The organism is Marinicauda salina (assembly GCF_003122085.1).
GTDB classification, from domain to species: domain Bacteria; phylum Pseudomonadota; class Alphaproteobacteria; order Caulobacterales; family Maricaulaceae; genus Maricicauda_A; species Maricicauda_A salina.
Genome location: NZ_QEXV01000004.1, coordinates 110,148 through 219,403, shown reverse-complemented (window position 1 = coordinate 219,403; position 109,256 = coordinate 110,148). Strand labels below are relative to the sequence as shown.

At 70.5% G+C, this 109,256-nt stretch carries 112 protein-coding genes and 1 tRNA gene (1 of these 113 only partly in view); 33 read left to right on the top strand and 80 right to left on the bottom strand.

The window, feature by feature from the left end; genetic code table 11:
• Positions 1-225: 225 nt before the first annotated feature.
• The 3 genes from rpiA to glmU are packed head-to-tail and all read right to left on the bottom strand — an operon-like array spanning position 226 to position 3,781.
• Positions 226-930 carry a ribose-5-phosphate isomerase RpiA gene (gene rpiA, locus DDZ18_RS10355; RefSeq protein ID WP_109253316.1) on the bottom strand — a complete coding sequence of 235 codons (705 nt, stop codon included), beginning with the start codon at positions 928-930 and terminating at the stop codon, positions 226-228.
• On the bottom strand, positions 930-2,420 hold the full coding sequence (locus DDZ18_RS10350) for an NAD-dependent succinate-semialdehyde dehydrogenase (RefSeq protein WP_109253315.1): 1,491 nt from the start codon (positions 2,418-2,420) through the stop codon (positions 930-932). Before DDZ18_RS10350 ends, rpiA begins: the two co-directional genes overlap by 1 nt.
• Positions 2,417-3,781 carry a bifunctional UDP-N-acetylglucosamine diphosphorylase/glucosamine-1-phosphate N-acetyltransferase GlmU gene (gene glmU / locus DDZ18_RS10345; RefSeq protein WP_109253314.1) on the bottom strand — a complete coding sequence of 455 codons (1,365 nt, stop codon included), beginning with the start codon at positions 3,779-3,781 and terminating at the stop codon, positions 2,417-2,419. The genes DDZ18_RS10350 and glmU overlap by 4 nt, the downstream gene beginning before the upstream one ends.
• Before the next feature lie 91 nt (positions 3,782-3,872).
• Here glmU and DDZ18_RS10340 point away from each other — a divergent pair, with 91 nt between their 5' ends.
• Complete coding sequence (locus DDZ18_RS10340; protein WP_109253313.1) at positions 3,873-4,553, top strand: HAD-IA family hydrolase; 681 nt, start codon at positions 3,873-3,875, stop codon at positions 4,551-4,553.
• Between the two features lie 12 nt (positions 4,554-4,565).
• Here DDZ18_RS10340 and DDZ18_RS10335 read toward each other — a convergent pair whose 3' ends face one another.
• Positions 4,566-4,799, bottom strand: a complete 234-nt coding sequence (locus DDZ18_RS10335) for a phosphoglycolate phosphatase (protein WP_109253312.1) — start codon at positions 4,797-4,799, stop codon at positions 4,566-4,568.
• Positions 4,800-5,047: 248 nt separating this feature from the next.
• On the opposite strand from DDZ18_RS10335, the gene DDZ18_RS10330 reads away from it, so the two are divergent.
• The 4 genes from DDZ18_RS10330 (at position 5,048) to DDZ18_RS10315 (ending at position 9,065) form a co-directional block, all read left to right on the top strand.
• Positions 5,048-5,122: transfer RNA gene (locus tag DDZ18_RS10330), tRNA-Val, on the top strand.
• A 210-nt stretch (positions 5,123-5,332) separates the two neighbouring features.
• Positions 5,333-6,373 (top strand): extracellular solute-binding protein, encoded by a 1,041-nt coding sequence (locus DDZ18_RS10325; RefSeq protein ID WP_109253311.1) that lies wholly within the window; start codon positions 5,333-5,335, stop codon positions 6,371-6,373.
• The gene (locus tag DDZ18_RS10320) at positions 6,364-8,022 is read left to right on the top strand and encodes an ABC transporter permease (protein ID WP_109253310.1); all 1,659 of its coding nucleotides are present in this window, start codon (positions 6,364-6,366) and stop codon (positions 8,020-8,022) included. Before DDZ18_RS10325 ends, DDZ18_RS10320 begins: the two co-directional genes overlap by 10 nt.
• The gene (locus DDZ18_RS10315; protein WP_109253309.1) at positions 8,019-9,065 is read left to right on the top strand and encodes an ABC transporter ATP-binding protein; all 1,047 of its coding nucleotides are present in this window, start codon (positions 8,019-8,021) and stop codon (positions 9,063-9,065) included. The genes DDZ18_RS10320 and DDZ18_RS10315 overlap by 4 nt, the downstream gene beginning before the upstream one ends.
• On the opposite strand, the gene DDZ18_RS10310 is transcribed toward DDZ18_RS10315, so the two are convergent.
• From DDZ18_RS10310 to DDZ18_RS10300, 3 genes are all read right to left on the bottom strand, one after another.
• Positions 9,066-10,127, bottom strand: coding sequence for a Leu/Phe/Val dehydrogenase (locus DDZ18_RS10310; RefSeq protein ID WP_109253384.1), 1,062 nt, complete (start codon positions 10,125-10,127; stop codon positions 9,066-9,068).
• Between the two features lie 156 nt (positions 10,128-10,283).
• The gene (locus tag DDZ18_RS10305; RefSeq protein WP_109253308.1) at positions 10,284-10,880 is read right to left on the bottom strand and encodes a uracil-DNA glycosylase family protein; all 597 of its coding nucleotides are present in this window, start codon (positions 10,878-10,880) and stop codon (positions 10,284-10,286) included.
• Positions 10,873-11,142 (bottom strand): DUF3253 domain-containing protein, encoded by a 270-nt coding sequence (locus DDZ18_RS10300; RefSeq protein WP_109253307.1) that lies wholly within the window; start codon positions 11,140-11,142, stop codon positions 10,873-10,875. Before DDZ18_RS10300 ends, DDZ18_RS10305 begins: the two co-directional genes overlap by 8 nt.
• Before the next feature lie 24 nt (positions 11,143-11,166).
• On the opposite strand from DDZ18_RS10300, the gene DDZ18_RS10295 reads away from it, so the two are divergent.
• Both DDZ18_RS10295 and DDZ18_RS10290 read left to right on the top strand, forming a co-directional pair.
• Complete coding sequence (locus DDZ18_RS10295; protein WP_109253306.1) at positions 11,167-11,889, top strand: acyltransferase; 723 nt, start codon at positions 11,167-11,169, stop codon at positions 11,887-11,889.
• Between the two features lie 46 nt (positions 11,890-11,935).
• Entirely contained in the window at positions 11,936-12,145 is a 210-nt protein-coding gene (locus DDZ18_RS10290; RefSeq protein ID WP_109253305.1) for a DUF1289 domain-containing protein, read from the top strand.
• 6 nt (positions 12,146-12,151) lie between these two features.
• Here DDZ18_RS10290 and DDZ18_RS10285 read toward each other — a convergent pair whose 3' ends face one another.
• Entirely contained in the window at positions 12,152-12,496 is a 345-nt protein-coding gene (locus DDZ18_RS10285) for an Hpt domain-containing protein (RefSeq protein WP_109253304.1), read from the bottom strand.
• Between the two features lie 191 nt (positions 12,497-12,687).
• Between DDZ18_RS10285 and DDZ18_RS10280 the strand changes: the two genes are divergently transcribed.
• On the top strand, positions 12,688-12,879 hold the full coding sequence (locus DDZ18_RS10280; RefSeq protein WP_109253303.1) for a hypothetical protein: 192 nt from the start codon (positions 12,688-12,690) through the stop codon (positions 12,877-12,879).
• Between the two features lie 55 nt (positions 12,880-12,934).
• The gene (locus DDZ18_RS10275; protein WP_109253302.1) at positions 12,935-13,387 is read left to right on the top strand and encodes a MaoC family dehydratase; all 453 of its coding nucleotides are present in this window, start codon (positions 12,935-12,937) and stop codon (positions 13,385-13,387) included.
• On the opposite strand, the gene DDZ18_RS10270 is transcribed toward DDZ18_RS10275, so the two are convergent.
• Together DDZ18_RS10270 and hppD are read right to left on the bottom strand one after the other, a co-directional pair.
• Positions 13,350-13,904 (bottom strand): MarR family winged helix-turn-helix transcriptional regulator, encoded by a 555-nt coding sequence (locus DDZ18_RS10270; protein WP_109253301.1) that lies wholly within the window; start codon positions 13,902-13,904, stop codon positions 13,350-13,352. The genes DDZ18_RS10275 and DDZ18_RS10270 overlap by 38 nt on opposite strands.
• Positions 13,904-14,980 carry a 4-hydroxyphenylpyruvate dioxygenase gene (gene hppD, locus DDZ18_RS10265; protein ID WP_109253300.1) on the bottom strand — a complete coding sequence of 359 codons (1,077 nt, stop codon included), beginning with the start codon at positions 14,978-14,980 and terminating at the stop codon, positions 13,904-13,906. Before hppD ends, DDZ18_RS10270 begins: the two co-directional genes overlap by 1 nt.
• Before the next feature lie 140 nt (positions 14,981-15,120).
• Here hppD and maiA point away from each other — a divergent pair, with 140 nt between their 5' ends.
• Positions 15,121-15,774, top strand: a complete 654-nt coding sequence (gene maiA, locus DDZ18_RS10260; protein ID WP_109253299.1) for a maleylacetoacetate isomerase — start codon at positions 15,121-15,123, stop codon at positions 15,772-15,774.
• Here the strand turns inward: maiA and DDZ18_RS10255 are convergent, their stop codons facing one another.
• Positions 15,775-17,001: a DUF418 domain-containing protein gene (locus DDZ18_RS10255; RefSeq protein WP_158272129.1), complete on the bottom strand. Its 1,227-nt coding sequence runs from the start codon at positions 16,999-17,001 to the stop codon at positions 15,775-15,777. It abuts the gene before it with no gap.
• 175 nt (positions 17,002-17,176) lie between these two features.
• Between DDZ18_RS10255 and DDZ18_RS10250 the strand changes: the two genes are divergently transcribed.
• Together DDZ18_RS10250 and DDZ18_RS10245 are read left to right on the top strand one after the other, a co-directional pair.
• Positions 17,177-17,458: a hypothetical protein gene (locus tag DDZ18_RS10250; RefSeq protein ID WP_109253297.1), complete on the top strand. Its 282-nt coding sequence runs from the start codon at positions 17,177-17,179 to the stop codon at positions 17,456-17,458.
• Positions 17,459-17,534: 76 nt separating this feature from the next.
• Positions 17,535-19,637 carry a hypothetical protein gene (locus DDZ18_RS10245; protein ID WP_109253296.1) on the top strand — a complete coding sequence of 701 codons (2,103 nt, stop codon included), beginning with the start codon at positions 17,535-17,537 and terminating at the stop codon, positions 19,635-19,637.
• An 82-nt stretch (positions 19,638-19,719) separates the two neighbouring features.
• Here the strand turns inward: DDZ18_RS10245 and DDZ18_RS10240 are convergent, their stop codons facing one another.
• From DDZ18_RS10240 to DDZ18_RS10220, 5 genes are all read right to left on the bottom strand, one after another.
• Positions 19,720-20,301, bottom strand: coding sequence for an ABC-type transport auxiliary lipoprotein family protein (locus DDZ18_RS10240; protein ID WP_158272128.1), 582 nt, complete (start codon positions 20,299-20,301; stop codon positions 19,720-19,722).
• A gap of 98 nt (positions 20,302-20,399) precedes the next feature.
• Positions 20,400-21,356 carry an MlaD family protein gene (locus DDZ18_RS10235; protein ID WP_109253294.1) on the bottom strand — a complete coding sequence of 319 codons (957 nt, stop codon included), beginning with the start codon at positions 21,354-21,356 and terminating at the stop codon, positions 20,400-20,402.
• A 22-nt stretch (positions 21,357-21,378) separates the two neighbouring features.
• Complete coding sequence (locus tag DDZ18_RS10230) at positions 21,379-22,143, bottom strand: ABC transporter ATP-binding protein (protein WP_109253293.1); 765 nt, start codon at positions 22,141-22,143, stop codon at positions 21,379-21,381.
• On the bottom strand, positions 22,140-23,294 hold the full coding sequence (locus tag DDZ18_RS10225) for an ABC transporter permease (RefSeq protein WP_109253292.1): 1,155 nt from the start codon (positions 23,292-23,294) through the stop codon (positions 22,140-22,142). The genes DDZ18_RS10230 and DDZ18_RS10225 overlap by 4 nt, the downstream gene beginning before the upstream one ends.
• An 88-nt stretch (positions 23,295-23,382) precedes the next feature.
• Positions 23,383-24,549 (bottom strand): MFS transporter, encoded by a 1,167-nt coding sequence (locus tag DDZ18_RS10220; RefSeq protein WP_109253291.1) that lies wholly within the window; start codon positions 24,547-24,549, stop codon positions 23,383-23,385.
• A 98-nt stretch (positions 24,550-24,647) separates the two neighbouring features.
• On the opposite strand from DDZ18_RS10220, the gene DDZ18_RS10215 reads away from it, so the two are divergent.
• Genes DDZ18_RS10215 through DDZ18_RS10205 form a run of 3 tightly spaced genes read left to right on the top strand, consistent with a single transcriptional unit; the run spans position 24,648 to position 27,750 of the window.
• Complete coding sequence (locus DDZ18_RS10215) at positions 24,648-25,937, top strand: glycosyltransferase family 4 protein (protein WP_109253290.1); 1,290 nt, start codon at positions 24,648-24,650, stop codon at positions 25,935-25,937.
• Positions 25,934-26,653 carry a class I SAM-dependent methyltransferase gene (locus DDZ18_RS10210; RefSeq protein WP_109253289.1) on the top strand — a complete coding sequence of 240 codons (720 nt, stop codon included), beginning with the start codon at positions 25,934-25,936 and terminating at the stop codon, positions 26,651-26,653. The genes DDZ18_RS10215 and DDZ18_RS10210 overlap by 4 nt, the downstream gene beginning before the upstream one ends.
• Positions 26,650-27,750, top strand: a complete 1,101-nt coding sequence (locus DDZ18_RS10205) for a prenyltransferase/squalene oxidase repeat-containing protein (protein WP_109253288.1) — start codon at positions 26,650-26,652, stop codon at positions 27,748-27,750. Before DDZ18_RS10210 ends, DDZ18_RS10205 begins: the two co-directional genes overlap by 4 nt.
• On the opposite strand, the gene DDZ18_RS10200 is transcribed toward DDZ18_RS10205, so the two are convergent.
• Both DDZ18_RS10200 and DDZ18_RS10195 read right to left on the bottom strand, forming a co-directional pair.
• Entirely contained in the window at positions 27,719-28,339 is a 621-nt protein-coding gene (locus DDZ18_RS10200) for a class I SAM-dependent methyltransferase (RefSeq protein WP_109253287.1), read from the bottom strand. The two genes, DDZ18_RS10205 and DDZ18_RS10200, sit on opposite strands and share 32 nt — an antisense overlap.
• Positions 28,339-28,974 (bottom strand): hypothetical protein, encoded by a 636-nt coding sequence (locus DDZ18_RS10195; protein WP_146190658.1) that lies wholly within the window; start codon positions 28,972-28,974, stop codon positions 28,339-28,341. The genes DDZ18_RS10200 and DDZ18_RS10195 overlap by 1 nt, the downstream gene beginning before the upstream one ends.
• A gap of 129 nt (positions 28,975-29,103) precedes the next feature.
• Between DDZ18_RS10195 and pip the strand changes: the two genes are divergently transcribed.
• Positions 29,104-30,075, top strand: coding sequence for a prolyl aminopeptidase (gene pip / locus DDZ18_RS10190; RefSeq protein WP_109253285.1), 972 nt, complete (start codon positions 29,104-29,106; stop codon positions 30,073-30,075).
• A gap of 4 nt (positions 30,076-30,079) precedes the next feature.
• Here pip and DDZ18_RS10185 read toward each other — a convergent pair whose 3' ends face one another.
• The 16 genes from DDZ18_RS10185 to DDZ18_RS10110 all read right to left on the bottom strand — a co-directional run bounded on the left by DDZ18_RS10185 (position 30,080) and on the right by DDZ18_RS10110 (position 47,499).
• Positions 30,080-31,444, bottom strand: coding sequence for a sodium-dependent transporter (locus DDZ18_RS10185; RefSeq protein WP_109253284.1), 1,365 nt, complete (start codon positions 31,442-31,444; stop codon positions 30,080-30,082).
• Positions 31,445-31,550: 106 nt separating this feature from the next.
• Entirely contained in the window at positions 31,551-32,696 is a 1,146-nt protein-coding gene (gene rodA, locus DDZ18_RS10180) for a rod shape-determining protein RodA (protein ID WP_109253283.1), read from the bottom strand.
• A 4-nt stretch (positions 32,697-32,700) separates the two neighbouring features.
• On the bottom strand, positions 32,701-34,572 hold the full coding sequence (gene mrdA / locus DDZ18_RS10175) for a penicillin-binding protein 2 (RefSeq protein WP_109253282.1): 1,872 nt from the start codon (positions 34,570-34,572) through the stop codon (positions 32,701-32,703).
• Between the two features lie 21 nt (positions 34,573-34,593).
• Complete coding sequence (gene mreD, locus DDZ18_RS10170; protein ID WP_109253281.1) at positions 34,594-35,103, bottom strand: rod shape-determining protein MreD; 510 nt, start codon at positions 35,101-35,103, stop codon at positions 34,594-34,596.
• Entirely contained in the window at positions 35,103-36,038 is a 936-nt protein-coding gene (gene mreC / locus DDZ18_RS10165; protein WP_109253280.1) for a rod shape-determining protein MreC, read from the bottom strand. The genes mreD and mreC overlap by 1 nt, the downstream gene beginning before the upstream one ends.
• Positions 36,039-36,091: 53 nt before the next feature.
• Positions 36,092-37,132: a rod shape-determining protein gene (locus DDZ18_RS10160; protein WP_109253279.1), complete on the bottom strand. Its 1,041-nt coding sequence runs from the start codon at positions 37,130-37,132 to the stop codon at positions 36,092-36,094.
• Between the two features lie 70 nt (positions 37,133-37,202).
• Positions 37,203-37,988: a TVP38/TMEM64 family protein gene (locus DDZ18_RS10155; protein ID WP_109253278.1), complete on the bottom strand. Its 786-nt coding sequence runs from the start codon at positions 37,986-37,988 to the stop codon at positions 37,203-37,205.
• A gap of 108 nt (positions 37,989-38,096) precedes the next feature.
• Complete coding sequence (gene ilvC, locus DDZ18_RS10150; protein WP_109253277.1) at positions 38,097-39,092, bottom strand: ketol-acid reductoisomerase; 996 nt, start codon at positions 39,090-39,092, stop codon at positions 38,097-38,099.
• A 67-nt stretch (positions 39,093-39,159) separates the two neighbouring features.
• Entirely contained in the window at positions 39,160-40,101 is a 942-nt protein-coding gene (gene miaA, locus DDZ18_RS10145; protein ID WP_109253276.1) for a tRNA (adenosine(37)-N6)-dimethylallyltransferase MiaA, read from the bottom strand.
• A 7-nt stretch (positions 40,102-40,108) separates the two neighbouring features.
• Complete coding sequence (locus DDZ18_RS10140) at positions 40,109-41,500, bottom strand: Do family serine endopeptidase (RefSeq protein WP_109253275.1); 1,392 nt, start codon at positions 41,498-41,500, stop codon at positions 40,109-40,111.
• A 94-nt stretch (positions 41,501-41,594) separates the two neighbouring features.
• Complete coding sequence (locus DDZ18_RS10135; RefSeq protein WP_109253274.1) at positions 41,595-41,780, bottom strand: DUF2065 family protein; 186 nt, start codon at positions 41,778-41,780, stop codon at positions 41,595-41,597.
• 3 nt (positions 41,781-41,783) lie between these two features.
• On the bottom strand, positions 41,784-42,683 hold the full coding sequence (gene hflC, locus DDZ18_RS10130) for a protease modulator HflC (protein ID WP_233245802.1): 900 nt from the start codon (positions 42,681-42,683) through the stop codon (positions 41,784-41,786).
• Positions 42,680-43,822: an FtsH protease activity modulator HflK gene (gene hflK, locus DDZ18_RS10125; RefSeq protein WP_109253273.1), complete on the bottom strand. Its 1,143-nt coding sequence runs from the start codon at positions 43,820-43,822 to the stop codon at positions 42,680-42,682. The genes hflC and hflK overlap by 4 nt, the downstream gene beginning before the upstream one ends.
• Before the next feature lie 108 nt (positions 43,823-43,930).
• Positions 43,931-44,746: a sulfite exporter TauE/SafE family protein gene (locus tag DDZ18_RS10120; protein ID WP_109253272.1), complete on the bottom strand. Its 816-nt coding sequence runs from the start codon at positions 44,744-44,746 to the stop codon at positions 43,931-43,933.
• On the bottom strand, positions 44,746-45,747 hold the full coding sequence (dusA, locus tag DDZ18_RS10115; RefSeq protein WP_109253271.1) for a tRNA dihydrouridine(20/20a) synthase DusA: 1,002 nt from the start codon (positions 45,745-45,747) through the stop codon (positions 44,746-44,748). The genes DDZ18_RS10120 and dusA overlap by 1 nt, the downstream gene beginning before the upstream one ends.
• 72 nt (positions 45,748-45,819) lie before the next feature.
• Positions 45,820-47,499 carry a serine hydrolase gene (locus tag DDZ18_RS10110; protein WP_109253270.1) on the bottom strand — a complete coding sequence of 560 codons (1,680 nt, stop codon included), beginning with the start codon at positions 47,497-47,499 and terminating at the stop codon, positions 45,820-45,822.
• Positions 47,500-47,676: 177 nt separating this feature from the next.
• On the opposite strand from DDZ18_RS10110, the gene DDZ18_RS10105 reads away from it, so the two are divergent.
• From DDZ18_RS10105 to DDZ18_RS10095, 3 genes are all read left to right on the top strand, one after another.
• The gene (locus tag DDZ18_RS10105; protein WP_233245801.1) at positions 47,677-48,294 is read left to right on the top strand and encodes a hypothetical protein; all 618 of its coding nucleotides are present in this window, start codon (positions 47,677-47,679) and stop codon (positions 48,292-48,294) included.
• A gap of 60 nt (positions 48,295-48,354) precedes the next feature.
• Entirely contained in the window at positions 48,355-48,870 is a 516-nt protein-coding gene (locus tag DDZ18_RS10100) for a response regulator (protein WP_109253269.1), read from the top strand.
• A 121-nt stretch (positions 48,871-48,991) separates the two neighbouring features.
• Positions 48,992-51,838, top strand: coding sequence for a sensor histidine kinase (locus DDZ18_RS10095; protein WP_233245800.1), 2,847 nt, complete (start codon positions 48,992-48,994; stop codon positions 51,836-51,838).
• On the opposite strand, the gene DDZ18_RS10090 is transcribed toward DDZ18_RS10095, so the two are convergent.
• Genes DDZ18_RS10090 through DDZ18_RS10075 form a run of 5 tightly spaced genes read right to left on the bottom strand, consistent with a single transcriptional unit; the run spans position 51,835 to position 56,986 of the window.
• A complete protein-coding gene (locus DDZ18_RS10090) occupies positions 51,835-52,329 on the bottom strand; it encodes a periplasmic heavy metal sensor (RefSeq protein WP_158272127.1) in 495 nt (164 codons plus the stop codon). The two genes, DDZ18_RS10095 and DDZ18_RS10090, sit on opposite strands and share 4 nt — an antisense overlap.
• Positions 52,326-52,739, bottom strand: a complete 414-nt coding sequence (locus DDZ18_RS13775) for a hypothetical protein (protein WP_146190657.1) — start codon at positions 52,737-52,739, stop codon at positions 52,326-52,328. The genes DDZ18_RS10090 and DDZ18_RS13775 overlap by 4 nt, the downstream gene beginning before the upstream one ends.
• Positions 52,736-53,365, bottom strand: a complete 630-nt coding sequence (locus tag DDZ18_RS10085; RefSeq protein ID WP_233245799.1) for an RNA polymerase sigma factor — start codon at positions 53,363-53,365, stop codon at positions 52,736-52,738. The genes DDZ18_RS13775 and DDZ18_RS10085 overlap by 4 nt, the downstream gene beginning before the upstream one ends.
• Positions 53,366-53,401: 36 nt before the next feature.
• Positions 53,402-54,043 carry an EF-hand domain-containing protein gene (locus DDZ18_RS10080; RefSeq protein ID WP_109253266.1) on the bottom strand — a complete coding sequence of 214 codons (642 nt, stop codon included), beginning with the start codon at positions 54,041-54,043 and terminating at the stop codon, positions 53,402-53,404.
• A 60-nt stretch (positions 54,044-54,103) separates the two neighbouring features.
• Positions 54,104-56,986 (bottom strand): bifunctional [glutamine synthetase] adenylyltransferase/[glutamine synthetase]-adenylyl-L-tyrosine phosphorylase, encoded by a 2,883-nt coding sequence (locus DDZ18_RS10075; RefSeq protein WP_109253265.1) that lies wholly within the window; start codon positions 56,984-56,986, stop codon positions 54,104-54,106.
• A 314-nt stretch (positions 56,987-57,300) separates the two neighbouring features.
• On the opposite strand from DDZ18_RS10075, the gene DDZ18_RS10070 reads away from it, so the two are divergent.
• The 3 genes from DDZ18_RS10070 to DDZ18_RS10060 all read left to right on the top strand — a co-directional run bounded on the left by DDZ18_RS10070 (position 57,301) and on the right by DDZ18_RS10060 (position 59,232).
• The gene (locus DDZ18_RS10070) at positions 57,301-57,846 is read left to right on the top strand and encodes a hypothetical protein (protein ID WP_109253264.1); all 546 of its coding nucleotides are present in this window, start codon (positions 57,301-57,303) and stop codon (positions 57,844-57,846) included.
• 198 nt (positions 57,847-58,044) lie between these two features.
• Positions 58,045-58,626 carry a hypothetical protein gene (locus DDZ18_RS10065; RefSeq protein ID WP_109253263.1) on the top strand — a complete coding sequence of 194 codons (582 nt, stop codon included), beginning with the start codon at positions 58,045-58,047 and terminating at the stop codon, positions 58,624-58,626.
• 264 nt (positions 58,627-58,890) lie between these two features.
• Positions 58,891-59,232: an endonuclease domain-containing protein gene (locus tag DDZ18_RS10060; protein ID WP_109253262.1), complete on the top strand. Its 342-nt coding sequence runs from the start codon at positions 58,891-58,893 to the stop codon at positions 59,230-59,232.
• Between the two features lie 400 nt (positions 59,233-59,632).
• Here DDZ18_RS10060 and DDZ18_RS10055 read toward each other — a convergent pair whose 3' ends face one another.
• The 16 genes from DDZ18_RS10055 to DDZ18_RS09980 all read right to left on the bottom strand — a co-directional run bounded on the left by DDZ18_RS10055 (position 59,633) and on the right by DDZ18_RS09980 (position 77,145).
• Positions 59,633-61,054 carry a sensor histidine kinase gene (locus tag DDZ18_RS10055; RefSeq protein WP_233245797.1) on the bottom strand — a complete coding sequence of 474 codons (1,422 nt, stop codon included), beginning with the start codon at positions 61,052-61,054 and terminating at the stop codon, positions 59,633-59,635.
• 28 nt (positions 61,055-61,082) lie between these two features.
• Positions 61,083-61,757 carry a response regulator transcription factor gene (locus tag DDZ18_RS10050; protein WP_109253261.1) on the bottom strand — a complete coding sequence of 225 codons (675 nt, stop codon included), beginning with the start codon at positions 61,755-61,757 and terminating at the stop codon, positions 61,083-61,085.
• 31 nt (positions 61,758-61,788) lie between these two features.
• The gene (locus DDZ18_RS10045; RefSeq protein ID WP_109253260.1) at positions 61,789-63,264 is read right to left on the bottom strand and encodes a Do family serine endopeptidase; all 1,476 of its coding nucleotides are present in this window, start codon (positions 63,262-63,264) and stop codon (positions 61,789-61,791) included.
• Between the two features lie 123 nt (positions 63,265-63,387).
• The gene (locus tag DDZ18_RS10040; protein WP_109253259.1) at positions 63,388-64,596 is read right to left on the bottom strand and encodes a bifunctional alpha/beta hydrolase/OsmC family protein; all 1,209 of its coding nucleotides are present in this window, start codon (positions 64,594-64,596) and stop codon (positions 63,388-63,390) included.
• Between the two features lie 70 nt (positions 64,597-64,666).
• On the bottom strand, positions 64,667-65,026 hold the full coding sequence (locus DDZ18_RS10035; RefSeq protein WP_109253258.1) for a cytochrome c-type biogenesis protein: 360 nt from the start codon (positions 65,024-65,026) through the stop codon (positions 64,667-64,669).
• On the bottom strand, positions 65,023-66,984 hold the full coding sequence (locus DDZ18_RS10030; protein ID WP_109253257.1) for a heme lyase CcmF/NrfE family subunit: 1,962 nt from the start codon (positions 66,982-66,984) through the stop codon (positions 65,023-65,025). The genes DDZ18_RS10035 and DDZ18_RS10030 overlap by 4 nt, the downstream gene beginning before the upstream one ends.
• A complete protein-coding gene (gene ccmE, locus DDZ18_RS10025) occupies positions 66,981-67,487 on the bottom strand; it encodes a cytochrome c maturation protein CcmE (RefSeq protein WP_109253256.1) in 507 nt (168 codons plus the stop codon). Before ccmE ends, DDZ18_RS10030 begins: the two co-directional genes overlap by 4 nt.
• A complete protein-coding gene (locus DDZ18_RS10020; protein WP_109253255.1) occupies positions 67,484-68,425 on the bottom strand; it encodes a tetratricopeptide repeat protein in 942 nt (313 codons plus the stop codon). Before DDZ18_RS10020 ends, ccmE begins: the two co-directional genes overlap by 4 nt.
• Entirely contained in the window at positions 68,422-69,075 is a 654-nt protein-coding gene (locus DDZ18_RS10015; RefSeq protein ID WP_109253254.1) for a DUF938 domain-containing protein, read from the bottom strand. Before DDZ18_RS10015 ends, DDZ18_RS10020 begins: the two co-directional genes overlap by 4 nt.
• Before the next feature lie 42 nt (positions 69,076-69,117).
• Positions 69,118-70,461: a hypothetical protein gene (locus DDZ18_RS10010; RefSeq protein ID WP_109253253.1), complete on the bottom strand. Its 1,344-nt coding sequence runs from the start codon at positions 70,459-70,461 to the stop codon at positions 69,118-69,120.
• Between the two features lie 47 nt (positions 70,462-70,508).
• Positions 70,509-71,933 carry a sensor histidine kinase gene (locus DDZ18_RS10005; protein ID WP_233245796.1) on the bottom strand — a complete coding sequence of 475 codons (1,425 nt, stop codon included), beginning with the start codon at positions 71,931-71,933 and terminating at the stop codon, positions 70,509-70,511.
• Entirely contained in the window at positions 71,930-72,619 is a 690-nt protein-coding gene (locus DDZ18_RS10000) for a response regulator transcription factor (protein WP_109253252.1), read from the bottom strand. The genes DDZ18_RS10005 and DDZ18_RS10000 overlap by 4 nt, the downstream gene beginning before the upstream one ends.
• A gap of 19 nt (positions 72,620-72,638) precedes the next feature.
• Positions 72,639-72,950, bottom strand: coding sequence for a PepSY domain-containing protein (locus DDZ18_RS09995; RefSeq protein WP_109253251.1), 312 nt, complete (start codon positions 72,948-72,950; stop codon positions 72,639-72,641).
• A 67-nt stretch (positions 72,951-73,017) separates the two neighbouring features.
• The gene (locus tag DDZ18_RS09990; protein ID WP_109253250.1) at positions 73,018-73,947 is read right to left on the bottom strand and encodes a DnaJ C-terminal domain-containing protein; all 930 of its coding nucleotides are present in this window, start codon (positions 73,945-73,947) and stop codon (positions 73,018-73,020) included.
• 85 nt (positions 73,948-74,032) lie between these two features.
• Positions 74,033-76,450, bottom strand: a complete 2,418-nt coding sequence (locus DDZ18_RS09985) for a baseplate multidomain protein megatron (protein ID WP_109253249.1) — start codon at positions 76,448-76,450, stop codon at positions 74,033-74,035.
• Positions 76,451-76,701: 251 nt separating this feature from the next.
• Positions 76,702-77,145, bottom strand: coding sequence for a YcgN family cysteine cluster protein (locus tag DDZ18_RS09980; protein WP_109253248.1), 444 nt, complete (start codon positions 77,143-77,145; stop codon positions 76,702-76,704).
• Between the two features lie 105 nt (positions 77,146-77,250).
• On the opposite strand from DDZ18_RS09980, the gene DDZ18_RS09975 reads away from it, so the two are divergent.
• Entirely contained in the window at positions 77,251-79,221 is a 1,971-nt protein-coding gene (locus tag DDZ18_RS09975; RefSeq protein WP_233245795.1) for a transglycosylase domain-containing protein, read from the top strand.
• On the opposite strand, the gene DDZ18_RS09970 is transcribed toward DDZ18_RS09975, so the two are convergent.
• Entirely contained in the window at positions 79,113-80,039 is a 927-nt protein-coding gene (locus DDZ18_RS09970) for an ion transporter (RefSeq protein WP_109253246.1), read from the bottom strand. The genes DDZ18_RS09975 and DDZ18_RS09970 overlap by 109 nt on opposite strands.
• Before the next feature lie 123 nt (positions 80,040-80,162).
• Between DDZ18_RS09970 and DDZ18_RS09965 the strand changes: the two genes are divergently transcribed.
• Positions 80,163-80,585, top strand: coding sequence for a PAN domain-containing protein (locus tag DDZ18_RS09965; protein ID WP_158272126.1), 423 nt, complete (start codon positions 80,163-80,165; stop codon positions 80,583-80,585).
• A gap of 77 nt (positions 80,586-80,662) precedes the next feature.
• A complete protein-coding gene (locus tag DDZ18_RS09960) occupies positions 80,663-81,748 on the top strand; it encodes a DUF2336 domain-containing protein (protein WP_109253244.1) in 1,086 nt (361 codons plus the stop codon).
• A gap of 6 nt (positions 81,749-81,754) precedes the next feature.
• Here the strand turns inward: DDZ18_RS09960 and DDZ18_RS09955 are convergent, their stop codons facing one another.
• From DDZ18_RS09955 to DDZ18_RS09930, 6 genes are all read right to left on the bottom strand, one after another.
• The gene (locus DDZ18_RS09955; RefSeq protein WP_146190656.1) at positions 81,755-82,252 is read right to left on the bottom strand and encodes a choice-of-anchor V domain-containing protein; all 498 of its coding nucleotides are present in this window, start codon (positions 82,250-82,252) and stop codon (positions 81,755-81,757) included.
• Positions 82,249-83,268, bottom strand: coding sequence for a Vgb family protein (locus DDZ18_RS09950; protein WP_109253242.1), 1,020 nt, complete (start codon positions 83,266-83,268; stop codon positions 82,249-82,251). The genes DDZ18_RS09955 and DDZ18_RS09950 overlap by 4 nt, the downstream gene beginning before the upstream one ends.
• Before the next feature lie 74 nt (positions 83,269-83,342).
• Positions 83,343-84,587: a mechanosensitive ion channel family protein gene (locus tag DDZ18_RS09945; RefSeq protein ID WP_109253241.1), complete on the bottom strand. Its 1,245-nt coding sequence runs from the start codon at positions 84,585-84,587 to the stop codon at positions 83,343-83,345.
• Positions 84,584-86,185 (bottom strand): peptide chain release factor 3, encoded by a 1,602-nt coding sequence (locus DDZ18_RS09940; protein WP_109253240.1) that lies wholly within the window; start codon positions 86,183-86,185, stop codon positions 84,584-84,586. Before DDZ18_RS09940 ends, DDZ18_RS09945 begins: the two co-directional genes overlap by 4 nt.
• Positions 86,186-86,231: 46 nt before the next feature.
• Positions 86,232-86,639 carry a hypothetical protein gene (locus DDZ18_RS09935; RefSeq protein WP_109253239.1) on the bottom strand — a complete coding sequence of 136 codons (408 nt, stop codon included), beginning with the start codon at positions 86,637-86,639 and terminating at the stop codon, positions 86,232-86,234.
• A 56-nt stretch (positions 86,640-86,695) separates the two neighbouring features.
• On the bottom strand, positions 86,696-87,034 hold the full coding sequence (locus tag DDZ18_RS09930; protein WP_109253238.1) for a DUF1491 family protein: 339 nt from the start codon (positions 87,032-87,034) through the stop codon (positions 86,696-86,698).
• 55 nt (positions 87,035-87,089) lie between these two features.
• Here DDZ18_RS09930 and DDZ18_RS09925 point away from each other — a divergent pair, with 55 nt between their 5' ends.
• Both DDZ18_RS09925 and DDZ18_RS09920 read left to right on the top strand, forming a co-directional pair.
• Complete coding sequence (locus DDZ18_RS09925; RefSeq protein WP_109253237.1) at positions 87,090-88,652, top strand: hypothetical protein; 1,563 nt, start codon at positions 87,090-87,092, stop codon at positions 88,650-88,652.
• A gap of 11 nt (positions 88,653-88,663) precedes the next feature.
• The gene (locus DDZ18_RS09920; protein ID WP_109253236.1) at positions 88,664-89,521 is read left to right on the top strand and encodes a hypothetical protein; all 858 of its coding nucleotides are present in this window, start codon (positions 88,664-88,666) and stop codon (positions 89,519-89,521) included.
• A 4-nt stretch (positions 89,522-89,525) separates the two neighbouring features.
• On the opposite strand, the gene DDZ18_RS09915 is transcribed toward DDZ18_RS09920, so the two are convergent.
• Entirely contained in the window at positions 89,526-91,268 is a 1,743-nt protein-coding gene (locus DDZ18_RS09915; protein WP_109253235.1) for a sensor histidine kinase, read from the bottom strand.
• Between the two features lie 170 nt (positions 91,269-91,438).
• Between DDZ18_RS09915 and DDZ18_RS09910 the strand changes: the two genes are divergently transcribed.
• From DDZ18_RS09910 to DDZ18_RS09900, 3 genes are all read left to right on the top strand, one after another.
• Positions 91,439-92,674 (top strand): ICP22 family protein, encoded by a 1,236-nt coding sequence (locus DDZ18_RS09910; protein ID WP_109253234.1) that lies wholly within the window; start codon positions 91,439-91,441, stop codon positions 92,672-92,674.
• A 219-nt stretch (positions 92,675-92,893) separates the two neighbouring features.
• Positions 92,894-93,193 carry a hypothetical protein gene (locus tag DDZ18_RS09905; RefSeq protein WP_109253233.1) on the top strand — a complete coding sequence of 100 codons (300 nt, stop codon included), beginning with the start codon at positions 92,894-92,896 and terminating at the stop codon, positions 93,191-93,193.
• 39 nt (positions 93,194-93,232) lie between these two features.
• On the top strand, positions 93,233-93,658 hold the full coding sequence (locus DDZ18_RS09900) for a SufE family protein (protein ID WP_109253232.1): 426 nt from the start codon (positions 93,233-93,235) through the stop codon (positions 93,656-93,658).
• On the opposite strand, the gene DDZ18_RS09895 is transcribed toward DDZ18_RS09900, so the two are convergent.
• From DDZ18_RS09895 to DDZ18_RS13770, 3 genes are all read right to left on the bottom strand, one after another.
• Positions 93,659-94,465 (bottom strand): DUF6456 domain-containing protein, encoded by an 807-nt coding sequence (locus DDZ18_RS09895; RefSeq protein WP_109253231.1) that lies wholly within the window; start codon positions 94,463-94,465, stop codon positions 93,659-93,661.
• On the bottom strand, positions 94,423-94,767 hold the full coding sequence (locus tag DDZ18_RS09890) for a helix-turn-helix domain-containing protein (protein ID WP_109253230.1): 345 nt from the start codon (positions 94,765-94,767) through the stop codon (positions 94,423-94,425). The genes DDZ18_RS09895 and DDZ18_RS09890 overlap by 43 nt, the downstream gene beginning before the upstream one ends.
• Positions 94,768-95,029: 262 nt before the next feature.
• Entirely contained in the window at positions 95,030-95,548 is a 519-nt protein-coding gene (locus DDZ18_RS13770; protein WP_146190655.1) for a hypothetical protein, read from the bottom strand.
• On the opposite strand from DDZ18_RS13770, the gene DDZ18_RS14245 reads away from it, so the two are divergent.
• Positions 95,547-95,681: a hypothetical protein gene (locus tag DDZ18_RS14245; protein ID WP_269845072.1), complete on the top strand. Its 135-nt coding sequence runs from the start codon at positions 95,547-95,549 to the stop codon at positions 95,679-95,681. The two genes, DDZ18_RS13770 and DDZ18_RS14245, sit on opposite strands and share 2 nt — an antisense overlap.
• Before the next feature lie 479 nt (positions 95,682-96,160).
• Here the strand turns inward: DDZ18_RS14245 and DDZ18_RS09880 are convergent, their stop codons facing one another.
• From DDZ18_RS09880 to DDZ18_RS09815, 14 genes are all read right to left on the bottom strand, one after another.
• The gene (locus DDZ18_RS09880) at positions 96,161-97,147 is read right to left on the bottom strand and encodes an IS1595 family transposase (protein ID WP_109253228.1); all 987 of its coding nucleotides are present in this window, start codon (positions 97,145-97,147) and stop codon (positions 96,161-96,163) included.
• A gap of 129 nt (positions 97,148-97,276) precedes the next feature.
• Positions 97,277-99,001, bottom strand: coding sequence for a Na(+)/H(+) antiporter subunit D (locus DDZ18_RS09875; protein WP_109253227.1), 1,725 nt, complete (start codon positions 98,999-99,001; stop codon positions 97,277-97,279).
• A complete protein-coding gene (locus DDZ18_RS09870; protein ID WP_109253226.1) occupies positions 98,994-99,299 on the bottom strand; it encodes a hypothetical protein in 306 nt (101 codons plus the stop codon). The genes DDZ18_RS09875 and DDZ18_RS09870 overlap by 8 nt, the downstream gene beginning before the upstream one ends.
• Positions 99,296-100,768 (bottom strand): proton-conducting transporter transmembrane domain-containing protein, encoded by a 1,473-nt coding sequence (locus DDZ18_RS09865; protein ID WP_109253225.1) that lies wholly within the window; start codon positions 100,766-100,768, stop codon positions 99,296-99,298. Before DDZ18_RS09865 ends, DDZ18_RS09870 begins: the two co-directional genes overlap by 4 nt.
• A complete protein-coding gene (locus DDZ18_RS09860; protein ID WP_109253224.1) occupies positions 100,765-102,285 on the bottom strand; it encodes a monovalent cation/H+ antiporter subunit D family protein in 1,521 nt (506 codons plus the stop codon). Before DDZ18_RS09860 ends, DDZ18_RS09865 begins: the two co-directional genes overlap by 4 nt.
• Before the next feature lie 3 nt (positions 102,286-102,288).
• Complete coding sequence (locus DDZ18_RS09855) at positions 102,289-102,693, bottom strand: cation:proton antiporter subunit C (RefSeq protein ID WP_109253223.1); 405 nt, start codon at positions 102,691-102,693, stop codon at positions 102,289-102,291.
• Positions 102,694-102,695: 2 nt separating this feature from the next.
• A complete protein-coding gene (locus tag DDZ18_RS09850; protein ID WP_109253222.1) occupies positions 102,696-103,139 on the bottom strand; it encodes a Na(+)/H(+) antiporter subunit B in 444 nt (147 codons plus the stop codon).
• On the bottom strand, positions 103,136-103,699 hold the full coding sequence (locus DDZ18_RS09845; protein ID WP_109253221.1) for a DUF4040 domain-containing protein: 564 nt from the start codon (positions 103,697-103,699) through the stop codon (positions 103,136-103,138). Before DDZ18_RS09845 ends, DDZ18_RS09850 begins: the two co-directional genes overlap by 4 nt.
• Complete coding sequence (mnhG, locus tag DDZ18_RS09840; RefSeq protein ID WP_109253220.1) at positions 103,696-104,052, bottom strand: monovalent cation/H(+) antiporter subunit G; 357 nt, start codon at positions 104,050-104,052, stop codon at positions 103,696-103,698. Before mnhG ends, DDZ18_RS09845 begins: the two co-directional genes overlap by 4 nt.
• Positions 104,049-104,372, bottom strand: coding sequence for a monovalent cation/H+ antiporter complex subunit F (locus DDZ18_RS09835; protein ID WP_109253219.1), 324 nt, complete (start codon positions 104,370-104,372; stop codon positions 104,049-104,051). Before DDZ18_RS09835 ends, mnhG begins: the two co-directional genes overlap by 4 nt.
• Entirely contained in the window at positions 104,369-104,869 is a 501-nt protein-coding gene (locus tag DDZ18_RS09830) for a Na+/H+ antiporter subunit E (protein WP_109253218.1), read from the bottom strand. The genes DDZ18_RS09835 and DDZ18_RS09830 overlap by 4 nt, the downstream gene beginning before the upstream one ends.
• A 117-nt stretch (positions 104,870-104,986) precedes the next feature.
• Positions 104,987-105,295, bottom strand: a complete 309-nt coding sequence (locus tag DDZ18_RS09825) for a DUF190 domain-containing protein (RefSeq protein ID WP_158272125.1) — start codon at positions 105,293-105,295, stop codon at positions 104,987-104,989.
• 4 nt (positions 105,296-105,299) lie between these two features.
• Complete coding sequence (locus DDZ18_RS09820) at positions 105,300-106,280, bottom strand: sodium-dependent bicarbonate transport family permease (RefSeq protein WP_109253380.1); 981 nt, start codon at positions 106,278-106,280, stop codon at positions 105,300-105,302.
• Positions 106,281-106,377: 97 nt separating this feature from the next.
• Entirely contained in the window at positions 106,378-107,487 is a 1,110-nt protein-coding gene (locus DDZ18_RS09815; protein ID WP_109253216.1) for a DUF2336 domain-containing protein, read from the bottom strand.
• A gap of 139 nt (positions 107,488-107,626) precedes the next feature.
• Between DDZ18_RS09815 and msrB the strand changes: the two genes are divergently transcribed.
• Both msrB and DDZ18_RS09805 read left to right on the top strand, forming a co-directional pair.
• Positions 107,627-108,034, top strand: a complete 408-nt coding sequence (gene msrB, locus DDZ18_RS09810; protein WP_109253215.1) for a peptide-methionine (R)-S-oxide reductase MsrB — start codon at positions 107,627-107,629, stop codon at positions 108,032-108,034.
• 56 nt (positions 108,035-108,090) lie between these two features.
• On the top strand, positions 108,091-109,256 hold the 5' portion of the coding sequence (locus DDZ18_RS09805; RefSeq protein WP_109253214.1) for a S9 family peptidase. It continues 1,132 nt past the right edge of the window; the window shows 1,166 of its 2,298 coding nt (coding positions 1-1,166); it begins with the start codon at positions 108,091-108,093; its stop codon lies beyond the right edge, outside the window.

Genomic DNA, 109,256 nt, shown 5'->3' with positions numbered 1-109,256 from the left:
CGGACTAGCCACCCTCGCCTTCTTAAAAACGCAGCTTATGCGTGGCGCGCCGCATCAAAGCTACCGTTTTCTGAGGAGAGGAAACAGGCACTGGACGCAATTGACCGAATAATCGATACAGAATGCTCGCAGCGTCGAGATTGAGAGAACAAGGTTTCACGCGCGAATGGCGATGAAAGCGCGTCTATCCCCCTTTTGTCGACGATCGCCTAACGTATAAGCCCCCTACAACTCCATCACCCGCGCCGCCTCGTCCTCGCCGACGATCACCACGCGGGCGAGGTCGAGGAACAGGCCGTGCTCGATGACGCCGGGCAGGTCGATGAGTTCCGCGTCGGCGAGCTCGGGCTCGGGGATCTCGCCGCAGGCGCAGTCGAGGATGTAGTGGCCGCCGTCGGTGACGAAGGGCTCGAGCCCGTCGCCGCGCCGCCGGAGATTGACGTCGGGACGCTTCACCCCGGCGCGGCGGAGCGCGTCGAACACCTTCTTGGCCGTGATGGTGAAGGCGAACGGGTCGACCTCGACGGGCAGCGGAAAGCGGCCGAGCGTCTCGACGAGCTTGGTCTCGTCGCAGATGACGACCATCCGGTCCGACGCCGCGGCGATGATCTTCTCGCGCAAGAGGCACCCGCCCCCGCCCTTGATCAGGTGGAAGCGGCCGTCGACCTCGTCGGCGCCGTCGACGGTGACGTCGATCGTCACGGCGTGCTCAACGGGCATGAGCGGCACGCCGACCTCGCGGGCGAGCGCCTCGGTCTCTTTCGAGGTCGGCAGGCCCTGGACCTTGAGCCCCTCCTCCTCGATGCGCGCGCCGAGCAGGCGGACGAAGATCTCCGCCGTCGAACCCGAGCCGAGGCCGAGCGTCATGCCGTCCTCGACATACTCCAGCGCGGCCGCGGCGGCGTTCGTCTTCTGCTCGACGGTGCTCATTACTCGACGCCTCCGAGCAGGACGAATTTGAGCTCGGTGAACTCCTCGACGCCCCACTTGCCGCCTTCGCGGCCGATGCCCGACTGCTTGACGCCGCCGAAGGGCGTCGTCGGCGAGCCGACCTGGGGCGCGTTGATCCCGATCATGCCGTAGTCGAGGCCTTCGGAGATGCGGTGCACGCGGCCGATATCCTGCGTGTAGACATAGGCCGCGAGCCCGTAGGGCGTGTCGTTGGCCAGGCGCAGGATCTCGGCTTCGTCCCTGGCCCGGTAGACCGAGGCGACGGGGCCGAAGATCTCGAAGCAGGCGAGATCGAGCTTGAAGTCGCCGCCCTCGATGAGCGTTGGCGCGTAGAACGATCCGCCCAGCTCGTCGTCGAGCGGCCTTCCCCCGGCGAGGATTTTCGCGCCCTTCGACTCGGCGTCGCGGACGAGCTGGTCGACGCGGTTCACCGCCTCCTGGTGGATCAGCGGGCCGACCTGGGTGTCCTCGTCGAAGCCCGAGCCGACCTTGATCTTCTCGACGCGCGCCTTGAGCGCCTCGGTGAGCTTATCGGCGACGGCGTCCTGGGCGATGATGCGGTTGGCCGATACGCAGGTCTGGCCGGCGGCGCGGAACTTCGAGGAGATGACGCCGTCGGCGGCGGCTTCCACGTCGGCGTCGTCCATGACGATGAAGGGCGCGTTGCCGCCGAGTTCCAGCGCGACGCGCTTCACCCCGTCGGCGGCCTGGCGCATCAGGAGCTTGCCGACCTCGGTCGATCCGGTGAAGCCGATCATCGCGATCTCGTCGGAGCCGGTGAGCACCGGGCCGATCTTCTCGGCGTCGCCGCACACGACGTTGAAAACGCCGTCGGGGAAGCCCGCCCGGCGCGCCAGCTCGGCCAGGGCGAGCGCCGAGAGCGGCGTTTCCGGCGCCGGCTTGAGCACCATCGTGCAGCCCGCCGCGAGCGCCGGGCCGCATTTGCGCGTGATCATCGCCGAGGGGAAGTTCCAGGGCGTGATGCATCCGACCACGCCGACGGGCTGGCGGATGGTCCAGCCGCGCGCGCCGGGGAACGGCACCGGCAGCGTCTCGCCGTGGATGCGCTTGGCCTCCTCGGCGGAGACCGACAGGAAGCCGGCGCCGTAGGCGACCTCGCCGCGCGCCTCCTTCAGCGGCTTGCCCATCTCGGCGGTGATGATGGTCCCGAGATCGGCGACGTGCTCCATGATCAGGTCGTGCCAGCGCTGCACCAGCCGCGCGCGCTCGAACACGGAGGTCTTCTTCCAGGTCTCGAAGGCCTCGGCGGCGGCGGCCACGGCCTGGCGCGCGCCGGTCTCGCCGACATCGGCCACCGTGGCGATCACGGAGTTGTCGGCCGGATTGGTGACCTCGGCGCGCGTGTCGGCGTCGATCCACTTTCCGCCGACGAACGCGCCGGTCTTCAGCAGCTCGGGATCGTTCAGCCGGTCCTTGAGCGTCGGGGTCGTGGCTTCCACTGCGGTCATGTCGATCCGTCCTTCTTCGCCTTGTCCTTGCGGGCCTGCATCGCCTCGCGGAATCGCTTCGCCCAGCCGGGCTTGATCTCCTGGCGCGCGCGCGCCAGCGCCAGCGCGTCGTCGGGCACGTCGTCGGTGATCACGCCGCCCGATCCGGTGAAGGCGCCCGTCCCGACCGTCACCGGCGCGACCAGCGCGGTGTTGGAGCCGATAAAGGCGTTCTCGCCGATGATCGTGCGGTGCTTGAAGTAGCCGTCATAATTGCACGTGATCGTCCCGGCTCCGATATTGGCGCCCGCGCCGACGTCCGCATCCCCGATATAGGAAAGGTGATTGGCCTTCGCGCCCTTTCCGATCCGGGCTTTCTTCACCTCGACGAAATTGCCGATCTTCGCGTCCGGCTCCAGCGCGGCGCCGGGCCGCAGGCGGGCGTAGGGGCCGACCTCGCAGCCTTCGCCCACCGTGCAGCCCTCGAGATGGGAGAAGGCGCGGATGCGCGCGCCGCCCGCAACGGTCACGCCGGGACCGAAGACGACGTTCGGCTCGACGACGACATCGGCCGCGATCTGCGTGTCGCGACTGAAGAAGACCGTCTCCGGGGCGACGAGCGTCACGCCGGCCTCCATCATCTCGGCGCGGCGGCGCGCCTGGAAGGCGGCCTCGGCGGCGGCGAGATCGGCGCGCGAATTCACCCCCAGCATCTCGGATTCCGCGCCGCGCACCGCGACGCAGGACAGGCCGCGGCCGCGCGCCAGCGCGACGATGTCGGTGAGATAGTACTCGCCCTTGGCGTTGTCGTTGCCGACCTCGGAGAGGAGATCGAAGAGCAGCGAGGCCGAGCACGCCAGAACGCCCGAATTGCACAGGCGGACGGCCAGCTCCTCTGGCGAAGCGTCCTTCGCCTCGACGATCGCCTCGAGCCCGCCATGCGCATCCTCGATCAGCCGGCCGTAGCCGTCGGGGTCTTCAGGCTCGAATCCGAGCACGGCGACGGCCGCGCCGTCGTCGAGGGCGGCGAAGACGCGGTCGATCGTCTCGGGGCGAATGAGCGGCGTGTCGGCGTAGAGCACCACGACGTCGCCGTCGAAATCCGCCAGCGCCTCCTTCGCGCACAGCACGGCGTGGCCGGTGCCCTCGGGCGGATGCTGCAGCGCAGCCTTCGCGCCTGCGGCCTCGGCGGCGTCGCGCACCGCGGGCGAATGCGCGCCCCACACGACCACGCGCCGATCCGCGCCGCATTCGGCGGCGAGATCGAGGCTCCAGTCGAGCATGGTGGCGCCGCCGACGGCGTGCAGCGGCTTGGCGAGCGCCGACTTCATCCGGGTTCCCTGCCCGGCGGCGAGAATGACGGCGGCGCGGGGTGACGGCATGCAGCGGCTCCGGGGACATCGCCTTCGCGTTGGGCTATAGCCGATCCGGACGCGCGGCGCGACCGTCGCGCGGCAAGTCAGCGGAGCGGACATGACGGCGGTCTTCAGGGACGCGCGCATCGCCTTCGATCTCGACGGCACGCTGGTCGACACCGCGCCGGATCTCGTGCGGTCGCTCAACGCCGCGATCGCGCCGGACGCGCTGGAGCCCGTGCCCATCGAGGACGTGCGCGCCATGGTCGGCCGCGGCGCGCGCGCGCTGATCCGGCGCGCCTACGAGCGCGCCGGCCGCGAAATCGACGATCCGACGCTGGAGGCGCGGCTCGACTTGTTCCTGGACGTCTATCGCGCCGACATCGCCGGCCAGAGCCGCCCCTTCGCGGGCGTCGAGGCGGCGCTCGAACGGCTCCGCTCGGCGGGCGCGCGGCTGTCGGTGTGCACGAACAAGCCCGCCGCCCTGACGGAGCCGTTGCTCGCAACGCTCGGCCTGGCCGGGCATTTCGAGCGAATCGTCTCGCCCGAGCACGTTCCCGCGAAGAAGCCCGATCCGCGCCATCTCGCCGCGGCTTTCGGCGAGACGGGTTCGGGCCGAGTCATGGTCGGCGATTCGGAACCGGACGTGCTCGCCGCGCGGGCGGCCGGCGCACCGATCGTCGTGTTCGAGGGGGGATACAGCGAAAAGCCGGCCGGCGATCTCGGCGCCGACCGGCTCTTTGCTCATTTCGATGCGCTGGACGAAGCCCTCGCCCACGCGCTCTCGCGCACGTCCTGATCCGTCGACGGATCAGGCGGAGCGGCGCTTGACGACGCGCTCTTCGGCGACGCGGTCATTGGCCGGCGAAGGCAGACCGTTGACGAGATTCGAGCGCACGTCGGTGCGCGCCGAGCGCATGGCGGGCATGAAACCCGCCTCGACGAGGTCGACCTTCACGTCGTAGCCGCGTTCCTTCCAGTACGCCTCGATGCGTTCCTTCAGACGACGCGCGCCCTCGGGGGTGCACAGATCATTGCTGGCCATCACAAACCTCCTTCAGGCGCGCGCGATGGACGGCGGCGCGCCGCGATGCTGCATCCCATCGTGGGGGAGAACAAAACTCGAACCGCAATGGCGGACGAGAGTCGCTTTGTCTCCTATATGAAGTCCGTTCTTGACGAAAGTATGGCCCGGCGTCGCCTGCGGTCTCGCCTGTAGCCCTGACGCTTCCGTCAACGTCCTCCGGACCTTGACCGGCCCGTTGCTCCGCCGTATAGCAGCCTCCCGTTTCCGGGCGGTTAGCTCAGCGGTAGAGCACTTCGTTCACACCGAAGGGGTCACTAGTTCGATCCTAGTACCGCCCACCATTTGCTCGGCGTGACGCGCCGCCGGTCAATCATCCCACGACGCTCGGCGATGGATATGGTGCATCGCAGCGTGAGGCGCCAGTCCCGCGGGACGATTTTTCGACCGGTGCGGCGCTCCGCCGCAGACTTGCGAAACATTCTCAAAAGTGGCACGAGGGCGCGTCCCAGCGCCGCGCCGAGCGGCGCCGAGCGCGAGGAAGGATCGCCGCCATGCTCCGTATCGTTCGCCGACTCGGTCTCGCCGCCGCGGCCGGTTTCGCCGCCGCCTGCGGCGCGCCGGACTCCGAAGAGGCGCGTGAAGTCAACGTGTTCTCGGCCCGGCATTACCCGGCCGACGAAACGGTCTACGCCGCCTTCACCGACTCCACCGGCATCGAGGTCAACGTCATCGAGGCGCCCGGCGATCTCCTGATCGAACGCGTGCGCACCGCCGGCGACCGCTCGCCCGCCGACATCATCGTCACCGTCGATGCAGGCCGGCTTCACCGCGCCGAGCAGGCCGGCCTGTTCCAGCCCGCCGGCGACCTGGGCGGCGCGCTCGCGCGCGCGCCGTCGAATCTCCGCCATCCCGACGGCGACTGGTTCGGTTTCTCTGTCCGCGCCCGCGTCATCGCGTATGCGCCGGACCGCGTCGACGCGTCCGATGTCGCGACCTACGAGGCGCTCGCCGATCCGCGCTTCCGCGGCCGAGTCTGCGTGCGCTCGTCGAACAATGTCTACAACCAGTCCCTGCTCGCCGCGATGATCGCCGCCGAGGGCGTCGAAGCCGCCGAGGCCTGGGCCGACGGCGTCGTTCACAATTTCGCGCGTCCGCCGCAGGGCGGCGACACCGACCAGATCCGCGCCGTCGCGGCGGGCCAGTGCGATGTCGCGATCGTGAACCATTATTACTACGCGCGACTGGCCCGCTCCGAAGATCCGGCCGATCAGGACGTCGCTGACGCGGTCGCGTTGTCCTTCCCCAGCCTCGCCGGGCGCGGAACCCATGTGAACGTCTCCGGAGCGGGGATGGCCGCGGGCGCGCCGCACCCCGAGGCCGCGCGCGAATTCCTCGCCTATCTCCTCAGCGACGAGGCCCAGCGCATCTTCGCCGAGGGCACCAGCGAGTTCCCCGCCGTCGAGGATGCGGCCTACGACAACCCGGTCCTTTCGGCCTACGCGCCCTTCGCCGCCGACACGGTCAACGTGGTCGCGCTGGGCGAGAACGCCGCCGAGGCGCAGCGCATCTTCGACCGCGTCGGATGGCCGTGAACGACGCCGCGGCGGGCGCGGCGACGCGCGATCGGCGATCGGGTTTCGACCCGGTCTGGCCGGCGGCGGCCGCCGCGCTGATCTGCGCGGCCCCGCTGATCGCCGTCGCCGTGATCGCGGTCGCCGGGCCCTGGACCGACTACATCCTCCACATCGCGCGCACGCGGCTTCCCGACTATCTCGCCAACACCGCGGCGGTGACGCTGGTGGCCGCCGCCACCGCCGGCGCCGGGGGCGCGAGCACGGCGTGGTTCGTGGCGCGCTACGCCTTCCCCGGCCGCCGCGCGTTCGAGTGGCTGCTCGCCCTGCCGCTGGCGATGCCCGCCTATGCGGCGGCCTATGGCTGGTACGACCTCACCCAGGTCGCCGGACCGCTGCCGGCCTGGTTTCCCACCGTGCGCGGCCCGCTCGGGGCGGGGCTGATCTTCGGCTTCACCCTCTACCCCTATGTCTACCTGCTGGCCCGCGAGGCCTTCGCCGGCCAGTCGTCGGAGGCCTACGAGGCCGCCCGCACGCTGGGCTCGGGACCGCGCGACGCCTTCCTGCGCGCCGCCCTGCCGATGGCGCGCCCGGCCGTCGCCGCCGGGCTCGCGCTGGTCATCATGGAGACGCTGGCCGATTACGGCGCGGTCGTGCATCTGGGCGCGCCGACGCTCTCGGTCGGGCTCATCCGGGCCTGGGCCGGCGAAGGTTCGACCGCCGACGCCGCGCGCATCGCGATGATCCTCGTGGCCTTCGCCTTTCTGCTTTTCTATCTGGAACGGTCGCAGCGCCGCCGCGCGCGCCGATCGGCCGCCTCGGGACGCCGCCGCCCCGCCCGGCGGGTCCGTCTCGCCGGCGGGCGCGGCTGGGCCGTCGCCGGCATGTGCGCCGTCCCGCTCCTTCTGGGGCTGCTGATCCCGCTCGGCCGGCTCGCTTGGCGCGCCCTGAACGCCCCGATCGCCACGGACCTCGCCGCATCGGCGTCGAACTCGCTCATGCTCGCGGCGATCTCGGGAACCATCGCGGCCGGGCTGGGCCTGGCCGCGGCGTACGCCCTGCGCAGCGGCCGGCGTCGCGCCGTCGCCGCGGCCCGCCTGGCGGGCCTCGGCTACGCCGTGCCGGGCGCGGTCGCCGCGGTCGGCGTGCTGGCGCTGCTGGGCTGGCTGCAGACCGGGCTCGACGCCGTCGCCGGGGCGCTCCTCGGCGCCCAGTTCCCGCTGCTTCTGGGCGGCGGGGTCGTCGCGCTGGTCTTCGCCTACCAGTCCCGCTTCGCCGCCGCCGCGATCGGCCCGGCGGAGACCGCGCTGTCCCGCGTCACGCCGACGCTCGACGGCGCGGCGCGCACGCTGGGCGCGGGACCGCGCGAGATCGCCTGGCGGGTGCACCGTCCGCTGATCACGCCGGGGATCCTGCTCGCCGGCCTGCTCGTCTTCGTCGAGACGCTCAAGGAATTGCCGGCGACGATGATCCTGCGGCCTTTCGACTTCTCGACGCTCGCCGTCACCGCGCATAACTACGCCTCCGACGAACGCCTCGGCGAGGCCGCCGCGCCGGCCGTGCTGCTGGCGCTGCTCGCGCTCGGGCCGATGATCTGGATCGCCCGGCGCATCACGCGCGAGGAGCGCCTGCGCGCGCCCGACGCCGCCGGCCTGGGGGATCCGGGATGATCGAAGGCGCCCGTCTCGAAGTCGCCGCGGCGACGGTCAGCTTCGCGCCGGACCGGCCCGCCGTCGACGCCGCCGACCTGCGCCTGACCTGCGGGCGCGTGACCGCCCTGCTGGGCCCCTCGGGCTCGGGCAAGTCGACGCTCCTGCGCGCGATCGCGGGGCTGGAGACACTCGAATCCGGCGAGATCCGGTTCGGCGGCCAGCCGTGGAGCGGCCCCGGCGCGCATCTGCCGCCGGAGGCGCGGCGCTGCGGCGTCGTGTTCCAGGACTATGCGCTGTTTCCCCATCTCACCGCGCTGGACAATGTCGCCTTCGGCCTGCGCGGACTGTCCCGCGAGGCCCGCCGGAATCGGGCCCGGGCGCGGCTGGAGTCCGTCGAGCTCGGCGACCGCGCGGGGAGCTATCCCCACGAGCTGTCCGGCGGCGAGCAGCAGCGCGTCGCGCTGGCCCGCGCGCTGGCGCCCGACCCCGACGTGGTGCTGCTGGACGAGCCGTTCTCCGGCCTCGACCGGCGCCTGCGGCGAACGCTGCGCGACACGACGCTCAACGCGCTCAGGCAGGCCGAGACGGCCTCACTGATCGTCACCCACGACGCCGAGGAGGCGATGGCGGTCGCCGACGAGATCGCGCTGATGAGCGCGGGCCGCATCATCCAGTCCGGTCCGGCCGAGGCGCTCTATCTGGCGCCGGTGAGCGAGACGGCGGGCCATCTGCTCGGCGATCTCGAGGTGTTCGAGACCCGCGTCGCCGACGGCCGCGCCGAAACCCCGCTGGGCCCGGTCGAGGCGAAGGGGTTCTCCGACGGCGACTCCGTCAAGGTGCTCGTCCGGCCGGAGGGCGTGATCGTCGGCCGCGCCGCCGACGCCGGCGTGCTGGCCGACATCGTGGAGCGCCGGCCCGCGGGCGGGTCGGTCTGGCTGGTCTGCCGGCTGGAGAACGGACGCGTGGTGCGCGCGCTCGCGCCGGTCACCGAAACCGCGCGCGCCGGCGACGCCGTCCGGCTTCGCCTGGACGCGCGTTTCGCCAGCGTCACGAAGGACTGATCAGGCGGCTTCCTGCTTGGCGGCGCGGGCTTCCTCGATGCGCTGGCGCGCAATGTCGTCGGCGACCACATTGGCCGGCCGGCCTTCGCGCTCGGCCTTGTCGAGCACTTCGGCGAGCGTGCGCTGCAGACCGTCGAGCTTCCCCTCGACCCAGCGCGCGTCGAGCTTGGGATCGATCTCGCCCATCACGTTGATGATGCCGCCGGCGTTGATGACGTAGTCCGGCGCGTAGAGGATGCCGCGCTTCTGCAGCTCGGCGCCCATCTCGGGCGTGGACAGCTGGTTGTTCGCCGCGCCGGCGACGACCTTCACCTTGAGCCGGTCGATCGTCTTTTCGTTGATCACCGCGCCCAGCGCGCACGGGGCGAACACGTCGGCGTCGACGTCGTAGATCTCGTCGGTCCCCACCACCGTCGCGCCGTGGCGCTCGGCCAGCTCCCTGAGGGGCTGCTCGTTGATGTCCGACAGGAAGAGTTCCGCGCCCGCCTCGGCGAGATGGTCGACGAGGTAGTGGCCGACATGGCCGGTCGCGCCCTGCACGGCGACCTTCACGCCCTTGAGGTCCTGCTTGCCGAGACCGCGATCGACGCAGATCCGGACGCCCAGATAGACGCCCTTGGCCGTCGTCGGCGAAGGATCGCCCGTGCCCTCGGGCAGGCCGACGACATGGCGGGTCGAGCGACGCGCGGCGACCATGTCGTCCGGACCGACGCCGACGTCCTCGGCGGAGATGTAGTTGCCGTTGAGCGCCTCGATGGCGCGGCCGAAGGCCTCGAACAGCGCGACGCGGTCGAAATCGCCTTCGGGACGGATGATGACGCTCTTGCCGCCCCCGATCGGCAGGTCGGCCATGACGTTCTTGTAGCTCATGCCCTGGGACAGACGGAGCACGTCGGTGACGGCGTCGTCGGAGGTGTCGTACTTCCACATCCGGCAACCGCCGACCGCCGGGCCGCGCGCCGTCGAGTGAACGGCGAGGATGGCCTTGAGGCCGGTGGCCTCGTCGGTCGCGTAGAGAATTTTCTCGTGATTGTCGAAGGCGGGATTTTCAAACACGCTCATGAGCGGGGAGTCCTTCAAGCGGCTTTTCGCGAGGCTTCTCCGGAGCTTCCGCTCTTGCGGCGGCGTGTTTCTCCGGGGTCCGTCCTGCGGACGGCGGAGGGGATACCCGCTCAGACTGCCCGGCGCAAGCGCGCCGCGGTCACCTGTGCGCGCGTCTCATTCGGCCCGTTCGAGAATGCTGCGAACGCGAGAATGGAGGGCGGGAAGAACATCCGCCTCAAACCAAGGGTTTCGCTTCAGCCAGGCGTTGTTCCGCCAGCTGGGATGCGGCAGCGCAATAAATTCGGGCCAGCACTCTCGCCAGTGCAGCACCGTCTCGGTGAGGGTCCGCCTCGCCCGCCGGCCGAGATGAAAGCGCTGGGCGTGGGCGCCGACGAGCACGGTGAGCTCGAGGGCGGGCAGCGCAGCGCGCACGCGGGCCTGCCAGAGCGGCGCGCATTCCGGCCGCGGCGGCCGATCCCCGCCGCGCGCGTCCTGGCCGGGATAGCAGAAGCCCATCGGCGCGATCGCCACGCGCGCCTCGTCGTAGAACTCGGCGTCGCTCACCCCCATCCAGGCGCGCAGGCGCCGCCCCGACGGATCGTTGAACGGCGTCGCGCTTTCGTGGGCGAGCACGCCCGGGGCCTGGCCGACGACGAGGATGCGCGACGTCGCCGCGCCGCGGATGATCGGCCGGGCGCCGCGCGGCAGGTCGGGCTCGCAGACCGTGCAGGCGCGGATCTCGGTCTTGAGCGCGGCGAAGTCCTCAGCCATCGCCGTCTTTGGAGGCCTCCGGCGGCGCGGCGATGCGGTAGACGCCCTTGAAGGAGTCGGGGTCGACCGGCTTGCCCTTGCGGAGGATCACCACCTCGCCGCGCCGGGCCAGCCCGATCGCCGCGGCGCGCACCGCGCGCACGCGGTCGCGCCAGTCCTCGGGAAAGGCCTCGCGCGCGGCTTCCGCCGGATCGATCGACTTTTCGGGCCCGCGCTGCTCGACGAGGCGCAGAATCGCGGCTTGGATGGGATCTTCGCTCATAACGCCTTCGATCTAGCCTTTCCCATGCGCCGAGACCACCGCCCTTACTGGATGCATTCCCTCTGGGAAGCCTACGAGAACTGGTGGGCGCGGCGCTTCCTCGCGCCCCATTTCGACGCGCTGGGCGAGCACGCCAAGGTCGTGCGGCCCTGGAATGTCGAGGTGTTCGGCCCGAACGTCACCGCGGGGCGGTCGATCCATATCGTCTCCCGCCACGACCAGGCGGTGAGCTTCACCGTCTGGTCGCCGAAGGACGCGCCCGGCCGCATCGCCATCGGCGACGCCTGCTTCTTCGCCGGCGGGGTCCGCCTGCTCGCGGCTGGCTCCATCGAGATCGGCGATTCCTGCCTGTTCGCGCGCAACGCCACGGTCACCGACAGCGACTGGCACGGCCTCTATGACCGCGTCGACCCGGCGCCGGACTGGAAGCCGGTGACGCTGGAGAACAATGTCTGGATCGGCGACGGCGCCTTCGTCGGCAAGGGCGTGACCATCGGCGAGAACAGCGTCGTCGGCGCCCGCGCCGTCGTGGTGAAGGACGTGCCCGCCAACACGGTCGTCGCCGGGGTCCCGGCGCGCAAGGTCGGCGAACTCGATCCCGACGGCCCGTTCCGCACGCGCTTCGACATGCTCGGCGATCCGACCGGGCTCGACCGCTTCATGGACGCCGCCTATCGCGAGGAGCTCGCCGGCAACTCCACGCTCGGCTGGCTGCGCACCAAGCTGTTCCCGCGGCGGAGCGACTGATCCGCCAGCGCTTGCAGCGGCCGCGCCGCCGCCTCATCTTCGCATCATGTCGAAACCGATCTGGTCGCCCTGCATACAGGTGTGCTTCGTCGATCCGGCGACGCGCACCTGCGTCGGCTGTTTCCGCACGCTCGACGAGCTGGGGTGCTGGACGAAGATGACCGACGCCGAACGCGAGGCCGTCAGGCCGCGGCTGGAGGAACGCCGCGCCGCCTACGAGACCCGGCGCAGACAGGCCGGCGGTCAGACGCAGTAGGCGCCGTCATCCGGCCGCCTTGTTCCTACCCGGCGCGGACGACGCCGCGTCCATCGCCGCGACCGCCGCATCGGCGGCGGCCCGCACCGCGGCGCACGCGGCTTCGTCCTGCGGCTTGTCCTCGGCGGCTTCGCACGCGTCGGCGAGCGCCATCGCGCCGACCCCGCGCGCCGCGCCCTTGAGCGTGTGGGCCGCGTCCCGCCACGCGTCCGCGTCGTCGCCAGCGGCCGTCAACCGGGCCGAGCACGCCTCGATCTGGCCACGAAGCAGTGAGAACAGCTCCGCCTCGAGGGCGGCGTCGCCGTCGGTGTAGCGCGCGAGATGCTCGCGATCGAGGACGGGTGCGGACATCGGGATCCTCCTGGAAGGCCCCATCGGATCACGCCGACCGTTAACGCGGGGTTGGACGAATCGGGCGGTCGTTGAGCGCCAAGGCGAAGCGCGGTTAACGAAATCCTGACCAAATCGCGACAGAAGCGAATTGTTTACAAGTAATTCGTCATCGGTTAACGAATGCGGCGGGGTGTGAGGGGGAAAATTCGATGGAAAGCCTGATTTCGCTTGTACTGTCCGCGGTCGTCTGGATTCAGCTCGCCGCCGCGGGCGCGCTGTCGGTGATGCTCGCGGATATTCGCGGCGCGGAATTTCACGCCACAGACCTGACGCCGCTCGGCCTGCTCGCCGGCGCCGCGGGATGCGCGCTGCTGGCGCGGCGCCTGCGCCGACGCGGTTGAGGCCGGCGCACAAGGCGGCTTGACGCGGACGGGGAACGCCTCTCCGATTGCAACCATGAGTCTCGTCGCCGCCTACGCCGACCGGATCGGTCAGACCAATGTTTCCGACTGGCTCCGCGTCGACCAGGAGCGGGTGAACGCCTTCGCCGACGCCACGCTCGATCACCAGTTCATCCACGTCGACCCGGAGCGGGCGGCCAGGGAGACGCCGTGGGGCGGCCCCATCGCCCACGGCTTCCTGACGCTGTCGCTGATGTCGCACTTCGCCGCCCAGGCGCTGCCGCCGTTTCCCGACGGCGCGATCGGCGTCAATTACGGTTTCGAGAAGGTGCGCTTTCTCACCCCCGTGCCTGTCGGCGCGCGCATCCGCGGCAAGTTCACGCTCGCCCGCGCCGAGGAGCGCCGGGCCGGCCAGGTTCAGATCCAGCAGGACTGCGTCGTCGAAATCGAGGACTCCGAGAGCCCCGCCCTCATCGCGCAGTGGCTGAGCCTGGTGGTCGCCGGCTGAGGCCGCTCGGGTCGTCCGACGGACCGCCCTCGGACGCGAGCGAGGCGGCGCGCTCCTCGAGCCGCGTCAGCAGGCCGTCGAGCATTTCGCGCTCGGTTTCGGAGAAGCCCTCCAGCAGCGCCTGTTCATAGACCAGCGCAAGCGGCGCGATCTCGGCGTAGACCGCCCGTCCGGCGTCCGTGAGCGAGACGTCCGAGGCGCGCCGGTCGGCTTCCTGCGGCGTGCGCGCGACGAGGCCCCGGTCGTCGAGCGAGCGGATCGCCCGGCTGACCGACACCTTGTCCATCGCGGTCGCCTCGCAGATCGCCTGGGCGGTGAGCGCCTCGCCGGCGCCGAGCACGGCGATGACGCGCCACTCCCAGATCGAGAGCCCGAAGCGGTCCTGGTAGGCGCGCGCGATCAGCCGCGAGACCTGGTTAGACGCCACCGACAGCCGGTAGGGCAGATAGTCCGGCAGGCGCAGGGCGGGCTCGTCCGCGCCTGCGCCTGCGGCAGCGTCCGGGGCGTCTTTCGCCATCACTCGGCCGGCGTGTCTTCCGTCTTCGGCTTGATCACGCCGCGGCGGATCTGGTCGAGCTCGATCGACTCGAACAGCGCCTTGAAGTTGCCCTCGCCGAAGCCCTCATTGCCCTTGCGCTGGATGATCTCGAAGAAGATCGGGCCGATGGCGTTGGTGGTGAAGATCTGCAGCAGCAGGCCCTGCTCGCTCTCCACGTCGCCGTCGATGAGGATGCGGTTCTTCTCCAGGCGCTCCAGGTCCTCGCCATGGCCGGGCACCCGCTCGTCGACCAGCTCGTAATAGGTCTCCGGGGTGTCCTGGAAGTCGACGCCCTTGTCGCGCATCTCCTCGACGGTGGAATAGATCCGCGGCGTCGTCAGAGCGATGTGCTGGATGCCCTCGCCGTTGTAATCGCGCAGGTATTCCGCGATCTGCGACTGGTCGTCGGAGGACTCGTTGAGCGGGATTTTCAGCTTGCCGCACGGACCGGTCATGGCCCGCGACTTGAGCCCGGTGTGCTGGCCCTTGATGTCAAAATAGCGGATTTCGCGGAAGTTGAAGACGTTCTCGTAGAAGCTCGCCCACTTGTCCATGTTGCCGAAATGGACGTTATGCGTGAGATGGTCGAGCACCTCGAGGCCGACGCCCCCCGCGTCGGTCTCGCCGGTGGGCTTCCAGTCGTCATAGATCGTTTCGTCGCCGTACGTGTCGACGAGATAGAGCACCGATCCGCCGATGCCCTTGATCGCCGGCACGGTCTCGCCGTCGGTCCAGATTCCTTCGCCGAACGGCTCGGCCCCGCGCTCGAGCGCCTTCTTGTAGGCCTCTTTGGCGTCCTTGACGCGGAACGCCATGGCGTTGGCCGACGGGCCGTGCGCCTTGCGGAACTCGGCGGCCTGGCCCGACGTCTCGCGATTGACCAGGAAGCTGATGTCGCCCTGCTTGTAGCGAACGATGTCCTTCGTCGGGTGCGTCGCAACGGGCGTGAAGCCGAGCTTGCGGAACAGCGCATCGAGCTTCTCCGGCTCGGGATGAGTGTACTCGACGAACTCGAACCCGTCGGTGCCGAGCGGGTTTTCGAACAGATCGGCCATGGCGTGCTCCTCTCGCGGCGTTCGGGCGGGGCTTGATCGCCCCGTCGGCGTTTCGCATCGTCGATACACTAATTAGTATCATTTGTAACTAGTTTCACGGGCCCGGCGTTCCCGTCGGGCGGATGCGGAGGCCATTCCTCATGAAACCTGTGCTGCACGGCTATTTCCGCTCGGGGACGACCTATCGCGTCCGCCTGGCGCTCAACTGGAAGGGCGTCGCCTACGACTATGTCCCGGTCAATCTGGTCGAGGGCGAGCAGTCCGGCGACGCCTACAAGGCGCGCAATCCGCAGGGCCTCGTGCCGGCGCTCGAATACGGCGGCGCCGTTCTGACCCAGAGCCCGGCCATCCTCGAATGGATCGAGGAGACCTGGCCCGATCGCCCGCTCCTGCCCGCCGACCCGATCGAACGCAGCCGCGTGCGCGCCTTCGCCGCCGCCATCGGCTGCGACATCCATCCGCTGCAGAACCTGCGCGTGCTGAAGAAGGTGCGCGCCGATTACGGCGTCGACCAGGACGGCGCGCTGGCCTGGGCTCGGCACTGGATCGAGACCGGCTTCGCCGCGCTCGAGCGCCTCGCCGCGGCCGGCGATGGGAAGCGCGGCTTCCTGTTCGGCGACGGCCCGACGATGGCGGAGATCTACCTGCTGCCGCAGATGTACAATGCGCGCCGGTTCGGCGTGGATCTCGACGCCTATCCCCGCCTGGTCGCCGCCGACGCCGCCGCCTCGGCCCTGCCCGAGTTCGAGAAGGCCCATCCGTCGAACCAGCCCGACGCGCCCGCCGAGGCGTGATCAGCCGCTGCGCTCGGCGTCATCCCTCAGGAAGGGCTGAACCCGGCCATAGCTCAGCGACCGCCAGGCCCATTCGAACGGGCCGAAGCGGAAGAAGCGCAGCCAGAGGGTCGAGACGACGAGCTGCACGATCCACACGGCGAGCACGATCTTGACCTGGTCGATCCGCTCGACCCGGCCGTAATAGCCCAGGCCGATCCCGCCGACGGCGATGAAGGTCATGATCAGGGTCTGGGTGAGATAGTTGGTGAACGCCATCCGGCCGGCCGCGGCGAACGGCAGACGCGCAAGTCGCAGCCAGCCGGGCTTGCAGACGAGCATGATCAAGGCGGCGTAGCCGAACGCGACGGCGAGACTGCCGAAATAGTTGGTCGCCATGTGCACCCACATTTCGTCGAGCGCGAACTGCGACGCGACCGCGTGACGCCCCCCGAACCAGACGAGCGGGAGGCCGATTCCGAGCCCGATCGCCGCGCCGGCGGCGTAGGCGCGCGCGCGCCACTGCAGCGTCAGGAAGCCGGTCTTGAACAGCGCCATGCCGACGAACATCACGCCGACGAGGCGGCCGGCCAGCAGTGTCAGGCTGAACAGCTCGCCGAACAGGGCGAAGACGGCGTTGCCCGGCAGGCGCGCCCAGAATCCGGCCTGGTAGGCCGCCACCCAGTGGGCAAGGTCCTCGGCCGACGGCGCCATGCCGGTCTCCACCGGGTCCAGCGTCTCGGGAGAAAGCGCGAAGGCCCCGAAGAAGACCAGCATCAACAGGCCGGTCACGGCGATCCAGAACGCGCCCCACAGGATCAGCTTGGAGGCCGGCATGGCGCGGAACAGAACCGCGACCATGCCGACGGCGGCGTAGGATACGAGGATGTCGCCGTACCAGAACGCGTAGGCGTGGACGAGACCGAAGCCGAGCAGCCAGATCATGCGCCGGTAATGAAGCCCGAGCGGCGCGTCGGAGGCCTCGCCGACCATGAGCACGATCCCGGCGCCGAACAGCGCGGAGAAGATCGTGATGAACTTCATCTCGAAGAAGACGTGGGAGAGGAACCAGACCGTCTCGTTCGCGCCGGACAGATCCATGTGGGCCGGCGGATACTGGTAGGCGTTCGGATGCATGAGGAACGCCTGGACGTTCATCATGAGAATGCCGAGCACCGCGACCCCGCGCAGCGCGTCGAGGCTCTCGAACCGCGCCGCGGCGCTCACCGGGGCGATGGTCGTGCTCATAAGATGTCCGCCTTCCCCAGACCGATGGGACGAAACTACCGACGCGTCGCGCATGCTGGCAAGCGCGCAACGGTCTCCGCCTTACGAAGATTTCATGGGCCTCGGGCGAGCGAAACCTTGCAAGCGCGCGGCGAGGCGCGCATAAGCGGAGGAAACCCTTACGGGAGTGTGGGCGATGCTGCGCCTCCTCATCGACGTCCTGCATGCGATCGCCGCCGGCGCGTTCTCGCTGCTCGGCCTGGACTACGCGGGCGACGACTGCTCGGCTGCAGCCGTCCAGCCGGTGCGTCAGTACGAGATCCATCAGCTGACCTGGACCGAGGACGGCGAGGCGACGGCCGAATTCTTCATCCGGGATGGCGGCGCGGAAAGCGCGCCGCGCGCGAGCCTCCGGACGCTTTCGGATTGCGGCGGCGGCGGCGACCGTTCCGCCGCGGCGCGGTCGAGCTCGATCTAGCGGCTTTAAATCCTCCGCCTGTCCGCCTAAAAAGAAGGGCTACGCCGTGGATGCGCGGCGCTGCTCCGGATCCTCGATGACCGGTGCGCGCGCGGGCCTGTCGCGCGGCGATTTCGCAAGGCGAGGCTTCATGGCCGCAGACGATCTCTCAACCCGCTCGGATTCCGATCAGACCGAGGCCGGCGGATCCGCCCCGGCGCCCTTCGCGAAAGCCGAGGGCGGCGCGATCGACCGGATACGCCGAACCGTGGCCGATCAGCCGGCGGCCGAGGAGAAGCCCTCCGGCGGCGGATGGCTGGCCTTCACCGGCGTCGCCTTCGCCCTGCTCTGGATGGGCGGCGCGGCGGCCTATCTCGCCGGCTGGGTGATCGACGACATCGGCAGCCTGTCGGCGACCCAGCTCGCCGGGCTCGGCGTGTTCGCCGGGGCGCCGGCCCTGCTCTTCCTGCTCGCCGGATTTCTCGGCCGCGAGGTCGCGCGCGCCGCGGGCCGCGCCGCCCGCGTCGACCGCGCGCTGACGCGGCTGGCCGCGCCGGCCGACCTGGCCGAGAGCGAAATGCGCAGCCTCGCCGACGCGGTCAGCGTCGAGATCGACCGGGTCAATTCAGGGATGGAGAGCGCGCTCGCGCGGCTGGCGGCGATGGAGGAGGTCATCGCCCATCACGCCGACACGCTGGAGGAGACCGCCGGCAGCGCCCGCGATCGCACGGAGACGCTGGTGAGCGCGCTGCGCAAGGAACGCGAGCGCCTCTCCGACATCGCCGAGACGCTCGACGACAAGGCCGCCCTGATCGCCGCGGCGATCCAGGACCAGTCGAAGATGGTCGCCGCCGCCGCCGAGCTCGCCGAGTCCAAGGCCGACGAAAGCGAACGCCGAATCCGTTCCGGCGCCGACCGCCTCGCCGCGGCCGGCGCCGATATCGAGGAGTCCGGCGACAAGGTCGCCCTCGCGCTGGATGCGCGCACCAGCGAGCTGCGCGACTTCTCCGATACGCTGAAGATGCGCTCCGAAGGCCTCGAGGCCGCCTACCTGAAGCACCGCGACCGCCTCACCGAGGCCAGCGAGGTGCTGCGCAAGGAGCAGGAGAAGATCGCCGCGGCGCTGGATTTCCACCGCGCCGAGCTGGAGACGATGACGACCACGGCCCACGAGGGCGCCGACACGCTCAAGTCGGCCGCCGAGCAGAGCGGGAAGGTCTTCATCGACGCCGTCGAGAAGGCGATCGCCCGGGCGAAGGATCTTTCCGAGACCATCGGCGAGGAGAGCGACGCCGCCGCGCGCGCCCACGAGGACGCGCTGGCGCGGCTGAAGGCCGCCGCCGACGCCGCCCGCGACGCCGCCGACGACTCCGCCAAACGCTTCAACGACCAGGCCGACTCCGCCAAGGCCTCGCTCGAGCGCGTCAGCGAGGCCGGCTTCGAAGCCGCCCGCCGCGCCGACGAGTCCTTCCAGGCCCGCCTGAAGGAGGCCGAGACGCTGACGGCGAAGGCCGGCGAAGCCGCCGACTCCGCCAGCGAGACCGTCCGCCAGCGCCTGGAAAAGACGCTCGAGGCGGCCCGCGCGGAGAGCGAGCGCGTCGAGGAGCTCCTGTCCGGCCTGCGCAGCCGGCTCGACACCGCGCCGGACTCCGCCCGCAAGGCCGCCGAAGAGATCGAGCGCGCGCTCAGCGAAGGCCTGACGAAGCTCAACGCCTCCGCCGAGGAAGCCGCCGAGAACGCCCGCGAAGTCGACTCGATGTTCCAGGCGCGGATCCGGCAGAACTACGAGCTGCTGTCCGACTTCATGCTGCGGATGGGCTCCGTGGCGAGCGGGCGCCGGCCCCTCGACATCGCCTCGAACGAGCTGCCCGACCCGCTCAGCGCGCGCCGGCCCCGGCCGGAGCGCGAGGAACGCGGGCGGGAACGCGATACGCCCGCGGAGCCGGAATCGCCGGCGGCGGCGAAAGCCGACGAGACGCCGCGCACCGGCAAGCCGGCGCCGAAGGCCGAACCCGACGAGCGGCCGGCCGCCTCCGACAGCCAGGACTCCGAGGGAGACCGCGGCTGGCGCTGGCGCGACCTGCTGGCGAACATGGCGCCCGAAGACGACGAGGTCAGCGAAGCCGCAGCCGAGGCCTCCGCGAAGGACGACCGCGCCGAGGACGATCCCGGATCACGCCGCCGGAAGCGCGGACGCTAGCGCCGGATCGCTTCGCGCGGGCTCGACGCCGCTTCAGCATTTCCCGTGACCGCGCGATCGAACCGGTGAACCGGCTCCCGCTTCACCTGATCACGCTTTCGGGCTCGTCCGGGTCGGTCGGCGGCGTTTGGCCGGCCGCGACGACCTCGTCGGCGGTCCACGCGGCCAGCTCCTCCGACATCAGCCACGCCGCCTCGCTGAAGGCGTCGACAATGGCGCCCTGCCGGTTCGCCGAGGCCCGCCGGGATTGCTCGAACAAGCGGCCTGCGACGAGCGTCCGGTCGCCGGAATCCACGATGCGGGCCCGGAGCCTGATCATCACGAGCGGCGCGTCGCCGGAGCCGCCGTCATAGACCGCCTCGAACCGGCGCAGTTCGAGATTGAGGTCGTAGCCCGCCAGCACGCCCTCCTCGGGGCGAACCGCAGCCACATCCGCCTGGTCGGCGTTGAACGCGTCAAGGATCATCGCGTGAACCATCCGCGGAACCGGCGAGATCCAGTCGGCTCCGCTCAGGTATGCGATGCGACCCTCGCGCATCAGCGCGATCCGATTCCCCGCCAGCGCCCGCGGCGCGATCGGCTCCCGCACCGCGACCGTCGAAGCGCCCTCCAGACGCGTCGCGACCTCACGCGCCTCCTCGGGCGCGGCGAGGCGGTAGATCATCCGCGGCTCGCTTTCCGGGAGGAGCGAAATGCATCCCGGGAGCGCAGCGGCGGCGGCCAGCGACAGGCACGCCGCCGCGACGCGAGTCGAAATCCGGATCATTGCGGCACCTCCACTTCCTCTCCGCGCGACCGGCCGACAAAGCCGGCCGGGTCTTCCTCGAGCTCCACGGCGATACGCTCGAGCACCGAGACCAGCCGCCGGAGATCGCCGGCCGCCGCGGTCAGATCGCCCAGCCCTTCCTCGGCGAACGCCTCCACGTGCGGACGCAGCCGGAGCACGCTTTCATAGGTCTCGGTCGAGGCCTGGTTCACCGCGATCGAGGCGGCCTCGGTCTCCTCGACCATCGGCCCGACCTCGTCGATGAGGAAGGCCTCGGTGGTGACGCCGAATTGCTCGATCTCCGCGGCGGCGGCCTGGATGTCGACGGCGGCCTGGTCGAAGCGACGGATCGCGCTGCGCATTTCGGTGATCATCTCGTCGTTCTCGGCGAGCTGGGCCGACAGGGTCTCCAGATTGTTCATCGTGTTGGTGAAGCTCTCGAGATTCTGGTCGCTGAGAAGACGCGTCACCCGAGTCGCCACGATCTGGGCGTTCTCCAGCAGCGTCTCGCCGCCTTCCACCAGCCCCTCGAGCTGAGCCTGGCGCGCATAGATCCGCGGCGGCCGGTCGCCCGGCCGGCCCTCCAGCAGCTCGGCGCCGGGCGATCCGCTGGAGACCTGGATATAGGACAGCCCCGTGAGGCCTTGCGGCTCGAGCTGGGCGAAGGAGTCGGCCTTGACCGGGGTCGTCTCGTCGACGCGGATCCGCGCGATGACCTCGCCTGGGTTCTCCGGATTGAGGCCGAGATCGGTCACCTCGCCGACCTGGATGCCGTTGAACCGAACCTCGGAGGCGGTGCGCAGACCGCGCACCGGCCCCTCGAAGACGACGTCGTATTCCTTGAACTCCCGATCGAACGAGACCTGCGCCAGCCACAGGAAGAAGAACAACCCCGCCGTCGCGAGGAAGACCACGAAAAACCCGACCAGGGCGTGATGCGCTTTCGTCTCCATCGCTCCCCTCCTCTCCTCGGCTTCAGGTTCTCAGCACCGCGCGACCGCGCGGACCGCCGAAATACTGCTGGATCCAGGGATGATCGTACTCGACCAGCTGGTCCAGCGGCGCCGTCGCCACGATCCGCTTGTCGGCGATGACCGCGACGCGGTCGCAGACGGCGTGCAGGGTGTCGAGATCGTGCGTGATCATCACCACCGTCAGCTCCAGGGTCGCCGCCAGCTCCTTCAGCAGATCGTCGAACTGGGCCGCCGAGATCGGGTCGAGGCCCGAGGTCGGCTCGTCAAGGAACAGCGTATCAGGATCGAGCGCCAGCGCCCGCGCGATGCCGGCGCGCTTTCTCATCCCGCCCGACAGCTCGGACGGGTACTTGCCCGCCGCCTCGGGGCCGAGCCCCGCGAGGCCGATCTTAAGGTCGGCGATCTCGCCCATCAGCGAGAGCGGCATCGAGATGTGCTCGCGCAGCGGCGTCATCACGTTCTCCTTCACCGTCAACGAGGAGAACAGCGCGCCGCCCTGGAACAGCACGCCCCAGCGCCGCTCGAGCTGGCGGCGATCGGCCGCCTTCATGCGCGACATGGGCTTGCCGTCGAAATAGATCTCGCCGCCGTCGGGCTCCTTGAGCCCGAGAATGGTGTTCACGAGCACGGACTTGCCCGAACCCGAACCGCCGACGATGCCGAGCACCTCGCCGCGGCGGACCTCCAGGTCGAGCCCGTCATGAACGACGTGCGAGCCGAACTGGGAGCGCAGCCCCCGGACCTCGATGAGCAGGTCGTCGCTCATATGTCGAGCTCCAGGTACATCATCGCGAACAGCGCATCGATCACGATGACGGCGAAGATCGACTGCACCACCGACGCCGTCACGCGCGATCCGAGACTCTCCACATCACCGCCGACCTTCATGCCCTGCCGGCAGCCGATGATCGCGACCACCAGCCCGAACACGGGCGCTTTGGACAGGCCGACCATGAAATGCGTCCAGTCGAGCGTGTCCTGCATGCGGAGGATGAAGAAGCTCGGCGAGATGTCGAGCGCGCTCCAGCTCACCATCATGCCGCCGAATATGCCCGACAGCATCGCCGCAAAGGTGAGCAGCGGCGCCATCACGATGCAGGCGATGACGCGGGGCAGGACCAGCACCTCGTAGGGATCGAGACCGATCACCTTCATCGCGTCGATCTCCTGCTGCATCTTCATCGAGCCGATGGCGGCGGTGAACGCCGAATCCGATCGGCCCGCGAGCATGATCGCGGTGATGACCACGCCGAACTCGCGCAGCACCGCGATCCCGACCAGCTCGACGGTGAAGACCGACGCGCCGAATGTCTCGAGCAGGTTGGCGCCGATATAGGCGACCACCGCGCCGATGAAGAAGGCGAGCACGGCGATGATCGGCAGGGCGTTCACCCCGACCGTCTCCATGAGATAGACCGTCGCCGTCCAGCGCAGCCGGAGGGGGCGGATCGCCGACGCCGCGGCTGTGGTGACCATCCGCCCGAAAAAGGCGAACGTGTCGACGACCTCGTCCCAGAAATTCTCCATGCCCTCGCCGATGCGGGCGAGCACGTCGATGACCCCGGCCCGGCCCGACTCCGGCGGCGGCGTGGGCTTCGTGCGCTCTCGCACCTCGCGGACGAGCCGCCGGGCGGTGCGATGCTCGCCGAGGAAATGGCGATCGGAATCGGGATCGTCGCAGCGTCTGAGCGCGCGGCCGAGCAGATAGGCGCCGGCGGTGTCGATCCGCTCCAGCCCCGTCAGATCGATCACGATGTCCCCGGGATCGACGGTCTCCTCGACCTCGTGAACCGCCCCGTCGAACGCGCCGATCGTTTCCACGGTCCAGTCGCCGCGCGGATCGAGGATCGTCCGGCCGTCCTCGCGGCGGGTCGAGAACCCGGCGTTCCGGTCGCTGTTTAGACGCCGCGCGCCCATGCATTCTCCCTCGCAGGGTGACGGCGTTATCCCCTGTTTCGCGCGTCCGCCCAAGCATTTGGAACGGTTAACCCTGCCAAGGGCGCAATTATGACGCCTTGGCGCCACGCCTCGCCAGGACCAGCGCCAGCCCGAGTCCGACCCCGGCCGGCGCCGCCATCAGCGCGAATCCCCCTGCTCCGAACGCACCATACGCGATTCCCGAGGCCAGCGTGGCGCCGGCCAGGACGAGCCCGCCCGACAGCGCCGAATTGATGGCCTGGGCGGTCGCGGCGAAGCGCTCGGGCGCATGCGCGCTCGCATGGCGCAGGAAACCCAGATAGGTCGCCGCGAACGTGAAGGCGTGCAGGCACTGAAGCGGGAAGAGCAGGACGAGCGGCGGCGACAGCGCGAGCAGTCCCCATCGCGCGAGAGACGCCGCGCCGCCGAGCGCCATCAGCCCGGCCGGGCTCCAACGCCGGAAAACGCGCGTCGACAGCGCGAAGAAGACGATCTCCGCGGCGACGCCCGTCGCCCACAGCGCGCCCACCGCCTCGCCGGAAACGCCCTGCGCCCGCCAGGCCACCGCGGAGAAGCCGTAATAGAAGCCGTGCGCGCCCTGGATCAGCGCCGAGGCGGCGAAGGCGAGCGGCAGCCCGCCGCCCAGCAAGGCGCTTGCGCCGGAAAACGCCGACGGGCGCGGCGCCCCCGCCTCCCGCCGGCCCGCGGGCAGGGCGATCGCCGCGAGCAGCGCCGCTCCCGCGCCGGCGGCCGCCCAGGCGAGCGCCGCCTCGCCGCCAAGGCGCGAGATCAGCGCGCCGCAGCCGATATTGCCGACGATGAACGTCGCCGAACCGATCGCGCGCGCCGGCCCGAAGGCGAATCCGACGCGGCGCGCCTCGCCCATGGCGAAGGCGTCGATGAGCGGAATGACGCCGGTCACCGCCGCGCCGGCCAGGCCGGCGAGCGCCACAATCAGCCAGGGCGACCGGGCGGGCTCGAAGGCCAGCAGCAGCAGGAGCGCGGCGGCGGCGAACGCGATCACGGAATCCCGCCGGCGCGGCGCCCGGTCCGACCAGAGCGCGCCCAGCGGCGCGGCGAGCACACGCCCGGCCATGCCCGCGGCCGCGGCCGCGCCGATCATTTCCGGGCTCAGCCCGCGGCTTTCGAACCAGACGGGCATGTAAGGCAGATAGGCGCCGAAGCCGAGATAGAACGCGCCGTAGAACAGCGCGAAGCGAAAGGCGGGCGAGAACAGGAGACCGCGGTCCGGCATGACCGGCGTGTAACGCGGGCCGGGCGCCGCGCCTAGCCCTGTCGGCGCGGCCGTTTCCGCTTGGCCCGGGCAGGCGCCCGGTCTAGCTTGCCCGACCGATGAAGGACGCCCTCGACGCAGCCCCCGACGCGGCCTCTCTCGCCGAGCGGACTCCGCCGCGGCGGGTGCTGGTCTCGAGTTACCGGTCCGCCCCGCACGTGGGCGGCCAGGGCGTCTATGTGCGCGAGCTGTCGCGCGCGCTGGCCGAGGCCGGCTGCGAGGTCAGCGTCGCCTCCGGGCCGCCCTGGCCCGACCTCGTCCCCGGCGTCGAGCTGATCAAGCTGCCTTCGCTCGATCTCTTCGCGGAGGACAACGCCTTCCTCGCGCTGCGCTGGCGGCATCTGAGATCGCGCGCCGATCGCGGCGAATGGCTCGCCCACAACACCGGCGCGTTCGGCGAGATGACCGCCTTCGCCCGGCGCCTCGACGAATTCCTGCGCCGCGAGGGCGATCGCTTCGACGTCGTTCACGACAACCAGACCCTGGCGCCGGGCATGGTCGAAATCAGTCGCCGCATGCCGGTGATCACCACCCTGCATCACCCGATCGCGATCGACCGGGACTTCGCCGTCGCCGGCGCCGATCGCTGGTGGAAACGCCTTCTGACGCAGCGCTGGCACGACTTCGTCGACACCCAGGCCGCGACCGCGCGGCGCCTGCCGCGCTTCCTCTCCGTCTCCGAAGCCGCCCGGCGCGGCTACGCCGAGCGCTGCGGCGTCGATCCCGCGAAGATCGCCGTCGCCCACAACGGCATCGACCATGACAGCTTCCGGCCGGATCCGGCGACGCCGCGCGAGGCCGACCATCTCGTCGCGCTGGCCAGCGCCGACGTCCCGATCAAGGGGTTGGACGTGATCGTCTCGGCGCTGGCGCTGGTCGCGCCCGACCGGCCCGATCTGCGCCTGACCGTGATCGGCGCGCTGCGCGAGGGGCCGACGAAGCGCATGCTCGAGCGCACCGGCCTCGTCGATCGCGTCGCCTTCGTCTCCGGTCTGAGCCGCGAGGCGGTGGCCGATCTCTATCGCCGCGCGACCGTGTTCGTGTCGGCCTCGCGGTTCGAGGGTTTCGGCTTCCCCGCCGCCGAGGCGATGGCGTGCGGCGCGCCCGTCATCGTCTCCGACGGCGGCGCGCTGCCCGAAGTCGCGGGCGACGCGGGCCTGGTGACGCCGGTCGGCGACGCGCCCGCCCTGGCCGACGCGATGACTCGAGTCCTCGACGACCCCGCCCTGCAGGCGCGGATGAGCGAGGCCGGCGCCCGCCGCGCGCGCGACGCGTTCCGCTGGCGCGACCACGCCGCCGCCGCGATGGCGCTCTACGACGCCGCCCTCGAGGAGACGGCGCACGCATGATCACGCTGAATCTGGACGACCTCGAGCTGACCGACGGCCAGCGGGTGCTCGACCTCGGCTGCGGCCGGGGCCGGCATCTTCACGCGCTCTATTGGCATGAGGCCGCGCTCGACATCGTCGGCGTCGATCTGGATTTCGACGATCTGACCGCCGCGCTCGACGGCTTCTTCGAGCTCCCGCCCCCGCCCGACAATCCGCCCCGCAGCGCCGTGTTCGCCACCGGCGACGCGCTGGCCCTGCCCTTCCCCGACGCCAGCTTCGACGCCGTGATCTGTTCCGAAGTGCTCGAGCACCTGCCTGACTACGCCGCCGCGCTCGACGAAATCGAGCGCGTGCTGAAGCCCGGCGGGCGCTTCGCGCTGTCCGTGCCGCGCTACTGGCCCGAGGCGATCTGCTGGGCGCTGTCGGAAGGCTATCGCAATACGCCGGGCGGGCATGTGCGCATCTTCAAGGGCCGGGGCCTGCGCCGCGCGGTCGAGCAGCGCGGCTTCGCCTTCCGCCGCCGCCACTGGGCGCATGCGCTGCACAGCCCCTACTGGTGGCTGCGCTGCGCGCGCTGGGACCGCCAGGACGAGAGCCGGATGGTCTCGGCCTACCGGAAATTCCTCGAGTGGGACCTGCTGTCGGCGCCGCGCCTGACCCGCGGGCTCGAGGCCGCCCTCAACCCCGTCATGGGCAAGTCCGTGGCGCTCTACTTCACCAAGGAGGCGTCATGACGGCCCGTCCCCACGCCGGCGTCGACGTGCGCGCCTGCGCCGACCGCATCGCCGCGCTGCAACGCGCCGACGGCTCGATCCCCTGGATCGAGGCCGGGGTCTGGGACCCCTGGAACCACGGCGAGTGCGCGATGGCGCTCGCCGTGGCGGATCGCGCCGAAGCGGTCCACGCCGCGCTCGACGCCCTCGCCGACCGCCAGGAGCCCGACGGCGGCTGGACCGGCGAGCTCGGCGCGGGCGTGCCGATGGACGCCGCCGGCGAGCGCATCGCCCCGCCGGAAGTTCCGGTCACCGCGCGGGACACCAATTTCGCGGGCTACGCCGCCGTGACCGTGCTGCGCTGCGCGCTCGCCCTCGACGAGCCCCGCCTGATCGCGCGTCACGAGGCGATGGTCTCGCGCGCGCTCGATTTCGCCGCCGCTCGGCAAACCGCCCACGGCGACATCGTCTGGCGTGATCCCGACCCCGATCAGCCGCTGCACGCGATCGACTCGCTGCGCGCAGGCAACGCCTCGCTGTTCAAGAGTTTCGAGTGCGGGCTGCGCATCGCCGACGCGCTGGGACGCACGCGCACAGACTGGGCCCGGGCGCGCCGGGCGATCGGCGAGGCGTTCGCTCACCGGCCCGATCGCTTCGACCGCTTCGACGTCGATCGCTCGAACTACGCCATGGACTGGTACTATCCGGTGCTGACCGGCGTGGTGACGGGGCTCGAGGCGCGGGCCCACCTGTCGCGCGGCTGGGACCGCTTCGTGGTCGCCGATCTCGGCTGCCGCTGCGTCGGCGAGGAGCCCTGGGTGACGGCCGCCGAGACCGCGGAGCTGGCGCTGGCCTGTCTCTCGGTGGGCCGGGTCGACGATGCCCGGACGCTGGTCAGCGATCTCGCCCCGCTCTCGGGCGACGCCGAGGGCTACTGGATGGGCTGGCAGTTCGATCTCGGCATGATCTGGCCGAAGGAGCGGCCGAGCTGGACCTCGGCGGCGATGGTGCTCGCCGCCGACGCGCTCGACGGCCTCAGCGCGGGATCGGATCTTCTGATCCGCCACGCGCGATCCGACGCCTGGCTCACAGACGCCGCAGAAATTCGAGCGACCTGACGCGCTCGACCGGCTCGAACAGGTCCGACTCCGTGGCGCGCTTCCAGATCTCGTAGGGCGGCCTCCCGCCGTCGGCCGGGTCGGGAAACACGTCGTGGATGGCCAGAACCCCGCCCGGCGCGACATGACCGGCCCATGCCCGATAGTCCGCCAGCGCGGTCTCCATGGCGTGCCCGCCGTCGATGAAGAGAAAGCTCACCGGGCCGCTCCACGCCCGCCCGATCGCCGCGGAATCGCCCACCATGGCGATGACGGCGTCCTCGAGGCCCGCGTGCGCGATGGTGCGGCGGAACGCCGGCAGGGTGTCGACGCGGCCGAGCTCGGCGTCGAACAGCTCGGGATCGTGATAGCCCTCGCCGGGCTGGTGCTCCTCGGAGCCGCGATGGTGATCGACGGCGAAGACCAGGCGTCCGGCCCGGCGCGCGGCGCGGCCCAGATAAACCGTCGAGCGCCCGCACCACGATCCGATCTCGACGAATGCGCCCGGCGCGGCGACGGCGGACGCCTGGCGAAACAGCGCCTCGCCCTCGTCGGGCTCCAGGAACCCACTGACCGTTTGAGGATCGAATTCCGGCGCGGCGGCGTCCACTAGCCGACCAGCGCGTCTTCGCCGGCCCAGCGGCGCTCCGCGAGCGCATCGGCGGCCGTCGCCAGCGCGGCGATGGAGGCGTCCAGATCGACGAGCGCGGACTCCAGGCCCGGCGCGTCCGCTCCCTCCGGCGCGCTGGCGCGCACCTCGACGAAGAAGGCGCGTGCACGCCGCGCCGCGCCGAGCGCGGACTCCGCAGCCGCGATATCCCGCGCCAACGCATCGGAGTCGAGCGACGCGCCCGTCGAGGCGACGGCGAGCGCGTTGCGTGCGACCTCGGAACTCATCGCCGACGCCGCGGCGATGTCGGCCTCGAGACGGGGGCCCGGAGCATCGCCGGCCTCGGCCAGATAGCGTTCAACGGGCGACTGGTCCGGCGCGCCCTGCCGTCCGCCGCGCACCAGGCGATCGAGGAAACCGCCCATGGAGACGCCGCCGTCCTCGGAAAGACTCCAGCCGGCGGCCTCAACCTGATCGGTCATCTCGCGGGCGGCGTCGCGCAGCTCGGTCTCGACGGGCGCGGCCGCGCGCTCGCGCTGGAAGGCGAGGTCGAGCGGCGCGCTGGCGCAGGCGGTAAGCGCCGCGGCGCACGCGATGATGCAGCACGCGCGTAGTGACGGCGCAACGGATCGCACGATTGTGGTCACTCCCTCAGTCTCGCCATTCGCGACGCCCCCCTTGCGTCGCTTGCTCCCATAATAAAAACGCATAATCTTCCCGTATACAAAGAGCGAAAACGCAATCGTCGGGAAAAATTCAGCCGCATGGACGCCCATCGCCACGCCCGACGGATCGGATTGCATCCCGCGATCGAGCCTTTCCGGACCGGAATGCTCGATGTCGGAGAAGGCCATACGCTCTATTACGAGGAGTGCGGACGTCCCGACGGCGTGCCCGCCGTGGCGCTGCACGGCGGCCCCGGCGGCGGCGCGGCTGCGGCGATGCGCCGCTTCTTCGATCCCGATCGCTACCGCGTCATCGTCTTCGATCAGCGCGGATGCGGGCGCTCGCGCCCCTTCGCCGAGACCCGCGCCAACGACACCGAGCGGCTGGTCGGCGATCTCGAGCGATTGCGCGCGGCGCTGGGCGTCGATCGCTGGCTCGTCTTCGGCGGATCCTGGGGCGCCACGCTGGGGCTGGCCTATGCGCGGCGCTGTCCCGAGCACGTGCTCGGCCTCATCCTGCGCGGCGTGTTCACCTGCTCGCGGCTCGAACTCGACTGGTTCTACCGTCACGGCGCCAACATGCTGTTCCCCGACGCCTGGGAGCGGCTGACCGACCGGCTGTCCGCGACCGAGCGCGACGACATAGTCCGCGCCTACCATGACCGGGTGATGATCGACGACATCCGCGCGCGCCGGGCCGACACCATGGAGTGGGCGCGCTGGGAAAGCGCGCTGATCAGTCTCGATCCGTCCCGCTCGCAGGACGCCCCGGACCCGCGCCGCTCGGACGCGCTGGCGCGCATCGAGACGCACTACTTTCTCAATCGCGGCTTCCTCGAGCGCGACGGCGTCCTGCTCGAGGACACCCGTCATCTCCAGGACATTCCCGGCGTGATCGTCCAGGGGCGCTACGACATGGTGACGCCGCCGCGGACCGCTTGGGCGCTGTCGAAGGCCTGGCCCGGCGCGCGCCTGGAGATCGTGCCCGACGCCGGCCACGCCGCCGGCGAGCCGGGCGTCATCGACGCGCTCGTGCGCGCCACCGACGCCTTCGCCCGGCGGCTGGACTGAGCGCTCAGCCCCCGACCAGCGGCAGCTCGACGCCGAAGGTCGCCGCCAGACCCGTCACGATGATCAGCGCCACGGCGATCGGCACCGGGTAGCGGATGGCGAAGCGCCAGTAGGCGAACACCGCCGGGCTCGCATGCGGCAGCTCCTTCTGCATGAGCGCCTTGGAGACGACCCAGCCGGTGAACAGGGCGATGGTCAGGCCGCCCAGCGGCAGCAGGATCCGCCCCGAGATCAGGTCCAGGAAGTTGAAGAAGTCGCCTGAATAGGCCGCCCCGACCCCGACGAGCCAGACGATCGCGGTGAAGAAGACCGCCGATCCGACGCGGCCGAAATCGGTGTGCTCCTCGCCGAAGGCGACGATCACCTGCAGCAGCGAGATCGACGAGGTCAGCGCCGCGATGAAGGCCAGCGCGAAGAAGGCCGTGCCGACGGTCTGACCGCCCGGCATCTGCGCGAAGGCGGCGGGCAGCGCCTGGAAGAACAGCGCCGGTCCGGCGTCGGGCTCCAGCGCGGTGAAGGCGAACACGAACGGGAAGATCGCCAGGCCGGCGACGATCGCGATCATGGTGTCGGCGCCGACGATGATGCCCGCCGACTGGGGCAGGTTGTCAGACTGCGGCAGGTAGGACCCGTAGGTGATCATGATCGCGCCGCCGACGCCGATCGAGAAGAAGGCCTGACCCAGCGCGGCGAGCACGGTGTCCGCGGTCACCTCGCTCAGGTCGATCGCGAACAGATAGGTCGCAGCGGCCGCCATGTCCCCGGCCACGCCGGCGTAGATGACGAGGCCGAGCAGCATCAGGAAGAAGATCGGCATCAGCACCGAGACGACGCGCTCGATGCCCTTGGTGACGCCGAAGCTCACGACTGCGAGCGTGACGAGCATGAACACCGAGTGCCAGCCGATGACCGCGCCGGTGTTGGACACGTGATCGTTGAACCGGGAGGCGACCTCGGCGCCCTCCACGCCGACGAACGCGCCGGTGAACATCTTGAACACGTAGGCCGACACCCAGCCGGCCACCACCGAGTAGAAGCACAGGATCATGGTGGCGCCGGCCATCGCGACCCAGCCGGCGATCGCCCATCCCTGCGGCGCGCCGGCGTCGAACGCCATCTTGCGCACCGAGCCGACGGCCGAACGCTTGGCGTGGCGGCCGACGCTCAGCTCGGCGATCAGGATCGGAAGCCCGATGAATGCGACGCAGAGCAGGTAGATGAAGACGAAAGCCGCGCCGCCGTTCTCGCCGGCCGTGTAGGGGAAGCGCCAGAAGTTCCCGAGGCCGACCGAGGAGCCGATCGCCGCCATCAGAAAGCCGAATCGCGTGCCCCAGGTGCCGTGCGCAGACGGTCCGCCCATCGAAGCCATTGCTTACCTCCCCGCTGCCGGCGCGCCGGCGCATTTTCCCCCTCGCCGCGCGTGCGGCGGATGGCCGCGGAGATTCTGTCAACTGGCGACGCGGGTCAAGCCGCGCTCAGCCGAAAAGCCCCGCGCCTTGCGGGGGTTCGGCGCCGCGGTGGACGTGCGCGCCCAGCACCAGGCCGAGCCCGAACAGGACGGTGATCATGACCGTGCCGCCATAGGAGATCATCGGCAGCGGCACGCCGACCACCGGCGCCAACCCCATCACCATGGCGGTGTTGATGAAGACGTAGAGCGCCATCGTCGTGGCGATGCCCATCGTGACCAGCCTCAGGAAGATCGACTTGCACGAGGTCGCGATGAGGATGCAGTTGCCCAGGATCAGCGCATAGATCGCCAGCACGCCGATCCCGCCGACGAAGCCGAACTCCTCGCCGAGCATGGTGAAGATGAAGTCGGTCTGCTTCTCGGGCAGGTAGTTGAGATGGGCCTGCGTGCCCTGCATGAAGCCCTTTCCGGTCAGGCCGCCGGAGCCCAGGGCGATCTTCGACTGCAGGATCTGGTAGCCCGCCCCCAGCGGATCGGCCTCCGGGTTGAGGAAGGTCAGAACGCGGTCGCGCTGATAGTCCTGCAGGCCGTACTGAAGAAAGAGCGGCGCGCCGACGGAGGCCAGTCCGCCCGCGCCGATGATCACCTTCCAGCTCAGCCCCGCCATGAACACGATCGCCGCGCCGGTCGCGCCCACCAGCATCGCCGTGCCGAGATCGGGCTGTTTCATGATCAGCGCCACCGGCGCGCCGATCATCACCGCCGGCACGAGCAGCCCGCCGAGGCTGGAGACGCGCTCCGGCTCGATGTCGTGGTAGTAGCGCGCCAGCGCCAGCACGAGCGCGACCTTCATGATCTCCGAGGGCTGCATGCGGATCGGGCCGAACTCGAGCCAGCGCTGCGCGCCCATCGCGGTGACGCCGAACAGCTCGACGCCGACGAGCAGGATCAGCGCGCCGAGATAGGCGGGATAGGCCAGCCCGATCCAGAATCGCGGCGGGAACATCGCCGCGACCATCATCAGCAGAACGCCGCCGGCGAAGCGGCCGGCATGGCGGATCGCCCACGGGCTCCAGTCGCCGCCGGCCACCGAGTAGAGCATGCCCACGCCGATGGCGCCGGCGAGCAGCACCAGCAGCACGAAGGCCCAGTTGATCTCGTAGAGCTTGCTGCGGAGATCGCGCGGGACGGTCTGGGCGAAGACGGCCATCGGTCTAGCCCCTCCCCGCGCCGTCGGCGCGCGCCGCGATCGGGCCCATCCGTCCGGCGGGATCGCGTTCGACGATGTCCTTGAGGATGTCGCGCGCCGGGCGCGCCGCCGCGCTCGAACCGCCCCCGCCGTGCTCGACGACCAGGGCGACGGCGTACTGGGGATCGGCCGCGGGCGCATAGCCGATGAACAGGCCGTGATTCCGGAGCCGCCAGGGCAGGTCCTCCTGGTCGCGCACGCCCCGGGCGCGTTCCTCGGGCGTGATCGAGTAGACCTGCGAGGTGCCGGTCTTGCCGCACATCTCCACGCCCTCGATCCCGAGCCCGCCGCGCAGCGTCCAGTAGGACGTGCCGCCCGGCTCGTGGACGACGGCGCGCAGGGCGTCGTGGACGATCGAATGATGATCGGGCGCGATGCCCAGTTCCGGGAAGGCCGGCGCTTCGGGACGGCGCGACAGGGTCGGCACGATCGCCCGCCCTGTCGCCAGCCGGCCCGTCATCACGGCCAGCTGCAGCGGCGAGGACAGGACGAAGCCCTGCCCGATGCCGGTGTTGTAGGTGTCGCCCGTCGTCCAGGGCTGGCCGCGGCGGGCGCGCTTCCATTGCGGGCTCGGATAGAGCCCCTCGGCGCGCGACGGGATCGCCATGCCGATATCGAAGAGCTGGCCGAATCCCATCCGCACGGCCATCTCGCGCATCCGCTCGATGCCGAGGCGTTCGGCGACCTCGTAGAAATAGATGTCGCAGGACGTCTTGATGCCGTCATGCATGTCGACGGCGCCGTGCCCCTCGCGACGCCAGCAGTGGAACATCCGGTCGCCCAGCCGGGTCCGCCCGCGGCAGACGACCTGCTCGTGGGGGTCGATGACGCCGGCCTCGAGCGCGGCGAGGGCGACCATGCCCTTCACCGTCGAGGCCGGCGAATAGAGCCCGGTCGTCGCCTTGTTGAAGAGCGGCCGGTATTCGTGCTCGTTGAGCTCGCGGAAATTCTCCTGCGAGATGCCCAGGACGAACTGGTTGGGATCGAAGCTCGGGGTCGAAACGAGCGAAAGGATCTCGCCGGTCTGCAGATCCAGCGTGACCGCCGCGGCGCTCTCCTGGCCCAGGCGCTCGACGCCGTAGCGCTGCGCCTCGGCGTCGATCGACAGGCTCACATCCTCGCCCGGAACGGCGGGCACGGACTGCTCGGGGAGCTCGCGGATCACGCGGCCGTGGGCGTTGACCTCGACCTTGAGCTGACCGGCCGAGCCGCGCAGCGTGTCCTCCATCGACGCCTCGACGCCGGCCCGGCCGATGCGGAAACCGGGATGCAGCAGCAGCGGGTCGTCGCCGGCGACCTCTTCGGGCGCGGCCTGGACATAGCCCGTCACGTGGGCGAAGGCCTGCGGATAGGGATAGGTCCTCACCTCGCCCACGTCCGGCATCACGCCGGAGAGCTCGGGCAGGTTGAGATTGACCAGCGCGAAGGTCTCCCAGTCGAGGTCCTCGACGACGGTGACCGGCCGGAATCCCGGCGAGCGGGCGACGTCGCGGAGCACGCGCTCGATGCGCCCGTCGCTCAGCGGCACGAACCGGCTCAGCTTGGTCAGCGCCGCGCTCGGGTCGCCGGCCTGCTCGGGGATCAGGAAGATGCGGTAGCTGTCCCGGTTCTCCGCGAGCGGCTCGCCGAACCGGTCGAGGATCCGCCCGCGACGCGGCGGCTGGAGTCGGAAATTGAACTGGTTGTTCTCCGACAGAAGCCGGTAGCGGTCCTCGTTGAGGATCTGCAGCGTGTAGAGGCGCCCCGCAAGGCCCGCGAAGCCGGCCGCGCCCAGCCCGCCGGCGAGGAACGCGCGGCGGTTGAACTGGGCCTGGGACTCCTGCTTGTCGCGTCTCATCGCGCGCGTCTTCCGATCCGGCTAGAAGAAGGACGTCCGTTCCCGCCGCCGACCGAAAATCCAGGCGAACAGGGGGAACAGAAGTATGGTGGGCGCGCCCTCCTTAAGCAACGCGGGCCCGCCGACGGGTTCGCCGTAGGCCATCGCGCCGCCGAGCCAGGCGGCCAGCAGCGCGATCGCGCACAGGATCGCGAAGCGGATCGACAGCGGAAGGATCTCGCCGGCGCCCTCTTCGTCGCGCGGCCGCGCGATCCCGAAAGCGATCAGGTAGGCGAGCGGCCAGATGCCGAGCGGGCCGCCGGTGAGCAGGTCCTGGAACACGCCGATGACGAAGATGAGCCAGGGCGGGGTGAATTCCGGCCGGCGCGCCGACCAGAGGAACAGCGTCATTAGCGGGACGAGCGGCACGAAGTCGGCCCACTCGCCCGGAAACCGCAGCGGCGCGGCCTGCAGCAGCAGGCTCCCCGCCAGAGTGGCCGTGATCCAGAAATAGACGGGGCCGGACGACCGGCGATCGAGCGGAGCGCGCATCAGCCGCCTCCCGTGTCGTCGTCGTCCGCCGACGGCGCGGTCGGGGAATCGTCGGCGGCGGCCACCGCGGGCGGTTCTTCGGCGGGCGGCGCGGCGGCGTCGGCGTCCTCGACGGGATCGGCCTCGGGCGGTTCGATCGGCTGGAACGGCCAGATCCAGACCAGGTCCGTGGGCGCGGCGCGGCTGTACAGCGCCACGCGCCAGCGGCCGTCGCGATCGCGCACGGCTTCGCCGACCGGCAGGCCGCGCGGCATGACGTTGTCGTCGCCCGACGTCACGATCCGGTCGCCCTCCACGAGGTCGGGCTCGCGGCCGAGATATTCCAGCCGCGGGAAGTCCGAGTTGTCGCCGACAAGCAGCGCGCGGGCGTTGGAGCGATCGGCCATCACCGCGACGCGGCTGTTGAGGTCGGTGAGCAGGAGAATGCGCGCCGATTGCCGGCCGACATCGACGGTGCGCCCGATCAGCCCGTAGATGTTGAGCGCGGGATAGCCCTCGCGCACGCCGTCCTCGGCGCCGACGCCGATCAGGCGCGCGCGCACGAAGGGCCCCGAGCGTTCGGCGACCGTCCACGCGGTGATGCGCCGGCGGCTCGACGGCGCCTGGACGTTCAGCGCCTCCTCGTAGGCCTGGGTCCGGTCGCGGAGCGACAGCGCGACATCGCGCCAGGCGCGCAGTTCGGACAGGTCCTCGCGCAGCTGCTGGTTCTCCCGGGCGAGCTCGATCTGCCGGCGCCACCACGGCCCGATATTGCCGATCCCGCGCATGGGCTGGGCGGTCAGCTCCAGCACCGGGGCGGCGACGTCATTGAACCGGGCGCGCGCCGTCGAGAGCAGCTCGGAGCGCTGGGCGGGCCGGTCGAAGATGATGAGAACCACGCAGATGACGAGCAGGGAGATGTAGAAGGGCCGGGAGAACCGGACCCCGTCATCCATGTCTCGCCGCGCCGATCGCCGCTGCGCCACTGAGAGGCGCCTCCCTTCTGAGGTCAGACGGCCTCGGACAGGATAGGACGCCAGACCTTAAGATTCTCAACCGCCTTGCCGCAGCCGAGCACGACGCAGGACAGCGGTTCGTCGGCGAGGCTGACCGGCAGGCCGGTGCGATCGCGCAGCTCGGTGTCGAGATTGCGCAGGAGCGCGCCGCCGCCGGTGAGCACGATGCCCTTGTCGACGATGTCGGCGGCGAGCTCGGGCGGCGTCGCCTCGAGGGCCTGCTTGACGGCCTCGACGATCTGCTCGACCGGCTCGGACAGGGCGTCGGCGATCATCGCCTCGGTCACCGCGATCTCGCGCGGCACGCCGTTCATCAGGTCGCGGCCCTTGATCTCCAGGCTGAGCCCCTCGCCCTTGGGCGGCGGTGTCGCCGAGCCGATCTCCTTCTTGATCCTCTCCGCGGAGGTCTCGCCGATCAAGAGGTTCGCCGAGCGGCGTATGTAATTGATGATGGCCTCGTCCATCTTGTCGCCGCCCACGCGCACCGAGCGCGAGTAGACGATGCCCGACAGCGACATCACCGCGACCTCGGTCGTGCCGCCGCCGATATCGACGATCATCGAGCCCGTCGGCTCGTCGATGGGCAGCCCGGCGCCGACGGCGGCGGCCATCGGCTCGTCGATGAGATAGACCTTGCGCGCGCCGGCGCTGTGGGCGCTTTCGTGGATCGCGCGCCGCTCGACGGCCGTCGCGCCCGAGGGCACGCATATGACCACCTGCGGGCTGACGAAGGTGCGCCGGTTGTGCACCTTCTCGATGAAGTGCTTGATCATCGCCTCGGCGACGTCGAAATCGGCGATCACGCCGTCGCGCATCGGCCGGATCGCCTCGACGTTTCCGGGCGTCTTGCCCAGCATCAGCTTGGCCTCGGCGCCGACCGCCTGGACCTGCTTGCGGCCCTTCTCGACCTTGAAGGCGACGACGGAGGGCTCGTCGAGCACGACGCCGCGTCCCTTGACGTATACCAGCGTGTTCGCAGTGCCGAGATCTATGGCGATGTCCGCGGACAGAAGGCCGAACACGCTTGAGAGCATTGCGAATCCCGTGAGTCGAGGGGTTGAGGGGCGCGCGAAGGCTCCGGCGTTCGCCGGAAGCCGTCAAGGTCTAGCGTGAGTCCTTGTGCGACGCAGCGTCCTTTATTGCAAGCGGGTCCGCCTCCTCCGACGCACCTGCGGATGCAGCCGGCTCGGGATCGTCGAGCGCGCCGCGCAGCCAGCGCCGCCCGACAAGCATGAGGCCGAGCCAGGCCAGCGCCGCCGCGCCCAGCGCGATCGCCGCCCAGATGCTGCCGCCCGAGATGAGCGCGATGATGCCTCCGCCGGCGAACGCCACGAGCGCGGTCTTCGGGATCACGCCGAGCCCCGCCCCGGCGATGAAGGCGAAGTAGGACATGTGGGACATGCCCGCGGCCATGTTCACGACGATGAAGGGCGCCGAGGGCACGATGCGCACGATGAAGCTGGCGAAGAAGCCGTTGCGCCCGACGAAGGCCGAGATGCGGTTGACCGTCAGCCCGCCGTATCGGCGGATGAGATCGGCGCCGAAGAAGCGGCCGAACCAGAAATTGACCGTCGCCGAGACCATCGTGGCGATCCAGGAATAGATGAAGCCTGCGACGGGCCCGAAGGCGAACACCGCCGCGGCGATCAGCGCGAACTGCGGCGCGCCGACGAAGGCGAGCGCGGTGAAGACGACGATGGTGACCGGCAGCGCGTACCATTCGCTTGAGGCGGTCTCGAACCAGCTTCGGACCGCGCCCGGTTCGACGCCGAGCACGAAGCGGCCGACGATGAACACCGCCGCGACGCAGGCGAACAGCGCGATGGAGACCGCGACCGCGCGGCCCGCGCGTCGGTCCATCCGCATGAAGAACTGCAAGAGCCGGTTCATGGCCGAATCCACATCATGCACGCCCTGTCGCGCCCCGTGCACGCGACGTGCCGCACTAACACGGCAAGCGCCGCGTTTTGTCAAAATCCTCGCGCAGACCCCGTCGTCTCAATCCTCGCCGCGGCCGCCGAGCAGGCCGCGCAGTTCGCGGCCGACATCCTCCAGGGAGTGGGCCGCGGCGCGTGCGCGCGCCTGCTTCAGCCAGGCCCGGCCGGCCTCGTAGTCGGCGACCCAGCGCGCCGCGAAATCGCCCGCCGTGACGTCGTCGACGATGCGGTCGAACACGGGCCGCACGGCCTCGGCGATCGGCCCCTCCACTTCGTGCGAACCGAACTCGGCGGTGTCGGAGATCGCCGCGTACATGCCCGCGATCCCGCGCTCGTGGATGAGATCGGCGATGTATTTGAGCTCGTGGACGGTGTCGATATAGGCCATGCGCGGGCTGATGCCGGCCTCGACCAGCGCCTCGTAGCCTGTCCGCGCCAGCGCGCACATGCCGCCCACGAGCACGGCCTGCTCGCCGAGGATGTCCGACAGCGCCTCCTCGCCGAAGCTGGTGGGAAAGATGCCCGCGCGCCCGCAGCCGATGCCGGCGAGATAGGCCTTGGCCAGCGCCTCGGCCTCGCCCGACGCATCCTGCGCCACGGCCCAGAAGCCGATCAGCCCACCGCCCTTCTCGAAGCTCGTCCTCACCGCCCCGCCAGGCCCCTTCGCCGCGCACAGCAGCACGTCGCAGTCGGCGGGCGGCTCGATCAGCCCGTACTCGATGGAGAAGCCATGGCAGACGATCAACGCCTGGCCGGGCTTGCGATGCTCGGCGACATGCTCGCGCCAGATCTCGCCATGGGCCTCGTCGGCGGCGAGCAGCGCGATCGCATCGGCCCGCCGGGCGGCGTCGGCGATCGAGACCGTCTCGAACCCGTCGGCCTCGGCCTTGGCCTTCGACGCGGACCCCTCGCGCAGCCCGATCAGGATCTGCTCCGCGCCCTGGTCGCGCAGGTTCAGCGCATGGGCGCGGCCATGATTGCCGTAGCCCACGATGGCGATCGTGCGCGATCGGACCGGCGCGAGATCGATTTCGGCCTCGTAGAGGGCGTCGGTCACTGTCCGGGCTCCGTTGCTGCGCGGCCGGGACCCGGACGCCTCGCGCGTCGGACGGCGCGTGCGGCGCTCAGCATGGCGCGAACTCCTCGTCGAGAATGCGATCAAGCTCGGCGCGCGCCGCGTCGGGGTCAAGCTCGGCGATCCGCGCCCAGCCCGGATGCTGATTGGAGAACCAGGTGAACTGGCGCTTGGCGTAGCGGCGCGTGTCGCGCCGGGCGAGGCGAACGGCCTCGTCGAGATCGGTCTCGCCGCGCAGATGCGCCAGCAGCGGCGGCAGCCCGACGGCCTTCATCGCCGGCAGATCGGGATCCAGGTCTCGACCGGCGATCGCCCGGGCCTCGTCGAGCGCGCCCTCGTCCATCATCGCGTCGAAGCGCGCCTCGATGCGTTCGTAGAGCGCGTCGCGGGGCGGCTGCAGGACGACGCCGCGCCAGGCGTCGGGCGGGATGGGCGGCGCGGTCTCGGCCTGCAGCGCGCTGAGCGGCCGGCCGGCGGCCCGCGCGACCTCGATAAGGCGAATGAGCCGCTGGCGATCGCCGGCCTCGACCGACGCCGCGCCCGTCGGATCGAGGCGCTGGGCCTCGGCGCGCAACGCCTCCGCGTCGCCGGTCTCGGCGAGCTCGCGCACGGCGGCCCGCACGGCGTCAGGAATCTCGGGCGTCGGCACAAGACCTTCGGTCAAGGCCTTGAAATAAAGACCGGTTCCGCCGACGAACACGGCGCGTTTCCCGCGCGCGCGAATGTCGACGAGCGCGGCCAGCGCCATCCGGCTCCAGCGCCCGACCGAGCAGCGTTCGGCCGGATCGATGACGCCGAAGAGGTGATGGGGAACACCCTCCATCTCCGCGTCCGTCGGACGCGCGGTGAGGATGCGCAGGCCCGAATAGACCTGCATGGAATCGGCGTTGACGATCTCGGCGCCGAGGCGGCGTGCGGCGTGGAGCCCGAGCGCGGTCTTGCCCGAAGCGGTCGGCCCGCCGAGGAGGAGGATGTCGGGGCCCGCGCCCATCGCCGGCTCAGGGCCGGACGGTCTGCAGCACGAACTGCCCGTCGCGATTGAGCGTGAACAGGACGGGTTCGCCGCCGGCGCCGGCGGCGTCCTCGGCCACCTCGCGGGCCTCGTCGATCGTCTCGATCCGCGTCCAGGCGATCTCCTCGACGACGTCGCCGGCGCGCACCTTGCCCGCCGCGTCGGAGTCGGGATCGACCTCGACAACCAGCAGCCCCTCGGCGTCGGGATGGACGCGCCATTCCCGGCGCAGCGCGTCGGTGAGCGGGCTCAGCGTCAGGCCGAACAAGGACGACTGCGCGGCCGTCGGCTCGTCGGCGGGGTCTTCCGCGGCCCGCGGCGTCGGCGGTCCGGCGCCCTCCTCGTCGAGGCGCGCGACCTCCACCTCCAGCGTGATCGCCTCGCCGCGGCGCAGGATGTCGACATCGGCGCGCGCGCCCGGCTCAGTCTCGGCGACGATGCGCGGCAGGCGCCGGTCGTCGGGCACCGGCTGGCCTCCAAAGGCGAGGATGAGATCGCCCGGCTCGAGGCCCGCCTCGCCGGCCGGCCCTTCCGGGTCGACGCGGCTCACCACCGCGCCGCGCGGGCTCGACAGGCCGAGCGCGGCGGCCATGTCGGGGGTGACGGGCTGGACGTTCACCCCGATCCAGCCGCGACGCGTCTCGCCGTATTCGAGCAGCTGGTCGATCACCGGCACGGCCACGGCCGAGGGAATGGAGAAGCTGATGCCGACGCTTGTCCCCGTGGGCGAGAAGATCGCCGTGTTCACCCCGATGACCTCGCCGTCCATGTTGAACAGCGGGCCGCCGGAATTGCCGCGATTGATGGCGACATCGGTCTGCAGGTAGTCGTCGTAGCGCCCGCCGATCTCGCGGCCGCGCGCCGAGATCACGCCCGCGGTCAGCGACCCGCCGAACCCGAACGGGTTGCCGATGGCGACGACCCAGTCGCCGACGCGGGCCGCATCGCTGTCGCCGAAGGGCACGGCCGGCAGCGGCGCCTCGGGCTCGACGCGCAGCACGGCCAGGTCGGTCGCGGGATCGCGGCCGACGATCTCGGCGGGCAGGATCCGGCCGTCATGCAGGATCACCTCGATCTCGTCGGCGTTCTCGATGACGTGGTTGTTGGTGATCACCACGCCCTCGGAATCGATGACGAAGCCCGAGCCGAGCGAGTTCTCGATCCGCGGCTCCTCGCCGAGCAGGTCGTTGAAGCGCTCCAGCGGCGAGCCCGGCGGGAAGGTCGGCAGGCCCTCGCGCTCGCTCATGCGCTGCGCCGCGGAGATGTTGACCACCGCCGGCGACAGCTCTTCGGCGAGATCGGCGAAGCCCTCGCGCGGTTGCGCATGCGCGCCGCTCGCGGCGGCGACGAAAAGGAGGACGGCGAATAGCGCGCGCATGAGCGGCTCCGTGCTAGGCGCGGACAGCGTTAACCGCGGTGTATCCGCGCTCAGGCGCGCAAGCAAGACACGCACAGGTGACCGGATTGGGGCGTCACCGGACAATCGCGACGAGCGCCACGCCCAGCGACAGCGCGACGAGCCCGGCGATGCGCAGATCGCCGGGTTCGGACAGGCCGACGCGCGCGGCGAGCCGCTTCATCAGGCCGGGCGCGGCGGCGTAGGCCGCCCCCTCGATCGCCAGGGCGACGCCCAGACCAAGCAGCAGAGTCTGGGCCATCGCCTATTGAGGCTCGTCGCCGCCGCGTTCGGACCGGAAATAGCGGAAGAATTCCGAGTCCGGCGGGATCACGATCGGCACGCCCTCCTGGAGCGCCTCTTCATAAGCGATCATCGAACGGTAGAAGGCGAAGAACTCCGCATCCTGACCGTAGGCCGCCGCATAGATGGCGTTCCGCTGCGCGTCGCCCTCGCCTCGGATGCGCTCGGATTCCGCCCGCGCGTTGGCGAGGAGGACGGTCGCCTCGCGCTCGGCCTGGGCGCGGATCTCGCGAGCCCGCTCCTCGCCTTCGGCGCGGATGAGCGAGGCCTCCTGCTGGCGTTCGGACCGCATGCGCTCGAACACCCGGTCGGCGATCTGCTGGGGCAGGTCGGCGCGCAGGATGCGCACGTCGACAACTTCGGCGCCCAGGTCCTGGCTCGCCACCTGGCTCTCGACCGCGGTCTCGATGCGGTCCATCAGCTCGGAGCGCTGGCCCGAGATGACGTCGTTGGACGGGATCGAGGCGATCACGCCGCGCAGCGCGTCGTCCATGATCGCCCGCAGGCGCTGACGCAGGCCGCGTTCGTCCCGCGCGGTCTGGTAGACGCGGAGCGGATCGACGATGCGGTAGCGCAGGAAGGCGTCGACGACGAGGCGCTCCTGGTCGGCCGCGAGGATCTCGGCGGGCTGCATGTCGAATTCGAGATTGCGCTTGTCGAACAGCGTCACCTCGTCGACGAACGGGTACTTGAAGTGCAGGCCGGGATCGTCGTCGCCGACTTCATTGACCACCGCCACGGGTTCGCCGAACCGGAGCACCAGCGCCTGCTGACGCTCGTTGACGGTGTAGGTCGCCGAAAGCGCGGCGATCACGCCGCCGATGACGACGATCGCAAAAACTACGGTGAGAGCGCGCATCATGGCTGGCCCCCTCCCTGCTGACTGCTTGCGGACTGGCCGCGCCGGAGCTGATCGAGCGGCAGATAGGGCACCGCGCCGGCGTCCTGATCCAGAATGATGAGGTCGGACCGGCCGATTACGCGCTCCATGGTTTCGAGGAACATGCGCCGGCGCGTCACGTCGGGCGCCTGGGCGTACTCCTCATAGATGGAATTGAAGCGGTCGGCCTGGCCTTCGGCGTCGGCGATCACGCGGTCGCGATAACCCCGCGCCTGCTCGAGGATCTGGGCCGCCTCGCCGCGTGCCTCGGGGACGACCCGGTTGGCGAAGGCGGTCGCCTGGAGCACGTTGCGCTCGGCGTCCTGGCGCGCCGCGTCGACGTCGCGGAACGCCTCGATGACGGCGGACGGCGCCGAGGATTCGCGCAGCTGCACCTGCAGGATCTGGATCCCGGCGTCATAGTCGTCCAGCGTCGACTGGATGATCTCTGCGGCGCGCCGGGCCGCTTCGGTCCGCCCGGTCGTGATCAGCGGCTGCAGCTCGGTCGTGCCGACCACCTCGCGCATCGCGCTCTCGGCGACGGCCTTCACCGTGCCCTTCTGGTCGCGCACGTTGAACAGGTAGTCGCGCACGCCGTCGGGATAGCGCAGATCGACGCGCCACTGCACCGTGAAGTCGATGTCGATGATGTTCTCGTCGCGCGTAATCATCAGGCTTTCGCCTTCGGTGGCGCCGACCTCGACCTCGTTGGTGGTCGTCACCTCCGGCAGCAGAACCGTCTCGACGGGATAGGGCAGCTTGAACTGCAGGCCCGAGGGCGTGGTCCGCGCATATTCGCCGAAGCGCAGCACGACGCCGGCCTGGCTCGGCCCGACGACGTACCAGGCCGACCCCGGCCAGGCGAGCCAGACGAAGACCGCCCCGGCGAGGATCACGCCGAGGCCGATGCCGCCGCCCTTTCCGCCCTTGCCGCCGCGGCCGCCGCCGAACAGGCGACGCAGCCGGTTCTGCAGCTGGGCGACCAGCTCGTCGAGATCGGGCGGCTCGCCGCCGCCCCCGCCGCGATTGGGGCCGCGGCCCCACGGGTTGTCGCCGTTCTTGCGCCCGCCGCCGCCGGAGCCCCACGGGCCTCCGCCGCCAGAGTTGTCGTTCCAGGGCATGGGCTCTCCAAATCCTGACGTCCGCGCGACGCGGTCGCGTCGCGGTGTCCGTATTTGGACGGATCAGGCGCTTGGTTCAAGTGAAACCGGGCGTTTCGCCGCGGTCGATCATCCGCCGAAGACGGCCTCGCGCAGCATATTGAGCGCCACGACGACCAGGCCGATCGCGAATGCCTGGCGTAGCCGGGCCGGGTTGAGGGAATGGGCGAGATGGGCGCCCACGGGCGCCAGGCCGACCGCCGCGGCGGCGAGCACGACGAATCCCGCCGCGTTGACATAGCCCACCGAGAACGGCGCGCGCATGGGTTCGCCCATGCCTGCGACCATGAAGCCGATCGCGCCGGGCAGCCCGATGGCCACCCCGAAGCCGGCCGCCGTGGCCACGGCGGTGTGGATGGAGCGCCCGCACACCGTCATCAGCGTGACGCCGAACACGCCCCCGCCGATGCCCATCAGGCTCGACAGGATCCCGATGAAGGCGCCGAGAACGCCGCGCAGTGGCAGGCCCGGCAGATCATCGGCGAGCTTCCAGTCCGGCCGGCCGAAGAAGAACTGCGCCGACAGCAGCAGCGCCACCGCGCCGAACAGGCCGGTGAGCGCCCGGCCCGGCGCGAGATCGGCGATCGCCGAGCCGGCGAGCGCGCCGACGACGATCCAGGGCGTCCAGGTCCTGAGCACATGAAAATCGACCGCGCCGCGTTTCGCGTGCGCGGCCACGGAGCGCAGCGACGTCGCCACGATCACCGCCAGCGACGTGCCCACCGCGGCGTGCATGGCGTGACCGTCATAGCCCAGCGCGTTGAACGTGTAGTAGAGCGCGGGCACCATCACCACGCCGCCGCCGATCCCGAACAGGCCGGCGATCAGCCCGGCGAACGCGCCGACGGCGATGAGCCCGGCGAGAAACGGGAGATAGCTCTCCATCAGGCCGCGGCGGCGCGGTCGGGCGCGACGGCGGAGAGCGCGGCCTCGACGACCTCCCAGCCGGCGCCGGGCCGGTTGGCCTCGGCGGAGAGAACCTGGCGCCATTTGCGCGCGCCGGGGCGCCCCGCGAACAGGCCGAGCATGTGGCGGGTGATCGCGTGCAGCTTCACGCCTTCGGCGAGGCGCGCCTCGACATAGGGGCGATACGCCTCGACCACGGCGACCGGATCGGCGACCGGATCGGCCTCGCCGAAGACGCGGCTGTCGACCTGCGAAAGCGCCCACGGCGTCTGGTAGGCCGCCCGGCCGAGCATCACCCCGTCGAGCCCGCCGGCCTCGGCCAGCGCCTGGTCGAGGCTCGACAGGCCGCCATTGAGGATGATCTCCAGATCGGGCCGCGCGGCCTTCAGCCGGCGGACGAGATCGTAATCGAGCGGCGGGACGTCGCGATTCTCCTTCGGGCTCAGACCCTTGAGCCAGGCTTTTCGCGCATGGACGACGAAGGTTCGCACGCCGCTCGAAGACACCGTCTCGACGAACTCGAACAGCGCGGTTTCCGGGTCCTGGTCGTCCACCCCGATGCGGGATTTGACCGTCACGGGAACCGAGACCGCCTCGCGCATCGCCGCCAGGCAATCGCGCACCAGCGCGGGCTCGCGCATCAGGCAGGCGCCGAAACGGCCCGACTGCACGCGGTCGGACGGGCAGCCAACATTGAGATTGATCTCGGCGTAGCCGAACCCCTCGGCGATCTTCGACGCCTCGGCCAACGTCACCGGGTCCGCCCCGCCGAGCTGGATGGCGACGGGCTGCTCGGCCGGGTCGAAGCCGATGAGCCGGTCGACGTCGCCGTGGATGACCGCCTGGTCGACGGCCATCTCGGTGTAGAGCAGCGCGCGGCGCGTGAGCACGCGATGGAAGGCCCGGCAGTGCCGGTCCGTCCAGTCCATCATCGGCGCCACCGAGAAGCAGCGGTCGAGCGTGTCGCGGGCCTCGGTCATGGGGCGAGGATGTAGGCCGTCGCGAAGCTGGGCGCAAACGCGCCGGCTCCGCGACGGCCTCGACGGGACAGGCTATTCGCCGTCGATCCGCTCGGCGCGCATCTCGCGGCCGGACTGGTGAAGGACGAAAGCCGGGACCTCGCCCGCCTCGACGACGAAGACGATGCGCGCATCGACGCCCTGCAGCCGGAACTCGGTCTCGCCGACGGCCTCCATCCCGACCTCGGGCTGGCCGGTGAGCTGCGTGGTGAGCCCGCCGTCCTCGCCGAGCGAGACGGTCGCGACCGCCTGGCCCAGCGCATACTCGCCGACATAGCGCGCGAGCGTGGCCTCGGGCAGCTCGATGACCGCGGGCTCGTCGGGAAGCGGACCCGTGTACACCGCGCGCTCGACCGCCTCGGCGCCGTTCTGGTGCATCTTCATGACGTGGGCGCCGTCGTCGGCGCGCTCCATCTCGAACCAGGTGAGGCTGTCGGGTCCGTAGAAGAAGCGGTCGTCGCCGGCGGCGAAGACCGCGCTCTCCGAGGCGCCCGAGCGCAGCGTGTAGAGCTGGCCGTCGCGGGCGTAGAAGCGGCGCGTCGCGTCGCCGCCCTCGATCGCGTAGACGCCGAACAGCGGCTCGATCCCGGCGAGGTCGATATCGGCCTCGACGAAGTCGGGATAGGGATCGCCCAGCGCCATCGCGGCCAGCCGGCGCATGGCGACGCCGGAAGGCGTGGCCGGGGCGTCGGAATTCGCGAGCACGGCGACGAACAGATCTTCCTCGGGCAGATAGACGCTGTCCGAGTTGAAGCCGAAGATGCCGCCCGCATGACCGATCGCCTCGCGGCCGCGAAGATCGGACGGCGCGACGCCGAAGCCGTAGGGCACGGTCGAGCCGTCCGGCAGCTCGGTGGGCGCGATCATCTCGGCGTAGAGCGCGTCGGAGACGACCTCGCCATTGTGAAGCGCATGCGCCCAGTCGGCGAGATCGCCGACCGTTCCGATCAGCGCGCCGGCGGCGTGCGGCGTGCTCATGTGGATCCGGGCGGCCGGCGCCGGGCCGTCCTCGCCCTGCGTGTACCCCTCGGCCATCGCGGCGACCTCGTCCTCGCCGACGCCGTAACGGATCGTCTCCAGCCCGAGCGGCTCGCCGATGCGCTCGCGCACGGCGGCGTGCCAGGGCTGGCCGGTGACCGCCTCGATCACAGCGCCGACGAGCACGTAGCCCGAATTGTTGTAGGCCCAGGCCTCGCCCGGCTCGGAGGGCGCGGGAAGATCGGCGAACACCGCGATCAGCTCCTCGGTGGTGTAGGCCTGGTCGGTGTTCTCCTCGACCATCCAGCCGGGAATGGCCGTGTAGGACTGAACCCCGGAGGTGTGGTTGAGCAGCTGGCGCACCGTCGCGCTCGCGCCCGGCTCGGGATAGTCCGGCAGGAAGTCCGAGACGCGGTCGTCCAGCGACAGCCGGCCCTCCTCGACCAGCTGCAGGATCACCGCGGCGGAGAACTGCTTGGTGATCGAGCCGAGGCGGAAGACCGTGTCAGGCGTGATCGGTTCGCCCGTCTCCAGGTCGGCGAGCCCCCGCCCCTCGGCGAACACGGTCTCCCCGTCGCGCGCGACGATGACGGCCGCGCCCGGACCGTCGGCCGGCCAGGCGGACTCGACATAGGCCTCGGCCCGGGCCGTCCAGTCGTCGGCCGGCGCCTCCGCCTGCGCCCACCCGGGGGCGCTGGCCAGCGATGCGGCCGCGGCGAGAATCCAGGTCTTCATCTACAGAGCTCCATTGGCTTGCTGATCAATCGTTTCAAGGAAGGATGCGGGCGACCGGACCGCTGGATGCGAAAAAGGATCCGGTCGGTGAAATCGATGTCTTAACCACGCTTCTTTACGCGCCCCTAAGCCGGCCGCGCGAGGATGCCCGTCCCGAAGCCGGGAGTATCGCGCGTCATGGCCAAAGCCCAGTTTCACAAGCACCAGCGCGTCTACGTCCATCCCGTCGGCACGTGGGCGGCGATCGAACACGTCAAGCCGCAATGGGTCCGCGGCGTCGAGGAGCCGGTGAAAATCTTCTACGATTGCGGGCTCGGGCGCGACTTCGCCGCCGACGAGCTCGCCGCCGAGCATGTCGAGGACGGCGACGCCGGCCGCTGGCGGCTTATGCGCGCGAAGAACAAGTGGCAGACGCCCGAGGAATGCGGCCACCACCCCTATCCCGGCACCTTCCCGGTCGTCGTCACCGACGATCACGACTGGGGCGGCTGGCGGGTGCCGGCGGCGGAATACGATCGCGACCCGGCGCGGATCGAGGCCCAGGCCCGGCTGGTGACCAACGCGCCGCGCCTGCTCGGCCTCGGCGAACGCGTCGCCAAGCTGGTCGCGGAGAACCCCGACGCCGCGCCGGACATGATCGAGATCGCCCGCGAGTTCGACAAGGTGTCGCGCGCCGTGCGGACCCGCCCCGAGGCCCCCGATAACGCGCGATCCGGGGAGCGCGCCGAAGCCGCTCCCGATCCGGAGCCGCGCGAGGAGACCTTCGACGCGCCCCCGCCGCCCGCGAGCGGTTAACGCCGCGCTAACAGCCCGGCGCTAGTCTGGCGCCCGGTTGCAACAGGCAGGGGCGCCCCGATGTCGGGTGATCTCGGTCGGCTGAGCGTGCTTCTCGTCGACGACAATCCGCACATGATGCACCTCGTGCGCACGATGCTGCGCGGGTTCGGGATCACGCAGACCACGGAGTGCCGCGATCCGGCCGAAGCGCTCGAGATCGCCCGGCTCGAGCCGGTCGACGTGATCATCATCGACTACCAGATGGACATGATCGACGGCGTCGAGTTCACGCGCCTGGTGCGCACCGGCCGCGACAGCCGCAATCCCTACGTGCCGATCGTCATGCTCTCGGCCTATACCGAGCGCTCCCGGATCTTCGCCGCGCGCGACGCCGGCGTCACCGAGTTCTGCGCCAAGCCGGTCAACGCCGAGCAGCTCTGGCTGAAGCTGGCCGCGGTCATCAATCACCCCCGCCCCTTCGTGCGGACGAAGCGCTATTTCGGCCCCGACCGCCGTCGCCGCGACCCTGCGGAATATGACGGCGAGGAGCGTCGCAGCGACGAGGACGACGCGGCGAACGCCGCTGCGGAGTAGACGCGGCGCCGCGGCGCACACTACTTTGACGCCCATGATTCGCAGCCGCCATGCGTCCGGCTCCCGGGACACCGACGAGCCGGAATCGCCGGCTCGGGAGGAGGCTCCCCGCCGACGCGGCGTGACGGCGCGGCGGGTGCTCATGGTCGTCGTCGCGTTTTCCGTGATTTACGGCTGCGTCCTCATCTTCAAGCTCCACCAGGAATGGACCGAGACCGTCCAGGACGCCGAGGCCTCGCAGGCCCGCACCGCGGCCTTCGTCGCCGAGCGCGTTTCCGGACGGCTCTCGGAGGTGCGCGGCGCGCTCGGCGTGGCCGTCGCCCAGATCGAACGCGCCGCGTCCGAAGACATGGCCGCGGCGGCGTCGGTCCGCCTCGACGCCTTGCGCCTGAGCGGCGTGATCGAGGGCGCCGCGCTGCTGCCGCCCGACGACGCCATCCTCAGCGCCGGCTCGCTCGCCGTCGATCCGCGCGAGGCCGCCGACGCGGCGCTTTCGGCGCCCGGCGGCGCGGCGGCGCTCGCCGGCGACCCGAGCCGGATCGTGCTCGCCGCGCCCGTGCGGCTGGCCGACGACCGGGTCGGCGCGCTGATCGCGATCATCGATCCCCAGGCGCTGCTGCCGCGCTGGGGCGAGGATCATGTCGTCGTGCTGGCCGACCAGGCCGGCCGGACGCTGGCGCTGCAACCGCCCGCCCCGGTGCGCGGCGCGCCGCTGGCCGCCGAGCGCTTCGGCCTCGACGCCGAACGCGTCGCCGAAATGGCCGAGCGCGGCGGCGCCTTGTCCGGCGCGCGCTTCGGCGGAGAGCCGCGCATCCTCGGCGCGGCGGCGTTGCCGCAGACGGGACTTCAGACCTACAGCCTCGGCCCGGCCGCGATCGACCAGGCGCGCTGGCGGCGCACCCTGGCCTTCCACGGCCTGCTCTTCCTGGCGCCCTTCTTCACCGCGGTCGCCCTGTTCTGGATGCTGAGAAACCAGATCACAGAGCTCAATACGACGCAGGCGCGGCTGCGCGAGTCCGACCGCCGCTTCCGGCTGGCCACCGAAGGCGCCCGCTGCGGCGTCTGGGACTGGGACGTCGAGGAGGACGACGTCTATGTCACCGAGTCGTTCGCGCGCATGCTCGGCCGCCCGCATGACGAGCTGCTGAAGGGGCCCGAGTTCCTCGCGCTGCTGCGCCAGGACGACCGGCCCCGCCTGCGCGCGGCGCTGCGCGCGGCGGCGCGCGGCGAGGAGATCGATCTCGAGGTCCGCGGCGCCAGCCTGCCGGTCTGGCTGCATATGCGCGGGCGTCCGCTGGCCCGCGGCGAGAGCGCGGCCGGCGGCCGGCTCATCGGCGTGGCCATCGACGTCACCGAGAACAAGGGCGCGCAAGCCCGGGTAGCTGCAGCGGAATCCCGTCTGCGCGCCGCGCTGGAATCGATGTCGGAGAGCTTTGTGCTCTGGGACTCGCGGCGGCGCCTCGTGCTGTGGAATCGCAAGTTCCGCGAGTTCTTCAAGCTCGGCGAGGACGCGTTGCGCTCGGGCCTGCCCTATCAGCAGGTCGAGCTGGCCGCGAGCGAGGCGATCAAGCAGGTCCACGACCGCGCCGAGGGCGAGGACGCCTACGAGCTGGAACTCGCCGACGGCCGCTGGCTGCACTATTCGGAACGCACGACCAATGACGGCGGCCTGGTCAGCGTCGGCGCCGACATCACCGCGCTCAAGCGCCAGGAGAAGGCGCTCAAGGAGAACGACCGGGCTATGCGCCAGACGGTCGAGTCCCTGAAACGCTCCCAGGAGCGCATCGAGGAGCTGGCCAAGTCCTACGAGCAGGAAAAGATCCGCGCCGAGGAGGCCAACCGCTCGAAGTCGGAATTCCTGGCCAATATGAGCCACGAGCTCCGCACGCCGCTCAACGCGATCAACGGCTTCTCCGAGATCATGGCCAAGGAGATGTTCGGCCCGCTCGGCCACGAGCGCTATGTCGACTACGTCAACGACATCCTCAGCTCCGGCCAGCACCTGCTCTCGCTGATCAACGACATTCTCGACATGTCGAAGATCGAGGCGGGCAAGATGGTTCTCCAGCCCGAGGCGATCAGCCCCGGCGATCTGATGGACCAGTGCGCGCGGATCATGCGCGCGCGCGCCGAGGAGAAGGACATCACGCTTCAGGTCGAGGGCGAGGACCTGCCCGAGATCGAGGCCGATCCGCGCGCCATCAAGCAGATCATCCTCAACCTCATGTCCAACGCCGTGAAGTTCACCCCCGAGGGCGGGCGCGTCATCGTGCGCGGCTACGACGCCGTCGACGGCGTGGTGATGCAGGTCGCCGACACCGGCATCGGCATCGCCGAAGAGGACCTGCCGCGGCTGGGCCGGCCGTTCGAGCAGATCGAGAGCCAGCACTCGAAGAGCCACCAGGGCTCGGGCCTCGGCCTGGCGCTGTCGAAATCGCTGGTGGAGATGCACGGCGGCACGCTGCGCATCGACTCCGTGCTCGGCAAGGGCACGACGATCTCCTTCACCCTTCCCGTAAAGCCGCCGCGCGACATCTCGCGCCCGCGCGCCGACGAGAGCGCGGACGAGCCCGCCGAGCCCGCGCCGGATCTCGAGCAGGCGCTCGAGGATCTCGAGAACGAGGGCGCGCCGGAGGCGGCCGCCGATTCCCGGCTGGAGGTCGCTGACCCGGAGGATCTCGAGGCCGATCCGGCGCCGGAGGCGGAGGGCGGCCCGGCGGAGGACGACGCGGAGGACACCTCCGAGGCCGGACCGGCGCCGACCGCGTCGGAGCCTGAGAGCGGCGCGGACGCCGACGACCGCGTGACGCTCGACCGCATCGAGGCCGCGCTGTTCGGCGAAGCGAACGCCGGCGCGACGTTCGGCGACGGCGACGAGGCCGAGAGCTGGCGGCCCGAGACCCGCGAGGCGTCGGGGAAGACGCGATCCGGCCGCCGCAGCGCGGGCGGCGGCGACGACGCCGCCTAGAACCTGTCCGGCGACCCGTGATGGCCATGATGGTGGAAGGGCGGCCGGCCGCCATAGGCTTCCGACAGCACCCGAGCGCGCATGTCGGGCGCAAGCCCGGCGACAACCTCCAGGACGACGCTCTCGCCGTGGCGCTCGACGCGGCCGCGCGCCTCGCGCGCCGCTTCCAGCGCGGCGGTGGCGGCATCGGGATCGAAAGGCTCGGCCGTCATCGCCCGGCGGGCCGCCATGCGCGCCTCGACCGCCTCGCGGATCAGCGGGCGCATCTCGTCGAAACCGCGATGCATCGCGCGGCGGGCCTCCGGCCGGGCGTCTTCGGGCAACGCCGTCATGAAGGCGTGCATGTTGAATCGCGCAGGCCCGGCCCGCCCGGCGAAGTCCGCGGCGACGGGCGGCGGCGCCAGAGCGCGCTGAACGAGCACCCCGCCGAGAACGCCGTTGACGAGCGCCGAGGCGACGAGCGCCGCGATCAGGATATTGGTCCGGGTCACAGCGCGTCCTCCTCTTCGATCCAGCCGTCGTCCTCCTCGAGCGCGCCGAAGGCGACGGCGTAGGCCGCCGCGGGCTCGGCGTCCGGCCCTGTCGTCGCCGACGCCAGCCAGCCCCCGGAAAGACCGAGGATCAGCGCAGCGGCCGCTGCGGCGGCGATGCGGCGCGGAGGCGGCGCGGCGGAGGCGGCGATGATGCGCTCGCCCACGCGGCGATGCGCGCCGGCGTCCGGCGCATCCGCGGCCGCGTCCAGCGCGACGTCGAGCGCCGCGGCCGCGTCGAGCACGGGCCCGGCGACGTCCGGCTCGGCGGCGGCGAACGCCTCCGCCGCGGCGCGCTCGTCGGCGGGCCAGCGGCGCGGATCGGCGCCGTAGGCGGCGACGATCCCGGCAAAGCGGTCCTCGGTCATCATTCTGCGTCTCCCCGGCCGGCTTCGAGATCGGCGATGAGCCCGCCGGCCTCGCCGGCGAGCGCGGCCTTCAGCCCGCGACGGGCGCGGGCGAGCAGCGATTCAAGGGCGTCCACGCTGACCTCCATGATCTCGGCGGCCTCGATGTTCGACCGCTCCTGGAAATGACACAGCTCGAGGGCCAGGCGCTGACGCTCGGGCAAGGCGGCGATCGCCGCGCGCACGCGCGCCGCGCCGTCCATCGCCGCCAGCCGGGCATCCGCCGGCGCCGCCCCGTCGGCGCGATCGGGAACGGAGTCCGTGGCGATCTCCCGACGCCGGCGCAGACGGTCGCGGCAGTGATTGATCGCGATGCGCCCGATCCAGCTGCGCAGGCGGCCCCGGGATCCATCGAACCTGTGAGCGTTGCGCCAGACCCGTTCGAACGTCTCCTGGGCGGCGTCCTCGGCCTCGGCGGAGTCGCCGAGCACGCGGCGCGAGAGGCCGAGCACCATCGGCAGGGTCTCGTCGACGATCCGGCGCACCGCCTCCGGCTCGCCGCGCGCGATCGCGCGAGCAAGCGCCGACTCGTCGGCGAGCGGGTCCGTCCCGCCGGGGGCCTCGGGCTTTGCGCCCCGGATCAGCCTCAAGGCGGGACGGATCGTGCGCTCTCCGCGGTTCGAGGATCAGTCGCGCCACCAGAACAGGCGGCTGCCGCGGCGCTCTTGATGGGCCTCGACGGCCGCATCGAGTTCCGCCGGCGTGACCGCATCGTCGCCATCGGCGTCGAGCTCGTCGAACATCCCCATATGGCGGGCGAGGAACTCGTCGCGCGACAGGCGGCCGTCCTCGTCATCGTCCATGCCGAACATGTGCCAGCCCGGACCGCCGTCGTCGTCGTCGTCCGCGCCCGTCATCATGTGGCCGCCCCTCATGTGGCCGCCCATCATGCCTCGCCCGGCGAACACGCCGTCGCCCTCCGAGGCGATCGCATGCATGCGGCGCATCATCGGCGAGGCGTCCTCGATCGTGAGATAGCCGTCGCCATTGCGGTCGCGATAGTCGAATTCCTGCGTATGGAGATCCGCAAGCTCGGCGCGGGTGACGGTGTTGTCGTCGTCCGCGTCGGCGGCCTGGAGCATCATCAGGCCGTGCATGCCATGCATGCCGGAGCCTCCGTGACGCCCGCCGTGATGACGACCGCCCGTCATCATGCCGCCGTGAGGCATCTGCTTGGCGCCGGGCTCGGATGCGGCCGCGGCCGAAACGCCGGGCGCGGCCGTCGCGAGCGCGACGGTCGCCGCCGTCAGTGCGAGAATGGTTTTCATGTCGTCCTCCTGGGGATGGTGGGTGTCGGCCCTCCACTCCTCATACGCAACGCACGCCGGTCACCCGTCGCTCCCGAAGCCCGGATCGCCGACATTTTTCACGAACAGCGCCCTCACCCGCGCAGCGTGATCGTCGAGCTTGGCTGCGAGCGCTTCGAGGGATTCGCATTCCGCGGCGGCGGAGAGGCGTTGCGCGAACGGGTCCGAGGCGGTGTCGGGATCGAAGCCGGAGCCGTGGGCGACGCGGACGAGCTGGGTCACCGCGGCGTAGTCCTCGAGCGCGGCGCGCAGGGCCTCGACATCGGCGGCCTCGAGCGCGCCGGCGTCGGCCAGGCGCACGAGCGCGACGTCGGTCTCGGGCGAGAAGCGCCTGCGGGCGACGAGCTGGGCGGTCTGGGCGATGAACTCGATGTCGGTCATCCCGCCTTCGCGCAGCTTGAGGTCCCAGGCGCCGCCGGCGGGTTTTTGCTTCAACAGGCGCGCGCGCATGTCGGTCGCGTCGGCGCGGAGTCTGTCGGCGTCGGCCGCCCCGGCGATGGCGGCCTCGATCTCGGCGGCGAGCCGCTCGGAGAGGTCCTCGTGGGCGACGATGCGCGCGCGCGTCATCGCCATGCGCTCCCAGGTCCAGGCCTCCTCGGCGTAGTAGTCGCGGAAGCGCGCGAGCCGGACCGCGATGGGCCCCGACGAGCCCGACGGCCTCAGCGCCATGTCGACGGGATAGAGTTCGCCCTCCTCCGTCGGCGCCGACAGGGCCGAGACCAGGCGCTGGGTGAACTTGGTGAACCAGGTCTCCGCACCGACGGGCTTGTCGCCGCCGGAGGCCTCCGCCGTCGGCTCGTAGACGACCATCAGGTCGAGATCGGCGTCGGCCGCCAGCTCTCGCCCGCCGAACTTGCCCAGCCCGATGACGGCCCAGCGGCCGGGCGGCGCGCCGTGCCGGCGGGCGGTCTCGGCCTCGGCGGCGCGCGCCATGGCGCGCACCGCCGCGTCGGCGAGCTCGGCGTGGGCGCGGCCCGCCTCGGTGGCGGTCGCGCGGCCGCGAACGAGCTGGGCGCCGATGCGCAGCTTGTGCTCGCGGGCGACCCGGCGCGCAGCGTTGAGCCGGGCCTCGAAGTCGGGCCGGCGCGTCTCCTCGCGCTCGAAGGCGGCCTCGGCGAAGCCGGGAACGTCCTCGCGCACCGGCCGGGCGAAGTCGGGCTCGAGCATGATGTCGAGCAGGGCGGGACGCTGCGACAGCACCTCGGCGAGCCGCGGCGCCAGGGCCAGCAGCGCGATCAGCTCGTCGGCGAGTTCCGGCTCGGCGGCCAGAAGCGCCAGCGGCTGGACGCCGAAGGGCAGGCCCTCGATGAAGGCGGCGAAGCGCGCGAAGGTCGCATCCGCGTCGCCGGTCGCGCCGATCTGCTCGACCAGACGCGGCGCGAGCCGCGAGAACAGGGCGCGCGCGCGTTCGGCCCTGAACGCGCGGACGCGTCCGGCCGCCCAGCCCGACAGGCGCTCCCAGACCCGCTCGGGCTCGGAAAAGCCCAGCGCCGACAAGGTCTCCAGCGTGTCCGGCGTCGGTTCGACGCCGGTCAGCACGAGGCTGCCCACCGACGTCGCCAGGCTCTCGTCGGCTTCGAACTGCTCGGAGAAGACGGCGTGCACGCGCGTGAAGAGATCCGCCATGCGCGCGTCGAAACGCGCGAGATCGGCCTCCCCGCAAAGCGCGGCGACGGCGGCGCGCGGCGCGTCGTCGAGCGGCAGGGTCTGGGTCTGCTCGTCCTGGAGCATCTGGATGCGGTGCTCCACGGCGCGCAGCTCGCGATAGGCCGGTATCAGCGCGTCGACCTCCTCGGCCGGCGCGATCCCGGCGGCCTTGAGCACGGTGAGCGCGCCGACCGTGTCGCGCACGCGCAGCTCGGGCCTGCGCCCGGCGAAGACGAGCTGCATGACCTGGGCGTAGAACTCGATCTCGCGGATGCCGCCGCGGCCGAGCTTGAGATCGTGGCCGGCCGCGCGGATTCGCGCGCGCCGGCCCACGGCCTGGATCTGGCGGGCGAGCGCGTGGATGTCGGCGACGGCCTCGTAGTCGAGCGCGCGGCGCCAGATGAAGGGCTCGAGCTCCTTGAGGAATCCCGCCGCCGCCCGGCGATCCCCCGCGCAGGGCCGCGCCTTGGCGTAGGCCGCCCGCTCCCAGTTCTGGCCGAGCGCCTCGAAATAACGCCGCGCGGCGTTGGCCGAGACCGCAGGCGGAGTGGAGGCCGGATCGGGCCGCAGCCTGAGATCGACGCGGAAGACATAGCCCTCGGCGGTCGGCTCCTCGATCAGCCGCGCGACGCGCTGGGCCAGGCGCGAAAACGCCTTGCGGGGCTCCTTGCCCTCGGGCGCGGCCGCGGTCTCGGGCTCCCAGACCATGACGAGATCGATGTCGCTGGAGAAATTGAGCGTGCGCGCGCCCATCTTGCCCAGCGCCAGCACGAAGAAGCCGGGGACCGGGTCGTCGGCGTCGGCGACGTCGAAACCGGCCTGGCGCGCCGCGGCGGCCAGCGCGCCCTCGACGGCGGCGTCGGCGAAGTCGCTGAGCGCGCGCGTCGTCTGGGCGAGGTCCCAGGCGCCGGCGAGATCGGCGAGCGCGACCGTCAGGTGAAGATCGGCCTTGGCGCGCCGGAGCGCGGCCATCGCCTCGGCCTCGTCGTTGATTTCGCCCGCCGCCCGCGCCGCCGCGCAGGCCTCGGCGGCGATCGCTTCCGGGCTGTCGCTCGCCAGCCGGGCGAAGGTCTCCGCCCGCCGCGCCGCGAGCCGGCCGAGATAGGGCGAGGCGGCGAGGACCGCGTCGATGAAGCCCGACGCCTCCGCCCACGGTTTCAGCGCGTCTTCGCCGACGCGTTCGCGCGCGCGCTCCAGCCGCGCGGGATCGCAAACGGGCGGTTCGGTCGTGATGCGCGCGGGGATGGCGGCGGTCATGGCCGCAAGCTGGACCGGGGCGCGGGAAGGAGCAAGGCGGGCCGGGCGCTTTCAACTCGCGCGCCTGGATCGCCGAAGCTCCGCCCCCTCCCCTCATCTCACTTCTCCCCTCAAGGAGGGGAGAAGGGACGTTGATGCGGTGCTTCTTCTTCAACGTCGGCGCCGGGCGCCGCGTCCGGCCGATCGCTCGATCTCCGCGCCGCGCGCCGATTCCTCTCCCCCTTCAAGGGGGAGAGGCGAAGGTGAGGGGGTGGTGGCGCGCACGCTCAAAGCGCGGCAGGATCGCGTTCAACGATTATGGGGAGGTTCGAACAATGGGCGCCACCCAAGGCTTGGCGTTTGTTCTTTTGCGAACAACGGCGCTTTTCTTCGGTATCGGCTGGCTCGCAATGGCCATTGAGCGCGTGCTGGGTCTGCTCCTCCGCGGTGAAGCATCGCCCTTTTTCCTTTCCCTACTGGTCCAGGGCCTGTTGATGATCAGCGTGTGCGCGATCTTCTGGGTGCTCGCGGGCCCGATATCCGCGAGGGTCTCTGCACCCGCCAAGGCCGCCGACGCCAAAATTTCAGTATCCGGCGACGACCTATTTCGTGTGGGCGTAGCCCTGCTCGGAATCTACTTCATTAGCCAAGGCCTCGCCGGGTCTATTCACATCCTCGCGGGCGCGTGGATCATACATTCCAGAGAAAGCCACATTACTTCCATTAGTTACGACTACCGAACGACGGAAGCTGTCGTCCGGCTTGTCTTCGGAATCGCCCTTCTATTCGCGCTCACCAGAATTGATCGCCTGATGAAATCGTTGCGTCGCTACGGCCTGTCGAAACTCGACGAACCTTCCGATTCCGACCGAACCGCCTAAGCAATTAGCCCCCTTCCCTCATCTCACTTCTCCCCTCAAGGAGGGGAGAAGGCACGTCAGGGTCGAGCGCTTTTCTGAATGGTCGCGCCAGGCTCCGATTCCTCTCCCCTGTCAGGGGGAGAGGCGAAGGTGAGGGGGTGGTGGCGCGCACGCTCAAAGCGCGGCAGGATCGCCCAGGGCGATAAGAGGGGCCGCGCGATGGGCGCGTTTCAGGGACTGGCCTACGCAATCCTCAGAGTCGTGGCGCTGGTTCAGGGGCTGAACGCGGCCGTGCACACGTTCAATGGCGTGTTGATCGCCATCGCAGAGTCTGTCGGCCCCAGCCCCGCGCCGGCGTGGGCGGGCGCTCCACCCGCCTGGTTCTCATATCTAGCCTATAGCGTGCCGCTGCTCGTGATGAGCCTGCTGGTATGGCGATACGCCAAGCCATTGTCAGCGCGGGTCGTTGGCGACGCCGAACAATCCGACAGCGCGATAAGCGTATCAGGCGACCAGGTCGCGATGATCGCGTTTGCGGCGCTCGGTCTGTATTTCCTCCTCCTCGGTCTGCCGAGCGTGCTCGCGGACATCGCCACCTGGATATATATGAGCCAGCAGCCCGGCGACGACCCGACCCGCACTATCGTTCTCGGCGAGGGCGATAAGTATGTCCGGGTCGTGATCGGCTTCCTCCTGCTGTTCGGCGCGATCCGGCTCAAGCCCCTGCTCAAGGCGCTGCGCGAGGCCGGAATCTCGAAAATTGAGGACGCTCCGGCGGAAAAGTCCGATCCGCCAAACTGACCTGATGATCTGGCGCGTCGCCGCCCCCGCCGCCCCCTCCCCTCATCTCACTTCTCCCCTCAAGGAGGGGAGAAGGGACGTTGAGGTCGCGTCCTATTCTTCAACGTCGACGCCGGGCGCCACGTCCGGCCGATTGTTCGACCTCCGCGCCGCGCGCCGATTCCTCTCCCCCTTCCAGGGGGAGAGGCGAAGGTGAGGGGGTCGGTTGCGATCGGAGACAGGACCTGATTTCGCGCTCTGATTGCGCTGCGCTAACCTTGGCCCATGTCGCGGCGACCGATCGCGCAGGCCCGGCGCCTCCGCCGCCGAATGACCGAGGCCGAGACACGGCTCTGGCTTCAGCTGCGCGCGCGGCCGAAGGGCTTCAAGTTTCGCCGCCAGCATCCCGTCTGCGGCTATTTCGCCGACTTCGCCTGCGTCGCCGAGCGGCTGATCGTCGAACTCGACGGCGGCCAGCACCAGCTGGCGCCGGAACGCGACGCCCGACGCACCGCGCGCCTCAACGCCGCCGGCTGGTGCGTCGTCCGCTTCTGGAACAATGACGTGCTGGAGAACATGGACGGCGTGATGGAGACGCTCCTCGCCGAGCTGCCGCCCCATCGCTGAATGGGGGCGCCCCCTCCCCTCATCTCACTTCTCCCCTCAAAGAGGGGAGAAGGGACGTTGATGCGGCGCTTCTTCTTCAACGTCGACGCCAAGCGCCAGGCCATACAGATTGCCCGACCGCCGCGCCGCGCGCCGATTCCTCTCCCCCTTCAAGGGGGAGAGGCCAGGTGAGGGGGTGGTCGGCGATGATCCGCCCCATCGCTGAATGGGGCCGCCCCCTCCCCTCATCTCACTTCTCCCCTCAAGGAGGGGAGAAGGGACGTTGAGGTCGCGACTTGTTCTTCAACGTGGGCGCCAAGCACCAAGCCATGCAGATTCCTCGATCTCCGCGCCGCGCGTCGATTCCTCTCCCCCTTCAAGGGGGAGAGGCGAAGGTGAGGGGGTGGTCGGCGGCGGACGCCTACCTCGCCTCCGGAAACACCAGCGCGACGCGCAGGCCCGGGCCGCTCCCGTCGACTTCGCCGGGTCCGTCGTCGAGCGAGAGCCGCGCGCCGTGGACCTCGGCGATGGCGTGGACGAGCGACAGGCCGAGCCCGACGCCGGGCTGGGAGCGGCTCTTCTCAAGCCGGACGAAGCGCTCGAGCACGCGCTCGCGCTCGCCGGCCGGCACGCCGGGCCCGGTGTCGGTGACCGAGATCTCGACCTCGCCCGACGCGCAGCGCCGCGCGCGCAGAGCCACCGCGCCGTCCTCGGGCGTGTACTTCACCGCATTGTCGACGAGGTTGGAGACGGCCTGGGCGATCAGCTCGCGGTCGCCGAGGAGCGACAGCCCCGCCTCGGCCTCGAAGCTGAAATCGAGCCCGGCGTCCTCGCACACCGGCTCGTAGAGCTCGGCGATGTCGGCCAGCACGGCGGCGGGATCGAGCGTCTCGAAGGCGCGGCGGCGTTCGCCGGTCTGCAGCCGCGACAGCGACAGCACCGCGTTGAAGGTCTTCATCAGCTCGTCGATGTCGGAGATCGCCTGGCCCAGCGCGGCCTCGCGCTCGGCGAGATCGCCGGCCTCGGCGAGCGCGGCCTCGAGCCGGCCGCGCATGCGCGTCAGCGGCAGGCGCAGATCGTGGGCGATGGAGTCGCCCGCATTGCGCATGCGGTGCATCAGGTGCTCCACCCGGTCCATCATCTCGTTGAAGTTCGCCGCCAGATGGTCGAGCTCGTCGCCGGAATGCGTGCGCGGCGCGCGCGTCTGCAGCTGGCCGGCGCGGACCTTGCGGGCCGCGGCGTTGATCATCTCGAGACGCCGGGCGAAGCGCCGGCTGACCACCGCGCCCGACACGATCCCCAGCGCCAGCGCGACGCCGGAGGCGATCAGCACCGCGTTGAGGATGTTGGCGATGAAGCGCGACTCCTCCTCGACGTCGAGGCCGACGAAGATGCGGTAGCCCTCGCCCAGCGGCGCGATGCGTCCCCGCGCGTCGCGCCCGGCTTCCGGCGTCTCGGCGTCGTCGACGGGGGCGCGGTCGTACTCGAAGCGCACCCGGCCTTCGGCGTCGGCCGGCGCGGCGGGCAGGTCGGAGATATTGCCCGAGATGCGCCGGTCGTCCGGGCCGATCAGGAGATAGAGGAACTCGCCGCCGGCGACCGAGCGGCGCACGATATAGCGGTTGGCCGCGCCGATCCCGTCCTCTGTGACGCGCTTCTCGACGGCGGCGATCTCCTCGGCGATCGCCGCGTCGGCCCGACGCACCGCCGCGCCGGCGGTGGCGGCGTAGACGAGCGCCAGGATGACGAAGCTCGACAGCGCGAACAGGCCGGCCGACAGCAGGGTCAGCCGGAAGGCCGTCGTCCGCGCGAAGGCGGGGATCCGCCAGAAACGAGCCGTCACGTGAAAACCCGTCCGGAGCGGGCGCAGCTTAAGACGCCTGCAGACGGTAGCCCGCCCCGCGCACGGTGTGGAGCATCGAGGTCTCGAAGGGCTTGTCGATCTTCGAGCGCAGCCGCGAGATGTGGACGTCGATCACATTGGTCTGCGGGTCGAAGTGATAGTCCCAGACCTTCTCCAGCAGCATGGTGCGGGTCACCACCTGGCCGGAGTGGCGCATCAGGAACTCCAGCAGGCGGAACTCCCTTGGCTGCAGCGGGATGTCGGTTCCCCCGCGGGTGACGGTGCGGGCGAGCAGGTCCATCTCGAGTTCGCCGACCGACAGCCGCGTGCGCACCGTGTCCGGGTCGCGCCGGCGCGCCAGCACTTCGACGCGGGCCATCAGTTCCGACGGCGCGTACGGCTTGACGAGGTAGTCGTCGCCGCCGGAGCGCAGGCCGGCGACGCGGTCGTCGACCTCGCCCAGCGCCGAGAGGATCAGCGCCGGCGTCTTGTCGCCGGCGCCGCGCAGCTCCTCGATGACCGACAGCCCGTCGCGCTCGGGGAGCATGCGGTCGACGACGAGGACGTCGTAGCCGCCCTCGCGGGCGAGCGCGAGTCCGTCCTCGCCGTCGTGGGCGCAGTCGGCGACATGGCCGGCCTCGCGCATCATCTTGGAGATGTTCCGGGCGACGTCCTTGTCGTCCTCGATCACCAGAAGCCGCATGGGTCCTGTCCTCCCGGACTGCGGGCGGGGCTCAGTCGTCCCCGCTCTCTTCCTCGAACTGGAGCGCGACGTAGCGCACCCCGCCCTGGCTCGCGACGAGCACCAGGAGCGCATTGCGTCCGCGTTCGCGGGCCTCGTCGGCGGCGGCGCGGAACTCCTCGACGGTGCTGACGTCGCGGCCGCCGGCCTCGAGGAGAAGGTCTCCCGGACGGATGCCCTTCTCGGCGGCCTGGGAATCATTGCCCACGCCGGTGACGATCAGGCCGCGATCGCCTTCGACGTCGAACTGCTCGCGCTCGGACTCGTCGGCCGAACGCAGCGACATGCCGAACAGGGCCGCGTCGCCCTCGGCGGCGTCGGGACCGTTGGCGAGTTCCTCCTGCGAGGGTCGCTCGGCGAGACGCACGCGCACGGTCTGCTCCTCGCCGTCGCGCAGGATGCGCAGGCGAACCCGCTCGCCCGGCGCAAAGGCGCCGATGCGCTGGGTGAGATCGCGGTCGTCGGTCACCGGTTCGCCGTCGACCTCGAGCACGACGTCGCCGCGCTGCAGCCCGGCCTCGGCGGCCGGCGTATCGGTGATGACCTCGCGCAGCAGCACGCCCTGCTGGTCGCGCGGCAGGCCCAGGCTGTCGCGGAGATCCGCCGTCAGCGGCTGCGGGGCGACGCCGAGATAGCCGCGCACGACCGAGCCGCGCTCGATCAACTGCTCGACGATCTCGGCGGCGAGGTTGGAGGGGATCGCGAAGCCGATGCCGACATTGCCGCCCGACGGCGAGATGATGGCGCTGTTCACGCCCACGACATTGCCGTTGAGATCGAAAGCCGGACCGCCGGAATTGCCGCGATTGATCGGCGCGTCGATCTGCAGGAAGTCGGTGTAGGCCTGCGCCGGACCGGCCGAGCGGCCCATCGCGGAGATGATGCCCGCCGTCGCGGTGCTCTCCAGGCCGAACGGGCTGCCCACCGCGACGACCCAGTCGCCGACGCGCAGCTCCGGATCGGGATCGAGCGTGACGAAGGGATAGGCCTCGTCGCGATCCTCGGCGCGCAGCAGCGCGAGGTCGGTCGCCGGGTCGGCGCCGACCAGCTCGGCGGAAATCTCGTCGCCGTCGGCGAGGGTGATGGTGATCTCGTCGGCGTCCTCGACGACGTGATTATTGGTCACGATCAGCCCGTCGGCGGAAATGAAGAAGCCCGAACCGCCGGTGCGGCGCTCGCGCGGCTGGTCGGGCATGCCCCCGAAACGCTCGAAGAACTCGCGGAATTGCGGCGGGATTTGCGAGAGATCGGGCAGATCGCCCTGGTCGATCTCGCCCTCGGCGACGATCGAGACGACGGCGGGGCTGACGTCCTCGATGAGATCGGCGAAGGACATCGGCGCCCCGCCCGGCGCGGCGTAGGGCGTCTGGGTCTCCTGCACGGCGACGCCGGACGCGATCGGCGTCACGACGAGCGCGCCGGCCATAACGCTGACCGCGGCGGCGGAGATCAGTTTCAATCGTGTCATGTAGGGTCGATCCTGTCGCGTGGGTTCGGGTCTGTGGTGTCAGTCCTCTGAGGACGTAATGGACGTCCGCGGGTCTACAATATATTACCGAAACATTACGGATCGGTAATATTGCAGTCAGATTCAGGCGCGCCGGCTGGTCTCGATCGTCGAGCTGCGCTCGAGCGTGCGGTGGACCGGGCACTTGTTCGCGATCTCGACGAGCTTGTCGCCCACCTCGGCGTCGACGTCCGCCTCGGTGTAGATCTCGCGATGGAAGATGTCGGTCTTCGCCCCGGCCGGCCCGTCGCTGTCGCGTTCGTGCGTGACGCGCGTGCCGATGCGCCCGACCTCGAGCCCCTTGCGGTCGGCGTACATGCGCAGCGTCATCGTCGTGCACGCCGCCAGAGCCGAGCACAGCAGCTGGTAGGGATGCGGGCCGCCGTCGAGGCCGCCGACCTTTTCGGGCTCGTCGACGACGAAGCGGTGCTCGCCGGTGACCGCCCATGAATGGAACTTGCCCGCGCCGGTCTCCTGGACGGTCGCGCAGCGCTCGCCGTCCGTCTCCACCGCCGCGTCCATCCAGTCCGGCCGGCCGACATAGCGTTCGGCCCAGGCGGCGATCACGTCGGCGGCGTGCCGTGAGCAGGCCTCCTCGGAGATCAGGTGATCGGCGTGGTCGAGACTGAGAAAGCTCTTGGGATGCTTGGCCGCGACGAAGAGCCGGGTCGCGTTCTCGATCCCGACGGTCTCGTCCACCGGCGAATGGGCGACCAGCAGCGCGGCGTCCATGCCGGCGACGATGTCGTCGAGCGCATGACCCTCGATATCGTCGAGGAACTGCTTGCGGATCCGGAAGGGCCGGCCGCCGAGCTCGACCTCGGCTTCGCCCTCGGCCTCGATCTCGTCGACCTTGTGGAGGAAGTGCTTGCGCACGTGATCGGCGTCGGCGGGCGCGGCGAGCGTGGCGACAGCCTTCACCTCGGGGATCTCGCGCTCGGCGGCGATCACCGCCGCGCCGCCCAGGGAATGCCCGATCAGCAGCTTCGGCGCTTCGTGATTTTCTCTCAGGAAATCAGCCGCTTTGACCAGGTCCTGCACGTTGGAGGTGAAATTCGTGTTGGCGAAGTCGCCCTCCGACTGTCCGAGCCCGGTGAAGTCGAAGCGCAGCACCGCGTAGCCCGCCTCGGCCAGGCGCCGCGCGATCCGCTGGGCGGCGTGGAAATCCTTCGAGCACGAGAAGCAGTGGGCAAACAGCGCGTACGCCTTCGCCGGTCCGTTCGGACGCTCCAGCCGCGCGGCGAGCGTCTCGCCGTGCGATCCCGTGAACTCCACCTTCTGCGAACGCGCCATCAGCCCGCCTCCATTCTGCGATCCGGTCGGGAGATCGGCCGGCGCCCGCTCACGTGCAAGCCGCGATCGATCACGAACGCTTGCGCATGGCCGCAATCAGCAGCGCGCCGCCGAGCCCGAGCAGGATGAGCGGCGCCAGCCAGAGCGGCGCGGTGCGCGCATCGACGGGCGGGCGCATGAGCACCTCATGGCCGAAGCGCGCCACCAGCGCGCCGCGCACTTCAGCGTCATCCATGCCCTCGCCGACGCGCTCACGCACGAAGCGGCGCATGTCGGACGCCATGGTGGCGTTGGAATCGAGGATCGACTCGCCCGCGCACACCATGCAGCGCACCTCGCGCATCAGGTCCTGGGCGCGCGCCTCCTCCTCGGGCGGCAGTTCGGGGCCGGCCTGGACGACGAGCGCCAAAGCGATCGCGAGCGCCTTCATGCCGGACGCTCCCGCGCCGGCGCGGCGCCGCGCGCACGTCGGCGTTCAAGCGCGGGACCGGTCGCGCGCGCGTGCAGCGCGGCCAGTCCGCCGGCGACGATGAGGCTCGCGCCGAGGCCGAGCGCCCAGATCAGCGGATGGAAGGCGGCGCGGATCTCGTAGCCGATGACGCCGCTCTCCCGCGGCGCCGGCGCGCCGATCGAGACATAGAGATCGCCCGTCGGACGGGGCCGGATGGCGACCTCGCGCGTGTTCTGATCGGCGGCGGGATAGTAGCGCCGCTCGGGCGTGAGCAGGCCCGTCCCGTCGAGGCGCAGGCGCGCGCGATCGGCGAGATAGTTGGGCCCGTCGGCGCGCACCACGTTTTCGAGCGTCAGCGTGCGTCCGGCGACCTCGAGGCTTTCGCCCGGCGCCAGCGCCTGATTGATGTCGGGCGGGCGCGAGGCGTCGGCCGCCGCGCCGAGCGCGATGAAGCCGACCCCGGCGTGGGCGAGCGCCCGGCCCGCCGCGGCCGTCTTCTGGAAGCGCGCCTTCGCCGCGGGCAGCGCGTTGGCGGCGTCCATCGCCGCCCCCGCGATCGCCCACAGCCCGACCGCAGCGCCGATGACGGCCATGACCGGCGCGCCGAACCAGATGAACACGCCCGCCCCGGCGGCGACGGGAAGGAGCATCAAGGCGGCGCGCATCTGCATTAGCCCCGGCTGCGCCCCGCCATTGGCCCAGGGCAGGAAGGGCGCGAGCGGCATCAGCACCAGCGCCGCCATCATCAGCGGCGTCGCCGCGGCGTTGAAATAGGGCGGTCCGACCGAGATCGTCGCCCCGCCGAGCATCTCCAGGACCAATGGATACAGCGTGCCCACCAGCACGACGCCGGCGGCGGCGGCGAGCAGGAGATTGTTGGCGCCGATGAAGGCCTCGCGGCTCGTCGGCTCGAAGCCCTCGCCTTCGCCGAGCGAGGCCGCGCGCAGCGCGAACAGGGTGAAGCCGCCGAGCGCGGCGGCGCCGAGCATGCCGAGGATCCAGATCCCGCGCTCGGGATCGAGCGCGAAGGCGTGCACGGACGTCAGCACGCCCGAGCGCACCAGGAAGGCGCCGAGGATCGACAGGATGAAGGCGAGCAGGGCGAGGAAGACGGTCCAGCCGGGAAAGGCGCCGCGCTTCTCCGTGGCGATGGCCGAATGGACGAGCGCCGCGCCGAGCAGCCAGGGCATGAAGCTCGCATTCTCGACGGGGTCCCAGAACCACCAGCCGCCCCAGCCGAGCTCGTAATAGGCCCACCAGGCGCCGAGCGCGATGCCGCCGGTGAGCGCCGTCCAGGCGCCCAGCGCCCAGGGCCTCAGCGCGGCGGCGAGCGCTCGGCCGCCGGATTTCTGGACCAGCCCCGCCGCGGCGATCGCGAAGGCCGAGGACAGGCCGACATAGCCCGCGTAGAGCATGGGCGGATGAGCCGCCAGCGCAGGGTCCTGCAGCAGCGGATTGAGATCGGCGCCCTGCACGGGCACGGGATTGGCCCGGTCGAAAGGGTTCGACGCGAAGGCGAGGAAGGCGAAGAACAGGCTCTGCAAGAGGCCCTGGAAGCTCACCGAGCGGGCGCGCAGCGCGGGATCCTTCGGCCCGATCCGGGCGATGCCGAAGCCGAACAGGGCGAGCATGGCGCACCAGAGCAGCATCGAGCCTTCATGGCCGCCCCAGGCCGCGGCGATCTTGTAGCCCAGCGGCTTGTCGACATGAGAATTCGCCGCGACATAGGCGATCGAGAAATCCGAGCGCAGGAAGCTCGCGATCAGCAGGATGAAGGCGGCCGTCGCCGCCGCCAGCGCGACGTCGACGGCGGCGCTTCCCGCCCGCGCGGCCGGCCCGGCGCCGCCGCGATCGGCGCCGCGCCAGGCGAGCGCCATCTGGGCGAGGCTCGCGACGAAAGCGAGCGCGATCAGGAAGCGGCCGAGCTCGGCGATCATTCGGTCCCGCCCTCGTCTGCCGACGTTTCGGGGCGATAGCCGTAGGCGCTCTCCGGCGACGGACCCGGCCCGTTCTCGTGCCACATGCCGGATTCACGCAGCGCGTCGGCGACCTCGGGCGGCATGTAGGTTTCGTCGTGCTTGGCGAGCACGCGGTCGGCGATGAAGACCCCGCCGGTCTCGAATGCGCCCTCGGCGACGATTCCCTGCCCCTCGCGGAACAGGTCCGGCAGCGAGCCGTCATAGCTGATGCGGATCTCGCCGGCGCCGTCGGTGACGGTGAAGTCGGCGCCGCCCTCGGGCGGGCGCTCGACGGAGCCGTCGACGACCAGCCCGCCGACGCGCACGCGCCGGCCGGGCTCGGGCGGGTTCTCGGCGACCTCGGCGGGCGCGTAGAAGAACACCACCGCGTCGCGCAGCGCGGTCGCGGCGAGCGCGCCGGCGGCGACGAGCACGACGCCCGCGGCGGCGATGATCCACAGACGGCGGCGAGCCTTCCTCACGCGTCGCTCTCCTCGATCTCGAGCGCGCCCGACAGCGCGGCGATCATGGCCGCCCGTCCGGGCTCGCCGCCGAAGCGGGTCCGCGCCGCGGCGAGCGCGGCAGCGGCGGCGTCCGCTTCGCCCAGCATGGCGCGGGCGCGCGCCAGCGTCAGCCAGCCGGCGAAATCCTCGGGATCCTCCTCGAGCCGGCCGGCCAGGCGCGCGACCATCGCCGCGATCATCGCATCGGGATCGGCGCCGTCTTCGGCCATCGCGGCGAACGGCGCCTCGCCGCCCTCGCCCGGCCCGCCGGCGGGGCGCGACAGCAGGTCGGCGGCGCGCGCGGCGATCGCGGTGCGGAAGGGGTCGCCCTCGGGCAGCCGGGCGACGATCTCGCCCCAGCGCTGGGCGGCGGTCTCCCGATCGCCTTCCTGGTAGGCCGCCGCGCCGAGGAAGAAGGCCGCCTCGGGAAGCGCGGGATCAGCGGCGTGGGCGGCGGCGAAGGCCTCGCGCGCCTGCTCGCTCACGCGGCCCTCGTTGAGATTGACGAAAGCCTGGCCGAGATCGGACAGGATGCGCGGATCCTCCTCGATCCTGAGCGCGCGCTCGAACACCGCGATCGCCTCGAGCGAGCGATCGGTGCGCGCCAGCAGCCGGCCCAGCAGCGCCATCGCCTGCACCGCCTCGGGGTCCTGGCGCAGGATCACGCGCAGGCGCTCCTCCTGCTCGGTCACGCTGAGGCTCGCGGGATCGGCGTTCTGCAGCCGCGCGGCGCGGTCGGCGTAGGAGTCGCCGGGCTGGCCCGGCGCGGCGCCGACGGCGTAGGCGCCCAGCGCGCCGAGCGCGACGACCGCGGTCGCGGCGAGCGCCCAGGCGCGGCCGACGCCGGCCAGCGGCGCGGCGATATGGATGGCCGCGCCGACTCCGACGAGTCCGATGATCAGCGCCAGGACGATCAAGACGTCCCCCGCGCGTAGCTCACGAGCAGGTTGTTGGCGGGCATCTCGCGTCGACCGCTCCGTGCGAAACCGTTGCGCCCGGCCAGCGCGTCGACGGCATCGAGCGCGCGCACGCCCCAGCGCGGATCGCGTTCGCGCAGGCTGCGGTCGAAATCGCGGTTGGACGGCGCGCTCTCCGCGCCCTCGAGAAACGGGCCGTAGAGATGGAGCCCGCCGGCCTCGCCGAGCAGCGAGGCCGCCCCGGCGAACAGGCCCTCGGCGGCCTCCCACGGCGCGATATGGATCATGTTGGCGCAGAACACCGCGTCAAAGGGGCCCAGCCCGTCGGCCCAGCCCGGTTTGCAGACGTCGAGCTTGAGCGCCGCGGCGATGCGGCCGTCGGCGTCGCGCGCCCAATCGTCGATGCTCGCGCGCGAGGCCGCGTCCAGCTCGCTGGGAGTCCAGCTCAAGTCAGGCCGCGCGGTCACGCAGGCCAGCGCGTGCTGGCCCGTGCCGCTGGCGATCTCGAGCACGCGCGCTTCGCGCGGCAGCACCGCGGCGAGCGCCTCGGCGATCGGACCGCTGTTGCGCTCGGCGCTCGGCGAGGAAAGCCGCGCGCCGGACGCGTCGCGATCCTCGAACGCGATGGGGGTGCGGGAGGAACCGGTCATCGGCGACGTAAATAGTCGCTCGGCGGCGCCGTTTGAAGGAATTTAGGCGGCGCGGGCTGCGACCCCGCGGCGCACCAGGATCTCGGCGGATTCGGTTTCGCCGGCCTCGCCGATCAGGGCGGCGACGGCCTCGAGCCGCGCCGCGGCGGCTTCGACGGCGTCGGGTTCAGCGTCGCGCAGCGCGGCCAGCGCCTGGTTGCCCGCGGCCTCGAGGCGTTCGTTGATCTGGTCGAGGACGTGCTGATGAGCGCCGCCGACGGCCGCCCGCGAGGCGTCGTCGCGGGCGCCGCGCATGAAGGCGACCAGCGCGCGGGCGCGCTCCATTTCGGCCTCGCCGAGCGCGGCGTCGGCCCGGAACCGGCTCGATCGGCGCCGGCGCGGATCGGGCGCGATCGGATCGAGGGCTTCGAGCGCGCGCCGGTGGATGCGCTCCATCTGCTCGGCGGCGCGGCCGCGCAGCTTGACCAGGGCCTGACCCCAGGCGCCCTCCTTGCGGATGCCGATCTCGCGGGTCATGCCCACCGTGATCGCGGCGAACCCGGCGAGCGCGGCGACGGCGGCGTCGGCGTCGGCGCGCGTCTCCGGCGGGCGGGCGAACCCCTCGAGATGATGTCCCGCGTCGGCGAGCAGCGCATCGCCGACCCCGCACATGTCCGTCTGCGAGACCAGCAGATCGTCCTCGCGCTTGGCGATCAGTTCGAACACGCGAAGGATCCGCCAGGGCCGCGTCAGCCGCGCCATCACGAAATGGAGGAACCAGGCGGCGGCGTCGGGATCGGCCGCGCCGACGCGCTCGTAGCGGTCGCGGATCTCGCCGCGCATCTCGTCGGAAATGTCGTCGAGGGAATCGGGCAGATCGGAGAGCGCCGCGCGCAGGGCCGGCGCGCCGCGCAGCACGACCGCGACGCCGCGCAGGGGTGAGAGATCGGCGACGCCCAGCCGGCGGCGCAAGTTCCGCTCCGCCGTCTCGTCGGCCTTCGCCTCGTCCAACGCCTCGAGCATCGCCGCAGCGGCTCGGGCGCGGGCCTCGTCCAGGCGCCCCTCGCCTTCGGGTTCGAAGACGGCGGCGGCGGCGGCCCGCGCGGCGTCGGCCGCTTCGGGATCGAGATCGTCGGCGATCCAGCGCCACAGCGCCTCCAGCAGGTCCGGCGGCGCGCAGGCCCGCGAGGGCGGGGTCGTCTCGGGATCGCCCGCCAGCGGGGCGATCGGCGCGAAGAAGCGCTCGCGCGCGGCGGCCTCGGGATCATGGGAGCAATAGCGGACCAACCGCGCCAGCGCGGGATCGCTCGCCGCGGCCGCGTCGGCGAGCTGCGCGCCCAAGTCGTCCGGCAACGCGCCGAGCAGCGCGCGCAGACGATCGATCTTGGTCGCGGTCAGCGTGGTCATGCGCCCGAACGTCCGGAAACCCAGACATCAGGCATAGAAAAATACGGTTAACCCGGCGTTTCCTCTGTCGTCGCCCGCGCGCGCGGCAGCTCCAGCCGCGCCAGGAGGCCGCCGAGCTCGGAGCGCTCGAGATTGAGCGCGCCGCCATAGGCCCGCGCGAGATCATCGACGATGGCCAGGCCGAGCCCCGCGCCCGGCGTCTGCTCGTCGAGGCGCACCCCGCGCGCGAGCGCCTGTTCGCGTTCGGCCTCCGACAGGCCGGGACCATCGTCCTCGACGCGGATCTCGAACCGCGATCCCTCGATCGGCCGCGCCTCGACGCGCACCTGGACGGCGGCCCACTTGCAGGCGTTGTCGACGAGATTGCCGACGAGGTCCTCGAGGTCCTGGCGCTCGCCGCGGAACGCCAGTTCGCCCGGCGACGACCAGTCGATCGCGATCCCGCGCCGGTCGTGGATGCGCCGCAGGGTCCGGCCGAGATCGTCGATGACGGGCCCGACCGGCGTGCGCGCGCCGATGGCCGTAGCGTTCGCCGCGGCGCGGGCGCGGCGCAGATGGTGCTCGACCTGATCGGACATGACGGCGGTCTGCCGGCGCACGAGATCGGCGAGCGGGCCCTCCTCGCCGCGCGCCTCGTTGGACAGCACGGTGATCGGCGTCTTCAGCGCGTGGGCGAGATTGCCGACATGGGTGCGCGCGCGGCCGACGACTTCGCGCGAATGGTCCAGCAGGGCGTTGAGTTCGCCGCCCAGCGGGATGAGTTCGGCGGGATAGGCGCCGCTGATGCGCTCGGCCGCCCCGTCGCGGACCTGGGCCACCTCGCGCCCCATGCGCAGCACCGGGGCGAGGCCCACGCGGACCTGGACGAACACGCCGATGACGAGCGCCGCGGCGAAGGCGGCGAACAGTCCCGCCGCGGTCAGCGCGAAGCGCGCCACGCGGCGGTCCGCCGGCCGGCGATCCTCGGCGGCGATGAACAGGGCGGGCGTCTCGAGCCCCGGCAGGCTGACGGCGCGCACCACGATCCTCAGCGGCTCGCCGTCGGGGCCGGTCGCCGCCCCGGTCGCCGCGCGCCCCGGTTCGGCCAGCGCGGCGTCGACCAGCTCGGCGGACGGGACGAGGCGATCGTCCCATAGCGAGCGCGATCGCAGTTCGCCGTCGCCCGGCGACGCGTCGCCGAGGGGCGTGATCTGCCAGTAGCGTCCGGAGAAGACCTGCCCGTAGCGGGGATCGAGCGGCTGGCGCGGCGTGGCCAGGGCGCCGTCCTCGCTCACTTCGACCGAGGCGATGAGCGACTCGGCGACGCCGGCGAGCCGGTCGTCGAGATCGGACAGAACGGTTTCGCGGAACAGCAGGGTCAGCGCGAATGCGCCCAGCATCAGGACCGCCGCGGCCCAGGCCGCGGCGGTGACGACGAGCCGCCGTACGAGCGAGCCGCGGCGGGCGAGTCCGGTGTCGCCCTCCGCCGTCACCCGGCCTTCACGTCGGCTTTGTCGGCGGCGGGATCGACGAGCCGGTAGCCGAGCCCGCGCACGGTCTCGATCCGGTCGGAGCCGATCTTCTTGCGCAGGCGGCCGACGAACACCTCGATCGTGTTGGAATCGCGGTCGAAATCCTGGTCGTAGATGTGCTCGACCAGCTCGGTGCGCGAGATCACGCGATCCTGGTGATGCATCAGGTAGCTGAGCAGCCGGAACTCGTGCGAGGTGAGCTTGACCAGCCGGTCGCCGAGAAAGACCCGGGCGCCCCGCGTGTCGATCGTGAGATCGCCGCTTTCCAGCGTCGACGAGGCGTGACCGGCCGCCCGGCGCGTCAGCGCGCGCAGCCGCGCGAGCAGCTCCTCGGGGTGGAAGGGCTTGGTGAGATAGTCGTCGGCGCCGGCGTCGAACCCGGCCACCTTCTCGCTCCAGCGGTCGCGGGCGGTCAGGATCAGCACCGGGAAATCGCGGCCGGCCTCGCGCCAGCGCTCCAGAACCGTCACGCCGTCGAGCTTGGGCAGACCGAGATCGAGCACGACGACGTCATAGGGTTCGGTGTCGCCGAGGAACCAACCCTCCTCGCCGTCCGGCGCCGTGTCCACGGCGTAGCCGGCGTGATCGAGCGTCTCGGCCAGCTGGCGGCTCAGGTCGGGCTCGTCTTCCACGATCAGGACGCGCATGGCGACCTCCCTCTCGGCCTCAGGACAGGATCCGCCCGGTCCGCGCATCCACCCGCACATCCCGGCGCCGGCCGTCCGACGTCAGGATCTTGATGATGTAGAAGGGGTTGCGCGAGCCCACGAGCTCGGCGTCGAGCACCTGGGCGCCGGGATAGCGGCGCCGCACGCTGTCGATCACCTGCCGGGCGGGCAGCACCCGGCCCTCGTCGCGCGCATCCCGGGCCTCGTCGGCGGAATAGCGCGAACGCGGGTCGAAGTTCTGGGCCGCGGCGACGTCCGTGGACAGGACGGCGGCGGCGAGAACCAGCGCGGATGCGAGCGTGCGGATCATGCCCTCCTTATCGCCCGGGCGGTCTGAACCCGTGCTGAACGGGACCAGCGGCCGCCGTTCATGCGCCTCAGCGCCTGAAGCGCTTGCGCGGATCGTAACCCGCCGGCGGCGTCCATGTCTCCGCGAAGCGTTCGAGCTCGGCGTCGTCGGTCGGCACGTCGACGAGCAGGCGGATGATCTGATCGCCGCGCCCGCCGGACGCCTTCGGGGCGCCCTTGCCGCGCAGGCGCAGCAGCGCGCCCGAACTCGATCCCGCCGGCACCCGCACTTCGACGGGGCCGTCGACGGTCGGCGCGCGGACCTTGGCGCCCAGCACGGCTTCCTTGATCGAGATGGGCAAGTCGACGCGGACCGCGTCGCCGTCGCGCCGGAACCAGGGATGGGACCGGATCCTGACCTCGACCAGCGCATCGCCGGCCGGTCCGCCGGCCTGGCCCTGCCCGCCCTGGCCCTTGAGGCGCAGCACCTGGCCGTCCTCGACGCCGGCGGGAATGGCGACGTCGAGCGCCCGGCCGCCCGGCGCGCTCACCCGGCGCTTTCCGCCCTTGATGGCTTCCTCGAAGCTGATTTCGACCTTGCCGCGCACATCGGCGCCGCGCATGGGCGGCGGGCCGCGGCGCCGGCCGCCGCCGGGGCCGCCCTGGCCGAACTCGCCGAACAGGTCGGAGAAGATGTCGCCGAGATCCTCGAACCGGCCCGAGGGACCGCGCTGGCTGGCGCCGGCGCCCGGCCGCGAGCGGTAGTGGAACGGCGCGCGCTCATTGCCCTCGGCGTCGATCTCGCCGCGGTCGTACTTGGCGCGGGTCTCCGGATCGGACAAAAGCTTGAAGGCCTGTCCGACCTCCTTGAAACGCTCCTCGGCGGCCTTGTCGTCCGGACGCGTGTCCGGGTGCAGCTCCTTGGCGAGCTTGCGGTAGGCCTTGCGGATCTCCTCGGCGGTGGCCGATTTCGATACGCCGAGAATCGCGTAGGGGTCCTTCATTGCGGTCGTGGTCATAGCAGTCCCGTGCGGACGAAGCGATCAGAACGCGGTTACACGTGATTTTCCTTCATGTACGCACGATTTGCGCCACCGCAAGCGCCTAGCTCGCGGCCAGCGACATCTCCGCGGCCGCGCCGGGACCGATCGCGTCGGAGATCTGGGCGACCCGCCAGCGCGCGCCGGAAAGCCCGCCGGGATAGAGCGCGGAAAGCTCCGCGTCGGATAGATCGAGCGCAGACGCCGCCGTTTCGCGCTCGGAGACGACCGCCCCGCCCGAGTCCAGCAGCTCCACGCGATACGCCTCGCGCGCCTCGCCGAGCGGGACGCGGCCCGCCGTCCACGCGTCGCCGCCGATGCGGGTGCGCCGGATCCAGCTCAGCGAGAGGCCGTCGGCGAAGGTCTCGACGCGCAGATGCACCGGCGAAAGCGGGCGAAGATCGACAGCGCCGTAGGTCGCCGATGTGATGCGCGCGGCGATGTCGTCGACGCTGCGGCCGGCGGGAACCGCAATGATGCTGAGCGCAACGCCGCGTTCATGATCGGCGACCGGAACGATCGCGCCGGCCCCGTCGAGCAGGACGGCCGCCGCGCCCGGCGGCGCGCCGTCGGCTGGGCTCCCGCCCAGCCCGCGCAGGAGCCCGGTCAGCCGCCACGTGTCCGACGCCGTGAGCTCGGCCGTCCTGAACTGCACGACCTCCCAGCCCGACGGGCCGGCGACCGCGATCCGGTTGGCGCCGGCGAGCACGGAGAGCCGCTCGGCCGAAGAAAGCGCGCCGGAATCCAGGCGGACGATCAGCGCATTCGCGCGGTCCCAGCGGCCTTCGACGCCCGGGCCGAGCGGCTCGGCGAGAACCCCCGCCACCGCGCGACGGGTGATGCGGGCGCGTTCGGTCGTCGACGCCGCGTCGGCGCCGGCGTGGACGACGATCTCGCCGGGCCAGGGGTCCGCGCTCGCCGCCGCCCACAGCCCGCCGCGCGCCTCGCCCTCGCCTGGCGCCAGCGGCAGGTCGAGCAGATGGATCACTGGGCGCGGATAGACCGGCGCCGGCGCGCCGGGTCCGGGCACCGGACCGGCGAGGCTTGTCGCGGCCGGGGCGGCGCCGGCGAACGCCGCGCTTCTCAGCGCCAGCCCGTCCAGCGCGGCGATCGACCAGGCGCGGCCCTGCGGACCGGCGTCGAGCGTGACCGCGTCGCCCGGCTCCAGGCGCGCAAGGGACGGCGGCAGCACGGCGTCCGCGCCTTCGGCCGCGGCGACCGCCCGCGCGAGCGCGGCCCGCGCCCAGGACGCGGCGAGATCGGGATCGGCGAGCACGGGCAGGGACAGGTCGATCAGGCGTTCGCGCTCGGCGTCGACGCCGCGGCCATAGGCGCTCGCGGGTCGATAGCTTCCGTCGTCGGCGATATGGGCCAGGCGCGCCTCGACCGGGCGCTCCGGCCCGCCGAGACGGGTGAAAGCGAGCGGCGGAGCGTCGTCGGGGCGCGCCAGCGCGTCGGATGAAAGCTCCGTCGTCGCGTCCGCCGACGCGGAAACCGCCGCGGGGCCGTCGGCGCGGTCGACGAGCGAGAAGCCGAAGACCGCGCCCAGCGCCTCCAGGACGGCGCGCGCGCTCGTCGTGCGATCGATCAGGAAACCCGCCAGCACGCCGTCCAGCGCGGACACGTCGACCGTCGCGATCCCGGCGCGTGCGCAGATATCCGCAACGATGCGGCCGAGCGCGGACTGTCCGGCGCGGCCGGTGAGCCAGTGGCCGGTGGTCCAGTTGGGGGCGTCGCTCCAGACCTTCGAGAGGCCGGGGAATGCGGGAAAGGGCCGCGCGTCCCATGTCCAGGCGAGGCAGTGATCGAGATCGATCATCGGCCCGCCATAGACCGGCGAGACCGGGTTGCGGCCGTGTTCGTCGTCCCACCAGTCGAGCAGCGCCTCGATCCAGCGCCGCTGGATCAGGTCGTCGCGCGCGCCCGTGGAGAAATAGGGCGCGGCGCTTTCCGCGCTCTTGGGATCGATGAAGACGTTGGGCTGGTTGGCGCCCTTGTCGACGGCGGGACAGCCGTATTCGACGAAACGGACGGGCTTCGACATCGGCGTCCAGCCCGTCGGCTCCGGCTGGCGCACGCCGCCGATGCGGTCGTGATGGGCGTTCGACCACCAGCGCCTGAGGTCCTTGAAGCGGAAGACCCAGTCCTCGTCGTAGGCGCCGTCGGTGATCGGGGTGCGGATCTGCGCGTCGCGGTCGGCGGGGCTGGCGTAGAACCAGTCATAGCCCTCCCCGCCCTCGACATTGGAGGCGAGATAGGCCCGGTCGTGGATCGAGCCCGCTCCGGCGAGCGCGTCGAGATGGGCGTCGCCCTCGCGCCAGTCGGCGAGCGGGACGTACCAGTCGATCCCGACGAAATCGATCTCGGGATCGCTCCACAGCGGGTCGAGATGGAAGAGCCGGTCGCCGTCGGCGGGCTGGTGGCCGAAATTGGCGGTCCAGTCGGCCCCGCGCCGCGGCGTCTCGCCGGTTTTGTCGACCATGCCCGAAGACTACGCGATCGCCGCCTCGGTCGGATCGTTTCTGCGGTTTTTCGCGCAGTGCACTGGTTTTGTTGGGGAAAGAAGTTCGAGCAGCGGGGATTGGCGGGGCGCTTGTCCCCGCTTCGCCCAAGCGCGTCATCACCAATCCTCTCTTCCCCGACGGAAGTCGGGGCCCAGGAGAGGACAAGCGGAGCGTTCAACGATCTCTGGGTCCCGGCTTGCGCCGGGAGAGAGCGAGTGAAGCCGCCCCCTCACTCCAGGATATGATCCTCGAGATCGGCGTCGTCGACGTCGCGTTCGCTGACCAGCGTTCCGTGCACGCCGACGCCGGCCTTGCGCGTCGAGTCCGGATCGCCGGTCTTCAGCGGATGCCAGTCGGGCAGCGGCCGGCCCTCGTTGATCAGACGATAGGCGCAGGTGTCCGGCATCCAGTGCAGCTGCCCGATATTCTCCGGCGTCAGCCGCACGCAGCCCGGCACGCGCTGATGCCGGTTCGCGTAGTCGCCGCAGCGCACGGTCTTCAGATCGAGCAGGCGGCAGCCCACGTCGGTGCGGCGCACGCGTTCCTCGGGATCATCGGCGTCGACCAGCAGCAAGACGCAGCACTTGCCGCAGCCGTCGCACAGCGACTCCCATTCGGAGGAAGTCATTTCCTCGAGCGTCTTGCGCTCGTAGAAGGGACGTTCATCGGTCATCGCCCGAATTTAGCCGTCTTCGGGCGTTGATGAGAGGGGCCGCATTCAGCCGGGGACGAGTCGATCACCTTCCGCGCCGACATACGCGAGCCGTTCGCCAGGCGCTTGGCGCGGCGCCTGCCCGCCATCATCGGCGGGGTGGTCCTGCTCGGCCTGGTCGCCGCGCTGACCGGCGCGGCGGTGTTCTGGCACTGGGCGTTCAGCGACCTGCCCGCCCCGCCCGAAAGCGCCGAGATTCTGTGGGAGACCCGCCGCGAGCCGGCGCTGACCGTGCTCGACCGCGACGGCGAGGTGCTGAGCGTGCGCGGCCCGCGCTACGGCGAGATCGTGCGGCTGGAGGAGCTGCCCTCCTACGTGCCCCAGGCCTTCATGGCGATCGAGGACCAGCGCTTCTACAGCCATGACGGCGTCGACTGGCGCTCCATGCTGCGCGCGCTGGTGGTCAATGTGCGCGCGCGCGACACGCTCCAGGGCGGTTCGACCATCACCATGCAGCTGGTGAAGAACCTGATCCTGTCGCCGGAGCGGACGATCCGGCGCAAGCTCCAGGAGATGCGCCTGGCGATGCAGCTGGAGAACCGGCTGACCAAGGACGAGATCCTCGAGCTCTACATCAACCGCATCTATCTCGGCGAGCAGGCCTACGGCATCGAGGCCGCCGCCCAGCGCTATTTCGACAAGTCCGCCCGCGAGCTGACGCTTCAGGAGGCCGCCATCCTCGCCGCCCTGCCCAAGGCACCGAGCCGGCTCGCCCCGACGGTCAATCTCGAGGCCGCCCAGGCCCGCGCCTCCCAGGTCCTGCGCGACATGATGGAGGCGGGCTATGTCGACGGCATGACCTATCTCACCGCGGTGAACACGCAGGCCGCGCCGACCGCCGACGCGCTCGAGACGATCGACCCCAACCGCTACGGCCACATCTTCGATTTCGTCGCCGCCGAGGCCGAGCGCCTGCTGGGCGAGGAGGAGGCCGCGCCCGACCTGGTGATCGAGACGACCATCGACCGCGATCTTCAGCGCGCCGCCGACGACGCCGTCGAGACCGTGCTCGCCGAGGAGGGCGAGGCCGTCGACGCCGGCGAAGGCGCGCTGGTCGCGCTCGAACTCGACGGCGCGGTGCGCGCCATGGTCGGCGGACGCGACTACGCCGAGAGCCAGTTCAACCGGGCCACGCAGGCGCTGCGCCAGCCCGGCTCGGCGTTCAAGCCGATCGTCTTCGCCGCGGCCTTCGAGGCGGGCATGGAGCCCTACACCGCCTTCGAGGACGCCCCGATCGAGATCGAGGGCTGGAGCCCGGAGAATTACGGCGGCGGCTATCGCGGCCGCATCACCATCGCCGACGCGCTCAAGCGCTCGATCAACACCGTCGCCGCCCAGGCCGGCCTCGCCGCCGGCCCGGAGCTGGTCGCCGAGATGGCCGAGCGGCTCGGGATCACCACTGAAATGAGCCCGCACGCCGCGATTACGCTGGGCGCCGAGGAGGTGAAGCTGATCGACCTCACCGGCGCCTACACCGTGTTCGCCAATGACGGCCGGCGCCGGCCGCCCTGGATCATCTCGGAGATCCGCAATTCGCGCGGCGAGGTGCTGTATCGCCACGAGTCCGAACGCGGCGCGCAGGTGATCCCGCGAGAGGACGCCCGGGCGATGTCGACGCTGCTGCAGGCCGTGATCGAGGAAGGCACGGGCCGGCGCGCCCGCCTACCCGGCCGGCAGGCCGCGGGCAAGACCGGCACCAGCCAGAACAGCCGCGACGCCTGGTTCGTCGGCTACACCGCCCAGCTCGCCGCCGGCGTGTGGGTCGGAAACGACGACGACGCGCCAATGGACGACGTCACCGGCGGCGAGCTGCCCGCCCAGATCTGGCGGACGTTCATGACCGCCGCCCACGAAGGCGTCGAACCGGAGCCGCTCTCGGCGCCGGCGCCGCGGCGGCGCACCGAGCGCGAGGAGAGCCTCGCGGCCTTCTACTCGGCGCTGTCGGCGTCCTTCGGCGACGTGCTCGAGGCGTCGGACGAAGCGCTCGAATCCTCGTCGTTCGAGGAGGAGCTGGATCCCGCTCCCGTGGAAGGCTGAGGCCCGCCCAGAGCGGCGCGCAATTCGGCGATCTCCGATCGCATCGATCGAATTTCGGCGAGCAGCTCCGTGCGCTCGTCATGGGCGGTCTCCTGGCGCTCCGTCTCCTCGTCGAAATGCTTCGACTGGAGCGAGTCCACGATCACCGCGATGAACAGGTTCAAGACCGCGAAGCTCGTCAGGATGATGAAGACGACGAAGAACACCCAGGCGAAGGGATGCGCCTCGCCGACCGGCCGGGCGACCGCCATCGACCAGCTCTCCAGCGTCATCACCTGGAACAGGGTGAAGGCCGAGGCGCCGAGATCGCCGAAGAATTGCGGATGCGTGCCCGCGAACAGCTTCGCGCCCATCACCGCGGCGACGTAGAAGATCAACCCGAGCACCAGAAGGATCGCGCCCATGCCGGGGATGGCGCGGGCGAGCGCCTCCACGACGGCGCGCATCTGGGGCAGCACCGAGAACAGCCGGAACAGGCGCAGCACGCGCAAGGCCCGCAGCACGGTGAACGCGCCCGCGCTCGGCACGAGCGATATGCCCACGACGAACAGGTCGAACCAGTTCCAGCCGGAGGTGAAGAAGCGGCCCCGCCAGGCGACCATCTTCAGCGTCAGCTCGACGACGAACATGCCGATGATGACGCTGTCGGCCAGATGCAGCGCGGCGACAACATCGTCCGGCAGCGGATAGGTGGTCGCGCCGAGAATGAGCGCGTTGATCAGGATCAGCCCGGTGATGAAGTGCCGGAAGGCCGCGCTCTCGACCAATCGGGAGAGCCGGCTGCGGTCCTTCCCGGCGCTTTCGACCTCGCTCGTCATCAGATCCCGTCTCCAGCCGGACAGCCTCGCCCGTTCGTTAGACGCGACCGTCGCGGCGCGCAACGGCCTTCGCGCGGCAAGGCTTTATCAAGACGGCCGCACTACCATCGCGGCATGACCTGGATGCTTCCTCTCCTACTGCTCGCCGGCGCGGGCGGCCTGCCCGACGGCGCCGTGCTCGAAGGCCATGAACGCCGCGGCGCGGTGATCGAGCGTCTCCACGGCGCGCCCGCAGAGAGCTGGGCGGCGTGCTCGGCGACCTGCGCGCTGGAGGCCCGCTGCCGGGCATGGACCTGGCGGCCGGCGCGGCCCGACCGCGGCGGACGGTGCGAGCTGCTCTCCTCCGCGCGCACGCCCGCGCCGCATCCCGTCGCCGTGACCGGCCTGTCCGAAGACGTCGCCGCGCGCATCGAGGCCGCCGGCGAGCGCCCGCCGAACCGGATCGAGCAGCGCGCGCTCATCGTTCTCGACGGCCATCCCGCCTCGGGCGATCTGGCGATCGCGACCGAACTCGGCGGCGAGCTCGCCGGCGCGGCGCCGCAATGAGATTCACCATATCGACGCACGGTTTCTTTACCGGCCGATCTGAGGATGCAGGAGCTGTCTTCCCGCAGGAGGCCTGAATGAGCGGCTTGTCGAAACTGGACGCACTGACCGCGCTCGCGAAGGAGAAGTCCTCGGACCGCCGGCGCGAGCTTCTGCGCGAGGTGACCGATCTCTTCTTCGACACCGAGGCCGAGGCCGGCTCCAGCGTCCAGTCGCAGTTCGGCGAGATCCTCTCAGTGCTCGCCAGCCAGGCCGCCCAGGACGCGCGCGTCGAGCTGTCGCGCCGCTTCGCCGACGCCGAGGCCGCGCCGCGCGATCTGATCCTCCAGCTCGCCCGCGACGCGATTGAAGTCGCCGCGCCCGTCCTTCAGGGCTCGTCGGCGCTGAGCGAGGAGGACCTTGTCGCCATCGTCGAGGAGGCCAGCCAGCAGCACATGCGGGCGATCTCGCAGCGCGAGGACGTTTCCGAGAAGGTCTCCGAGGCCATCGTCGAACACGGCGACGACGAGACCGTCGCCACCCTGGTCAGCAACGACAACGCCAGCCTCTCGCGGCGCGTCTACGAGGAGGTGACCCGCCGCGCCCAGGAGAGCGAAACGCTCCAGGCGCCGCTCGTCGGCCGCCAGGACACCCCGCCCGACCTGCTCAACGATCTCCTCGTCGTCGTCAAATCGACGCTGCGCGAGACCATCCTCCAGCGCTTCGACGGCCTGGAGCCCAAGGCGCTCGAGGACGCCCTCGCCGCCTCCGACGCCCGGCTGCGCGCTCGGCTGGCCGAGGACAAGGACATCGCCGAGGCCGAGAAATTCGTCGCCACCAAGAGCATGCGCAAGGAGCTGAACGGCTCGCTGCTCGCCTCGCTCTTGCGCGAGCGCAAGCATGTCCATTTCTGCGTCGCCTTCGCCGAGCTGGCCGGCGTCGATTTCAGCGCCGCCAAGCGCGCGCTCGACCACGAGTCGCTCGATCCGCTGGCGCTGATCTGCAAGGCGGCGAATTTCGAGCGTCCGCTCTTCGTCACCCTGGCCATGCTGCGCGAGGGCGACCGGCGGGACGCCTTCGCCGCCGCCGAGGACTATGGCCGCCACTACGACGCCATCGAACCGGCCGTCGCCGAGCGCGCCATGCGGTTCTGGCGCATGCGCCGCGACATGGCCGCGGCCTGAGGCGGCTCACTCGCCGATCGTGAACCGGCGCAGGTGAACGACGTCGCCGAAGGGCGAGGCGTCGTCATTGCCCGCCACCATCGCCACAGAGAAGACCAGCGACGACGGCGCGACTTCGGGCGCCGTCCACGCGAGCATCCACTCGGAAGCCGGCGAAACCGATCGCGCCCGCGCGCCGTCGGCCTCGACCGTCTCGTCGACGGCGGCGAACCCGCCGGCGTCGGCGCCGCCCGCATCCGTCGCCGCGATCTGGAAGCCCCTGATCTCCGCCGGAGCGTCCAGCCGGATGGTCAGCGCGTAGCGCGCGCCGGGTTCGATCGCTTCGGGCAGTCCCTCGAGAATGATGCGGGTGGAGCTGCGCACCGCATCCTGCGCGCCGTGGCAGGACTGGCACGTCCCTTCGCCGGACGCGCCCGTGTGGCCCCAGGGCGCGCCGTCTGGATAGGCTAGCGCCGGCGCGAGGCCGGCGAGGGCCCAGACCATGGCGCAGACCAGACGCCTCATTCGGCGGCCGGCTCCACGACGGCGCGGCCGATCATGTTGGTGTCGGCGCCGAACCAGATCACGCCGTCGGGGGCGAAGTACTGCATGTGGCGCACCGTGCCGCCGCCAGAGGGAACCGGCGTCTGGGAGAAGAACACCTCGGACTCGGGATCGAAGCCGACGAAATTGTTCGGCTCGGGGCCGGTCTCGACGAACCAGATGCGGTCCTGCGAGTCCCGCGCCGCGGCGTAGGGCCGCGACTCGGCTTCACCCGGCGCGCGCCATTCCTCGATCGAGCCGTCTTCGGGATCGAACGCGCCTAGCCAGCCTTCCATGTAGTCGACGTACCAGACGCGGCCGTCCGAGGTGATCGCCAGCCGGCGCGGCCGGGCGGCCTCGCGCGGCAGGACGTGTTCGGTGAGCGCCATCGTCTCGAGATCGACCGAGGCGAGCTTGTTGGTTCCCAGCAGCGCCACCCAGATCGTCCCGTCGGGCGCGATCTTGATGCCGTAGGGCCGCGCGCCCTCGGTGGGGACGGCGATCGTCTCGACCGAACGATCGGAGAGGGTGAGCTTCGAGATCGTGTTGGCGCCCTGGCCGGTGAACCAGATGTCGCCGTTGGAATCGAACACCTGGGTGTGGGGGTCGCGCGGATGACCGTCGGGCATCTCGATGAAGTCGAATTCGCCCGTCTCGACGTCGTAGCGCGCGATGTGGGCGTCGCGATTGCCCGCATACCAGGGATCGCCGGCGTCATCGACGATGACGTTGTGCGGCCCGGCGCCCTCGCGCATGTCGATGCGCGCGAAGCTTTGCGACCCGACGTCGAAACGGCCGAGATAATCGGCGCGCTGGCCGACGAACCAGACCGTCTCGCCGTCGATCGTGTAGGGATCGCGCGGGCGCGTGTTCTCCCAGGGAACGGTCCATTCCTCGATGAGGATTTCGCCCTCGCCCGGCTCGCTGGCGAAGTCCTGGGCCGAGGCCGCGCCGGCGGCGAGGGCGGCGGCGGCGGACGCGATGATGGCGTGACGCATGACAAGTCTCCCCTGCGGTTCGGCCGCAAGGATAGAGCTTTGCGCGCGCCATGACAGGGGGCGCCGCCCGCGCCTCAGCGGCCGCCGTCCTCGCCCGCGTCGCTCTCGCCGCCGGCGCGCTGATCCTCGATCGCGGCCGTCTTCGCCGCGGAATGCTCGCGCACCTGCGGCGGCACGAAGACTTCCGAGCCGTCGTCCATGTAGATCGTCGTCGACGGGAAGGCGAAGGCCGTGCCCGCGCCCTCTTCGACGATGCGCTTGATCTCGAAGGCGAGCTCTTCCTTGATCCGCAGCCATTCCAGCCAGCTCGTCGAGCGGGTGAAGGCGTAGAGCAGGAAATCGATCGACGAGGCGCCGAAGGAGTCCACGCGCATGAAGGTCGAGACCTCGGGCGCCTGGGCGAACTCCTCGTTGGCCTCGATATAGGCCATGACGTGGTCGCGGATGTATTTGAGCTGGTCGACCGTCGTCTTGTACTCGACGCCGATATACCACTTGATCCGGCGATGGGTCATGCGGGTGAAGTTCGTCACCGCATTGTCGGCGAGGAAGCTGTTGGGCACGTAGACGGGGCTCTTGTCGAAGCGGCGCACCAGCGTCGAGCGGAAATTGATCTTCTCGACATGGCCCTCGACGACGCCGTCGACGAGGATCCATTCGCCGGGCACGAAGCGCTTCTCGGTGAGGATGAGCAGGCCGGCGATCAGGTTCTTGAACAGGTCCTGGGCGCCGAGGCCGACGGCGACGCCGAACAGGCCGAGGCCGGCGACGATCGGCGCGACGGGGATGCCCCAGACCTGCAGCACCGCGCCGGCGCCGACAATCAGGAACAGGATGCGCAGCGCCTTGGCCAGCCAGTCGACGAGCACCGGCGTGAGCAGCTCGCGCAGGCCGTGCAGCAGGTGCGAGACCGGCATCACCGCGTTGTAGAGCGCCCAGAACAGCGCGATCACGATGAGCGACTGGACGAGCTTGACGCCCGCGCCCGCCCCGTCCGGCCCGTCCAGGCCCAGAACGAGCACGGCGATATAGACGCCCGCGATGACCGGCACGAGCTTGAGCGGGGGGCTGACGGCGTGGAGCACCTTGTCGTCGAGCAGCGTCTCGGTGCGCTCGACCTGGCGCTTGAGCACGACCTTCAGGAGCCGCGAAAACAGGCCGCGGAACAGGAAGGCGACCAGCAGGACGCCGACGGCCATGAGGCCGTCGCCGACATTCATGCCGAGAAAGCTGGTGTCCCACGCCTCCACGACGAGCGCCCAGAGGTCCTCGATCGACTGGACGCTGAAGATCCCCGCCTCGCCGTTCGCCGCGCTCATGCCGCCCGCTCCTTGGCCTTCAGGAAGTCGATGTCAGGCCACTTCTCCTGGGTGTAGCCCACCTCCCAGGCCGATTTGGCCATGAAGACGGGATCGCCGTCGATGTCCTCGGCGATCGCCGTCTTGTGGCGGTCGGCGAAGGCCTCGATCTTGTCGCGCTCGCCGCCGATCCAGCGCGCGGTGTCGTACGGGCTGGGCTCGAAGGCGACGTCGAGACCGTATTCGGCCGCGACGCGCTGGGCCATCACGTCGATCTGCAGGGCGCCGACCGCGCCGATGATGAAGTCGCCGCCCGTCTGCATGCGGAAGAGCTGGGTGACGCCCTCCTCGGCGAGGCTTTCGAGCGCCTTTTTCAGATGCTTGGCCTTGAGCGGGTCCTGCAGCCGCGCGCGGCGCAGGATCTCGGGGGCGAAGTTCGGGATGCCGGCCACCCGCCACTTGCCGCTTTCCGACAGCGTGTCGCCAACGCGCAGCACGCCGTGATTGGGCACGCCGATGACGTCGCCGGCGAAGGCCTCCTCGGCGAGCTCCCGGTCGGAGGCGAAGAACAGGATCGGATTGTGCACCGACACCGTCTTGCCGGCGTCGGTCTTGAGCTTCATGCCGCGCTTGAAGCGGCCCGAGCACAGCCGCATGAACGCCACCCGGTCGCGATGGTTGGGATCCATGTTCGCCTGGATCTTGAACACGAAGCCGGCGACTTCCTTGCCGTCAGGATCAAGCGTGTCCGACGGACCGCCGGTCGCGGGCTGCGGCTCCGGCCCCGGGGCCATCTCCACGAGCGCGTCGAGCAGCTCGCGCACGCCGAAGCGTCTCAGCGCCGTGCCGAAATAGACCGGCGTGAGATGGCCCTCGCGATAGCTCTGCTCCTTGAACGGAACGCAGACCTCGCGGGCGAGCTCGGCGCCCTCGCGCACCTCGTCGAGTTCCTCGGCCGACAGCGCGGCCTCGATCTCGTCGCCGTCCAGGTCGAAGCGCTCGGACTGCTCGGCGATCTCCTCGCCAGCGGCGGGGCGCTTGTAGAGAATGAAGGCGTTCGAGGCGAGATCGGCCACGCCCCGGAAGCGGTCGCCCGACGCGCACGGCCACTGCATCGGCGCGGCGTCGAGGGCGAGCTTGTCCTGGATGTCGTCGATCAGCTCGGAAGGATCCATCGCCTCCCGGTCCATCTTGTTGATGAAGGTGATGATCGGGATGTCGCGGAGGCGGCAGACCTCGACCAGCTTGAGCGTGCGCGGCTCCACGCCGCGCGCGGCATCGAGCACCATCACCGCGGAGTCGGCCGCCGTCAGCGTGCGATAGGTGTCCTCGGAAAAGTCCTCGTGGCCGGGCGTGTCGAGCAGGTTGAACAGGAGTCCGCCGTACTCGAACGTCATCACCGACGCCGACACCGAGATGCCGCGCTCGCGCTCGATCTTCATCCAGTCCGACTGCGTGCGCCGGTTCTCGCCGCGCGCGCGCACCTGGCCGGCCAGCCGGATAGCGCCGGCGGTGTGCAGGATGTTCTCCGTCAGCGTGGTCTTGCCCGCGTCGGGATGGGAGATGATGGCGAAGGTGCGCCGGCGCGCCCAGGGCGCGTCGGTGTTGGCGTCGGTCATGGAGGCGTCCGGTCAGCGTCGTGAGACGCGACGTAGCGAAGCCCGCTCAGGCGCGCAAGCGCGCCGGCGCCACCGCCCAGATCGCATCCTCGGCCGCCCGGAGCGTCAGGCGCCCGTTTTCCTGCAAGGCGAGAAGCCGCTGCATCACCGGCGTCGACGCCGCGGCGAGCCGGATATTCACGTCGAGCGCCGACTTGGACGCCGTCGGCCGCACGGCGAGCATGGCGTTGGCCTGCTTGGTCTTCCAGGCGATCAGCGCGGCCAGAAAGCGCGGCTTCTCGTCATGCGACTGGGCGATTGCCGGATCGGCGAAAACGGCCTCGCGGACCATCTTGGCCGCCTGGGCGACATTGACCGACATGAGCTGGCCCGCGCTGAACGGCGCGCCGCAACGCATCGCGGTCTCGCGCGGATCGCCCACATCGAACACGACGTCATTGAAAAGAAACAGCATGACAGCCGCCGGATACCTCTAGCCCCACAATCCGGCGAGAGCATGCCGTATGCCGGTTAAGAGTTCTCAACCGGCTCGGTAAGGAAGTGTCGACCCTGACGGTCCTCGATCTCGAGCGCCCAGAGATCGGGATCGTCCTGGGCGCGCCGCGCGATATAACCGTCGGCGCGCTCGGACTGCAGCGGCTCCGCGCCGAGCGGCCAGGTCCAGATCCGCTCGCCCTCGAAATCGCGCGCCGGCGCCAGCAGGCGCGCGAACCCGTCCTGCATCGAGACTTTCACGATCACCGCGCCGGCGTCCGGATCGCCGCGGCGGACGACATAGACCGCCGCGCCCGCCGATTCGGCGCGCCAGCGCAGGGCGTCCACCCAGATTCGCGTTTTGACCTCGGGCATGCGGCTTGATGGCAGGAGGATTGCTTAATAGAGTGTTAAGCGAGGGGAGCGTTTCATGTCGATACGAATTGGCCTGCTGAGCCTTGTCGGAGCAGCTATCTGGGCCCTCCTTCCGGCGGGGGCGGCTTCGGCCGACCATCGTCCCGCCCGCTCTGAAGAGCACGTTCTGTCCCGGTTCGTCGATGTCGGCAACGAGTTTCCGCTGGACGCCGCGCGCGACGACGCACGCATCACGTTCTCGCTGGCGCCCGGCGCCGAGGCCGAGGCGATCGAGCTGGTGCTCGCCGCGCGGCCCCGGAGCGACCGCTCCGGCGGGCGCATCGCGGTCACGGTCAACCGCTCCCAGCCGGTCATTCTGAGCCCGCGTCCGGAGGCTTTCGAGGCGCGCTTCTCGCTCTATTCGGACGCGCTCCAGGCCGGCGATAACACCCTCACCCTCCGCTTCGAGGGCGAAGGCGTCGACGGCTGGACGATCGACGCCGAGGCGAGCCGCCTGCGCGTCGCCGCCGCGCCGGCCGACGGCTATGAAAGCCTGGACGCCGCCGAGCGCGCGCTCGGCGCCGATTTCGCCGCGCCGCGCCGCATCCATCTCGCGACCGACGCCGCGGGCCCCGAGCAGCCGACCGTCGCCGCGCTCGCCGCCCAGGCGCTCGCCCTGCGCATGGGCGAGGCGCCGATCCTCGTGAGCGAACCCGAGATCGCCGAGCTCGTGGTCAGCGCCGAGATCGCGCCGGTGCCGGCGTCGGTCACGCTCGCCGATCCGACCCATATCCGGCTCGCCGCCGGCGACCGCACCGCGCTGGTCGCCGCCGCGCGCCTGTTCGCCGCCCGCTCCTTCATCGGCCAGGACCAGGCGTTCAACGCCTCCCACGCGCTCAACGCGCCGCGCCTGACGCGCGAGGGCGCGGGCGCGAGCGGCGACTCCGGCCTGTCGGCGCTGGCCGCAGGCGGCGCGCCGTTCGGCGCCGACCAGGGCGGCCGGGCCGCCGTCGTGTTCGCCACGGAGACGCCCGAGGAGCGCGCCGCCGCGCTGACCGTCGTCGCGCGCGCCGCGCTCGCGTCCGGGTCGGCCTGGATCTACGGCTGGTTCGGCGACGACGCCCGCGCCGCCCCCGACGGACACGACATCATGGTGCTGGGCCCCGAGGAGCACATGGACTCGCGGCTCTTCTCCCGCGCGCCCGCCGAGTTGCGCGCCGCCGCCGACGCCGCCGCCTCCCGCGCCCCGCGCGAGCGCCGCTTCCGCGGATCGACCGCGTTCGCCGCCGAGGAGACGAACGGGCTGGCGCCGGTCACCGGCGTGGCCGGCATGTACGAGGACGGATCGGGACGGACGATCGTGCTGATCACCTCGCCGCGCGGCGCCGACTTCGCCCGCGCCGCCCGCCGCCTCGCCCGGTCGGCCTTGTGGAGCGACCTGCGCGGAAGCGCCGCGCTCTGGGACACCGCCATGGTGACGCCGTTCGGCCCGGGCGCCCAGCCGATGTTCAGCCGCGAGCGCGTCGTCGAGTTCATGCGCGCCCATGATCGCTGGCTGGCGCTCGGCGCGTTCTCGCTGTCGGTCCTGCTCCTGCTCACCGGCGGCGTCGTAAACCAGGCGTCAAGGCGCACGCCCTGATACTGGCGGGCATGACGCCTGCGCTCCTCGCCGCCTTTCTCACCCTGTCGAACGCCGCGCCGGAGACGTCGCGCGGCCTCGTCGGCGACGCGCTGGCCGATCACGCCCGGGCGCTGGCCGCCGACGAGGCGTGCGCCCTGTTCTCGCCGGCGCGCCGGAGCGCGCTCGAGGCCGGCCTGCGCCAGATCCGCGACGATCTCGAAGGCGCCGGCATGGACCCCGGCCGCATTGACGCGGCGATCGCGCGGGCCCGCGCCGACCGGGCCCTGCTCGATTGCGAGTCCGAGCTGGTGCATCGGCTCGCCGAGGGCGTCGAGGCCCGCCTCGGGGCTTACGATCATCTCTACGCGCTCGAGTTCCGCGGCCGGCGCCGCAGCTGGAACGCGGCCCGCCTGGCCGCCCACGGCGACGGCTGGCCGGTGCGCCAGGAATTCGGGGCGCTGCGCTTCGGCTGGCGATCCGAGGACGGCCAGCCCGCCGTCGTGCTGGAGGGCTCGGGCGACGCCGCGCCGGCCGCCGCCGTGCTGGTCATGCGCGACCCCGGTCGCGCCGCCGCGCCCGTCGACGCCACCGCCGGGGGCCTCATCGAAACCGTCGGCGATCCGCTTTCGCACTGGGGCCCGCCGGGCGACGCCGAGACCCGCATCTGGTCGGCCGGCCGCGTCAAGCCCGCCGCCGGCGCCGACGGCGAAACGGCGGACTTCGCGCTGGCCTTCCCCCCGGACACGCTCGCGCGCATCGCCCGGCTGGCGCCGCGCGAAGGCGTGCGCATCGAGCTGAAGGACGGGAACGGGCGGACCTATCGCACCGCCTGGCTCGAGGTCGGCGCGCTGCGCGCCGCGCTCGATTTCGTCATCGCCGAACGCTGAGACTTCAGGACGCGAGCTGGGCGTCGTCGCCGGAGGCGATGTCCCGGCCGGCCTCCTGGGCCATGCGGATGCGCTCGTGCACCTCGAGCGGTCGGATCGGCGCAATCTCGGCTTCGGCGACGACGGGCAGGCGCACCGTGACGGTCGTGCCTTCGCCCGGCGCGCTCTGAACGCTCATCTCGCCGCCGTGCATCCCGGCCAGCGACCGCACCAGGGACAGGCCGAGGCCGGTGCCGCGCTCGGCGCTCTCGCGCGCCGAGCGCGCCTGCGCGTAGGGATCGCCGATGCGCGCGAGCGCCTCGGGCTCGATGCCCACACCGCTGTCGCCGACGGCGAGCACGAGATCGGCGCCCTGCACGCGGGCCATCACCGCCACGGCGCCGCCCTCGGGCGTGAACTTGATCGCATTGGACAGGAGGTTGAGCAGGATCTGGCGCACCGCCTTGCGATCGGCCTCGACCTCGAGGGCGGCGTCGCCGATGTCGGTGGTCAGCACGAGACAGCGGTCCTCGGCGCGCAGCCGCACCATCTGGGCGCAGGTCTCGACAACGTCGCGGGCGTCGAAGCGCTCGGGGGCGATCTCGTACTTGTCGGCCTCGATCTTCGACATGTCGAGGACGTCGCCGATCAGGTCGAGCAGATGGCGGCCGCTCTCGTGGATGAGGTCGGCGTACTCGGCGTAGCGCGCCGGCAGCGGCCCGAACAGGCGCTGGCTCATCACCTCCGAGAACCCGATGATCGCATTGAGCGGGGTGCGCAGCTCGTGGCTCACCGAGGCGAGGAATTCGGACTTGGCCCGGCTGGAGGCGAGCGCCTCGTCGCGCTCGGCCTCGAGACGGGCGCGAGCCGCGCCGTCGCGGTCGATATGGACGACCAGCCCGGCGCCGGCCGTCGCGGCGCGGGCGTCGAGCGCCACCGGTTCGCCGTCGGCCCCGCGCACGCGGAAGCTGAAGGCGCCGCCGTCGACCGAGCCCCCGCCGCCGGCGGAGTCCAGTCCGGCCCGGACGAGACCGGCCTCGGTCTCGTCGATCGCGAACGCCGACAGCGGCAGGCCGGCGAGATTGCGCGGCGCGCCGGGGATGAGCCGGCGCAGCGAACGCGACGCCGCGGCGATCTCGCCGTCGCGGGTGCATGCGATCAGCGGCGCCGGGGCGTGCTCGAGCGCCTCGGCGGCCGGCGTGAGGCGGCGAACCGTCGTCCGCGCCGCGTTCAACCGCCCCGTTCCGCGCCAGCCCGCGACCAGCGCGCAGGCGGCCAGGAAACCGCTATAGAGCACGATCGGACCGGCGCCAGCGATCAGCGCCGATCCGGCGCCGACCCCGGCGGGACCGAACCAGGACGCCGCGGCGAGCAGCAGGAAGCAGGTCGCGCTGATGACAGCGGAGACTCGCACCTCGGCGACGCCGGCGCTGGCGGCCATCGCCGCGGGCCCGGCCAGGAAGAGCGGCGCGGCCGGCGACAACGCGCCGCCGAACACGGCCGAGGCGGCGATCGCCGGCGCCGTCCAGGCGAGCGTGAGCGCGAATCGCGCCGCATCGCGGCGCATCAGGGTCCGCCCCGCAAGCGCGATCCCGACAGCGCCCGGCAGGATCACCGCCGACCAGCCGGCGACGGCCGCGAGCGACTGTTCCTGGAGCGCGCCCGCGCCGATCGCTGCGCTGAGCGTTCCGGCCAGCCATAGAAGGTGAACAAGCCGGCCGGCGCTGCGATCGACCAGCCTGCGGAACCCCGGCGCGAAATGGGCCATGACGGCGTCCCCGACTCAGCACGTTGAAGGTCGATCGCACCGTCGGCGCACGCCGTTAACAATTATTGAATCCCCGTTAAACGCTGTAGTGACCTTTGGACCGGATCGTGGTTCCCGGGCATAGTGCGGGCGGGCAAACTCGAGCTCTCAGCAAACGAGGACAGGTCGGCATGATCGAAGCATGGATCTCCGCGGCGGCGCTCGCCATCGCCCTCCAGTCGGGAGGCGACGCCCAGCAGGAGGACGGCATGACCCCCGCCCCCTCCATCGAGCGCTCGCAAGGCGAAACCCCGGAAGCCGACGAGAGCGCGGCCGAGACCTCCGACGTTCCCGAGAGCGAGAGCCCCGAGCCCGGCGGAAGCCAGGCCGGATCGTCCGGCGCCCCCGAAGGCGAGGCGCCCGGCGGCGAGGGCCGCAGCGCGCGATCCGAGCCGGATGAAGAGCCCGCCTCGACCGACGAGCCGCCCGCCGGCCCGATGCTGGCGCTCGGCGCAGACGGCGAGCACGCGCCCCTGATCGAGAACGCCGAGACCTACGCCTCCTATCACGCCGATGTCGACGAGGCCGGCCGCCGCGAGCTTCTCTCCGGCGACGACCTGGACGCGACGATGGACGCGCTCGCGGCCTATTACGGCGACGACCGGCTCGCCGACGCCCAGATCGCCTACGCCGCGCTGGTCGCCGCCCAGCATCCCGAATTCATCGATTCCGTGCGCTCGGTCGTCGACTATTACGGCTACGACGCCGCCGCGTCGGGCCTGCTCAACGATCCGGCCTACGTCACCGGCTTCCGCGGCGCCGACATGGCGACGGACTCCGTCGTCGACGCGCTCGGCGAGGACGTCGCCGAGATCAACGACGTCGCCCAGCGCTACCGCCAGGCGGCCTACAATCTCCAGACCGAGGCCTGGGCGCAGCGCCGCGCGCGCGACCGCCAGGAGCGTCTGAGCGCCATCGAGAGCGCCTCGGACCGGCTCGAGGTCCGCTTCCGCCTGTCGGAGGCCGAAGCCGCGCCCGATCGTCCGCTCGGCTCGGCCGCCGCCCTGTTCGAGGGCCGCGCCGACGCCGGTCCCGACGGCCCGGTCGTGCTGCCCCAGCTCCAGCTCAATGTCGGCGAGCAGCAGCTCCAGCCCGACGAGCGCCGAGTCGGCCGCATCCTCGCCGTGGCCGCGCTGGAATCCATCGAGGCCGGCGACATGTCGGCGATGGACGCCCTGCTGTCGGATCCCGGCGTGGAGCGCTGCATCGCCTGGGCGCGGCTCGACCTCGCCCAGTGCGTCGCCGCGGGCCATTTCAAGTACGAGGACTCGTTCTGCATCGCCGAGCACGCGCTCGCCGACGTCGCCAACTGCCTGACCGCGACGCGCGCGATCGCCGGGCCCGAAACCCAGGCGATGTCGAACTAGGCGCGTGATCCGGTGAGGCGGGGACCGGTTCACCGGTTCGATTACGCGACCGCTCAAGCTGAAACCGGAGCCGGACCGCTTCCCCGCGAAGCCATCCGGCTCCAGTCGCGCCCAGCGTTAAATCCGCATTCACCAGCCGCCGGGCTTTCGCTGGAGCGAGACCGGCGGCTCGCCTAGCCTCCAGTCCGTCGTCGCAAGCGGCGCGGACACGAGGCGGGCATGGTCTTCATTTTCCGGGCGATTTTCTGGATCGCGGTCGTCGCCGCCTTCACCCCGGCGGGCTTCCACGCCGCCCCCGACGGCGCCTTCGCCGAACAGGCTCGTCGCGTCGCCTCGGTCTCCATTCCCGACCGCATGACCGAGACGTCGCGCGAGCCTGACGCCGGCTTCTGCGCCGAGCACGCCGAAGTCTGCGCGGCGGCCGCCGAGGCGGGGCTGCTGGCCGAAACCGTGGGCGGGGTCGCCGCCGAGCGCGCCCAGCGCCTTCTGGAGACACGGACCCGGGACGCCGGCGCCTGAACCCTTGCCGCTGCGCGCTCGCGCCTCTACCTGACGGGCATGAGCGACGTCCAATCCGATATCGACGCCCTCGTCGACGAGTTCGATCTCCTGGACGACTGGGAGCAGCGCTACCGCTATCTCATCGATCTCGGTGGCGATCTCGAGCCGCTGCGCGAAGGCGAGCACTCCGACGCCAACAAGGTGAAGGGCTGCGTGAGCCAGGTCTGGCTCGTGCTCGACGACGCCGACGGCGGCCGGCTCCGCGTGCGCGGCGATTCCGACGCCCATATCGTGAAGGGCCTGGTCGCCCTGCTAGCCCGGCTCTACACCGACCGCTCGCCCGAAGAAGCGCTGTCGATCGATCCGAAGGACGTGCTTTCGCGCATCGGCCTGGCCGAGCATCTCTCGCCGCAGCGCTCCAACGGCCTGGCCTCGATGGTCGCGCGCATCCGCGCCGAGGCCGAGGCCCGCGCGGCGGCCTGATCAAGAAAACGGATCGGCCGTCTTCGCCGGCGCCTTGAGCCGGTAGTGGACGGCCACGCGCTCCAGCGCCAGGCGCAGCGCCGGCGCCCCGGCGCGGGCGGGCCAGCCGAGATCGCGCTCGGCGGCGCTCATCCCCGTCTCCCTCAGAACGACGTCGACGAGCAGCCGGTCGAGCCCGGGCCCGGCGGCGGCCAGCGCGTCCATCACCCGCGCCCGCGCGTCGAGCCGCGAGGCCGGCAGATCGGCGGGATCGCGCGGCGCGCCGCGGGTCTTCGCCTGCGGCGGCGCGGTCCAGTCGCTGGTCACCCGGCTCCTCAGCGCCGAGCGCTCGTAATCGCGCGCCAGCGTCTCGGCGGCCGTGACGTGGACGGGATCCAGCAACGGAGGGACATCGCCCTGGGCCCGCGCATAGCGGGCGACCGGCGAGACGCTGTCGAGATCGGCGCGCACGGCGTTCAGCCTTCCGGCCTCGTCGATCACCTCGCGCCGGCCCATGCGGCGGTGTTGCGCGGCGAAGCCTTCGCCGGCCGGGGCCTCGGCGCGCCTGAGCCGGGCCAGGCCGGCCTCGGCGAGGACGTAGGCGCCCTGCCCCGCCGGCTCGATCAGCCCGTCGGAGACCGCCTGTTCGACGCGGGTCCGCGAGACCGTCGCGAAGGGCCGGCGGCGGCGATCGGCGCCAGCGTAGACGCCGAACCCTGTCCGCCCGCCCGGCAACGGCGCCAGCACCCGGCCGGGCCTGGCGAGGCGCTTCAGCCAGCCCGCGCTCACGCCGCGGCCCGATCCGGCGTCGGCGCGCTTCTCAGGCACGCCTCGAGATCGTCCAGCAGCGCGTCGAACGCGGCGTCGTCGCGGCGGTCCTCGATGCGGTGGCAGGCATAGGCCGCCGTCGTCCGGTCGCGCCCGAAGGCGAGCGCGGTCCGCGACAGGCTCAGCTCGAAGGCCACGTGGGTGAGATACATCGCCACCTGGCGGGCGAGCGCGGTCCGCGCCGAGCGCCGCGTCGGCGCGGCGATCTCGGCGGCGTCCACCCCGAAGGCGTAGGCCGCGGCCTCCCGGGCCAGCCTCGCCCGCGCCCGGTCCATGGCGTCTCTGGCATCCTCGCGCGTCATCGTTTTTCCCCGTTCGCCGTTCGTGTCGAAGGCGATGATAGGAAGGATCGCAGATTGCGAGGATTATATTCCCAATTATATACTTGACTGAACGATGACCAATTCGCACCATACGCAAGACAGGCCAGCGCTTGTTATCCCGGAGACGCCGCTCACCGATGAGCTGGTGGATCGTTTCGCGCGCAGACTTTCTGATTCGGGGTACATAGACGAGTATGACCGCTCAATCGGATTCGATCAGCTTCGGTTTTGCGTGAGGGAGCTACTGGTTAAGGTACTGGTTGGCGCGCGCCAGCATACAGAAGACTCGATCCGCAGCGATTTTGAAGCCGATTAGGCGCTGTTTTAGGTCTTTGATGGTGAGCGCATGAACGTCGCCGGCCATAACAGGCAGCGTGTTCTTGCCTCCATATGGAATTAGCTCGGCGAACGTTTCCCGCTCTTCGCCAATCCCTCTCTTTCCACAACTAATAGAGGCGTGTGCAAGCTCATTCCGTTTCAAACTTATCTTGCCGAGCTTATTCTTACAGGCGTTCCATTCACTCATGAGTTCGGGATTATTGGCGAATGCCCTGTGGGCTGCGGCGGCGGTCATATCGAGTTTTCCCTTGAAGGAGGAGACGGCCCAAAAGGTCCAAAATGATCGGTTATCATCTTCACTACGCATTAAAACGACGAATAGAATGCAGAGGTGATGCTCAACCTTGGCCCATTGAGTTATGCACCGGCCCAGCTCAATGTGTAAGGCGTCGGCTAGTTGGTCTGTGTGGTCATCCATCATGAAACCCGATGACAAGCGATCAGAGAAGGAAGCCCAGCGCATCCGCGACCGCGCTCTAAAGCGGATGCTGGAAACGCCGCCGAAGCCGCACGATGGCAAGAAAAAGCCGCCCAAGAAAGAGGACGGCGACTAATGGTCCCCGTCTCGCAGCGTCAGACATGCAAGGCGTGCGGCAGGCCCGATAAGTTCGACTACACGATACCCGATGAGCTATGGGCGCGCATTGTCCCGCTCACACTGCAAAGCCGTGTCGTGTGCCTTCACTGCTTCGATGAGTTTGCGCGAGAGAGGGGCGTGCTGTACGCCGCCTCTCTCACCGCGCTGTATTTCGCAGGGGATCGGGCGGCGTTTTGCTTCCGCCCTGAGTGGGCTGCGGACTAGCGGCGGCAGTCGCCGTTCTTGTCCTTGCCCTGACACTCATTGCACAGCTCGCCGGAGCTGGGTTTGGACGGCTTCTCCGTATACCCGGAAGTCGGCCAGTTGGAGCAATTCCGGCACCAGTGCCACGTGTCGCTGTCGTTGCGCTTTCGGTAGGCCATTTGGCCCTCCCATCTCGCTTTAGGCGAGCGGGAGTTTATCGCAACGCATGGGCGAGTCTAGCGCTTACGGAACTTAACAAATTCCAAGCCCCTCACCGGCGGGACGGTGGAAAGTAGCAGTCCGCCGATAGGTGAGGCGCTTGCCCTCACCTCCGCGCACGATGGCGTCGCGGCGTTCTTCATCGTTCACGCCGAGCGCGGTGCGGTGGTTATAGCGGAAGTCGTATTCGGCGAGGTAGCGGTGCAGGTGCTTCTCCGCGCAATGCTGATAGATGCCCTTCATGCCTCGCTTGAAGATCGAGAAGTAGCCTTCGACCGTGTTCGTATGCACCGGGCCGCGCGCGTACTCGCCGACTGAGTGCTTCACCATGGAATGCTCGGCGTACTGCTTGCCGGGTAGGTGATAGAGCTTGGACTCGTCGGTATAGAGTTTCGCCTCGCGGCGGACGTTCTGAAACAGGATCGCGCCGACGATTTCCTTGGTCGCCTGCGGAACGTGGAAAGTGCGGGCCGTGCCGCCGCGCTCGACCAGTGCGATGACGCAGCGCTTGTTCGCCGGGCCGCGGCCTTGCTTGGAGTGGATGAACTTCTGGCCTGACGTGCGGGTCGTGCGCTTGTTCTCGACCGAGCCGAAATAGGTTTCGTCCGCCTCGACCGGACCGGACCCGCCCATGCCGCCTTCGGGCAAGTCTTCGCGCATGGCTTCGCGGATGCGATGCGCCATGAACCAGGCGGTCTTATAGGTGACGCCGAGTGTGCGGTGAAGCTGGTGAGCGGAGACGCCTTTCTTGGACGACGCCATCATCTGCGTCGCCAGCAGCCACTTGTGAAGCGGAACCTTGGAACGCTCGTAGACGGTGCCGACGCGCACGGTGAACTTCTTGCGGCACGCGCCGCAGTGATGCCAGCCCGGCCCCATGGACTTGCCGCCGAGGGCTTTCACCTTTTCCGTCTCGCCGCAATAAGGGCAGACGGGACCGTTCGGCCAGCGCAGCGCTTCAAGGTGAGCGCGCGCGGCGTCTTCGTCGTGAAAGATCGGATCAGTGAGGTTGAAGGCCATAGCGAATCTCCCTACGCGCCCATCCTCCCAAACGCCGAGCGTTCAGTCAAGTATATAATTGGGATTATATTCCTGTTGTGGGCTCGAATGGTCAAGCTGCGCGGGGCCGGACCGCGATGCAGGCGGGGATCAGGCCGAGGAGAAGTAGGCGACCAGCAGCACCGCGGCGAGCATGATCGCCGTCCACAGCGCCATCAGGCCCGACGGGAAATCCTTCGACAGCGCGCCGGCGGGGCTGAACAGGTTGAACAGGCGTCCGCCGAAATGCTTGCCGATCCCGCCGATCAGGCGCTGGGTCGCCGCGACCAGGCGCTCGAGCATCGCCGCGCCCCAGCGCACGACGCCGTCGCCGAAGCGGCGATAGACCCAGTCGGTGTCGAGGATCGTCAGGTCCTTCTCCACCGGGTAGAGCCGCAGCCGCACCAGCAGCGCGAAGGCGAACAGCGCCGCCAGCAGGAGCTGCATCTGCCCGACGACGTGGTCGTAGGTGTAGGGCGCGTAGTCGACCGGGAACGGCAGAAGCGCATAGAGCGCGCCGTAATTGACCCCGAGATAGATGCACAGGAAGGCCGCGATCCCCATGGCGACGAGCATGTTCGTCGGCGCCTCCTTCACCCGCTTGCCGCTGTCATGGGCGAAGAAGGTGAAGTACGGGATCTTGATGCCCGAGTGCTCGAGCACGCCCGCCGAGGCGAAGACCAGGATGATGAAGGGGATGCCGTAGCCTTCCTTCAGCACCGCCGAGATGGTGAGCGCCTTGGCGACGAAGCCCGAGAACAGCGGGAAGGCCGAGATCGAGGCCGCCCCGATCAGGCAGAACACCGCGGTGATCGGCATCGACTTGTAGAGCCCGCCGAGCTCGTTGGCCTTCACGGTGCCGACGCGGTGCAGCACCGCGCCCATGCTCATGAACAAGAGCGCCTTGTAGATGATGTGCACGAAGGCGTGGGCGGCCGCGCCGTTGAGCGCGAGCTCGGTGCCCACGCCGATGCCCGCCACCATGAAGCCCAGCTGGTTGTTGAGCGAGTAGGCCAGCACGCGCCGGAGATCGTTCTCGATGACGGCGTAGAAGACCGGGAAGGCCGTCATGATCGCGCCGATCCAGACCAGGATCTCGGTCCCGGCGTAGCCCCGCGCCAGCGCGTAGATGGCGAGCTTCGTCGTGAACGCTGACAGCACGACCGCGCCCGTCGCCGTCGCCTTGGGATAGGCGTCCTGCAGCCAGTTGTGCAGCAGCGGGAAGGCCGCCTTGATGCCGAAGGCGAAGAAGATGACGACGCCGGCCGGGCTATCGAGCCCGATATCGTTGAAGCCCCAGCTCCCGCTCGCCTGGGCGAACATCGCCGCGCCGCCGAGCAGCAGCACGCCCGACAGCACCTGGATGGCGAGATAGCGCAGGCCCGCGCGATACGCCGCGGGCGTGCCCGAGGCGAAGATGAGCGGGGCCGACGCGATCGCGGTGAGCTCCCAGAAGAAGAACAGCGTCAGGAAATCCCCGGCGAACACCGCGCCCACGCCGGCGCCGGCGTAGAGCAGCGCGCTGGCGTCGGAGACGCGATTGCGCTCGTGGAGCGCGTAGATCCCGTTGAGGAACGCGACCACGATGAAGATCAGCGCCCAGACCCGCGAGAGCGCGTCGTAGCGGAAGGTCTCGAGCCGCTGGCCGGCGACCTCGATGACGCCGTAGACGCCCGGCTCGACCGGCGCGAACCAGAACGCCATCGCCGCCAGCGGGCCGGCGAGCATCAGCCCCTTGCGCACGTGGTGCGAAGGCGAGAGCAGCGCGATCAGCCCGGCGATGAGGATCGGCCAGGCCGGCGAGATCAGCGGCAGGGCGGAGAAGGCGTCAAGCATCGTCGTCGCCTCCCCGCTCCCAGTAGTCCGCGGGACGCGCCAGCAGCCAGCGCAGCGGCCAGCCGGCCAGAACGGCCAGGCAGAAGCCGAAGAAGCCCTCGATCTCGTAGAAGCCGAAGACCTGCTCCCACTTGCCGACGGCGTGGCGCGGGACGAGGTACTCCATCACCAGGCCGATCGCGGCGAGCGCGCCGAAGATGTATAGCGGCGCGCGCCGGGCCCAGGGCTTGTCGAGCCAGAGGAAGGGCCGCGCGAACGGGTGCACGTCGTCGCGCTTCGGGTCGGGCGCGCCGCTCATGGCTGCATCTCCGTTGTGAAGACCGGGCTGAGATAGTCGATGATCGGCCCGACGAGGAAGAACAGGACGATCGTCCCCGCCGCCGTGATCGCCGGGGCGATATAGACCAGCGCGGGCGGGCCGCCGGGCTTGACCGGGCACGGCTCGGGCGCGGGCCGCAGCAGGCCGCGCAGCACGATCGGCAGGAGATAGCCGATATTGAGCAGGGTCGAGCCGATCAGCACCGCGATCAGCCAGGGCTGGCCGGACGCCGCCGCACCCTCCATCAGGAAGATCTTGGGCCACACCCCGCCGAAGGGCGGCACGCCGATGATCGACAGCGCCCCGATGCCGAAGGCGACGAAGGTCACCGGCATGTAGCGGCCGAGCCCGTCGAGCTGGCTGATCTCGGATTTCTTGGCGCCGGTGTAGATGGCGCCGGCGCCCATGAAGAGCGTGATCTTGCCGAAGGCGTGCATGACGATCTGCAGCGCGCCGCCGAGCATCGCCGCGGGGCTGGCGAGCATCGCGCCCAACGTGATGTAGGACAGCTGGCTCACCGTCGAATAGGCGAGCCGGGCCTTGAGATTGTCCTTGGTCATCGCGATCAGCGAGGCCAGCAGGATCGAGGCGCCGGCGATCCAGGCGATCCAGTCGGCCGCCGGCAGGGCGCGCATGAACTCCGCGCCGAAGATGTAGGTCGTCACCTTGAGCATGGTGAACACGCCCGCCTTCACGACGGCGACCGCATGCAGCAGCGCCGAGACCGGGGTGGGCGCGACCATGGCGTTGGGCAGCCAGGGATGGATCGGCATGAGCGCGGCCTTGCCGATGCCGAAGGCGAACAGGAAGAGCAGCACGCCGCCGGTCGTGATCGAGACCGCGTCGCCGAGCACGCCGCCGGCGGTGAAGTCGGTCGTGCCCGCGAAGTGCCAGACCGCGAAGACCGCCGGCAGAAGCAGGCCGATCGAGGTCGCCAGCAGGATGCCCAGATAGATGCTCGCGCCCTTGCGCGCTTTCTCGTCGCCCTTGTGCGCGACCAGGGGATAGGTCGACAGGGTGAGCGCCTCGTAGAAGAAGAACAGGGTGAGCAGATTGCCCGCCAGCGCGATGCCCATCGCCGAGGCGATGGCGATGGTGAAGCACAGGTAGAAGCGCGTCTGGTCCTTCTCGTTATTGCCGCGCATGTAGCCGATCGAGAACAGCGAGTTCACGATCCACAACCCGCTCGCCACCATCGCGAACACCGCGCCGAGCGGCTCCAGCGTGAAGGTCAGCGTCAGGCCGGGCGCGAACTCGGCCAGCGTGATCGTCGGGTGGGTCGGCGCGATCTCGACGAGATAGGCCACGACGACGGCCAGCGCGATCGCCGAGACGAGCGTGGCGGCCTCGCGCAGGTTGGGCTGGCCGCCGAACGCCAGCACGCCCACGCCGCCGAGCAGCGGCAGGGCGAGAGCCAGGCCGAGGGCGAGTTCCGGAGTCCAGGTCACGAGCCCGCTCCTCCCGTGATCGCCGCGGTCGCCGCGCGCTCGGCGAAGCCGACCAGCAGGTCGGCGTTGACGCCGAAGTAGAGATTGGCCAGCGCGAGGATCCACAAGGGCGCGGCCATGATCACCGGCAGACGCCGGATCGTCGCGCCGTGCGTGTCGGGCGCGGGACGCACCCACATCACCGAGAGCAGGCGGTAGACGTAGAACACCGCCAGCACCGAGGAGACCAGCACGGCGGCGACCGCCCACCACCAGCCGCGGTCGAGGGCGGCCTGGACGAGATAGAATTTCGAGATGAAGCCGACGGTGAACGGCACGCCGATCAGCGACAGCCCGCCGATGGTGAAGGCCGAGGCCGTCAGCGGCATGGTGTGGCCGAGCCCGCGGAAATCATTGATCCGGCGCGCGCCGTAGGTCAGCGCGAAGCCACCCAGCGCCATGAACAGCGCGCCCTTCATCAATGCGTGGTTCATCAGGTGCAGCACGCCCGCCGAGACCCCGGCCGTCGTGCCGACGCCGAGGCCGAGCATCATGTAGCCGACCTGGGCGACCGAGGAGTAGGCGAGCAATCGCCGCGCATCGACCTGGAAGATCGCCTGCGTCGAGGCCGCGATCATGCCCACGATCGCCAGCGGCGTGACCACCCAGGCCAGGCTCGCCAGCACGAAGCTCGAGGTCGGGTCGAAGACGTCGAAGGCGAAGCGGATGATGACGTAGAAGGCGACCTTGGTGGCCGTCGAGGCCAGGAAGATCGTCACCACGTTGGGCGCGAAGGCGTAGGCGTTCGGCAGCCAGAGATGCAGCGGGAACAGCGCGGCCTTGAGCCCGATGCCGACCAGGATGAAGGCGAAGGCGATCTCGACGACGCGATGATCGCTCAGCTCGGCCACGCGCACGGCGATGTCGGCCATGTTGAGCGTGCCGGTCGCCATGTACAGGAAGCCCACCCCGATGACGTAGAAGGTCGCCCCGATCGTGCCCATGACGAGATAGTTGAACGACGCCGTCAGCGCGCGCCGGTCGTTCTGGTGGCCCATGGCGACCAGCGAATAGGTCGCGATCGAGGAGATCTCGAGGAAGACGAACAGGTTGAAGGCGTCGCCGGTGAGCGCCACGCCCGACAGCCCCGAAAAGCAGATCAGGAAGGCGGCGTAGAACAGGCCGCGCTTGTCGGCGCTGATCTCGTCGGCGACGCTGGGCAGCGCGTAGACGAGCGCGAGCACGCCCATCACCCCGATCAGCAGCGCGATGGCGGCGTTGAGCGAGTCGACGCGGAACTCGATGCCCAGCGGCGGCGCCCAGCCGCCGAGCTCGTAGCTGATCACACCCGCGCCCTGGGTGGCGAGGATGAGCTCCAGCGCGCACGCGAACGCGAAGGCGACCGCGGCGAGCGCGACGCCCCAGGCGAAACGGCCGTTGGGGATCGCCGCGACGATCGTGGCGGCGAGCAGCGGCACGGCCGCGGGAAGGACCGGCGCGTGCGCGGCGAGCGCCTCGGGAAGAGTGCCTGACATCATCGCCTAGAAGCCCTTCTCGACTTCGAGCGAATAGTCGGCTTCCGACAGCGCGGCGTCCTCGATCGTGCCGTAGGCTTCGCGGATCCTGACGACCAGGGCGAGCCCGACGGCGAGCGTCGCCACGCCCACCACGATGGCGGTGAGGATCAGCACGTGCGGCAGCGGGTTCGCGTAGACCACCGAGGCATCGACCTTGTCGCCGTAATAGGCGTCGCCGGGAAAGATCGGCGGCTCGCCGCCGAACACCTTGCCGATCGAGACGTAGAGCAGGAAGACGGAGGTCTGGAACACGCTCAGGCCCACCATGCGCTTGACCAGGTTGGCCGAGGCCATGACGGCGTACAGTCCGACCATCATCAGCACGATGATGACGGCGTAGTTGAAGCGTTCCGCGAGGATCTCGAGCATCGTCACCACTCCTCCTCGGGGATGTCGGGCGTGCGCCCGGCGAAGGCGTAGAAGATCGCCAGCATCACGCTCGTCACGGTCACCAGCACGCCGACCTCGACCAGGATGATGCCCATGTGCTGGCCGGTGTGATGGGCGTGGTCGGGGTGGAGCACGTCGTAGTCGAGAAACTCCCCGCCCATCAGCAGCGTGGCGAATCCGACCCCGGCGTAGATCATCGCGCCCAGCGCCATGCCCACCCGCGCCACGGCGGGCGGAATGGCGCGCTTGGCCGCGTCCATGCCGTAGATGAGCGCGTACAGGATCACCGCCGCGGCGAGGATGACGCCGGCCTGGAATCCGCCGCCCGGCGAGTACTCGCCGTGGAAATGGACGTAGAAGCCGTAGACGACGATGAACGGGATCAGCAGCTGCGCGACGACGCGCAGGACGAGATGCGGATTCACGACCGGTCCCCCTTGCGCTTCTTGCTGTCAAAGCCGAGCAGCAGGGCCACGCCGACGCCGGCGGCGAACACCACGAACACCTCGCCCATCGTGTCGAAGCCGCGATAGCTGGCCAGCACGGCGGTGACCACGTTCGGTATGGCGATGTCCTCGGGCGTGCGCGCCATGTACTCCGCGCCGACATAGGTGTTGGCCGGCGAGTTCGGGTCGCCATAGACCGGCATGTCGCCGAGCGCGTAGAACAGCGCCGCCCCGGTCGCGGCGACGACGGCGAACGCCGCCCAGTGGCGCGTGATCGGAACGGGGTCGCATTCCCGCGCGGTCAGCAGCATCGCGCCGAGCAGCAGCACGGTGGAGATGCCCGCCCCGACGGCGGCCTCTGTGAAGGCGACGTCGACGGCGTCGAGCGACAGGAACCAGGCCGCCGAGATCAGCGAGTAGACGCCGGTCAGCATCGCCACGGCGAACAGGCTGCGCAGCCTCACCACCGCAACGCCGACGGCGAGCAGCATCGCCATGAAGACGTAGTCGAAGAACTGGGTGAGATCGATCTCGCTCATCCCTCGCCCTCCTTGTCGCCGCCGGGCCGGAAGCGCGTCGTCATCGGCTTCAGCCCGGCTTTGAACGCGGCGTTGGCCACCGCATGCGTCGCCGTCGGGCTGGTCAGGAAGACGAACAGGCCGAGCAGCAGGAGCTTGGCCGAGAGCAGCGTGAAGCCCGCCTGCACCACCAGGCCGAGCACGATGAGCTCCGCGCCGAGCGTGTCGGTGACGCCGGCGGCGTGCATGCGCGAGTAGAACTCGGGCAGGCGATTGACGCCGATCGCGCCGGCCAGAACGAACACCGTGCCGGTGATCAGCAGCGCCGCCGAAACCAGCGTCTGGGCGATCTCGATCATCTCCGCGCCGGTCATGACTCGTCGTCCTGGTCGAGCGCGCGCCTCAGCGCCATCTGCGACAGCGCGATCTCCAGCGAGCGGTAGCGGAAGAATTTCAGGATCGCGATCGTCGCGATGAAGTTGATGAGCGCGTAGAGCAAGGCGATATCGACGCCGTCGCCGCGCCCGACCATCAGCGAGAACACGGCCAGGAAAAGCACCGTCTTGGTGCCGAAGGAGTTCAGCGCCAGCACGCGGTCATAGAGCGTGGGCCCGAGGAAGAGACGCGCGAGCATCAGCGCCATCGAGCCGGCCAGCGCCATCGCGATGATGAAATCGAACACGTGATCGATCATGCCGCCCGGCCTCCGATCGCGGCCTTGAGCACGTGGCGCTCCATGTCGCGGAAGGCTTCCGGGTCGGCCAGCTCGCCGGTGAGCGCGTGGACGAGAAAGCCCGTCTCCTCGACTTCGACGGTCACCGTGCCCGGGGTCAGCGTGATCGAGTTGGCGAAGGTCGCTCGCGCCAGATCGTTCGGCGACGTCACCCGAACGCGCGTCATCGTCGGCTGGATGTCGAGATCGGGCTTCATGCTCTGCTTCACGACATAGACGTTCGCCTTGACGATCTCGCCGCCGAGCCACGCCCAGTAGCGCACGAAGCGCACCGGATGCATGAACGGCACGGAATCGCGCGACAGCAGGCCCAGGCGGATGGTCAGCCCGAGCGCGGCGATGACGGCGAAGGCGCCGAAGCCGAGCAGCAGGGGCTTCTGCCAGTAGCCCGAGAGCAGCAGCCACGTCAGCACAAGCGCCAGCGTCAGCAGCAGCCCGTATAGCACGTTGCGGCCCACGGCCTTCCTCCCCGGGAGACTCGATCGGTCTTCTGATTGCGCGGGTTTCTAGGAGACCCGGCGCGGGATTTCCAGTGAAACCGGGCGCGCCGTGCAGAGAATGTGCACCCGGCCGCCTCAGAACCGCTCGCCGCGGACCACCTCGACATCGTGGGCGTAGATGATGCCGGGATAGCGGGCGAAGAAGCCCTCGGCGGCGGTCAGCACGGCCTCGGCGGTCTCGGCGTTGGTGATCGCGATGACGACCTTCTTCTCGACCGCGCCGACCACGTCGTTGCGGCGCCACTCGCCCTCGAGACCCCGGCCCTCGCGGCCGTCGAGGACCGTGAAGCCGGTCGCGCCGGCCTCCTCGAGCAGGGCCAGCAACCGGGCGAGATGCGGCGACTCGACGATCGCCACCAGCTTTTTCCGGGTCGGTCGCGCCATCGCCTCAGCCTCCGAGCGCCAGCCGGGCCGCCGCCGCATACAGCGGGATGCCCACGGCGAGATTGAACGGGAAGGTGATCGCCAGCGAAAGCGTCAGATACACGCTGGGATCGGCCTGCGGCAGCGCGATGCGCATCGCCGCGGGCACGGCGATATAACTCGCCGAGGCGGCCAGGATCATCAGCGCGGCGGCGTCGGCCGGGCTCATCGCGATCAGCGCGGCCGTCGCCAGGGCGAGGCCCGCCCCGATGAGCGGCATCACGATCCCGAACACGCCGCCGGCGAAGCCGAGCTTGCGCGCGCCCGAGAGCCGGCGCGCGGCGACCAGGCCCATGTCGAGCAGGAACAGCGCGAGCACGCCCTGGAACAGCCCGTTCACGAACGGATCGAGGCGCGCCATGCCCGGCTCGCCGGAGATCCAGCCGATGGCGAAACTGCCCATCAGCAGCACCACCGAACCGTTGAGCAGCACCTCGCGGAGCAGCTCCGAGCGCGTGCGCGCATCCGGGCCGTCCGCGGCGCGGCCGGCGAGCATGAGCCCGGTGAGGATCGCGGGCGTCTCCATCAGCGCCAGCACGGCGACCATGTGGCCCGACGCGACCATGCCCGACATCTGCAGGAATTCCGATCCGGCCACGAAGGTCACCACCGAGATCGAGCCGTAATGCGCCGCCGAGGCCGCTGCGGTCGCCCGGTCGAGCCGGGTGAAGGCGCGCAGCAGCGCGAACGCGATCACCGGCATGGCGAAGCTCAGCACGACGCCCGCCAGCGCGGCGAGCAGCAGCTCGACGGTCAGCCCCTGCTGGGAGACGGCCACCCCGCCCTTGAAGCCGATCGCGAGCATCAGATAGAGGGCGAGCCCTCGCGCCACGGCCTCGGGCACGTTGAGATCCGACCGCGCCACGCCGGCGAACACGCCGAGCGCGAAGAACAGCACGGCGGGCGATGTCAGGTTGGCGGCGGCGAGCGCGAAAATATCTGTCACCAAAAACCCCTTATCGATTACGGACTTATTGGCCGCACAGGATTTTCGGTGATGGGTAGGGCGCCCGCCTTGTCAGCGCAAGGAAAACCGGGCGGGCCTACGCGTTGTCGACGCGCGCATGCCCCCAGTTCCAGTAGCGCAGCACGGTCTGGGCCTTGTCGACCGACAGCGTGTCGAAGACCAGGGTGACGTTCTCGCGGGCGGCATCGGTCTCGATGTGCGGGCAGCCGTCCAGCAGCAGTTCGAAATGCTTGCGCGACAACCCTGTCGCCTTGGCCAGCACGGCGGCCGGCTCGCCGCTGAAATCGTCGATGATGCGGTCGAGCAGGTCGGGCTCGATATTGGTGACGCGGGCGGCTTCCCTGCGCAGCGCGTCGTCGAAGCCCTTGCGGCCGGCGATCTCGACGACCCCCTCCAGCCCGCCCAGAGGCGATTCGTCGTTGGCGCCGCGATCGCGCTGGCGCCGGTCGATATAGGTCAGCGCCGCGGCCACGGCGGCGTCGGGGACGGCCTCCTTCGCCGCGAGCGGGAACACGTCGGCGGCGGCTTCCTGCAGGATCGAGCGCCCCGCCGAGAAGCGCTCCAGGATCATGCGGCGCAGATCGTGGTCGCACTCCCAGAACAGCGAGAAGGCCTGGTGCGGCCGCGTCTCGCGGCGCCGGATCAGGAGCCGGCAGATATCGGTGTTGTGCGACGCGATGGTCGCGAGCTGGTCGATCGTCTGGGGCGCGAGCGCGGCGCCCTCGTTCCTGAGCAGCGCGGCGATGACGACCTCGTCGCCCGTCGAGGCGAGCGCGCCGCACACCGTCTCGGTCACGGTCTCGCGGCGCGCCAGGGCGATGCGATGCTCGTGATCGCCGCGTTCGGCGATGTCGACCATGTCGAAATCGCTGAGCGCCTGGGAACGCTGCAGGATCGGCGCGGCGATCTCGTAGGCGTCGAGCGCGAGCCGGCGCAGCAGGCCCAGCGGCGCCTCGGCCTGCTCGGCGAGGCGGCGCGCCACCTTGGCGCGGAGATCGGGCTCGGCGTTGCGCAGGAGCTCCTCGAGCACGTCGGCGACCATCCAGCGCTCCTGGGGAGTCACGCGGCTCGACGGCAGGCACACGATGTCGGCGAGCCGGCGCGTGAGCAGCTGGCGCGCGCCGCCGTGCGCGACGTCGTCGGCGCGCATCGGCCTTGGAGCAGCCTGTGTGAGATAGTCAGCCATATCGTCTCGTCCCGGATACGAGACCGACAGTCTCCCAACGCGGCGTTAACGAAGCGTGGCTTTCCGAACCGCGGCGCTGGGCGGACTCGCGGGGCGCGCCCATATAGAATGGGGACGACGCCGAGCAGGGAGGCCGACAATGCCCCGCCTCGACAGGACCCGCATCGAAGAGCTCAAGGCCGGGCTCGATGCCGGGCAGCGCGCCATCGCCTTCGAGGAGGCGACCGAGCCGCCCGGCTCCAGCCCGCTCAACGACGAGAAACGACCGGGGCGCTTCCACTGCGCGGTGTGCGGCGAAGCGCTGTTCTCCTCGGAAGCCAAGTACGAGTCCGGCTCGGGCTGGCCGAGCTTCTTCGCGCCGCTGGACGACTCCGCCACCGAGACCAAGCGCGACTTCCGCCTGCTGTTGCCGCGCACCGAGTTCCACTGCGCCAATTGCGGCGCCCATCTGGGTCACGTCTTCAAGGACGGGCCGCCGCCAACGGGCGAGCGCTGGTGCGCCAACGGCGCGGTTCTGGACTTCCGCCCCGAGAGCGGCGAAGACTAGCGCCCATTGCGATCACCAGGAGGGGCCGCGCGGGCTCGCCGGCGCGGGACAGATAGATGAACCGACTTCGGACCGGGTTCGCGCGCGCCGCGACCCTCGCCGCCGCGGCGTTCGCCGCCGCCTGCGGCCAGCCCGCCGACACCCGAGACGATGGAGCAGACCAGACCGCCATGTCCGATCAAGCCGCCCCAGACAGCGTCGACCTGATCGCGCGCGCCCGCACGCTCGAGGCGCCGACGGCGGAGCGGCGCCCGGTCGAGATCGAGCAACTCGGCCGCACCCGCACCGACGAGTACGCCTGGCTGCGCGATGATGACTGGCAGGAGGTGATGCGCGATCCGAGCGTGCTGCGCGAGGACATCCGCGCCCATCTCGAGGCCGAGAACGCCTACTACAACGAGGTCATGGCGCCGACCGAAGCGCTCCAGGAGACGATCTTCCAGGAGATGCGCGGACGGATAAAGGAGGACGATTCCTCCGTGCCCGAGCGCGACGGGCCGTGGTTCTACTACACCCGCTTCCGCGAGGGCGGGCAGTATCCGGTCTTCGCGCGCCGCCCCGCCGACGAGAACGGCGAGATCTCCGGCGAGGAGCAGATCATCCTCGACGGCGACGCCGCCGCGGAGGGCTTCGAGTATTTCGATCTCGGCGCGGTCGAGCACTCGCCGAACCATCGCTGGCTCGCCTACGCGGTGGATACGGCCGGCTCCGAGTTCTACGAAATCAAGATCCGCGACCTGGAGAGCGGCGAGGACGTCGCCACGCTCACCGACGAGGGCTACGGCTCGCTCGAATGGGCCAATGATTCCCGGACGATCTTCTGGGTCTGGCGCGACGACAACAACCGGCCCAAGCGGGTCTATCGCCAGGCCTTCGACGCCGCCGAACCCGAGCTCGTCTACGAGGAGGCCGACGACGGCTATTTCCTCGGTGTCGGCAAGACCGACGGCGACAGCTATATCGAGATCTCGGCGAGCGACCACACGACGTCGGAGGTCCGCCTGATCGACGCCGACGACCCGACCGCCGAGGCGATGCTGGTCGCCGAGCGCGAATCCGGCGTGGAGTACGATCTCACCGAGGCCGGCGGCCGGTTCTGGGTGCGCACCAATCGCGACGGCGCGGTCGACTTCAAGGTGATGACCGCTCCGCTCGACGATCCGCGTCCGGAGAACTGGACCGAGACCATCGCCCACCGGCCCGGCGTGCTGGTCAACGGCAT

Bases quoted from the DNA above. Each gene is read 5' to 3' on its own strand.
- DDZ18_RS09995 (WP_109253251.1), bottom strand. From the start codon at position 72,950: ATGATCCGCACGCTCGCATCCGCGCTGGTTCTCGCCGCCGCCGTCCTG.
- DDZ18_RS10185 (WP_109253284.1), bottom strand. From the start codon at position 31,444: ATGGCTTCGATGGGCGGACCGTCTGCGCACGGCACCTGGGGCACGCGA.
- DDZ18_RS09960 (WP_109253244.1), top strand. From the start codon at position 80,663: ATGAGCGGCTTGTCGAAACTGGACGCACTGACCGCGCTCGCGAAGGAG.
- miaA (WP_109253276.1), bottom strand. From the start codon at position 40,101: ATGGGCGCGGGCCCCGACATCCTCCTCCTCGGCGGGCCGACCGCTTCG.
- DDZ18_RS10070 (WP_109253264.1), top strand. From the start codon at position 57,301: ATGGGCGCCACCCAAGGCTTGGCGTTTGTTCTTTTGCGAACAACGGCG.
- DDZ18_RS10315 (WP_109253309.1), top strand. From the start codon at position 8,019: ATGATCGAAGGCGCCCGTCTCGAAGTCGCCGCGGCGACGGTCAGCTTC.
- DDZ18_RS09970 (WP_109253246.1), bottom strand. From the start codon at position 80,039: ATGACGAGCGAGGTCGAAAGCGCCGGGAAGGACCGCAGCCGGCTCTCC.
- glmU (WP_109253314.1), bottom strand. From the start codon at position 3,781: ATGCCGTCACCCCGCGCCGCCGTCATTCTCGCCGCCGGGCAGGGAACC.
- DDZ18_RS10250 (WP_109253297.1), top strand. From the start codon at position 17,177: ATGCTGCGCCTCCTCATCGACGTCCTGCATGCGATCGCCGCCGGCGCG.
- DDZ18_RS09900 (WP_109253232.1), top strand. From the start codon at position 93,233: ATGAGCGACGTCCAATCCGATATCGACGCCCTCGTCGACGAGTTCGAT.
- DDZ18_RS10210 (WP_109253289.1), top strand. From the start codon at position 25,934: ATGATCACGCTGAATCTGGACGACCTCGAGCTGACCGACGGCCAGCGG.
- DDZ18_RS10050 (WP_109253261.1), bottom strand. From the start codon at position 61,757: ATGCGGCTTCTGGTGATCGAGGACGACAAGGACGTCGCCCGGAACATC.
- DDZ18_RS09880 (WP_109253228.1), bottom strand. From the start codon at position 97,147: ATGGCCTTCAACCTCACTGATCCGATCTTTCACGACGAAGACGCCGCG.
- DDZ18_RS14245 (WP_269845072.1), top strand. From the start codon at position 95,547: ATGAAACCCGATGACAAGCGATCAGAGAAGGAAGCCCAGCGCATCCGC.
- DDZ18_RS09985 (WP_109253249.1), bottom strand. From the start codon at position 76,450: ATGGTCGACAAAACCGGCGAGACGCCGCGGCGCGGGGCCGACTGGACC.
- DDZ18_RS10275 (WP_109253302.1), top strand. From the start codon at position 12,935: ATGAGTCTCGTCGCCGCCTACGCCGACCGGATCGGTCAGACCAATGTT.
- DDZ18_RS10335 (WP_109253312.1), bottom strand. From the start codon at position 4,799: ATGGCCAGCAATGATCTGTGCACCCCCGAGGGCGCGCGTCGTCTGAAG.
- hflC (WP_233245802.1), bottom strand. From the start codon at position 42,683: ATGATGCGCGCTCTCACCGTAGTTTTTGCGATCGTCGTCATCGGCGGC.
- DDZ18_RS09860 (WP_109253224.1), bottom strand. From the start codon at position 102,285: ATGATGTCAGGCACTCTTCCCGAGGCGCTCGCCGCGCACGCGCCGGTC.
- hflK (WP_109253273.1), bottom strand. From the start codon at position 43,822: ATGCCCTGGAACGACAACTCTGGCGGCGGAGGCCCGTGGGGCTCCGGC.
- DDZ18_RS09920 (WP_109253236.1), top strand. From the start codon at position 88,664: ATGACGCCTGCGCTCCTCGCCGCCTTTCTCACCCTGTCGAACGCCGCG.
- DDZ18_RS10300 (WP_109253307.1), bottom strand. From the start codon at position 11,142: ATGAGCGAAGATCCCATCCAAGCCGCGATTCTGCGCCTCGTCGAGCAG.
- DDZ18_RS09955 (WP_146190656.1), bottom strand. From the start codon at position 82,252: ATGAGGCGTCTGGTCTGCGCCATGGTCTGGGCCCTCGCCGGCCTCGCG.
- mreC (WP_109253280.1), bottom strand. From the start codon at position 36,038: ATGGATGACGGGGTCCGGTTCTCCCGGCCCTTCTACATCTCCCTGCTC.
- rodA (WP_109253283.1), bottom strand. From the start codon at position 32,696: ATGGCCGTCTTCGCCCAGACCGTCCCGCGCGATCTCCGCAGCAAGCTC.
- DDZ18_RS10305 (WP_109253308.1), bottom strand. From the start codon at position 10,880: ATGGCTGAGGACTTCGCCGCGCTCAAGACCGAGATCCGCGCCTGCACG.
- hppD (WP_109253300.1), bottom strand. From the start codon at position 14,980: ATGGCCGATCTGTTCGAAAACCCGCTCGGCACCGACGGGTTCGAGTTC.
- DDZ18_RS10235 (WP_109253294.1), bottom strand. From the start codon at position 21,356: ATGGAGACGAAAGCGCATCACGCCCTGGTCGGGTTTTTCGTGGTCTTC.
- DDZ18_RS09890 (WP_109253230.1), bottom strand. From the start codon at position 94,767: ATGACGCGCGAGGATGCCAGAGACGCCATGGACCGGGCGCGGGCGAGG.
- DDZ18_RS10030 (WP_109253257.1), bottom strand. From the start codon at position 66,984: ATGATCGCCGAGCTCGGCCGCTTCCTGATCGCGCTCGCTTTCGTCGCG.
- DDZ18_RS10015 (WP_109253254.1), bottom strand. From the start codon at position 69,075: ATGACCGGTTCCTCCCGCACCCCCATCGCGTTCGAGGATCGCGACGCG.
- DDZ18_RS09815 (WP_109253216.1), bottom strand. From the start codon at position 107,487: ATGGCTGACTATCTCACACAGGCTGCTCCAAGGCCGATGCGCGCCGAC.
- DDZ18_RS10240 (WP_158272128.1), bottom strand. From the start codon at position 20,301: ATGATCTACCGCCTCGCCGCGCCCGAGGAGGCGCGTGAGGTCGCGACG.
- DDZ18_RS10065 (WP_109253263.1), top strand. From the start codon at position 58,045: ATGGGCGCGTTTCAGGGACTGGCCTACGCAATCCTCAGAGTCGTGGCG.
- mrdA (WP_109253282.1), bottom strand. From the start codon at position 34,572: ATGAGACGCGACAAGCAGGAGTCCCAGGCCCAGTTCAACCGCCGCGCG.
- DDZ18_RS10045 (WP_109253260.1), bottom strand. From the start codon at position 63,264: ATGACACGATTGAAACTGATCTCCGCCGCCGCGGTCAGCGTTATGGCC.
- DDZ18_RS10010 (WP_109253253.1), bottom strand. From the start codon at position 70,461: ATGACCACGCTGACCGCGACCAAGATCGATCGTCTGCGCGCGCTGCTC.
- dusA (WP_109253271.1), bottom strand. From the start codon at position 45,747: ATGACCGAGGCCCGCGACACGCTCGACCGCTGCTTCTCGGTGGCGCCG.
- DDZ18_RS10225 (WP_109253292.1), bottom strand. From the start codon at position 23,294: ATGGGCGCGCGGCGTCTAAACAGCGACCGGAACGCCGGGTTCTCGACC.
- DDZ18_RS10350 (WP_109253315.1), bottom strand. From the start codon at position 2,420: ATGACCGCAGTGGAAGCCACGACCCCGACGCTCAAGGACCGGCTGAAC.
- DDZ18_RS10320 (WP_109253310.1), top strand. From the start codon at position 6,364: ATGGCCGTGAACGACGCCGCGGCGGGCGCGGCGACGCGCGATCGGCGA.
- DDZ18_RS10230 (WP_109253293.1), bottom strand. From the start codon at position 22,143: ATGAGCGACGACCTGCTCATCGAGGTCCGGGGGCTGCGCTCCCAGTTC.
- DDZ18_RS09915 (WP_109253235.1), bottom strand. From the start codon at position 91,268: ATGGCCCATTTCGCGCCGGGGTTCCGCAGGCTGGTCGATCGCAGCGCC.
- DDZ18_RS09940 (WP_109253240.1), bottom strand. From the start codon at position 86,185: ATGACCGACGCCAACACCGACGCGCCCTGGGCGCGCCGGCGCACCTTC.
- DDZ18_RS09925 (WP_109253237.1), top strand. From the start codon at position 87,090: ATGTCGATACGAATTGGCCTGCTGAGCCTTGTCGGAGCAGCTATCTGG.
- DDZ18_RS10310 (WP_109253384.1), bottom strand. From the start codon at position 10,127: ATGAGCGTGTTTGAAAATCCCGCCTTCGACAATCACGAGAAAATTCTC.
- DDZ18_RS10160 (WP_109253279.1), bottom strand. From the start codon at position 37,132: ATGCTCTCAAGCGTGTTCGGCCTTCTGTCCGCGGACATCGCCATAGAT.
- DDZ18_RS09905 (WP_109253233.1), top strand. From the start codon at position 92,894: ATGGTCTTCATTTTCCGGGCGATTTTCTGGATCGCGGTCGTCGCCGCC.
- DDZ18_RS10245 (WP_109253296.1), top strand. From the start codon at position 17,535: ATGACCGGTGCGCGCGCGGGCCTGTCGCGCGGCGATTTCGCAAGGCGA.
- DDZ18_RS10035 (WP_109253258.1), bottom strand. From the start codon at position 65,026: ATGAAGGCGCTCGCGATCGCTTTGGCGCTCGTCGTCCAGGCCGGCCCC.
- DDZ18_RS09945 (WP_109253241.1), bottom strand. From the start codon at position 84,587: ATGAGCGCGGCGAACGGCGAGGCGGGGATCTTCAGCGTCCAGTCGATC.
- rpiA (WP_109253316.1), bottom strand. From the start codon at position 930: ATGAGCACCGTCGAGCAGAAGACGAACGCCGCCGCGGCCGCGCTGGAG.
- DDZ18_RS10075 (WP_109253265.1), bottom strand. From the start codon at position 56,986: ATGACCGCCGCCATCCCCGCGCGCATCACGACCGAACCGCCCGTTTGC.
- DDZ18_RS10105 (WP_233245801.1), top strand. From the start codon at position 47,677: ATGGCCAAAGCCCAGTTTCACAAGCACCAGCGCGTCTACGTCCATCCC.
- DDZ18_RS10220 (WP_109253291.1), bottom strand. From the start codon at position 24,549: ATGCCGGACCGCGGTCTCCTGTTCTCGCCCGCCTTTCGCTTCGCGCTG.
- DDZ18_RS09875 (WP_109253227.1), bottom strand. From the start codon at position 99,001: ATGCTTGACGCCTTCTCCGCCCTGCCGCTGATCTCGCCGGCCTGGCCG.
- DDZ18_RS10215 (WP_109253290.1), top strand. From the start codon at position 24,648: ATGAAGGACGCCCTCGACGCAGCCCCCGACGCGGCCTCTCTCGCCGAG.
- mnhG (WP_109253220.1), bottom strand. From the start codon at position 104,052: ATGACCGGCGCGGAGATGATCGAGATCGCCCAGACGCTGGTTTCGGCG.
- DDZ18_RS09980 (WP_109253248.1), bottom strand. From the start codon at position 77,145: ATGACCGATGAACGTCCCTTCTACGAGCGCAAGACGCTCGAGGAAATG.
- DDZ18_RS09990 (WP_109253250.1), bottom strand. From the start codon at position 73,947: ATGACCACGACCGCAATGAAGGACCCCTACGCGATTCTCGGCGTATCG.
- pip (WP_109253285.1), top strand. From the start codon at position 29,104: ATGGACGCCCATCGCCACGCCCGACGGATCGGATTGCATCCCGCGATC.
- DDZ18_RS10155 (WP_109253278.1), bottom strand. From the start codon at position 37,988: ATGAACCGGCTCTTGCAGTTCTTCATGCGGATGGACCGACGCGCGGGC.
- DDZ18_RS09835 (WP_109253219.1), bottom strand. From the start codon at position 104,372: ATGATCGATCACGTGTTCGATTTCATCATCGCGATGGCGCTGGCCGGC.
- DDZ18_RS09935 (WP_109253239.1), bottom strand. From the start codon at position 86,639: ATGCTGTTTCTTTTCAATGACGTCGTGTTCGATGTGGGCGATCCGCGC.
- DDZ18_RS10325 (WP_109253311.1), top strand. From the start codon at position 5,333: ATGCTCCGTATCGTTCGCCGACTCGGTCTCGCCGCCGCGGCCGGTTTC.
- DDZ18_RS09870 (WP_109253226.1), bottom strand. From the start codon at position 99,299: ATGAGCGGCGCGCCCGACCCGAAGCGCGACGACGTGCACCCGTTCGCG.
- DDZ18_RS10110 (WP_109253270.1), bottom strand. From the start codon at position 47,499: ATGAAGACCTGGATTCTCGCCGCGGCCGCATCGCTGGCCAGCGCCCCC.
- DDZ18_RS13775 (WP_146190657.1), bottom strand. From the start codon at position 52,739: ATGATGACCGAGGACCGCTTTGCCGGGATCGTCGCCGCCTACGGCGCC.
- DDZ18_RS10280 (WP_109253303.1), top strand. From the start codon at position 12,688: ATGGAAAGCCTGATTTCGCTTGTACTGTCCGCGGTCGTCTGGATTCAG.
- DDZ18_RS10040 (WP_109253259.1), bottom strand. From the start codon at position 64,596: ATGGCGCGTTCGCAGAAGGTGGAGTTCACGGGATCGCACGGCGAGACG.
- maiA (WP_109253299.1), top strand. From the start codon at position 15,121: ATGAAACCTGTGCTGCACGGCTATTTCCGCTCGGGGACGACCTATCGC.
- msrB (WP_109253215.1), top strand. From the start codon at position 107,627: ATGCCCCGCCTCGACAGGACCCGCATCGAAGAGCTCAAGGCCGGGCTC.
- DDZ18_RS10135 (WP_109253274.1), bottom strand. From the start codon at position 41,780: ATGGCCCAGACTCTGCTGCTTGGTCTGGGCGTCGCCCTGGCGATCGAG.
- mreD (WP_109253281.1), bottom strand. From the start codon at position 35,103: ATGCGCGCTCCGCTCGATCGCCGGTCGTCCGGCCCCGTCTATTTCTGG.
- DDZ18_RS10290 (WP_109253305.1), top strand. From the start codon at position 11,936: ATGTCGAAACCGATCTGGTCGCCCTGCATACAGGTGTGCTTCGTCGAT.
- DDZ18_RS10000 (WP_109253252.1), bottom strand. From the start codon at position 72,619: ATGCGCGTCCTGATCGTGGAAGACGAGCCCGACCTGAGCCGCCAGCTG.
- DDZ18_RS10060 (WP_109253262.1), top strand. From the start codon at position 58,891: ATGTCGCGGCGACCGATCGCGCAGGCCCGGCGCCTCCGCCGCCGAATG.
- DDZ18_RS09950 (WP_109253242.1), bottom strand. From the start codon at position 83,268: ATGCGTCACGCCATCATCGCGTCCGCCGCCGCCGCCCTCGCCGCCGGC.
- DDZ18_RS10205 (WP_109253288.1), top strand. From the start codon at position 26,650: ATGACGGCCCGTCCCCACGCCGGCGTCGACGTGCGCGCCTGCGCCGAC.
- DDZ18_RS09855 (WP_109253223.1), bottom strand. From the start codon at position 102,693: ATGCTCGAGATCCTCGCGGAACGCTTCAACTACGCCGTCATCATCGTG.
- DDZ18_RS10080 (WP_109253266.1), bottom strand. From the start codon at position 54,043: ATGAAAACCATTCTCGCACTGACGGCGGCGACCGTCGCGCTCGCGACG.
- DDZ18_RS10285 (WP_109253304.1), bottom strand. From the start codon at position 12,496: ATGTCCGCACCCGTCCTCGATCGCGAGCATCTCGCGCGCTACACCGAC.
- DDZ18_RS13770 (WP_146190655.1), bottom strand. From the start codon at position 95,548: ATGATGGATGACCACACAGACCAACTAGCCGACGCCTTACACATTGAG.
- DDZ18_RS09825 (WP_158272125.1), bottom strand. From the start codon at position 105,295: ATGGCGCGACCGACCCGGAAAAAGCTGGTGGCGATCGTCGAGTCGCCG.
- DDZ18_RS10340 (WP_109253313.1), top strand. From the start codon at position 3,873: ATGACGGCGGTCTTCAGGGACGCGCGCATCGCCTTCGATCTCGACGGC.
- DDZ18_RS10270 (WP_109253301.1), bottom strand. From the start codon at position 13,904: ATGGCGAAAGACGCCCCGGACGCTGCCGCAGGCGCAGGCGCGGACGAG.
- DDZ18_RS09930 (WP_109253238.1), bottom strand. From the start codon at position 87,034: ATGCCCGAGGTCAAAACGCGAATCTGGGTGGACGCCCTGCGCTGGCGC.
- DDZ18_RS10295 (WP_109253306.1), top strand. From the start codon at position 11,167: ATGCGCCGAGACCACCGCCCTTACTGGATGCATTCCCTCTGGGAAGCC.
- DDZ18_RS09845 (WP_109253221.1), bottom strand. From the start codon at position 103,699: ATGAGCGAGATCGATCTCACCCAGTTCTTCGACTACGTCTTCATGGCG.
- DDZ18_RS09910 (WP_109253234.1), top strand. From the start codon at position 91,439: ATGATCGAAGCATGGATCTCCGCGGCGGCGCTCGCCATCGCCCTCCAG.
- DDZ18_RS10100 (WP_109253269.1), top strand. From the start codon at position 48,355: ATGTCGGGTGATCTCGGTCGGCTGAGCGTGCTTCTCGTCGACGACAAT.
- DDZ18_RS09965 (WP_158272126.1), top strand. From the start codon at position 80,163: ATGCTTCCTCTCCTACTGCTCGCCGGCGCGGGCGGCCTGCCCGACGGC.
- DDZ18_RS10255 (WP_158272129.1), bottom strand. From the start codon at position 17,001: ATGAGCACGACCATCGCCCCGGTGAGCGCCGCGGCGCGGTTCGAGAGC.
- DDZ18_RS10120 (WP_109253272.1), bottom strand. From the start codon at position 44,746: ATGGAGAGCTATCTCCCGTTTCTCGCCGGGCTCATCGCCGTCGGCGCG.
- DDZ18_RS10140 (WP_109253275.1), bottom strand. From the start codon at position 41,500: ATGCGCGCGCTATTCGCCGTCCTCCTTTTCGTCGCCGCCGCGAGCGGC.